We start from the raw sequence: 115,343 nt of genomic DNA, 5'->3' as shown, positions 1-115,343 counted from the left end.
CATCATCTTGATGTGCAGCTCGAACTGCTTGGAAAGCGCGAGCACCGCGGTCATTTCTTCCACCGCATTGACGTTGCTCGCCTGCAGGAAGCCCGAGGTCAGCTTGACGTTCGCATCGGCCTGCGCCGGCTGGCCATCCTTGGTGTGGATGGTGCCATCCAGGCCCTTATTCATATTCTTGAGGTCCGGCTGGACCAGCTTGATGCGGTCCACTTCAGCCATCACACGCGGGCCTTCGCCCATGGCGCGGATGCTGATGGTGCCGTCGGCGCCGACCTCGATTTTCTGCTCGGGCGGCACGGCAATCGGACCACCGTTGCCCATGATCGGCATGCCGTTGCCGGCCCGCAGCACGCCCAGTGCATCGACGTTCATGCTGGCGCTGCGCACGTAGGCTTCACTGCCGTCCGGGGTTTGCACGGCCATCCAGCCGTCGCCGTTCACCGCCACATCGAGGTCGCGACCGGTTTCGATCATCGCGCCCGGGGTAAAGTCGGTGGCTGGGCGCTCGGTCATGGCAAACGCCCGCGCCGGAAAGCTGTCACCGAATACCGGCATCGAACGCGCCTGTTCCAGGTCACGCTGGAAACCATTGGTGGAAATGTTCGCCAGGTTGTTGGCATGGGCCTTCTGCGCCAGAGCATTCTGGCTGGCGCCGGTCATTGCCACATAAAGGTACTTGTCCACGCTCATTCCTCTTTCTGACGGACGCTTGCCGCCCACCGCTGTACTGATGAGGCTTAAGCAATTTGCGAACCAACTTTTGAAACTTCAATGAAACCCAAGCAGGGCAAGGGGTTTACCGGGCGAACAGGTTTTTATGGCGTTGGGCAAAGACGTAAAAACGGCGGACTTATGCCGCTAGCGGCAAGCACAGATGAACGTGGGAGGTATCGAGGGCTGCTGATAAGCGTGAACAACCGCATGGACGACGGAATTACGTCGATATGTGTTTGGCAGGAACTCAATTGAGGGCTGGCGCTACTCACTGGTGAAATCCAACCAAACAGGCGTATCAGGATGATCACACCTATCAGCAACACGCAGCACTCTCACTTACCGGCGATCTCGGGTAACGAGCTGCCACCCCCCAGACATCGCTCAATCAAACTACCGCGACAGGCCAGGTCCTGGCCCCTGAAGGAACCCTGGAATCCGTGCAGCCTAGCGGCCTTGCGGCTAACCTGGAGCTGGATGAGTACGTATTGAGCCACGCCGTGCCGCCGAAATCAGCCGACCAATTCACTGCTGAAATCGTCAAAAAACAACTCAAGGAAAAGTTTGGACGCGACGTTGATCCCGACACGACGTTCGTGGTCACCTTCGCCTATAACAAACACGGGCATACACCGCCCTATCCTGCTCAGATCATCAGCAAACAGACCCTGACCGAGGTCGCGCAAAGAAACCTGCAACACACCGACAAAACAGACGTTGTGGATGTACTCCGAGGCGATGAGCAGTACGACCCTGAAGTGTCCCTCAAAACCCAGAAGCAGATCCCCATCACCAAGGGCCCGGTATTCGAAAGACAATTTGATACAACGCCCGATCAGAAAACCCGCTTTTACCAAGGCATCTACACCGAGCCTGCGGCGTCATCACCTGACAACTACGATGCCTCCAACCGCATACCAGTCTCGGTAAAAGACTTTCAACAGGCGGTCTGGGACACCTCTTATAGCGTGCCGTACCGTGCGTACCTGAGCGCCGAGATAAGTAAAGGTGAGTTGGCGCGAAAGAACCTTTCGAAAATAGCGTTTATCAATGCCGCCGAAACCCAACATCAGGAAAGCAGCCTGGACGATGACGACATGGAACTCGCCAGACGGGTGGCAGGCGCGGGCAATAAACCCAGGGACCAGCTCTCACTGTTCGATGATATCCATGACCACCGTCTCGACCCCCAGGTGGAAACCAAATTCTTGACGTTGAACGGCCGCGCATCCACCGATATCTTCTACGCCGTAGACAAGAAGACCTCGCGCACACTGCTGTACCTGCCGGGCAACTCTTCGCCCATCCATCCGTTCGAAAATCCCGGCAAGATGCATGACTGGTTGAGAAAGCAGTTTTCGCTACCCAACGCCAAGGACGCCTTCCTTGAGCATTTTCAAATGGCGGATCACGACGAGGTCAAAAGGGTCATGAGGAATGTCGGCGATGGTTACCGTCGCTTTGGCCCCAATGACTGGCCTGAATCCCGCCAGGATCAGTCGATTGTGCGTGGGGTGCGCCACGATGGCGACCCCTTTTACGAGTCCGGCCGTCGCTGGGGCGAACATCGTCTTAACGACATCAGTGAACAGTTCGTCAGCAACAAGCAGGTCACGGAAGGCCTGCTTCTGGATGCGGCAAAAACACTGGGCAATGGCCTCCTGTCCATGGGCGCCATTGCCGCCACATTTATTCCAGGGCCCATCGGCGTGTTTGCTGCAGTGGCGCTTGCCACTCATGGCGCGATCGAAGTGGGCGAAGGCATCAAGGATGCCCGGGACGGTAAGCCTGGAGCCGCACAACGTATTACGTTTGGTGCGCTGAATGCCCTTCCATTGGTGGGCCGCGGGGTGTTCAAAGTGGCCAAGGGCGTCACGAACGCCGGCAAAAACCCACTCCCCAAAGCCCCCTCGGCCGGCGCTCCCGTAAAACCGATTGGCGCCCCAAAACCCCTGAGCGCCAGCCAGCTTCGCATTGATAAACATGTGGCGTCCATCGAGCAAAAAATCGTCAGCGTGCATAAGGCCTTGAAGACCTCCCCCAAAGAGCTCTTCGTCACCCATGATGCGAACAACGCAATTGCGGCGCTGCAACGTCAACGCGCAGGTTGGCAGAGCGGCGAATTGCTGCCCAGCAGTAAAGGCTTGTCAAACTCGCCCCTTGCAACCGGTGCCAACCGACAACGTGCGATTCTGGAGAACAACTCCCAGAGCACCATTGATAAGTTATTCACCAAGATCAATGACGCCTACCTCAAGGCAGACGCGAGCTATGGCAGAGCAACGTCCACCGCACAGGAAGCCAGGAACAAATACCAGATCGCCAACAATCTATATCAGAAAAGAAACCCCACCCTGCCGAACGATAAGGTAGTCGAACTACAAGACAACCTTGCGCAAGCAGTCAAGGCGCTCGAGAAGGTCCCTGTTCCTGCCGAGATCAACGCCCTGCAAGCCACACGCGACACGCTCGAAAACATGCTGTTCGAAATCAAACCCCATACCTCCCTCGCGGCAAACGCAGGGCCCAAGGCAACTTAACTATCCGCCACGCTGAGCTGCGAGTCACTGGATGCGTACCCTTCATTAAGGGTACGCATTTGAAACACTCAAGGTTGGACGCCGGCTAGCGCTCATTCTTGACGATATTGTAGTCACGCAGTTTATTGGCGATGGTGGTGTGGGAAACCCCCAACCGTTTGCCCAACAGCCGACTACTTGAATGTTCGGAATACAACTGCTCCAGCACCGCTTTCTCGAAGCGTCCGACAATCTCCTCCAGCCCGCCGTCCAGGGAGAAGTCCCCCAACGGTTGCCGTACGCCGTAGTCCGGCAGGCGAATATGCTCGGCCTTGACCGTGCCGCCCTCACACAACGAGACCGCCTGGAACAACACGTTTTCCAACTGCCGTACATTGCCCGGCCAGTGATAGTGGCTAAGCCGATCCATCGCCGCCGGTGCCAGCCTGGGCAGCGGGCACCCGATCTGCCGGCTGGCTTGATCGAGAAAGTGCTCAACCAATGGCGCAAGGCCGTCGAGGCATTCGCGCAGCGGCGGGATATGCAGCGACAGTACGTTGAGGCGGTGGTAAAGGTCCTGGCGGAATTCGCCACGGGCGCAGAGTTCGGACAAATCCACCTGGGTCGCGCAGATCACCCGCACATCCAGATACACCTCTTCATCGCTGCCGACCCTGCGAAAGCAACCGTCCTGCAAAAAGCGCAGCAATTTCACCTGTAAGCGTGCGCTCATTTCCCCTACGCCATCGAGAAACAACGTACCGCCCGCCGTCAGCTCCAGCAGCCCGAGCTTGCCCTCGGCCCGTGCGCCTTCAAACGCGCCGGGGCCGTAGCCGAACAACTCGGTCTCGGCCATCGACTCGGGCAAACCCGCGCAGTTAAGCGCCATCAACGGTGATTGCCCACGCGGGCTGGCCAAATGGCAGGCGCGTGCCAGCAGTTCTTTGCCGGTGCCGGTTTCACCTTCTATTAATAGAGGCGCATCCAACGGCGCCATGCGCCGGGCTTCACGGACCACGGCGGCCATGACCCTGGAGCTCTGAAAAATGCTGTCGAAGCCGCGCAGCTCCTGCTTGCGCACGTTGTAGATGCGCTCCCCCACCCGGTCGGCGCGGTGCAGGGTCAACACGGCACCGGCCATGGCCTCGCTGTCATCGTGCTCGGAGGATTGCAGGGGTGCGATGTCCGCCAGGAACACATCACCCTTGACCTTGACCCGCAAGCCATTGATCCGCGATTTACTGGCGCGCACCAGTTCCGGCAGATCGAAGTCCTCGGCGTAACGCGACAATGGAATGCCCGGCACCTCGTCCACCCGCACCCCGAGTAACTGCGCCGCCGCACGGTTGGCGGCGACGATGGAGCCGCCCATGTCGATCGACAGTACCGGAAACTCCAGGGCGCCAAGCAGCGCATTGAGCTCCATATGCCGACGCTCGCTGGGCATCAGCCCGACCCTTTTCACCCCAAATACCCCGGCAATCGCTTCGAATTGCGGGCGCAGCGCCTGGAACTGCATGTTCACCAAGGTTCGGGCAAAACAGGTAGATCGCATTGCCATGCTCGCCACCGACCTCACCCTTGGCGACGTTGACGCCGTATTCCACCAGCAGGTTGAGGATGTCCCGCAGGATGCCGATGCGGTTCTGGCAGTGCACTTTGATACGCATGAAAAGGCCCGAAAAATGGATAGGCGCCGCGTCTTTTTGCCGCCGAGCGCAGATAGTCGTCAAGATTATGTGACAGCGCGTGACCTTTTCACAGCCCAAGACACAGATCAGGCGCACATCCGTAACGAATACTTTACGAAAGCCTGTAACTTTTCCTACAGATTCAATCCCAAACCCGATGGAATCCAGCGCCCTACGCGTTATCAATAGGCATATCGCAGGACATAACAAAAACGAATGCCTAGCAGGAGAGCCGTATGAAGCAGACGCAATACGTGGCCCGCGAGCCCGATGCGCAAGGTTTTATCCACTACCCGCCGGAAGAACACGCGGTGTGGAACACCCTGATCACGCGCCAGTTGAAAGTGATCGAAGGCCGCGCCTGCCAGGAATACCTGGACGGCATCGACAAACTCGGCCTACCCCTGGACCGCATTCCGCAACTGGGCGAAATCAATAACGTGTTGGCCGAGACCACCGGCTGGCAAGTCGCCCGCGTCCCCGCGCTGATCCCCTTCCAGACATTCTTCGAATTGCTCGCCAGCAAGCAGTTTCCGGTGGCGACCTTTATTCGTACCCGTGAAGAACTGGACTACCTGCAAGAGCCGGATATTTTCCACGAGATCTTCGGCCACTGCCCGCTGCTGACCAACCCCTGGTTCGCCGAATTCACCCATACCTACGGCAAGCTCGGCCTGGCGGCCACCAAGGAGCAAAGGGTGTACCTGGCGCGCCTGTACTGGATGACCATCGAGTTCGGCCTGGTGGACACGCCCGCCGGCCTGCGCATCTACGGTGGCGGCATTTTGTCGTCGCCCAAGGAGACGGTGTACAGCCTGTCCTCCGAACCCAAGCACCAGGCCTTCGACCCGCTGGAGGCGATGCGTACGCCGTATCGCATCGACATCCTGCAACCGCTGTACTTCGTGCTGCCCGAGCTCAAGCGCCTGTTTGAAGTGGCGCAGGAAGACATCATGGGCATGGTTGAGCGCGGTATGCAGCTGGGTCTGCACGCACCGCTCTTTCCCCCAAAACCCAAAGCCGCTTGAACCTTACATTTTGAAGCCAGCTGAATCTGTTCCCTGGCCCCGCGTTGCTTTAGGGTGACGCTACTGATCTTCAAACATTCGAATTCAGGACACCACCATGACTAGCTTGAACCAAGCCCATTGCGAAGCCTGCCGCGCCGACGCCCCACAAGTCAGCGATGAAGAGCTGCCGGTACTGCTCAAGCAGATTCCCGACTGGAACATCGAAGTGCGCGACGGTGTGATGCAACTGGAAAAGGTTTTCCTGTTCAAGAACTTCAAATTCGCCCTGGCCTTTACCAACGCCATGGGTGAAATCTCCGAAGCCGAAGGCCATCACCCGGGCCTGCTCACCGAGTGGGGCAAAGTCACCGTGACCTGGTGGAGCCACTCGATCAAGGGCCTGCACCGCAACGACTTCATCATGGCCGCCCGCACCGACGAAGTGGCCAACAACGCCGAGGGCCGCAAGTAATGCATTTCGATGCCATTGGCCGCGTGCCCGGCGACCCGATCCTCGGTCTGATGGACCTGTACGCCCAGGACCCCAACCCGAACAAGTTCGACCTGGGCGTGGGCGTTTATAAAGACGATCAGGGCCTGACGCCGATTCCCCACTCGGTAAAACTGGCGGAGCAGCGCCTGGTCGACACCCAGACCACCAAAACCTATATCGGCGGCCACGGTGACGCGGCCTTCGGCAAGCTGATCAGTGAGCTGGTGCTGGGCGCCGATTCGGCGCTGATCACCGCTCGCCGCGCCGCAGCGACCCAGACCCCAGGCGGTACCGGCGCCCTGCGCCTGAGCGCCGACTTTATCGCCCACAGCCTGCCCGGCCGCGGCGTGTGGCTGAGCAACCCGACCTGGCCGATCCACGAAACCATCTTCGCCAAGGCCGGGATCAAAGTCAGCCACTACCCGTACGTGGGCGCCGACAACCGCCTGGATGTGCCGGCAATGCTCGCGACCCTGACCACGGTGCCCGAGGGCGACGTGGTGTTGTTGCACGCGTGCTGCCATAACCCGACGGGCTTCGACCTGTCCCAGGATGACTGGCGCCAGGTACTGCAGATCGTGCGCGAGCGCCGCTTGCTGCCGCTGATCGATTTTGCCTACCAAGGCTTTGGCGACGGGTTGGAGCAGGATGCGTGGGCGGTACGGCTGTTTGCCGCCGAGCTGCCAGAACTGTTGATCACCAGCTCGTGCTCGAAGAACTTCGGCCTGTATCGCGACCGTGTCGGTGCGCTGATCGTGTGCGCGGCGGATGCCGAGAAACTGACGGATGTACGCAGCCAGCTTGCGAACACGGCGCGTAACCTATGGTCGACGCCGCCGGATCATGGTGCTGCCGTGGTGGCGACCATCCTCGGTGACGCCGAGCTGAAACAGCTGTGGAGCGAGGAAGTCGAAGCCATGCGCACACGGATCGCGCAGTTGCGCTCCGGGCTGGTGGAAGCGCTGGCGCCCCATGGGTTATCGGAGCGGTTTGCGCATATCGGTGCGCAGCGTGGGATGTTTTCCTATACCGGCTTGAGTGCCGAGCAGGTGAAGCAACTGCGCGAGAAACACAGCGTGTATATGGTCAATTCGGGGCGGGCTAGCGTGGCGGGTATTGATGCGACACGCTTGAGCCTGCTCGCACACGCCATCGCCGACGTTTCCAACTGAAGAAACCGCAAGCAAATGTGGGAGCTGGCTGCCTGCGATGACGGTGTCACATCCAATAAAGATGTCGACTGATACACCGCTATCGCAGGCAAGCCAGCTCCCGCATTTTTAGCCCGCAACCATCTCGGCTTTCAACTGCGCCTCTTTGGCCTGCGCATCCGCCAACCGATACAACTCGATGCTCCCGTCCCAGTGTTCGATCAACGCCGTGCACGACTCCACCCAATCTCCGCAGTTGAGGTAATCCACCTCGCCCACCTTGCGAATCTCGGCATGGTGAATATGCCCGCACACCACCCCGTGCAGCTCGCGCTTGGTCACTTCATGGGCGATCGCTTCTTCGAAATCACTGATAAAGCTCACCGCCGTCTTGACCTTGTGCTTGAGGTACGCCGACAGCGACCAGTAGCCATAGCCATACCGTGCGCGCCAGTGGTTAAGCCAGCGATTCAGCGTGAGGGTGAACTCATAGGCCGAGTCGCCGAGGAACGCCAGCCAGCGGTGGTAACGGGTGATCACATCGAATTGATCACCATGGATCACCAGCAGGTGGCGCCCATCGGCGGTGATATGCACGGCTTCGTCCACCAGCTGGATATTGCCCAGGATCAGCTTGGAATAGCGGCGCAGGAATTCGTCGTGGTTGCCCGTGACGTAGATCACCTCGGTGCCACGCTTGGCCATGGTCAGCAGGCGCCGGATCACGTTGGTGTGAGCCTGGGGCCAATACATGCCGCCGCGCATTTTCCAGCCGTCGATGATATCGCCCACCAGGTACACCTTGTCGGCGTGGTAGCCCTTGAGGAACTGCGATAAGTGTTCGGCCTGGCAATCCCGGGTGCCCAGGTGCACGTCGGAAATCCACAGGGTACGAACCCGTTGTTTGCGGCTGGGCTTGGTGAATTCGGCACTGGTCATGGGGGTCCCTCGACGGTGTTTTCGCGAGCTTGCGCCCTGGCGATTAATAGCCCATGACAGTCGTGCGTCAGTCTGATGACAACGCTGGCGGACCGCAAAGCGTTGTAGACTGCCGGCTTGCCGCCCTGGAGACTGCGATGAGCCCCACCCTCACGCTACGCCACTACAACGAAGCGCCCCTCGCCCACAGCCATGACCATGCGCAGTTGGTGTTCGGCCTGTCCGGGCACCTGGACCTGGAAGTCGATGGCCGTAGCAGTCAGGTGCGCGAAAGCAGCGTGATGGTGCTGCCCTTCTGCGCTCACCATGCCTGCGGCAGCAGGGATGGCAGCCGCTGCCTGGTGCTGGATGTGCCCACCGAGGACTGGGTGCTTCAATCGTTGGGCAAACATGCCGATGCCAGCCGCCGCCTGCTCGACCAACCGGCCCGCCTGGCCCTGGACTCCCGGCAAAGCCAGCTGGTGCAATGGCTGGCGCACAGCCCGGTGGATGACCCGCTGATCGCCCAGCAAGGCGCGGTGCTGCTGCTCGCCAGCCTGAATCATCCGCTGGCGCAACCGGTGCCGGGCCGGCGTCTGCCCTATGCGGCGTTCAATGCGCATATCGAGCGGCACGCGGCCCGCCCGCTGCAAGTCGCTGACCTTGCGCGCATCGCCGACCTTTCTGTCGCACACCTGCATGCACGCTTCGTTGCCGAGTGCGGGCAAACGCCGATGGACTATATCCGCAGCCGTCGACTGCAGATGGCCATGCAGTTGCTGAAAGAAACCCCGCTGCCCATCGGCGAAATCGCCGAGCGCGTCGGCTACAGCTCGCAAAGTGCGTTTGCTGCGGCCATGTTGCGGGAATTTGGTGCGTCGCCTGGCGCATTGCGGCGCGCCTCCATAGTCCTGCGATAAAAATCGCGAGCCAGGCGACAGACGCTCACACCAGCAACCCTCTAGACTGCGGTTCTGTCACTCCCGTTGGTTCAAGGATCGCAATGACTCCCCGCTCAGCCCTCGGCGCCCTGCATATCGGCGCATTGATGTTTGGCCTCACCGGCGTATTCGGCAAGCTGGCGGCGGCCTCGCCGTCCATTATCGTATTTGGCCGTGCGGCCTTCGCCGTGGTGGCCCTTGCGGTATTTGCGCGATTTGCCAGCAATGCTCCCTGGAAAAAACTCGAGCTGCGCGACTGGCGCCGCTTGCTGATCAGCGGAGTATTGCTGGCAGCGCATTGGGTGACATTTTTCATCGCGGTGAAAGTGGCTGGCGTCGCGGTCGCAACTTTGGGCTTCACTGCCTTCCCGGCCTTTACTGTGATCCTCGAAGGGCTGATCTTCCGCGAGCGCATCCGCGCCAATGAAGTGCTGCTGGTGGCGCTGGTCACGGTCGGCCTGGTGCTGGTGACACCCGACTTCAACCTTGCCAGCGATGCCACCGGCGGCCTGTTGTGGGGCATCGCCTCGGGGCTGCTGTTCTCGTTGCTGTCGCTGAACAATCGCGCCAGTTCGGGGCGGATTCCAGCGGTGCAGGCGGCGCTGTGCCAGAACGTGGTGGTCGCGGCGTGCCTGCTGCCGGTAGCGGCGCCTTTGCTGGCAGAGGTGCGGGCACTGGATTGGTTGTGGATCGGCCTGCTCGGCGTGTTCTGCACAGGCCTGGCCCACAGCCTGTTTGTCGCCAGCCTGGCGGTGATCAAGGCGCGTACCGCCTCGGTCGTGTTTGCCATGGAGCCGGTCTACGGCATCACCGTGGCCTGGCTGCTATTTGCCGAAACGCCGACGCTGCGCATGCTGCTGGGCGGCGCGCTGATCATCATCGCCATCGTGCTGTCCGGGCTGATGGGCAGCGCCAGCCAGGCCAAAAAGCCCGCAGCAGTCACCTGATCTATACTTTCCCTATCCGCAACAGTCTGTCGTCGTTCAACGGATAAAGACTCCTCGACGTCAGCCCTGTTCTTTGAAGTTGCTGCAGGCGAGTGGTCACTCCATTAACGCTATGCAGGGGCTTCACTATGGAAATGCTCATCAGTTTGCTGGTACAGATCATCAGCGGCGCCGTCGGCGGCAACATCGCCGGCATGACCAAACAAAGCCTGGGAAGTGGGCTCAATACCGTGATCGGAGGTGTCGGGGGGTTGGTGCTGGGCCAAATCGTCTCAGTACTGACGGGCACCTCGGGCGGCGAAGCGCTGGATGTGGCGGCGGTCGGCGGCAATATTATCGGCGGCGGTGTCGGCGGGCTGGTATTGACGCTGATCGTCGGCTTCATCAAGCACAAGATGGCCGCCAAATAGCTCCCTGACCGGTCACCGCCCTGATGCGGCGGTGACCTTCACGCGCTGCGGTCGTTGTGCCCCAGGTCGCGCTGCGGGTCGATCTGGTCGCGCACGCGTTGCTTGAGCACCTTGGCCTCGGGGAACCCACCGTCGGCCTTGCGCTCCCAGATCTGCACGCCATCGCATGTAATGCGAAATGCGCCGCCGGTGGCCGGTTCCAGCGACACTTTGCCCAGGTCATCAGCAAACGTACTCAACAACTCCTGGGCCAGCCAGGCGGCGCGCAGCAGCCATTGGCACTGAGTGCAATAGGTGATGACGATCTCGGGTTTGTTCACGGACATAATTTGACAGGTTCCTGGCGTAACGGGCTCGGCGGATCGAGTGGCTATAATACCGGCCTTTATCGCCCAGCCTCGAGATTGATGATGCGTCGCCTGTTTCTGCTCCTGCTCCTACTTCCTCTCTTCGCCCACTCCGTCGACACCCCCGCCCGAAAATCGGCTTGGTGCTGTCCGGCGGTGCTGCCCGTGGCCTGGCGCATATCGGCGTGCTCAAGGCGCTGGAAGAGCAAGGCATCCAGATTGACGCGATCGCCGGCACCAGCATGGGTGCGGTGATCGGCGGGCTGTACGCCTCCGGCTACAAGATCGATGAGCTGGAAAAGCTCGCGCTGAATATCGACTGGCAGCAGGCGCTGTCCGATGCGCCACCTCGCGAAGACGTGCCGTTTCGACGCAAGCAGGATGACCGGGATTTTCTGGTCAAGCAGAAACTCAGCTTCCGCGATGACGGCAGCCTCGGCCTGCCGCTGGGGGTGATCCAGGGCCAGAACCTGGCGCTGCTGCTGGAAAGCATGTTCGCCCACAGCAGCAACACGCGTAATTTCGACAAGCTGCCGATCCCCTTTCGCGCCGTGGCCACTGATATCACCACCGGTGAAAAAGTGGTGTTTCGCAAAGGCCATCTGCCCCAGGTGATCCGCGCCAGCATGTCGATCCCGGCCGTATTCGCCCCGGTGGAACTGGACGGCCGACTGCTGGTGGACGGTGGCATGACCGACAATATCCCGCTGGATGTGGCGCGGGAGATGGGCGTCGATATCGCCATTGTGGTGGACATCGGCACCCCGCTGCGCTCGCGCAAGCAATTGGCCACGGTGGTCGACGTGCTGAACCAGTCCATCACGCTGATGACCCGGCGCAACTCCGAAGAACAACTCAAGGCCCTGCACCCCAAGGACGTGCTGATCCAGCCGCCCCTGGCCGCCTATGGCGTGACGGACTTCGGCCGCGCCAAGGACATGATCGACGCCGGCTACCGCGCCACCCGTGCCCTTGACGCCCGGCTCGCCCACCTGCGCCCGGCCCAGCCGATCGACCCGCAACTGGTGGCCGCACGCACCCCGGGCGAACGTACGCCGGTGATCACCGCCATCGATGTGGAAAACGACTCGAAAGTCAGCGATGACGTGATCCGCTACTACATCCGTCAACCCCTGGGTGAACCGCTGAACCTGGGCCGCCTGCAAACGGACATGGGCACCCTGTACGGCCTGGATTACTTCGAACAGGTGCAATACCGGGTGATCAAGAAAGGCCAGGACAATACCCTGGTGATCAGCGCACGCGGCAAACGCAGCGGCACCGACTACCTGCGCCTGGGCCTGAGCCTGTCGGATGACATGCGGGGCGACAGCGCCTTCAACCTGGGCGCCAGCTACCGCATGAATGGCATCAACCGCCTCGGCGCGGAATGGCTGACACGCGTACAGATCGGTGATCGCCAGGAGCTGTACAGCGAGTTCTATCAGCCAATGGACACCGGCTCGCGCTACTTTGTCGCGCCCTACCTCAGCGCCCAGGCGCAGAACGTCGAGCTGATTCTGGACAACGACCCGATCTCCGAATACCGCCTGGAACGCTACGGCTTTGGTTTGAATGTCGGGCGACAGATCGGCAACAGCGGCGAAATTCGCTTCGGCGTCGGCGAAGCCTGGGGCAAGGCGGATGTGCGTATTGGTGACCGAAGCTTGCCGAGCGTGAGCTTCAACGAAGGTTTCTATGAACTGAAGTACTCGTTCGACTCCCTGGACAACGTGTACTTCCCGCATACCGGCGAAGACATCGGCCTGGCCTTCCGCGAATTCGAACCGGGCCTGGGCTCGGACCAGCGCTACCGCCAATGGGAGTTCAAGCTGGACAAAGCCATGAGCCATGGCCCGGACACGCTGGTGCTGGGAGGCCGCTACGGGCGCACCCTGGATGATTCGGACGTGGTGATTTCCAGCTTCCTGCTGGGCGGCGCCCGCCAGTTGTCGGGCTTTCGCCAGGATGCGATCTCCGGGCAGAACATCAGCTTGATGCGCGCCGTGTACTACCGTCGGCTGACGCCGCGCTCGTACCTGCCGCTGGATTTCCCGCTGTACCTGGGTGCGTCACTGGAACGCGGCCGGGCGTGGAACAACGACAATGAATTCGACAGCGGCTATATCAACGCGGCGAGTATCTTCCTGGGGTTCGATACCCCGCTGGGGCCGCTGAATTTCAGCTACGGGTTCAATGATGATAATCAGAAGGCGGTGTACCTGAACCTGGGCCAAACGTTCTAAAGATTGGACCCAAGACCAAATGTGGGAGCTGGCTTGCCTGCGATAGCGGTGTATCTGTCACTGAATCAGTAACTGAATGCCCGTCATCGCAGGCAAGCCAGCTCCCACATTTTTGATTTTCGGTGCACCTGCGATCAGGACTTTTCCAGATTCGCCAGGATGCGCCCGTGCACGCGCATGCACACACTCAAATCTGCTTCATCCACGCCCACAAACAGCTCATGGCGCAAGGCAGTGGCAATGGTTTCGATCTGTTCGATCAATGGGCGGGCGGTGTCACACAACAAGATACGTTTGGCACGACGATCTTCCACCACCGCCTGGCGTTGCACCAAGCCCTGGCCCTCAAGGCTGTCGAGCAACCGTGCGAGGGTCGGCCCTTCCACGCCGACGCTTTGGGCCAACTCGCGTTGCGTCGGAGCTTCTTCGAAACGTGCCAGATGCAGCAGCACCAGCCAGCGCGCCTGGGACAGGCCCAGCCCCGCCAGACGGCGGTCCAGCTCGGCGCGCCAACCTCGGGACATTTGCGCCAGCTGCATGCCAAAACGGTGTTGATCGGTTAACGGCATAAAAAACTCATGATTTAGACTGAAAATAAAGTGTGGCTAATTATTAGTCAGCTAAGCATGAGCCATGCCAGTAGGCAAGAGTTGCTATGTACTGATTCGTTACATTGTCGTAATTGGCGCACTAAATTTCGAATTCAGACTGCAAAGCAGCCCGTACGCAGTACAAAACACCCTCCGGAACACGACCGGTAAACAGCGGAGCGATCTCCGCAACAGGTGGCAATTCGCCTTCCCCATCGAGAAAGGCGTCCTGGATTTCACCGAGTAAATCCTCCGGCAAATCAAGGGCCTGTTCCAACGACAACTGCTGCTTGCCAATGGACTCGGCGAGCAAGGTGTACACGTTTTTCTCCGAGCATTGCAGCTGGCCGGCGATCTGGACCGGAGTCATGCCGGCGCGTGCCAGGCTGATCAGTTCGTGGCGAATATCGGCGACTTCCTTGGGCGCTTCGGCCTGGCCGCCCAGCACTTCGAGGAACGCCTGGCCATAACGCTCCAGCTTGCGGGCGCCCACACCGCTGACCCGCGCCATTTCCGCCATGGTGGTCGGTTGCTCGCGCAGCATCTCCAGCAAGGTGGAGTCGGGGAAGATGACGTACGGCGGCACGCTGTGCTCCTGCGCCAGTTTGCGGCGCAGGGTGCGCAGGGCTTCCCACTGTTCGCGCTCTTCGCCACGCACCAGTTGGCTGGCCGGGCTGGTGCTGCTGCTTTTGGCGGTGGTCTGCGGCTTGAGGTCGCGGCGCAGCTCCAGGCTCACCTCGCCCTTGAGCAATGGCCGGCAACTGTCGTTCAAGCGCAGGCCGCCATAGCCTTCAATGTCGATGTCCACGAGGTTGCGCGCAACCATCTGCCGGAACAGCGAGCGCCATTCGCCCTCGGCACGGGCCTTACCGACGCCATACACCGAGAGCTTTTCGTGGCCGAAGCTGCGTACCTTCTCGTTGTCCTTGCCCAGCAGCACATCCACCAGATGGCCCACGCCATAACGCTGACCGGTGCGGTAGATAGCCGACAGCGCCTGGCGCGCCGGCTCGGTAGCGTCCCAGGTCTGCACGCCGTCGACGCAGTTGTCGCAGTGGCCGCACGGCTCGGGCATGTCTTCGTCGAAATAGGCCAGCAGGGTCTGGCGGCGGCAGCGGGTTTCTTCGCACAGCGAGAGCATGGCATCGAGCTTGTGCTGTTCCAGGCGCTTGTGGCGCTCATCGCCTTCGGAGTTCTGCAGCATCTGCTTGAGCATCACCACGTCTTGCAGGCCGTAGACCATCCAGGCATCCGCCGGCAGACCATCACGGCCGGCGCGGCCAGTTTCCTGGTAATACGCCTCGAGGGACTTGGGCAGGTCCATATGGGCCACGAAGCGCACGTTGGATTTGTCGATGCCCATGCCGAACGCAATGGTCGCCACCATGATCAGGCCTTCCTCGTTGAGGAAGCGCTTCTGGTGGGCGGAGCGCGTTTCGTTGGGCAGGCCGGCGTGGTATGGCAGCGCCGGGTAGCCCTGCTCGCAGAGGAACGCGGCCACTTCATCGACCTTTTTGCGCGACAGGCAATACACGATGCCCGCATCGCTGCGCCGCTCGGACAGGAACGCCAGCAACTGCTTGCGCGGCTGCTCCTTGGGCACGATGCGGTAGAAAATATTCGGCCGGTCAAAACTCGACAGGAAACGCTCGGCGTTCTGCAAATGCAGACGCTCGACGATTTCCTCGCGGGTCCGTTTGTCGGCGGTGGCGGTCAGGGCGATGCGCGGCACGTCGGGGAACAGCTCCGCCAACTGGCCCAACTGCAAATATTCGCGACGGAAATCGTGGCCCCATTGCGATACGCAGTGCGCTTCGTCGATAGCGAACAGGGCAATTTCCAGGCTCTGCAAGAACGCCAGCATGCGCGGTTGAACCAGACGCTCGGGGGCCAGGTAAAGCATTTTCACTTCACCGCGCTTGATGCGGGCGGCCAGGTCGCGCTGCTGCTCGGCGCTCAGGGTGGAGTTCAGTGAGGCGGCGGCGACACCCAGCTCTTCAAGGGTGGCAACCTGGTCGTCCATCAACGCAATCAGCGGCGACACCACCACGGCCAGGCCATTGCGCAACAGCGCCGGCACCTGGAAGCACAACGACTTGCCACCGCCGGTAGGCATCAATACCAGGGCGTCACCGCCACTGGCCACGCGCTCAATGATTGCACCCTGGCGGCCACGAAAACTGTCGTAGCCGAAGATGTCCTTGAGGACGCGTTGAGCCTGCTCGAGCATGTAAAACTCCAAAATGGTACCGAAATCCCTCTGTACAGGCTGGCCGAAAAAAACCGGCTTCACGGGAAATAATCCGTAAGCGAAGTTTTCGCGGGTGGGCGCTTGGCCTGCAGGGGCATCACAAAACGCGGCAGTATACCCGAGCGTTACGCTGCAAAGGGCGCCACTGACGAATAGCGGCTGCTATCTAAAACCTGGCAAATATGCAGTGCGGCTGGCCTGGGCGCTCAAGAAAGCCTAGAATTCGCGCATCGTTTATTCCCAAGGTAGCCCTTCAATGTCCTTCGCTGAGCAACTAACCCGCCTGCAAGCCTTCCTCGACGCCGATGAGCTGCATGACGAGGCGCTGGACTACGTGGCCGCCCACGGCTACCTGACCGCCCTGTCGATCTGCGCCGATGTGGTGCCCGACCGTGAATGGATCGACGCGCTGTTCGCCGAAGAGCCGCACTACGCCGACGCCGCCCAACGCGAGGAAATCGAATCCACGCTGCTGGCCCTCAAGGCCCACATCGGCCGCCAACTGGCCTCCGATGAGGAGTTCGAGCTGCCCTGCGAGCTGGACCTGGGCGAAGAGCCGGATGACTCCGACCTGCGCGGCTGGTGCATCGGCTTCATGGAAGGCGTGTTCCTGCGCGAAGCCGCCTGGTTCGAAACCGCCGAGGAAGAAGTCAGCGAAATGCTGCTGCCGATCATGGTCGGTTCGGGGCTGTTCGAGGAAGAAGCCGAGTTTTCCGATATCGCTGCCGACGCCAACCTGATGGACGACATGATCGTACAGATCCCGGAAGCCCTCACCGCTCTGTACCTGCTGTGCAACGCCCCTGACGAAAAGCCGGCGATCCTCAAGCCACGTCACCACTGAGTCGTTTGCCCGTGACACCCATGGGCAATCGCTCGCTGCTCCTGCGCTACGGGCTGCTGGCCATCGGCTGGCTCAGCGTAGCGTTGGGCGTGATCGGCATTTTCCTGCCGGTATTGCCGACCACGCCCTTCCTGCTGCTCGCCGCCGCCTGCTTCGCTCGAAGCTCCCCCGCGCTTCTACCACTGGCTGGTGCAACACCCGCGCCTGGGCCCGTGGATCAAAGACTACCTGGACGGTAATGGCATCCCGCTCAAGGGCAAGGTCTACGCCATCGGCTTGATGTGGCTGAGCATCGGCCTTTCCTGCTACCTGGTGCCGTTGCCGTGGGCCCGAGGCTTTATGCTGACCAGCGCCGTACTGGTGACGATTTACATCCTGCGCCAGAAAACCCGACCTGTGGGACCTGTCGAGCCTTAGCGAGGCTGCGAAAGGATCACCTCGGTGTCACTGCAGAACCTCAGCGCCCGTCTCGCAGCCTTGCTTACACACGACCTTGGTCGACACTGACTAACCCCAGCCATTCTGCGAGACTGTGCCACCGGGCCCGGAATGCCTGGGTGTTTTTATGCTCGGAGTTACCATGACGCTGTCCAGCGGGCTGATCGCCGCCGTTGCCCTGGCCTATATGGCCATTATGTTTGCCATCGCCTTTTACGGTGACCGCCGCCGTGCGCCCTTGCCGCCGCGCATGCGTGCCTGGGTGTACAGCCTGTCACTGGCGGTTTACTGCACCAGCTGGACCTTCTTCGGCGCCGTAGGCCAAGCCGCCGAACAACTGTGGGCTTTTTTACCGATTTACCTGGGACCGGTGCTGCTACTGGTGTTGGCACCCTGGGTCCTGCAGAAGATGATTCTGATCAGCAAGCAGGAAAACATCACCTCCATCGCCGACTTTATCGCCGCCCGCTACGGTAAATCCCAGTCGCTGGCCGTGGTGGTTGCGCTGATCTGCCTGGTCGGCGTACTGCCTTATATTGCCCTGCAGCTCAAAGGCATCGTCCTGGGGGTAAACCTGCTGATCGGCTCCGGCCCCGACACCACCGGCACCCGGGCGCAGGACACTGCGCTGATCGTGTCGCTGGTGCTGGCGCTGTTCACCATTGTGTTTGGTACACGCAACCTCGACGCCACCGAGCACCACCGTGGCATGGTGCTGGCGATTGCGTTTGAATCGCTGGTCAAGCTGTTCGCGTTTCTCGCGGTCGGCGCATTTGTGACCTTCGGCCTGTACGACGGTTTCGGCGACCTGTTCAGCCAGGCGATGCTTGCACCGCGACTGGAAGAGTACTGGAAGGAAACCATCAACTGGCCGTCGATGGTGGTGCAGACCGGCGTTGCCATGATGGCGATCATCTGCCTGCCACGGCAGTTTCACGTCACCGTGGTGGAGAATATCGACCCGCAGGACCTGCGCCTGGCCAAATGGGTGTTTCCGGCTTACCTGATCCTCGCCGCGCTGTTTGTAGTACCGATCGCCCTCGGCGGTAAGATGCTGCTGCCGGGCTCGGTGCTGCCGGATTCCTACGTGATCAGCCTGCCCATGGCCGAAGCGCACCCGGCGCTGGCCGTTCTGGCATTTATCGGCGGTGCCTCGGCGGCTACCGGCATGGTGATCGTCGCGAGCATCGCCTTGTCGACCATGGTCTCCAACGACATGCTGCTGCCCTGGCTGCTGCGCCGGTCCAGCGCCGAGCGGCCGTTTGAAGTGTTCCGGCACTGGATGCTGTCGGTGCGCCGGGTCAGCATCGTGATCATCCTGCTGCTGGCGTATGTCAGCTATCGCTTGCTTGGCTCCAGCGCGAGCCTGGCGACTATCGGCCAGATCGCCTTTGCCGCCGTGACCCAACTGGCGCCGGCGATGCTCGGCGCGCTGTACTGGAAGCAGGCCAATCGACGCGGGGTATTTGCCGGCTTGGCGGCGGGCACATTCCTGTGGTTCTACACCTTAGTCCTACCGGTTACTGCGAAAAGCCTGGGGTGGTCCCTCAGCCTTTTCCCCGGGCTGACGTGGATGCATTCCCACCCGCTGGGCCTGTCCGTCACTTCATTGACCCTGGGCACCGTGTTCTCCCTGGCGGGTAACTTCACACTGTTTGTTTGGGTGTCGATGCTGTCGCGCACCCGCGTGTCGGAACACTGGCAAGCCGGACGGTTTATCGGCCAGGAAATCAGCCAGCGCGCCAGCGCCCGCTCAATGCTGTCGGTACAGATCAGCGACCTGCTCAGTCTGGCAGCGCGTTTTGTGGGTGAAGAGCGCGCCCAGCAGAGCTTTATCCGCTTCGCCTACCGCCAGGGCAAAGGCTTCAACCCCAACCAGAATGCCGATAACGACTGGATCGCCCACACCGAGCGCTTGCTGGCCGGCGTGCTCGGTGCGTCCTCGACCCGAGCGGTGGTGAAAGCCGCTATCGAAGGGCGGGAAATGCAGCTGGAGGACGTAGTACGGATCGCCGACGAAGCGTCGGAAGTGCTGCAATTCAACCGGGCGCTGTTGCAAGGCGCTATCGAGAACATCACCCAGGGCATCAGCGTGGTGGACCAGTCCCTCAAGCTGGTGGCCTGGAACCGACGTTATCTTGAGCTGTTCAACTACCCCGACGGGCTGATCAGCGTGGGCCGGCCGATTGCCGACATTATTCGCTACAACGCCGAGCGCGGCCTGTGCGGGCCGGGCGAAGCCGAGGTGCATGTGGCGCGCCGCCTGCACTGGATGCGCCAGGGCCGCGCGCACACCTCCGAACGTTTGTTCCCGAATGGGCGCGTGATCGAGCTGATCGGCAACCCCATGCCCGGCGGCGGTTTCGTCATGAGTTTCACCGACATCACTGCGTTTCGCGAGGCCGAGAAGGCCCTCACCGAGGCTAACGAGGGCCTGGAGCAACGGGTGACCGAGCGCACCCACGAGCTGTCGCAGTTGAATGTGGCGCTGACCGACGCCAAAGGGGTGGCCGAGACTGCCAGCCAATCGAAGACCCGCTTCCTGGCGGCCGTCAGCCATGACTTGATGCAGCCCTTGAACGCCGCACGCCTGTTCTCGGCCGCCCTCTCCCACCAGAACGAGGGCCTGTCCAGCGACGCCCGGCAACTGGTGCAGCACCTGGACAGTTCACTGCGTTCAGCCGAAGACCTGATCAGCGACTTGCTGGATATCTCACGCCTGGAAAACGGCAAGATCAACCCGCAGCGCCAGCCCTTTGTACTCAATGAGCTGTTCGACACCCTGGGTGCCGAATTCAAGGCACTGGCCCAGGAACAGGGTTTGCGCTTCCGCCTGCGCGGCAGTCGGTTGCGGGTCGACAGTGACATCAAGTTGCTGCGGCGGATTCTGCAGAACTTTCTGACTAACGCCTTCCGTTATGCCGACGGCCCAGTGCTGCTTGGCGTACGCAGACGCAAGGGCGAGCTGTGCCTGGAAGTGTGGGACCGTGGCCCTGGCATCCCGCTGGATAAACAACAGGTGATCTTCGAAGAATTCAAGCGCCTGGACAGCCACCAGACCCGCGCCGAAAAAGGCCTGGGCCTGGGCCTGGCGATTGCCGACGGCCTATGCCGCGTACTCGGCCATCGCTTGAGCGTGCGCTCCTGGCCGGGCAAAGGCAGCGTGTTCAGCGTGCGCGTGCCGCTGGCGCGCAACCAGGCTAGCCCGCAGCTCAAGGCCGCCGTGGAAAACGGCCAGCCGCTGAGCGGCGCGCAGGTACTGTGCGTGGATAACGAAGAAAGCATCCTGATCGGCATGCGCAGCTTGCTCACGCGCTGGGGCTGCGAGGTGTGGACCGCCACCGACCAGGCGCAATGCGCCGCGCTGCTGGCAGAGGGCGTGCGCCCGCAACTGGCGCTGGTGGATTACCACCTGGACCACGGCGAAACCGGCACCGAACTGATGGGCTGGCTGCGCGCACAACTGGCCGAGCCGATTCCCGGCGTGGTCATCAGCGCCGACGGCCGCCCCGAGATGGTGGCCGAGGTGCATGCGGCAGGGCTGGATTACCTGGCCAAGCCGGTGAAACCGGCGGCGTTGCGGGCGCTGCTGAGTCGGCATCTGCCGCTGTAACTGCCGCTGTAAAAAGCCCCAACTCATTGCCCTGTGGGAGCTGGCTTGCCTGCGATAGCGGTGGCGACTGACACACCCCCATCGCAGGCAAGCCAGCTCCCACCATAGCCATGTCTTATTCAGGTGAATGTGCCACGCCATCCGCATCGGTCATCGCCCGCTCCAGCAGATCCGCCGGCAGGCTTTTGCTGGCGCGGGCCCCGAGCAACCTTAATTGCTCGGTGCGGCTGACCAGATTTCCGCGTCCATCTGTCAGCTTGTTCCGCGCCGCGCTGTAAGCTTTGTCCAACTGCTGCAAACGGTTGCCCACTTCATCCAGGTCCTGGATAAACAGTACAAACTTGTCGTACAGCCAGCCGGCGCGCTCGGCGATTTCCCGGGCATTCTGGCTTTGGCGCTCCTGCTTCCACAGGCTGTCGATCACCCGCAGCGTGGCGAGCAAGGTGGTGGGGCTGACGATCACGATATGGCGGTCAAAGGCTTCCTGAAACAGGTTGGGCTCAGCCTGCAGCGCGGCGGAAAAAGCCGCTTCGATCGGCACGAACAGCAGCACGAAATCCAGGCTGTGCAGGCCCTCCAAGCGCTTGTAGTCCTTGCCGGCCAAGCCTTTGACGTGATTGCGCAGCGAAAGCACGTGCTGCTTCAGAGCCGCCTGGCCGATCACCTCGTCATCCGCCGCGACATACTGCTGATACGCGGTCAGGCTGACCTTGGAATCCACCACCACTTGTTTGTCGCCGGGCAACATGATCAGCACATCCGGCTGGAAGCGCTCACCGTCCGGGCCCTTGAGGCTGACTTGGGTCTGATACTCGCGGCCCTTTTCCAGGCCGGCGTGTTCCAGCACCCGCTCAAGTATCAGCTCACCCCAGTTGCCTTGGGTTTTCTGGCCCTTAAGGGCGCGGGTGAGGTTGGTGGCTTCGTCTGACAGACGCAGGTTCAGTTGCTGTAGGCGCTCAAGCTCCTTGGCCAGGGAAAAGCGCTCGCGGGCCTCATTTTGATAGCTTTCTTCCACGCGCTTTTCGAAGGACTGGATGCGCTCCTTGAGCGGGTCGAGCAATTGACCCAGGCGTTCCTGGCTGGTTTCGGCGAAACGCTGCTCGCGCTCGTCGAAGATCTTGCCGGCCAATTCGGCAAACTGCGCACGCAGCTCGTCTCGCGAGCCCTGCAAGTCGGCGAGGCGCTGTTGATGGCTGTCCTGTTGCTCGCGCAGTTCGGCGCGCAAGGCCGCCGACAGCGCGTCGAGGCGGCGCAGTTCGGTTTCCTTGGCGCTGCGGTCGAGGTTCCAGGCGTGGGCGGCGTCGCGGGCATTGTCGCGATCGATTTGCAGTAGTTCGACTTCGCGGCGCATCGCAGCCAGGTCGGCTTGCTTGGCGGCATTGGCCTGGCTCAGGTCGCTGATCTCATCGCGACTGGCATCCAGTTGGGCGGCAAGCCCTTCCTGCGCCAGCTGCGCGGTGGCCAGACGCTCTTCGAGCAGTTCCCAGCCGGTCAAGCGCGCACTCAGCCGCCGCTGGATCTGCCAGCACAGGGCCAATAAAGGCACTGCAGCGCCAGCAAGACCCAAGGCAATACTGGTCCAGTCAAAAGCCATAGCCATTTCTGCCATTACCGAAAAGGAGCAAGGTTAACCAAGCACAGGGCCGGAGGACAGCTCAGTCTTCGACCTGGCCCAGTTCGCGCTGGGCGCGGCGGTCCCCGGCGCGGGCGGCCAAGCGCAGCAGGTCATGGCCGATGCGGCGGTCGCGGGCGTTGCCGCACTCACGGCACATCAGTTGACCCAGGCGGCTCTGTGCGGCGACCACGCCTGCACGGGCCGGCTGCTTGAGCAAGCGCCCGGCGAAGTGTTTGACGTTGGTGTTGTGGCCCAGGCGCGGGCTGTCGAGCAACCACAGGGCGACTTTCAAAGAGAAGCGCTTGGGTACGGTAACAGTCTGAGGGGTGTCGGTAACAGAAGGTGATACTGAGCGAAACTTCATAAAGCACTGCGGGACAGAACGGAAGGCGCGCCACTCTACTCTTTTTTTCCTACAGGTAAAGCTGAAAAATCCCTGCACGCCCGTCCTAGAGCAAGCGCTCGGGACAATCCACAGAAGCTGTGGATAACTCAGTGGACAACCCCCCTTTAACCCTCGCAAAGGCCCATGGAATGGGGGCCGCAGTCAAACTGACGATTTTTTCACCAATAAAAAAAAGCCAGATTTTTCATTGACTTAAATTTTCATTGCAGGCAAATGGCGGCCTGGCATTGCAGTTGACAGTGTGGTTACACATCCCGCAACTAATGTGCACAAGTCGCCATTCGCGGGGTTATCCCCAACGTTATTGGAAGCGGCGCCCTGCAAAAATGTTACCGATGACGTAGGACAGAGCCTTTTCAAATCTTTCCAGGCTCGCCACACTCAACGGCCTACAGCGCGACGTCGGGAGGGTCGATGAAAGGAATTCTGGTATTCGCCGTGTTGTTACTGGCGATCTGCGCGATTTCCCTGGGGATCAACGCGGCACTGCCGTCCCCGGACGGCGCCTTGTTTGCCATCGCGATCCTGCTGTCGGCGGCGTTTACTGCCGTCAGCCTGTGCATCGAGTTGGGCGAAGGCCGCATCAATGACATGGGCGATGTGATGAAGGTGGTAGAGACCGGACAGTCCCTGCGCCTGACCCTTGCGGCTTATGCGCTGGGTTGCTCGCTGGCGGCGGCCACCACAGTGCTGGTCTATCGGGGCCTGCTGGGCGGCTGATTGAAGTTTTTTGACTAGCACACTTCCCTTCGCTGATTCAATCCGTTACTATCCGCGGCGTTAGTACCAAGCTGAAAGTCAATTCTGGTCGAACAACTCCCCTGAACAACACGGGATCGACCACCTCGATGGTTTCCAGGTATCACTTGCGACGACACTGCCTTTGAACAAGCAAAGGGTGTCGCGAAGTCTCAATACTCTGACCGAACCAGCCTGCAAATTGATCAGGATCTTCACCCCGGGCCCAGAACCTTTGCCCCTGTTGTGTTGCCTGCCCTCCTAAGTACCTACCTGCCAGCCCAAGCGCGCCTAACTTACTTAGCGCTTCAAACTGGCTGCTTTGTTCCAGTCGGGTTCTTCGTTCGATCAATGGTGATCAACGTCACTGGAACGTTTTAACGTTGCACGGTTCTTATCCGTGTCATTTGTAGGAACACCAATAATATGTCCACTATCCACACTCAGGATGCCATTCGCACCCTCACCAACGCTTTTGCTCCAATGAACTGCCTGATCATGGCCGCTCGCAAAGGCTGCTTCAGCTTCACCCTGGTCAACGAACACGGTATCGCTCGTCACAGCGAACGCCTGTACCCCGATCAATACTCCAGCGCAGAACCGCTGCAGGCCGTGATCGAGCGTACCCGTCAGGCACTGGTTGCCTGATCGACCCGAGTCGCTGAAACACAAAAAACCCTGTTTAAAAAACAGGGTTTTTTATTGCCTGAAATTTGGCACTCGAGCTTTCGCACTAAGTTCAAATAGATATAACCGTTATAACTGAATGAAGAAGATGTTTTAAAAACAGTCCTTTACATCATAAATATGACACTACACTTCAACTCAAGCGGCATGATCCGCTTGCGACGAGCCTGAGATCCGATTCAACCGCTGCCAAGCCCCCCTCTCAGGCTCGTCGACCACTTTCACGGATTGAGGCATGTATGGGTATCGCCGCCAGCGAATTGTGTCGTTATGTGATCCGGCCGACGTTGATGTATCTGGGCCGCCATAACCCGACTGCTGAGTCCCTGTTGTTGGGCATTGCCGCCAGCCAATCGGAACTCGGCTCGGCCTTGCACGACCGGCGCGGCCACGGCCTGTACAGCATCACCGAACCCCGCCACCGCGCCTTATGGGACAACTACCTGGCGCTGGACCCCGAGCGCGCCAGCCTGGTACGCGGGCTGGCCAGCCAACACGCCTTCCTCAGCGCGCCGCAGCTTGAACTCACAGTCAACCTGCGTTACGCCACCGCGATCGCCTGGCTGCTGGTGGAACAACACAGCCCCGCCCTCCCCGCCGCCTGGTGATGTTTTGGCCATGGCACGTATCTGGAAAGAAATTTTTCATCCACAAGGACGGCTGCGCGATTTCACGCTCGCCTGGCAAACCTGTGTTTCACCCATGAATCACGCGGTTTGCTGACCGGGCAATTTGCAAGATTCGCCAAAAACACAGAATTTTGGTCGGATTGTCCTACAAAACCGCTCTATCTCCAGTATTACAGCCTATAGCGCGATCTTAAATTTATTGATACTTTCCGCAGCGGTGATCACCACGGAGTTCTAATAATGAAAAAAGTAATGCTCAAGACCACACTTAGCCTCGCCGTTGCCATGGCATCCTCCCAACTGTTCGCAAGCGGCTTTGCCCTCAATGAACAGAGCGTCAGCGGGATGGGTACGGGTTTCGCAGGTCGCTCTTCTTCTGCCGATGATGCAAGCACTGTTTACGGTAACCCTGCCGGTATGGCCCGCCTGAATGGCCAGCAAATCACCGGTGGCGTCGCAGCCATTGACGCCTCGACCGACATCAGCGATACCGGCGGCAACTCTCGCGGTTCCAACAAAGGTGACATGGTTCCGTTCACCGCGGTGCCATTCGGTTTCTACACCAACAAACTCAACGATCAGTGGGCCATCGGCTTCGGCGTCTATGCACCGTTTGGCCTGGTGACCGACTATGAAAACGGCTTCCAGGGCCGTGGCTTCGGCAGCAAGAGCGAAGTGAAGGTCATGACCTTCCAGCCAACTGTCAGCTACGCGTTCAATGACCGTGTGTCGATTGGTTTCGGCCCGACCATCAACCGGATTTCCGGCGTGCTGGAATCGGACAGGACCCTTAACCCGGCCGTCAGTGACACCAATGTCAAAATCAAGGGTGACGATACTGCCCTGGGCTTTAACGTCGGCGTATTGGTCCAGGCAACCGATACCACTCGCGTGGGCCTGACCTACCACTCGAAGGTCAAGTACAAGCTCGACGGCCACACCGAAGTATCGGGCCCTACGCCGACCCAGGGCTTCCTGCGTAACAACCGTTACGACGCCTCGCTGAAAATCGACACCCCCGAGTCCTACGATCTGTCGGTCACCCAAGACCTGACCGACGCCTGGAAACTGTACGGCGGTGCCACCTGGACGCGCTGGAGTCGCCTGAAAGAGATCACCGTCAACAACGAAGGTGTCACGGCTGCCGGCGGCTTGCTGGCACCTAGCCAACTTAGCTCCATCACCGAAGAACAAAACTGGCACGACACCTGGGCCTACGCCGTGGGCACCTCGTACCAGTTGACCAAGCAAGTGGTGCTGCGTACCGGCCTGACCTTCGACCAGTCGCCAACCAACAACACTGATCGTTCGCCACGCATCCCTACCGGCGACCGGACGATCTTCAGTGTGGGCCTGGGCTATAAAGTCATGGATAACATGACCGTCGACCTGGCGTACTCGTACCTGCAAGAAGAAGACGTCAAGGTCAATCAGACTGCCAACCCACCTTCGACAGCCAGCTACCGCGCCAAGTACGAAAACAGTGCCAACGGTTTCGGCCTGGGCATGACCTACACCTTCTGATCCGGACCGGTGTAAAAAAGCCCCGCTCTCCTGCAAAGGAGGCGGGGCTTTTTAGTGGCTGGCAATCAGGGCTTGGACGCGATTGCCTGCTCCACCGCCTTGATCAGTTCCGGGCTGTCCGGCTTGGTCAGGCTGGAGAAGTTGGCAATCACTTTGCCCTGGCGGTCCACCACATACTTGTAGAAATTCCACTTCGGCGGCGTATCGGTCTGCTGCGCCAGCACCTTGAACAGGTGCGCCGCATCCGGCCCCTTGACCTTCTGCGGCTCGGTCATGGTGAAGGTCACGCCGTAATTCACGTAGCAGACCTTGGCGGTTTCCTCGCCGGTCTTGGCTTCCTGTTTGAAGTCATCGGACGGCACGCCGATCACCTCCAGCCCTTCGCCCTTGTAGCGCTGGTACAAGGCTTCAAGGCCTTTGAATTGCGGCGCGAACCCGCAAAAGCTGGCGGTGTTGACGATGACCAGGGGCTTACCGGCAAAGCGCTGGCACAGATCGATGGATTCCTTGGCGCGCAACTTGGGTAATTGGCCTTCGAGCAAAGGCGGGCAATCGGCGGCCATCGCCACGCCGCCAAAAGCGGCCATCAGCACGGGAACTGCAAGCCAGCGCATCTGCATGTCGAAACGTCCTTTAAAGAGTTCAGAGACCGAACTTAACAGATCGACATACCCAGTTGCATCAACGCCAGCCCGCCGCGCTGCCAGCCCCACCAGGCCAGCAGCACCAGCAACAACCCCGCAGCGGCTATCAAACCGCGTAACGCTATACTCATGCCGCCTCCATCTGCGCCTGTAAACGCGCCACTGGCCGCTCACGCACCGGCCAATTCAGTGCGGCGGCGAGCAGGCTCAGCAGAATCGCTACCTGCCAGATCAAATCGTAGTTACCGGTTCGATCATAGACTACCCCGCCCAGCCAACCGCCGAGGAACGATCCCAACTGGTGGAACAGGAACACGATCCCACCGAGCATCGAGAGGTTTCGCACGCCAAACAGGGTAGCGACCGTGCCGTTGGTCAGCGGCACAGTGGATAACCACAAAAAGCCCATGGCCATGCCGAACAGGTAGGCCGTCACTTCCGTGACCGGCGCCCACAGGAACAGCACGATCACCACCGCCCGCAGCAGGTACAAACCGGTCAGCAAGCGCGGCTTGGACATGCGCCCACCCAGCCACCCGGCGGTGTAAGTCCCGAAGATATTGAACAACCCAATCAGCGCCAACACCGTGGTGCCGACGGTAGCCGGCAAGTGCTGGTCCACCAGATAGGCCGGCAGGTGCACACCGATAAACACCACTTGGAAACCGCAGACAAAAAAACCGAACGCCAGCAGCCAGAATCCGGAGTGGGAGCAAGCTTCCTTCAGCGCTTCACGCAAGGTTTGCTGACCAGCCATGACGGGCAGCGGCTTGTCCTTGAGCATGCTGACCAGCGGCAGGATCAACGCCACCATCAAGCCCAATGCGAGCAAGGCGGCCGACCAGCCCAACCAGCTGATCAGGCCCAAGGTGCCGGGCACCATGGCGAACTGACCGAACGAACCGGCCGCACTGGCGATGCCCATGGCCATGCTGCGTTTTTCCGGCGCCACGGCACGCCCGACCACGCCGAGAATCACTGAGAACGAAGTACCGGACAGGCCAATGCCAATCAGCAAGCCTGCACTCAGGGATAACGACCACGCCGAATCGGACATCCCCATCAACACCAGGCCCAGGGCGTACAGCACGCCACCGACAAACACCGCTTTGGTGGCGCCGAACCGGTCGGCCAGGGCGCCGGTAAACCGGCTGCGCCAGGCCCCAGATCAGGTTTTGCAGGGCAATAGCAAACGCAAACGTCTCACGGCCCCAGCCGAATTCGCTGCTCATCGGCGCCAGAAACAGGCCGAAACCGTGCCGCACACCCAAGGACAACGCCAGGATCAGCGCACTCCCCACAAGAATCCAGCCACTGGTGCGCCACATCGAGGTCATTTCTTATTCTCCGTTCGCGGGTATATACCCGCTTGTATTCGAACAAACACGCGTTCAGGCGAGTTCATCCAGCAAGGCCAACAGGGTTTCGCGTTTTTCCGCGCCCAGTTGATCGATCAATTTCTGCTGCGCCGCTTCCCACGCGGGCAATGCTGCGGCCAGTCGCTCTTCACCGGCTGCGGTCAACACCACCAGGCGGTTGCGCAGGTCATCGCCCTCAACCAACTGCACCAGGCCCTCGCCTTCCAGCACCCGCAGGTTGCGCCCCAGGGTGCTGCGATCCAGGCCCATGGCTTCGGCCAGGCTGGAAATGCTCGGTTGGTCGAGACGCTGCAGGTTACACAGCAAAGAATACTGGGCGACGTTGATCCCGAAGCCGTCGAGAGCGCCGTCGTAATGCCTGCTGACGCCACGGGCGGCACGTCGCAGGTTGGTGCATAAACATTGGGAGGCAAGCATGGAACGTGTATATACCCGCGATTAAGGAAATGCAAGAAAGTGTTACAGCGCCAGGCCGACCAATACCGCGACTTCCAGCAACTCCAGCAAGGCGCCGGCCGTATCGCCGGTGGTGCCGCCCAGGCGATTGAGCATCAGCTGGCGCAAGCCCATAAAGCACACGGCCGCGAGCAGTACGGCGATCCCGCCACTGACCCCACCGATCAGGACGCAGGCCAGGCCGCTGAGGATCAGCACCTGTTGGCCGACAACACGCGGTAAATGATCCGACAATGCCTGGCCCAAACCACCGGCGCGCACATACCGCGTGGTAAGAAACAACGCCAGCATCGACGCCCGCCCGATCAGCGGCGCGAGGATCAACGCTGCGCTATTGTGCTGTTCGATCAGTGCCACCAACGCCGTGAACTTGAGCAGCATCACCAGGCCCAGGGTGACCACCGCAATCGGCCCGCTGCGCGGGTCTTTCATGATGGTGAGGGTGCGCTCGCGGTCGCCAAAGCCACCCAGCCAGGCATCGGCGCTGTCCGCCAGGCCGTCCAGGTGCAGACCGCCGCTGAGCAACACCCAGGCCGTCAGCAATAGCGCGGCATGCAACAACAACGGTGCGCCGAGCAACGCGCTATTCAGCCCCCATAACAGCACGCCGAACAACAACCCGACCAGCGGATAAAACAGCAGCGAACGCCCCAGTTCCTGAGGCTGCGGCATGCCCGGCAGACGAATCGGCAGGCTGCTGAGAAATTGCAGGGCGATCCAGAATGGCAGCATGTTTACTCGACTTCCTTTAATACGCCGTGCGCTGCGACCTGCAGGCTAAACAGCCCACCGTGGCCGACTTCGACATTCAGCAACTGTTCCCGAGGCAAACCCCGCGCTTGCGCCAGCAGCAAGCGCATCACGCCACCGTGGCTGATCAGCAACACGCGCTCACCGGCATACGCCTGATGCAAACGTAGGACGGCGCCGAGAACGCGTTCGGAAAATTCACTGACCGGCTCACCCTCAGGCGGCGTGAAACTGTAGGGATCCGCCCAGAACCGGCCCAACCCTTCGGCATCGGTGCGCATCAGCGCCGCCGCACTGTGCCCTTCCCAGGCGCCGAAATGCAGCTCTTGCAGGTCCTTTTCCAGGCTGACCGGCACCTTGAGTTGCGCGCCCAATTCCTGCGCGAACAACGCGCAACGTTGCAGCGGGGAACTGATCAACCGGTCCCACGGCCCACGCGCCACCACAGCAGCGCGCATCTGCGCCCAGCCCGTGGCGGTCAGTGCATCGTCGAGGCTGCCGCGCAGGCCGCCGCCCAGTTCGGTTTCGCCGTGGCGCAGGAGGTCCAGGTGCAAGGTCATGCCGGGCGGTCTGCCACGGCAGCTTCGGCGAACGTCGCCATCTGCCCGTGCAGCGCGCACGCCAGACGCAGCAACGGCACTGCCAGCGCAGCGCCACTGCCCTCGCCCAGGCGCAGGCCGAGTTCCAGCAGCGGCTGTGCCTCAAGGCTTTGCAGCACATGGCGGTGGCCAGGCTCGGCGCCACGATGGCCAAACACCAGCCATTCGCGGCAGCCCGGGTTCAGACGGGTGGCGACCAGCGCGGCGACGGTGCAGATAAAGCCGTCCACCAACACCACAATGCCCTCCTGGGCACAGGCCAGATAAGCCCCGACCAGCGCAGCCACCTCAAAGCCACCAAGATTGAACAGGGTGTGCAGCGCGTCATCGCGCTGCCCGGCATGCAGCGCCAGTGCGCGCTCAATGACCGCCACCTTGTGGCTGACGCCCTGGGCATTCAAACCGGTGCCTGGGCCGGTCAGGTCACTGACCTGGCAGTCGAGCAACGCGCACGCCAAAGCACTCGCGGCGGTGGTATTGCCGATGCCCATCTCGCCGCCGATAAACAGCTGGGCGCCGCTTTCCAATGCCCGACGTGCACTGTCGCGACCGGCTTGCAGGGCCAGCCGCCCCTGAGCCTCAGTCATCGCCGGGCCGTTGACGAAATTGGCGGTGCCCGCGCCAATGTTCAGGTGACGCACACCCGGTAAGTTGAGTGATGGCGTGACCGTGCCGAGATCGACCACTTCCAGCTGCGCCTCCAACTGGCGCGCCAACACACTGATGGCCGCGCCGCCGGTGACAAAGTTATGCAGCATCTGCCCGGTCACTTCCTGAGGAAACGCCGACACACCCTCGGCAACCACACCATGATCACCGGCAAAAATGGCGATCCATACCTGCTCCACCAACGGCTTGACCCGACCTTGCAGCCCGGCCAACTGCACCGCCACTGCTTCCAGCTGACCGAGCGAGCCGGCGGGTTTGGTCAATTGCTGCTGGCGTGCCAGGGCGCCTTCGTACGCTTGGTCGTCGATTGCCTTACAAGGGTTGAGCCACCAGGTGTCAGTCATAACGCAGTACCTTTCAAAGTCAGGGGCAGGCCGGCAACCGTCAGGACAACACGCTGACAGCGCTCGGCCAAAGCTTGATGCAGCCAACCGGCCTCATCCACATAGCGGCGAGTCAATTCGCCCAGCGGCACGACACCCAAACCGGTCTCGTTGCTGACAAAAATAATTTCCCCCGGCAGCGCAGCCAGGGTTTGAAGGAGTTGGTCGCGCTCGAATGCCAGGCGCGCCGGGTCTTCTAGCATCAGCAGATTGGTCAGCCAGAGGGTCAGGCAGTCCACCAACAGGCAGCGACCGGCCGCCGCGTTTTCGCGTAGCACCCGCGCCAGTTCGACGGGTTCTTCAATCAGCCCCCAGTGATCCGGACGGCGCTGACGATGCAGGGCAACGCGCTCGTTCATCTCACCATCCAGCGGTTGGCTGGTGGCGATGTAGATGACAGGCAAGCCGCTCTCGCTGGCAAGCTTTTCGGCCAGGCGACTCTTGCCGGAACGGGCACCGCCGAGGATCAGTTGATGCATGGGAAGGCACCTTTTTCGGCCGACAGACAGCGTGAGACCCGCACCGTCGAATGTAGGGAGGGGCTTGCTTGCGAATGCGGTGGGTCAGGTAACAGATCCGCGACCGACACACCGCCATCGCGGGCAAGCCCGCTCCCACAGAAGAGCAGATCAGCTTTTGACTTGGCTTTGGATGTTGATCTCAGACGCCCCGTTAAACCACGCTGGCCGGAGTGAGGGCACACCGAGCCTGGGCGAGGTGCCGAGTGGTGGGGCGAGAGCCTTTTGGTTACTTTTGGGCTCTTCCAAGAGTGACCCGCTGTAAGAGCGGAACCCTCAGCAGCCGATACCGCGCAAACGGATATGTACACCGAGACACCGCCTTCGCGAGCAAGCCCGCTCCCACATTGGGGGTGTGGTGCATCGGTTGAATGGGGGTCGACTGTCAGGCCGCCATCGCGGGCAAGCCCGCTCCCACAGAAAAGCAGATCCGCTTTTCTCCCACCCAAAGACCGCGTGCCCACAGTTAAATCCCACATAGCTTGCGCAACAAGTCGGTATCCAGATGGTTCTCCACCAGGTCCGCCAGCCGCTCGATATCACGCTCGCGCAGGGCGTGATAATCCACCTCCTGCACATCCTGCAGCCCCGCCCAGCGCAGCAAGGCACTGCACGCAGCCGGGGTTTCGAACAACCCATGCAGATAAGTACCGAGGATCTGCCCGTCCGCACTCTGCGCGCCGTCACTACGCCCATCCTCCAACAGCACAGCAGCCGCCGACAGCGCCGCACCGGACGTTACACCGGCGTGAATCTCATACCCGCTGACCTCGGCATTTTCCAACATCAAACGCCCGCGCACATTGCGCAACTGCTTCTGTGCTTCCAGGGTCGTACTGAACGCCAACAGCCCCAAGCCCTCACTGGAGCCGGCCGCGCCCTCCAGCCCAAGCGGGTCATGCACCTGTTCACCGAGCATCTGCAACCCGCCGCAAATCCCCAGCACTTTGCCGCCGTAGCGCAAGTGCCGGGCCACGGCATTTTCCCAGCCATTGGCACGTAGATAGGCAAGGTCATTGCGCACGCTTTTCGAGCCCGGCAGGATGATCAGGTCGGCAGCCGGAATCGGCTGGCCCGGCCCGATAAACTGCAAATCCACTTGGGGATGCAGGCGCAGCGGGTCGAAGTCGGTATGGTTGCTGATGCGCGGCAACACCGGCACCACCACCTTGAGTACCTGGGCCGCCTTGTCGATCTGGCGCTGGTCGATGCCGTCTTCGGCTTCCAGGTGCAGGTCCATCACGTAGGGCAACACGCCCACCACCGGTTTGCCGGTGCGCGCTTGCAGCCAGTCCAGGCCCGGTTGCAACAACGCGATATCGCCGCGAAAACGGTTGATGATAAAGCCTTTTACCCGCGCCTGTTCGGTCGGCGAAAGCAGCTCCAGCGTGCCGACCAGATGGGCAAACACGCCGCCACGGTTGATATCGGCGATCAGCAGCACCGGGCAATCCACGGCCTCGGCGAAGCCCATATTGGCGATGTCGTTGGCGCGCAGGTTGATCTCCGCAGGCGACCCCGCACCCTCGACCATCACCACCGGGTAGGCAGCGCTCAACCGCGCGTGCGAGGCCAGCACCGCCTGCATCGCGATGGCTTTGTAATCGTGATAGGCCACCGCGTTCATGCTGGTCACGGCGCGGCCGTGGATGATCACTTGGGAGCCAGTGTCGCTGTTGGGTTTAAGCAGCACCGGGTTCATGTCGGTGTGGGGCGCCAGGTTGGCGGCCTGGGCCTGTACCGCCTGGGCGCGGCCGATTTCGCCGCCTTCGGCGGTGACGGCGCTGTTGAGCGCCATGTTCTGCGGCTTGAACGGTGCCACCGCCACGCCCTGGCGCACCAGCCAACGGCACAGCGCGGTCACCAGGGTACTTTTACCGGCGTCGGAGGTGGTGCCCTGCACCATCAGCGTACTCATACAGCTTCCTTGTAGGCACCCAGGGCCTCGTCGAGGCGCAGCCAGTCGGCTTCGGTATCGGGCAAGCCGAATCGCAGGCTGCTGTCGTGGGCAAACAGGCGCAGCAGGATGCCGCGCTGAGCCATGAATTCGTGCATGCGTGCGGCATGCGGGGTGATCAGCCATTGGAACAAGGCACAGCCGCCCTGGGGTTGAAAGCCATGGCGTTCCAGCAAGGCGTACAGGCGCTGGCCGGCTTCAATACAACGCACGCGTTGCCGCGCATGCCCGGCGGTGTCACGCAGGCACACCTGGCCCAGCACCCGCGTCGGCCCGCTGACCGCCCACGGCCCGAGCTGTTCGGCGAGCAACTTGAGCAGCTTGCGTTCGGCCAGCACAAAGCCCAGCCGTACCCCGGCCAGGCCGAAAAACTTGCCGAACGAACGCAACACAATCAGCCCGACCTGATGGGCCTGGCGAGCCAGGCTCAACTGCGGGGTCACGTCCATAAAGGCTTCGTCCACCACCAGCCAGCCGCCGCGCTGGGCCAGCCGTGAGTGCCAGTCGAGCAGGCGTTGCGGGGGCAGGCTCAAACCCGTGGGGTTGTTCGGATTGACCACCACCAGCACGTCGAGGCTATCGAGGAAGAAATCGACTTCCTGCTCCTGCACTTCGCGCACCACGTAACCGGCGCGGCGCCAGGCTTCGGCGTGTTCGGCATAGCACGGCGACAACACGCCGACCTTGCCCGCACGGCGCAGGCGCGGCAGCAACTGGATCGCCGCCTGGGAACCGGGCACCGGCAGCAGCTGCGCGGCGCCGTAGTATTCGCTGGCGGCTTGCTCCAGGCCGTCGTCGGTTTCCGGCAAGCGCGCCCAGGCCCGCAGCGGGATCTCGGGGATCGCCCAGGGCCACGGCGCGAGGCCGCTGGACAGGTCGAGCCAGTCGGCCTCGGCAATCCCGTACTGGAGCGCCGCCTTGCGCAGCCGGCCACCGTGTTCAAGCATAGAATTGCGCCCCCGCACATAGGATCAGCAGCCATAACCATACGCCGCGCTGCACCAGTTGCCAGCCCCGGTCGATGGAGTCGGCGTCCGCCGCCGGGCCTTCGCCCAATGGCGGGCGCTGGTGCACTTCGCCGTGGTAGATCGCCGCGCCGCCCAGCTCAACCCCCAACGCGCCTGCGCCGGCGGCCATCACCGGGCCGGCATTCGGGCTGTCCCAGGTCGGGCCTTGGGTGCGCCAGCATTTGAAGGCCAGACGGGTCTTGCCCAATACCGCGTAGGTCAACGCCACAAGCCGTGCAGGAATGTAGTTCAGCACGTCGTCGATTTTCGCCGCCGCCCAGCCGAAGCGTTCAAAGCGCTCGTTGCGATAGCCCCACATGGCATCGAGGGTATTGCTCAGGCGGTAGAGCACCACCCCCGGCACACCGCCGACGACAAACCAGAACAGCGCGGCAAACACCGCGTCGCTGCCGTTTTCCAGCACCGACTCGGTGGCGGCACGGGCGACTTCGGTGCGGTCCAGTTCGCTGGTCTGGCGGCTGACCAGGTAGCTCACGCGCTTGCGCGCTTCATCCAGATCATCACTGCGCAATGCCTGGGCCACCGGGATCACATGTTCGCCCAGGCTGCGCATGCCCAGCGCCAGGTACAGCGCCAGAATCTCCAGCACCCAGCCGATATACGGCGCCCACGAGAAGGCGGTGGCCAACAGCGTCAGCGGCACCACCGCGATAACCCACGCGGTCACGCCGTGGCTGCGCCAGCCACGGCCACCGCTGTTGAAACGTTGCTCGATGCGCCCGGCGAAATTGCCGAACGCCACCAGCGGATGCCAGCGCCTGGGCTCACCCAGCAGCGCATCCAGCGCCACCGCAGCGACACACAGCAAGGCCACACTCATTGACTCACTCCCCACACATTCTCATACAACATGTCACTCAGCGGCCGTGGTTCGGTCCAGCCTTCGAGCTGCAACATCGGTGCCGGGTAGAACTCGGCGACGGGCCCCAGGCACAACACCGCCAGGGGTTTTGCGCCGGGCGGCAGGCCCAGCAGGTCGGCCAGCGCCTGCGGTTCGAACAGCGAGACCCAGCCCATGCCCAGCCCTTCAACGCGGGCAGCCAGCCACAGATTCTGGATCGCACAGGACAGCGACGCCATGTCCATTTCCGGCAAGGTGCGCCGCCCGAAGATATGGCGCTCGCGATCATCCATCAGCGCCGCCACCAGCACTTCGGCGCAGTCGTAGATGCCTTCGACCTTGAGCTTCATAAACGCATCGGAACGCTCGCCCAAGGCTTCGGCGGTGCGCACGCGCTCTTCTTCCACCAGCTGTTGAATCTGCCCACGCAGATGGCGGTCGCTGATACGGATAAACCGCCAGGGTTGCATCAGGCCGACACTGGGAGCCTGGTGCGCGGCCTGGAGCAAGCGGTGGAGCAATTCGGGCGCGACAGTGCCGCCGCTGAAGTGGCGCATATCGCGGCGTTCGGCGATGGCGCGGTACACGGCTTGGCGGTCGGCCTCGGGGAAGGCGTTGTCGGTCATGGCCTCTTCGCGGGCAAGTCGAATCGTCGCACCGCCCCTCCCACAGTTGATCGAGTTGAAACACACTCCAATGTGGGAGCTGGCTTGCCTGCGATAGCGGTCTCAGGGCTCGGCGCAAACAAGGCGGCTACCGCCGCCGGATTGGACGGGAAATAAAAGTGCACATAGGACGCCGTCATCCGCCCCTGCCGATACACCGCCTCGGCGCCGCGCCCACCATTGGGGCTCAGGCCACGGGCAATCGGCTGCCATTCGGTGCTGGTCAGGGAATGGTGATAGGTGTGCCCGCGCAATACGCCTTCCGGCAGCTCGACACTTTGCAGGGCCAGGGCTGCGAGTTTCTTTTGCATCACCGCATCGCCTTGCAGCAGGCCGACCAATTCGGCGCGGGTGCCATCGACGTCGGTGAGCGAATCCAGCAGGTACAGCATGCCGCCACACTCGGCGAGCAAGGGCTTGCCGCCAGCGTGATGGGCACGGATGGCATCGAGCATCGGAGTGTTTTCCGACAGCGCCTGGTGGTGCAATTCCGGGTAACCGCCGGGCAGATACAGACTGTCGGCGTCAGGCAATTCGCGATCGTGGATCGGCGAGAAAAAACGCAGCTCGGCGCCCATCGCCCGCAACAGGTCGAGGCTGGCGCCGTAAGTGAAGGCGAAGGCTTCATCGCGAGCCACCGCAATACGTACGCCGGCCAGCAACGGTTCGGCCGCGATCACTTCAGGGGCGGCGAAGGTTACCGGCGGCGGCAAGGCAACCTCGCAGCTGCTGCCCAAGGCTTGGGCGGCGGCGTCGAGGCGCACGTCGAGGTCATTCAGTTCGCTGGCTTGCACCAGGCCGAGGTGGCGACTGGGCAGTTCAATCCCGGTTTCGCGGGACAACGCGCCGTACCAACGCAGGCCTTCGGTGAGGCTACCTTCCAGCAGTTGCGCGTGGCGCAGGGTGCCGACGCGGTTGGCCAGCACGCCGGCGAACGGCAGGTCCGGCTGATAGCGCGCCAGACCCAGGGCCAGGGCGCCGAAGGTCTGGGCCATGGCGGTGCCGTCGATCACGCCCAGCACCGGCACACCAAAGTGCCGCGCCAGGTCGGCGCTGGACGGCGTGCCGTCGAACAGGCCCATCACGCCTTCGATCAGGATCAGGTCAGCCTCACCCGCCGCTTCCCACAACAGGCGACGACTTTCCTGCTCGCCCACCATCCACATGTCCAGTTGATACACCGGCGCACCGCTGGCGCGCTCGTGAATCATCGGGTCCAGAAAGTCCGGGCCGCACTTGAACACCCGCACCTTGCGCCCCAGGTTGCGGTGCAAACGGGCCAGCGCGGCGGTGACGGTGGTTTTGCCCTGGCCGGACGCCGGAGCGGCGATCAATACGGCCGGGCAATGACGGGGCTGATTCAAAGTTCGACGCCCTTCTGTGCCTTGATACCGGCCTGGAAGGCGTGCTTGAGCATGCCCATTTCGGTGACGGTGTCGCCCATTTCAATCAACTCGGGCTTGGCGCCACGCCCGGTGACCACCACATGCTGCATCGGCGGACGGGCTTGCAGGTCGCTGAGCACCTGGTCGAGGTCGAGGTAGCCATGTTTGAGGGCGATGTTCAGTTCATCCAGGACCACCAGGCCGATGGACGGGTCTTGCAACAACTCGCGGGACACCGCCCAGGCGGCTTCGGCGGCGGCGATGTCGCGCTGGCGGTCCTGGGTTTCCCAGGTGAAGCCCTCGCCCATCACGTGGAAGCGTACTTGCTCGGGGAAGCGGCGGAAGAACAACTCTTCACCGGTGCTGTTGCGGCCCTTGATGAACTGCACCACGCCGCACTGCATGCCGTGGCCCATGGCGCGGGCGAGCATGCCGAACGCCGAACTGCTTTTGCCTTTGCCGTTGCCGGTCAGCACCAGCAGCAGCCCGCATTCGTTGGGGGAGTTGGCGATGCGTTCGTCGATCACGGCTTTTTTGCGCAGCATGCGCGCCAGGTGGCGTTCGTCGCGGTCGGGGGAATCGGTCATGGCAGCTCTCCGTTGGGGCTGGACAAAAACGGCGGGCAGGAAAAAAGACAAACAGACAGCCAAGCATCGCCCACCGTGATGCTGTTGGATGCTCCAGGCCGGTCTCCGGACTCATGAGTGGCGCACTTTTTAGAGCGCAGGCCAACGGCGCGCCTTCCCATATCACCTGGATACAGTGGCCAAAGGCACCGTCTTGACTCATTTACCGTTGCGGGGGCAGCGCCGGAATCGCGGCAGCACTGTGTACAAGTGCGCTCACTCACCGGCTTCCCTGTTTCACTCCGTCGACCCATGGGTCACAGAGCACCTGGAACAAGCCGCGAAGGTTAGTGGGTTGGGGGTGGAGCGTCAATTAAAGCTGGCCTTGCACTTGAACCATCGCGCCGCCGCCCTCCTCTACCCCTTACAGGTATCCAGGAGAAGACCATGCATAAAACCAGACTTGCCCTACTGATCATGCTCGCCGGTGCCCTCGGCGCCTGCGGCGAAAGCTCTACTTTGCAGGTCTCCGACGGCACCGGGCCCTCGCCCAAGCTGCCGGAGCCGAACAAGACCCTGATCCCCACCGTAAACATCGCACCGGCCATCGGCTGGCCGGACGGAGTGAAGCCAACGGCCGCCGCCGGCACCCAGGTGGCGGCGTTCGCCGAGGGCCTGGATCACCCGCGCTGGCTGTATGTGTTGCCCAATGGCGATGTACTGGTGGCTGAAACCAATGCACCGCCCAAGCCGGATGATTCCACAGGCATCCGTGGCTGGGTAATGGAGAAGGTCATGGGCCGCGCCGGCGCAGGAGTACCCAGCCCGAACCGCATCACCCTGCTGCGTGACGCCGACCATGACGGCGTCGCCGAGACCCGCACGGTGTTTCTGGAAAACCTCAACTCGCCGTTCGGTATGACCCTGGTGGGCAATGACCTGTATGTCGCCGACTCCGACAAGCTGCTGCGCTTCCCCTATCAGCCGGGTGAAACCGCGATCAAGCAGGCTGGCACCAAGGTCGTCGACCTGCCGGGCGGCAGCATCAACCACCATTGGACCAAGAACGTGGTGGCGAGCAAGGATGGCAGCAAGCTGTACGTGAGCATCGGCTCCAACAGTAATGTTGGTGAAAACGGCCTGGCAGCGGAAGAAGGTCGCGCTGCGATTTGGGAGGTCGACCGCGCCAGCGGCGAGCACCGCATCTTCGCCTCCGGCCTGCGCAACCCCAACGGCATGGCCTGGGAACCGCAGAGCGGCAAGCTGTGGACGGCGGTTAACGAGCGCGACGAAATCGGCAGCGACCTGGTGCCGGACTACATCACCTCGGTCAAGGATGGCGCATTTTATGGCTGGCCCTTCAGCTACTACGGCCAGCATGTGGACGTGCGCGTCAACCCGCAAAACCTCGACCTGGTGGCCAAGGCCATCGCGCCGGACTATGCGGTAGGGCCTCACACCGCCTCTTTGGGGCTGACCTTTGCCGAGGGCAGCAAGCTACCGGCACCCTTCAGCAACGGTGCGTTTATCGGCCAGCATGGTTCATGGAATCGCAAGCCGCACAGTGGCTACAAAGTGATTTTCGTGCCGTTCGAGGGTGGGCAGCCCAAAGGGCAGCCGGTGGATGTGCTGACCGGGTTTCTCGACAAGGACGAGAAAGCCATGGGCCGGCCGGTGGGCGTGGTGATTGATCAGCAGGGGGATTTGCTGGTGGCGGATGACGTGGGGAATAAGGTATGGCGGGTGTCGGCGGTTAAATAATCGACCTCATGTACAACACAAAGCAAATGTAGGAGCGGGCTTGCTCGCGAAAGCGGTGGATCAGCCAATGAACCTGTTGACTGACACTCTGCCTTCGCGAGCAAGCCCGCTCCCACATTCAGTTACCGTTCAGCCTAGGGGTTACGCGCCAGGTTAGCTGGCAACACGCGCTTGGCGCTCAGGTAGGCATTCTGCCAATACGCCTTGGACAGGGTATCGAGCTTCACAGTGCCGCCGGTTTGCGGGGCGTGCACAAAGCGGCCTTCACCCACGTAGATCCCGGCATGGCTGACCTGCGAGCCGCCACCGGTGGCGAAGAACAGCAAGTCACCGGTTTGCAGGTTCTGCTCGCTCACATCCTGCGCACGCATCACGATCAGCTCACGGGTGGTGCGCGGCAGGGAGATGCCGGCAGCGTCGCGAAAGACGAAACCGATCAGGCCACTGCAATCAAACCCGGAGTCCGGCGTGTTGCCGCCCCAACGGTAAGGTGTGCCAACCAGGCCCAGCGCACGGAAGAGCACGTCTTCAGCCGCAGGCGAGAAATTCTGCGTGGAATAGTTGAACACCGGCTTAGGCTTGACCGCTACGGGAGCGGGCGGCGGTGGACGACTGGCGCAGGCGCTGAGCAGCGCGGCGCAGAGGACAAGAAACAGGCGGGCCGAGGTCGACATGTGCAGAACAATCCTGGTCTGGATGCGGCTTTCGCTGCCGAACGCTGAAAACCAGAACGCGCAAGCAAAGCTCGCGCGAACGGATTACAACAATATCCAGGGATTCTAGCGCTTACACGTCAAACTTCAAGTATCACTTTAAGTTTACTTGCTAGCGGTAACCGTAGTCGGGGCCATGGCGAGTGCGCGCTTGGCTTCGATGAAGGTTTTGCTCCAGTAGCTGTCACCCAGGCTGTCCACTCGAACACCACCACTGCGGCGGCTGCTGGAGTGGATAAACTGGTTATCGCCCAGGTAGATACCGGCATGGCTTACGCGGCCACGGCCAGCAGTACTGAAGAAAAGCAGATCACCGGGCTTGAGGTTGTTGCGTGCGACCAACGGTGCTTTCACGTTGATCATTTCGCGGGTGGAGCGTGGCAGGTTCATGCCAGCTTCTTCACGAAAAAGGTAGCCGATGAAACCGCTGCAGTCGAAACCGGCTTCGGAGGTGCCGCCGAAACGGTAACGGGTACCGATCAGGGACATGCCGCGTTCGAGGATGCTGTCGGCCAGAACTGGAAGCTGATAAGGCTTGTTGCCACCGAAGGCGGCCAGTTCTTTCTCGGTAGCCTGCTCTTCTTTATAAAGAGTGTCTTCATAAACAGTAGAAGACTGAGCAGCGACGAATTTTGCCTGGGACTGTTGTACTGGTTTTTGCTGCTCAGCCACGTTTTGAGTGTGGGTGGCGCAACCAAACAACAGGGTAACGAGTGCGAGAGGCACGAGGGGTGCGAAGCGATTTAGCATGGGCACGACCGTGGCTGATATGTAAAGAAGTCGAGACTATGCCCACTATCACATCGATTTGCAAATTCAATCGTGATCTATGTGACTTCGCGATTGGACTATGACATCTAAGCCGTAATTCCATTTTTAAGTTCAAATGCGTGGCCAGACGGGCTCAAACGCAGGTTTTCTGACGCCTGTAAATTGCCGAATCCTACAGATTCAACACGTTACCAACCCAAAGTTTCTTTGAGAAAGGGGATCGTCAATTTTCGTTGCGCTTGCAGAGATGCCTGATCGAGCTGTTCGAGCAAATCGAACAACGCGCTCATGCTGCGGGTGCCACGGGTGAGAATAAAGTGCCCCACTTCGTCAGTGAGGTGCAGGCCGCGACGCGACGCACGCAGTTGCAAGGCGCGCAATTTGTCTTCGTCGGACAGGGGGCGCATCTGGAAGATCAGCGCCAGGGTCAGGCGCGACTTGAGGTCAGCCAGCTTCACCGGTAATTCACGTGGCGAGGTGGATGCGGCAATCAGCAAGCGCCGGCCGCTGTCGCGCAGGCGGTTGAACAAATGAAACAGCGCCTCTTCCCACTCCGCCTTGCCGGCGATCACCTGCAGGTCGTCCAGGCACACCAGCTCGTATTGCTCAAGGTGGTCGAAGATGCCGATACCACGGTCCATCAACTCAGCCAGGGGCAGGTAAACCGCCGGCTCGCCGGTCTGCTCGAAACGCAGGCACGCGGCCTGCAACAGGTGGGTACGCCCTACGCCGTGCTTGCCCCACAGATAGATCAGGCTTTCGGTCCACCCGGCGTCGGCTTCGCAGAGCCGCTCGACATAGCCGAGTGCAGCGGCATTGGCGCCTGGGTAGTAGTTGATAAAGGTGGCGTCGTCACGCAGACGCACACCCAAGGGCAGCTGAATCGGTTTCATGCTGACTGAACGGCTCCAAACGAACCGTTAGTGGCCTCTGTGTAAAGATTGCAAAGTTTATACCCGTGACGCCGGGCGCACAATGCAGCAGACCACAAGCAAAATCAAAGGTTTGCGTTAACTTGGCGGTTTTGCGCAAATTGTTTGACACCGCTCCTCCAGAAACAACAAACCCGGCCTGAGCCGGGTTTGTGATGAAACGGTTACAGGTCGGGGTCTTCGACACCCGTGTACACATCCGAATCCTTGTACAGATCATGTACATGGCGCACCAGCACCATGATCACCGCCGCCACCGGCAGCGCCAGCAGGATGCCGGTAAAGCCAAACAGCTCCCCCCCGCCAGGATCGCGAAGATCACCGCCACCGGGTGCAGGCCAATCCGGTCCCCCACCAGCAGCGGCGTGAGCACCATGCCCTCCAGGGCCTGGCCGACCATAAACACCGCGACAATCCCCAGCATCGGGTACAGGTCGCCACCAAACTGGAACAACCCCGCCACCAACGCTGCGCCGATACCGATCACAAAGCCCATATACGGCACGATAGCGGCCAAGCCAGCGATGAGGCCGATCAACAGGCCCAGCTCCAAGCCAATAGCCATCAAGCCGGCCGCGTAGATGATCCCCAGGGCCAACATCACCAGCAACTGGCCGCGCACGAATGCGCCGAGCACCTCATGGCACTCTCCCGCCAGGGAGACGATGCGCTCTTCACTGTTGCGCGGCAGCAGGCTGCGGATCTTGGCCATCATGACGTCCCAGTCACGCAGCAGGTAGAACGCCACCACCGGAATCAGCACCAGATTGGTCAGCCAGCCGATCAGCGCCAAGCTGGATGCGGTCGCCTGGCTGAGCACCACACCGACGATATCGGTGGTCTGGCCCATATGCTCGCTAATGGCGGCCTTGACCTTGTCGAACTTCCAGAAACCATCGGCCAACCCCAGCTTGGCCTGGGCCCACGGCATTGCCGTGTGCTGCAGCCAGTCGAGCATTTGCGGCGCCAGCTCATACAGGCGAAACAGTTGCTTGGCCAACATCGGCACCAGCACCAACACCAGCGCGGTGATAATCAATGTGAACAGGGCAAACACCGCCACTACGCCCAGGGTTCGTGACAGACCGGCCTTCTCCAGGCGATCCACCACGGGATCGAACAGATAGGCCAGCAGCAACGCAACCAGGAACGGCGTCAGGATCGAATGCAGCAAGAATACAAACACGCACAGCAGGACGATCCCGCCAAGCCACACCCAACGACGCGTATCCGCCATAAACCACTCCATTATTTGCTTCTATCTATATAGGAAGAACATTTACCAACGAAAACGCAGCTGCGCCTGAGGTTCAGGCGGCGCAGCCGGTTGTGTTCCACCGACCACCGGTTGCGGCGCAGGTGCCTCACCCGCCGGCACCTCCTGCAACTTGGCCAGGCTCAACTGGGTACGCAACTGATCGGCACTGCCGTTGACGCGATACACAATACGATTGCCATCCACTAACTGCGGCTGACCGCCAAACGGTTCCAGCAAATGCCCCAGAGCGGCATAGCGCTCCAGGTTCATGCCCTGCACTTCCAGCAATTGCTCGGCGCTGACACCGGGCTTGACTGCAAAGCGCGGGGCCAGTTTCTGGCTGACGGCGAGCAATACTGCATCGGCCACGGCGGCGGTGTCGGCACCTTGCGCAGTGCCCTGCTCGCTCTTGTCGCCGAGCCACAAACGCCATTTGGCTTGCCATTGACTGCCTTCCTGACGCGCATGCACCGCGAGCAAAGCATCCGCGCCGTAGCGTTCGGAGGCGGCGCGCAAGGGTGTGGCATCGGCACTTTCAAGATTCGGTGCGGTGGCGACCACCTGCTCATCCAGATCCCCCAACGGCAGACGCAACGGCAAGCCACGGTGCTGGGCGGCACGGCGCAACGCCTGGGCCACGGTCTGGCCATCCCCGACGAGGCTGCTGCCTTCGGTAGAGTCGTTGAGCCACCAGCCGAGGATCGACGGCCGATTGCTGCCCCAGATCGACAGACCCGCGTCACGCAAGGCGCGATCGGTACTGACCGGGTCGAAATCCACTTGCAGGCTTTCGGGCGGGCCGGCGTCGTAGCCGTATTGACTGATGATTTGCTGCGGGTCCTTGCGAATCGCCGCCAGGCCCGGCCCTTCGGCGGCCTTGGCGTCGCCGGTGAGACGAATCACCAGGGTCTGCACGGCGCGCTGGGTAGCCTGGTCACGCTCTTGCGGCGATTGGCTGCTGACGGGTTCAAGTACTTGGTAAAGGCCATTGAGGGTTTCGGCATGACTCGCCAGGCTGACCAACGACAAGCAGCCTACAAAAAAGAATTTACACAGACGCATGGAAGATTCCCGAACGACAAATTTAGCGGCTGGAACAGACCGCGTGAACTCGGTTTGGCAAAGCTGTGACCACAACCACCGGCAAAACATTCACAGGGTCTCGGCAGTTTTTGTACTGTCACAACGATAGCGGGTTAAAGGCTATACCTTAATACGTGCCATCGCAGAGCCGATTAGCATTTTTTTAACCGCACTTTTTTAATCTATATGGCCCTGCCCGTCGGCCCGAGGATGGCCGCTGCCCCTCAAGCCTGATAAAATCGCGCGCCTTCGCAGACCGTCAACGGCTGGGCTTCTTTTCAAAAGACCCCTGCCAGCTCGGTCGTTACCCCTGAATCCCCCCTAAAGGCCTGGATCATGAGCAAGCAACCCTCCCTGAGCTACAAGGACGCCGGTGTAGACATCGACGCCGGTGAAGCATTGGTCGAACGCATCAAGAGCGTCGCCAAGCGCACTGCGCGCCCCGAAGTCATGGGCGGCCTGGGCGGTTTTGGCGCCCTCTGCGAAATCCCGGCCGGCTACAAACAGCCTGTGCTGGTCTCCGGCACCGACGGCGTGGGCACCAAGCTGCGCCTGGCGCTGAACCTGAACAAGCACGACAGCATCGGCATCGACCTGGTCGCCATGTGCGTCAACGACCTGGTGGTCTGCGGCGCCGAGCCGTTGTTCTTCCTTGACTACTACGCCACCGGCAAGCTCAACGTCGAGACCGCCACCCAGGTGGTCACCGGCATCGGTGCCGGCTGCGAACTGTCGGGTTGCTCCTGGTCGGCGGCGAAACCGCTGAAATGCCAGGCATGTACGAAGGCGAAGACTACGACCTGGCCGGTTTCTGCGTCGGCGTTGTAGAGAAATCCGAAATCATCGACGGCTCCAAAGTCGCTGCCGGTGACGCCCTGCTGGCCCTGCCTTCCTCCGGCCCGCACTCCAACGGCTACTCACTGATCCGCAAGATCATCGAAGTGTCCGGCGCCGACATCGAAAGCATCCAGCTCGACGGCAAGCCACTGACCGACCTGCTGATGGCCCCGACGCGCATCTACGTCAAGCCTTTGCTCAAACTGATCAAGGACACCGGCGCGGTCAAGGCCATGGCCCACATCACCGGCGGCGGCTTGCTGGACAACATCCCGCGCGTGCTGCCAAAAGGCGCCCAGGCGATTGTCGACGTGGCCAGCTGGCAGCGCCCGGCAGTGTTCGACTGGCTGCAAGAGAAAGGCAACGTCAACGAAACCGAGATGCACCGCGTGCTGAACTGCGGCGTGGGCATGGTGATCTGCGTGGCTCAGGAGCACGTGGAAACCGCGTTGAACGTACTGCGTGAAGCCGGCGAGCAGCCTTGGGTCATCGGTCAGATCGCCACCGCCCCGGAAGGCGCGGCTCAGGTTGAACTGAAGAACCTCAAGGCTCATTAATGTCTCAGACCTGTGATGTCGTGGTGCTGCTTTCCGGCACCGGCAGTAACTTGCAGGCCCTGATCGACAGCACGCGCACCGGCGACAGCCCGGTGCGCATCGCTGCGGTGATCTCCAACCGCAGCGACGCCTACGGCCTGCAACGCGCCAGGGACGCAGGTATCGATACCCGCTCCCTGGATCACAAGGCTTTCGAAGGCCGCGAAGCCTTCGATAGCGCCTTGATCGAACTGATCGACGCCTTCAACCCCAAGCTCGTCGTCCTCGCCGGTTTCATGCGCATTCTCAGCCCTGACTTCGTGCGGCATTACCAAGGGCGCCTGCTGAATATCCACCCTTCCCTGCTGCCCAAATACAAAGGGTTACATACCCACCAACGCGCCCTCGAGGCCGGCGACACGGAGCATGGCTGCAGCGTGCACTTTGTCACCGAGGAACTCGATGGCGGGCCTCTGGTCGTACAGGCAGTGGTTCCGGTAGAGTCTGACGACTCGGCGCAGACCCTTGCGCAAAGGGTTCACACCCAGGAACACAGGATTTACCCGCTGGCTGTTCGCTGGTTTGCCGAGGGGCGGTTGATTCTTGGTGACCAGGGTGCATTATTGGACGGTCAGTTACTTGCGGCCAGCGGCCACTTGATTCGAACCTAGGAGATTTTATGCGTCGCGCCTTGCTCTTCGCTTTTGCGCTGTTCGCCTTGCCTGCCGTGCAAGCAGCAGACCTACACCCTTTCTCCGTCAGCTACACCGCCGACTGGAAACAGTTGCCCATGAGTGGCTCGGCTGAACGCAGCCTGGCCAAGAATGGCGATGGCACCTGGACCTTGAATTTCAAGGCTTCCATGATGATCGCCAGCCTGACCGAAACCAGCGTGATCCTGTTCGACAAGGACACCCTGCAACCGAAGAGCTATACCTTCGAACGCGGCGGCCTGGGCAAAGCCAAGAAGATCAACCTGGATTTCGACCAGTCCGCCAAGAAAGTCACTGGCTTTGAAAACAAGGACGCGGTCAACGTGCCCCTGCAAAGCGGCATGCTCGACAAGTCGACCTACCAGTTGGCGCTGCAGCGCGACGTGGCAGCCGGCAAGAAAAGCATGAGCTACAACGTGGTAGAAGGCACCGATGTCGACACCTATGACTTTCGTGTGATCGGCCCGGAAAAGGTCCAGACCAAGGTCGGCTCCATCGACGCGATCAAGGTTGAGCGCGTGCGTGACCCCACGCAAAGCAAGCGCATCACCCAGATGTGGTTTGCCAAGGACCAGGGCGGCATTCTGGTTGCCCTGCGTCAGGTTGAAACTGACGGCAAGGAATACAACATCATGCTGCAGGACGGCACCGTTGACGGCAAGGCTGTCAAAGGTAGCTGATGGGCTGGTGATTCAAGAAAAGAGCCTCGCTGAATGCGGGGCTTTTTTTCGCCTGCCGATTCTGCTTTGTGGCTTCTGCCGCCTTCGCGAGCAAGCCCGCTCCCACATTTTGAACGCATTCCAAATGTGGGAGCGGGCTTGCTCGCGAAGGCGGCGACAGGGCCAACGCAAGGTCAAAGCCTCACCTGAACATGAAACTTTTGTCATAAATCTCAGTTGCCTGCGGCGCAATGTCGCGGTTTACGCGGCCTGCAGCACTGTTGCGTTTCGTGCAATGAATTGTTGCGTGGAAAACCGGTTTACTTAGCAAGCTAACAAAACATATAACAAAGGCCTGCGACGACTTGCCGCAGATCCACCAGAGATTGGAGCAAGCAGATGACTGTAAAAGTAACTGAACGCGACGACGAACATATGTCCCACGAAGCACTGGGCCATGGGATTCACATCTGGGATGTACACCAACAGGACCTGTTGGTCGGCATGTTTCACAACGAGAGCGACGCTCATAATTATAAAAACGAGCTTGAAGCCCTTGAGATGAGACGCCAGACGCAAGGCTCCTGAAACGCTGAAATTGTGTAGGCATCCAGGCCCCACGCAGCGGGGGTGCCTATGAAATACAAACCCCGCCTTTTTGAGCGGGGTTTGTGTTTTGGGGGGGGCTGCTGCGCAGCCCAACGCGGGCAAGCCCGCTCGCCACAGCAAGCCTACTCTCCACAGCAAGCCCGACTGCCATAGCGAGCACGCTTGCCACAAGGGATTTTAACGCTTTACCACATCAGATCATCCGGGATCTGGTAGGCGGCGTATGGATCATCCTCGTCCGGCACCTGGCTCTCGGTGAGAAGATTGAGCTGCACGATACGCTCCGGTGCGCGCTCCTGGATCTTCAGCGCCGCTTCACGCGGGATCACTTCGTAACCGCCGCCGTGATGCACGATCGCCAGCGAGCCGTTGCTCAGCTTGTTGCGCATCAGCGTGTTGACCGACAGGCGCTTGACCTTCTTGTCATCCACGAAGTTGTAGTAGTCCTCGGTGGTCAGCTTGGGCAGGCGCGAGGTTTCGATCAGTTGCTTGACCTGGGCCGTACGGGCCTTGGCCTCGGCCTTTTCCTGCTGCTGGCGGTTCAGCTCCTGGTCGCGCTTGACCTTTTCGGCCTGCGCCTCGGCAGCCAGGCGTGCCTGGGTGTCATCGGCCTCGATCTGGCCTTTGTGGACCAGGCGCTGCTGTTTCTGTTTCTCTTTGCCGACCTGTTTGGCCTGCTTTTGGTTGACCAGCCCTGCTTTGAGCAACTGGTCGCGAAGGGAAATGCTCATGGTGCTTACTCACTTAGGCAACTGCTCAACCGCAGCTGGACACATTCTTTTCCTGACGTTTGGCTTCGCCCCAGAGGGCGTCCAACACTTCGAGGGTGCAATCTTCTATGGGTTGGTGCGTCTCGCGCAATGCCTGTTCGATAAATCGGAAACGTCGTTCGAACTTGGCATTCGCGCCACGCAACGCGGTTTCAGGGTCGACCTTGAGATGACGGGCCAGGTTGACTGCCGCAAACAGCAAGTCACCGACCTCATCGGCGATGGCCTGCGGGTCGTTGTCGGCCATGGCTTCGAGCACTTCATCCAGCTCCTCGCGCACGTTATCTACCACCGGCAAGGCAGACGGCCAGTCGAAGCCGACCTGGCTGGCGCGCTTTTGCAACTTGGCGGCACGGGACAGCGACGGTAAAGCAGCAGGCACATCATCGAGCAGGGAAAGTTGCTCCGGCGCGTCGGATTTTTCCGCTCGTTCCTCGGCCTTGATCTGTTCCCAACGCGCCTTCACCTGCTCTTCGCTGAGCTGGGGAATATCCAGCGGCGCGTACAGCTCACCGGTCGGGAACACATGCGGGTGGCGACGGATCAGCTTGCGCGTGATGCTGTCGATCACCCCGGCAAATTCGAAGCGCCCTTCTTCCCGCGCCAGTTGGCTGTAATACACCACTTGGAACAGCAGGTCGCCCAACTCGCCTTGCAGATGATCGAAGTCGCCGCGCTCGATGGCGTCGGCGACTTCGTAGGCTTCTTCCAGGGTGTGCGGGACGATGGTCGCATAGGTTTGCTTGATGTCCCACGGGCACCCGTATTGCGGGTCCCGCAGGCGGTTCATCAGGTGCAGCAGGTCTTCTAGTGAATACATCAGTCAATCTCTGTCCGATTTCTGTGGGAGCTGGCTTGCCTGCGATGCAGGCGCCTCGGTAGGCCAGGCAGACCGAGGCGATGCTATCGCAGGCAAGCCAGCTCCCACACTTTCAGAAGGCCTTCATGGGGTGCGATTACGGCGGGTCTCGATGATGTTCGGCAACTGGGAAATCCGTCCCAGCAACCGCCCCAGCGCGTCCAGGCCCGGAATCTCGATGGTCAAGGACATCAACGCAGTGTTGTCCTCTTTGTTCGAGCGGGTGTTGACCGCCAGCACGTTGATCCGCTCATTGAGCAGCACCTGCGACACGTCACGCAGCAAACCGGAACGGTCGTACGCACGGATGATGATATCCACCGGGTAGGTGAGCACCGGCACCGGACCCCAGCTGACCTGGATGATGCGCTCCGGCTCGCGCCCGCCCAGTTGCAGCACCGAGGCGCAGTCCTGGCGGTGAATGCTCACCCCACGGCCCTGGGTGATGTAACCGACGATGGCGTCGCCCGGCAACGGCTGGCAGCAACCGGCCATTTGCGTCATCAGGTTGCCAACGCCCTGGATCTGGATGTCGCCACGCTTGCCCGGCTTGTAACCGGTGGCCTTGCGTGGGATCAGCTCCAGTTGCTCGCTGCCGCGCTCCGGCTCGACCAATTGCTGCGCCAGATTGACCAGTTGCGCCAGGCGCAGGTCACCGGCACCAAGGGCGGCGAACATGTCTTCGGCGATCTTCATGTTGGCTTTTTCGGCCAGCTTGTCGAAGTCCACCTGCGGCAGGCCCAGGCGGGCCAGTTCGCGCTCGAGCAAGGTCTTGCCGGCGGCGACGTTCTGGTCGCGCGCCTGCAATTTGAACCAGTGAACGATCTTCGCCCGCGCTCGCGACGTGGTGATATAACCCAGGTTCGGGTTCAGCCAGTCGCGGCTCGGGGTGCCGTGCTTGCTGGTGATGATCTCGACCTGCTCACCGGTTTGCAGGCTGTAGTTGAGCGGCACGATGCGCCCGTTGATCTTGGCGCCCCGGCAGTTGTGACCGATTTCGGTGTGCACGCGGTAGGCAAAGTCCAGCGGCGTGGCGCCCTTGGGCAAGTCGATGGCGTGGCCATCAGGGGTGAAGATGTAGACACGATCCGGCTCGATATCCACCCGCAACTGTTCGGCCAGGCCGCCGATGTCGCCCAGTTCTTCGTGCCATTCCAGCACTTGGCGCAGCCAGGAGATTTTCTCTTCGTACTGGTTGGACCCGGCCTTGACGTCGGTGCCCTTGTAACGCCAGTGCGCACACACCCCAAGCTCCGCTTCCTCGTGCATGGCGTGGGTGCGGATCTGCACTTCCAGCACCTTGCCCTCGGGCCCGATCACGGCGGTGTGCAGCGAGCGATAGCCGTTTTCCTTGGGGTTGGCGATGTAGTCGTCGAACTCCTTGGGAATGTGCCGCCACAGGGTGTGGACGATGCCCAGCGCGGTGTAGCAGTCGCGCATTTCCGGCACCAGCACCCGCACGGCACGCACGTCATAGATCTGGCTGAACGCCAGGCCCTTGCGCTGCATTTTGCGCCAGATGGAATAGATGTGTTTGGCGCGACCGCTGATGTCGGCATCGACGCCGGTGGCCTGCAACTCGGAACGCAGCTGGCCCATCACGTCAGAGATAAAGCGCTCACGGTCGAGCCGCCGCTCGTGCAGCAATGTGGCGATCTGTTTGTATTGATCGGGCTCGAGGTAGCGGAAGGACAAATCCTCCAGCTCCCACTTGATATGGCCGATACCCAAGCGGTGGGCCAGCGGCGCGTAGATGTCGAAGACTTCGCGGGCGACGCGGTTGCGCTTCTCGTCGTCGGCGGTTTTCACCGCTCGGATCGCGCACGTGCGTTCGGCCAGCTTGATCAGGGCGACGCGTACGTCGTCGACCATCGCCACCAGCATCTTGCGCAGGTTCTCGACCTGGCCCTGGGTGCCCAGCACCATGGACTGGCGCGGGCTGAGACTGGCACTGATGGCGGCCATGCGCAGCACGCCGTCGATGAGCTTGGCCACCACGGAGCCGAAACGCTGGCCAACGGTGGCCAACGGAATATGCCCTTCACGCACGCCGCGATAGAGCACGGCGGCGATCAGCGAATCCTGGTCCAGCTTGAGATCGGCAAGGATCTCGGCGATTTCCAACCCGGTACGAAAGCTTGAAGTGCCTTCGGCCCACAGGTTTTTGGCCGCATTGTCTTGCTGTTCAGACTCACGAGCGAACTCGCAGGCTGCTTTCAAGGCTTCACGGTCCAGTGCCGGGTCGACACTGATGGCATGATCCAGCCATGCCTCGAGATTGATACTGCCGTCGGTGTTGATCGGCTGGTGTGCTCTCACCTGTACCATCTTGCTTACCTTCCCTACGACGCATCTTTAAATGCGCCAAAAAATCATCGCTGACCTGCTGCGTAACCCTGGCATTGCAACCATAGGCTACCTACAACTCCCTGACAGGTCACGGCCCAGGAGACTACAGGCCAGTCGGATTAAACGGGCATCCTAGCCCGCCTCAAATAACGCCATGGCCTCGACATGAGCTGTCTGCGGAAACATGTCGAGGATCCCGGCACGTTTTAGCCGGTAGCCTTGCTTGACCAACTCAACCGTGTCCCGCGCCAGCGTGGCCGGGTTGCAAGACACATACACCAGACGCTTGGCCCCAAGGTTCGCGAGCTTGCGCACGACCTCCAGGGCACCATCGCGGGGTGGGTCCAAGAGTACCGCAGAAAAGCCCTGTTTGGCCCATTCCGCGTCAGTCAAAGGCTGAGACAAATCGGCCTGAAAAAACTGCACATTATGCAAATTGTTGCTGACGGCATTCAGGGCCGCCCGGTCCACCATGGTCTGCACGCCTTCTACCGCCACCACTTCCCGCACCTCGCGGGCCAATGGCAGGGCAAAGTTGCCCAGGCCGCAAAACAGGTCCAACACCCGCTCGTGGGGCTGCGGCGCCAGCCACTCCAGGGCCTGGGCAACCATGGCCTCATTCACCCCGGCGTTGACCTGGACAAAATCGCCTGGCCGATACGCCAGTTCCAGGTCCCAGGCTTCCAATCGAAAGCCCAGGGCCTGGTCGGGCTCTACGGGTTCCGGCTGGCCCTCGCCCTGCAGCCACAATTGGGCTTCATGGAAGGCGCAGAATTCTTTGAGTATCTGCAGGTCCGGCTCGGACAGCGGCGACATATGCCGCAACAACACCGCAATCGACGAACCGCTGAACAACTCCACATGCCCCAACGCCTGCGGTTTACTCAGGCGGCGCAACATGTTCGGCAGACGCTGCATGATCGGTTGCAAAGCCTGTACCAGCACCGGGCAATCATCGATAGCGACGATGTCCTGGCTGGCGACGGCGCGAAAACCGACTTCGAGGTGTTTCGCCTTGGCATCCCAACGCACGGCCACACGGGCACGCCGCCGATAACCGAATTCCGGCCCGCTCAAAGGCGCGGCCCACGCTTGCGGTTCAACACCCGCCACGCGCGACAATTGCTCGGCGAGCATGCGCTGTTTCAGGGCGAGTTGTTCGTCATGGGGCAAGTGCTGCACGCTGCAACCGCCACAACGACCGAAGTGTGCACACGGCGCCGGGCGGCGCAGTTCGCTGGCCTTGAACACACGCTCGGTGCGGGCTTCGACCACTTTGCCGTGGGCGCCCAACACCCGCGCTTCCACTTCCTCACCGGCGAGTGCGCCATTGACGAACCAGGTGCGCCCTTCAAAGAACACAATGCCGCGGCCGTCGTTGGCCAGGCGCTCGATGGTCAGGCGTTGTTTCTTGCCTACAGGAATCTGCGGGGCCCGGCTGCCGCCCGTCGGTTGGAAGCGCAGGCCTCTCTCGTGCTTGGCCATCAGTTGGGTTCGTCGAAGATGCCGGTCGACAGGTAGCGGTCGCCTCGGTCACAGATGATCGCGACGATCACCGCGTTTTCCACTTCTTTGGACAGACGCAACATACCGGCAACGGCGCCGCCGGAGGACACGCCACAGAAGATGCCTTCTTCACGGGCCAGGCGGCGAGTGGTGTCTTCGGCTTCGCGCTGAGCCATGTCGATGATGCGATCCACGCGCGTCGCGTTGTAAATCTTCGGCAGGTACTCTTCAGGCCAGCGGCGGATACCGGGAATCGCCGCGCCTTCCATCGGTTGCAGGCCGACGATCTGGATCTCGGGATTCTGCTCCTTGAGGTAGCGCGAATTGCCCATGATGGTGCCGGTGGTGCCCATGGAGCTGACGAAATGAGTGATGGTGCCCTGGGTCTGGCGCCAGATTTCCGGGCCGGTGCTGGTGTAGTGCGCTTCGGGGTTATCCCCATTGGCGAACTGGTCCAGCACCACGCCACGGCCTTCGGCGGCCATGCGCTCGGCGAGGTCACGGGCGCCTTCCATGCCTTCTTCCTGGGTGACCAGAATCAACTGCGCGCCATAGGCGGTCATCGCCGCCTTGCGCTCGGCGCTGCCGTTGTCGGGCATGATCAGCACCATTTTGTAACCCTTGATCGCCGCAGCCATGGCCAGGGCGATCCCGGTGTTGCCGGAGGTGGCTTCGATCAGGGTGTCGCCGGGCTTGATCTGCCCGCGCAACTCGGCGCGGGTGATCATCGACAGCGCCGGGCGGTCTTTTACCGAGCCGGCCGGGTTGTTCCCTTCGAGCTTGAGCAGCAGGGTATTGCTGGTTTCACCCGCCATGCGTTGCAAGCGGACCAGGGGCGTGTTGCCGACGCAATCGGCGATTGTAGGGTACTGCAAGGTCATGGCGTATTCGCAATCCAGACTGCGGGGGCGAACATCATACCGGGAAAGGCTGGCGGGCCATATCACGCAAAGTGCGGTGCTTATGGCTTAAAAGAATAAGCAGGCAGTGTGTTGACCAGGAGGACGCTATCGCAGGCAAGCCAGCTCCCACAGGAAATGGGGTAACCCGAAATTTCCTGTGGGAGCTGGCTTGCCTGCGATGGCCGCACCTCGGTGAACCTGCTAAACCAACCGCCCGTCGCCATGATTTCTCTGAAACACCTCCTCCCCCATCGCCGCAATCTGTCCCTCGATCAGCGCCTCGAACGGCTTGAGCAACGGCTCGAACGAAACCGGCGCTTCCAACGCCTGCAACGCCTGCACAATCGCTTCCACCGTCGACAAGGCCCCAGGCCCGGGCGCCTTGCGCAGCCGGTAGCGCGATACACCGCCATCGGCCAAGGTCACCCGTGGCAATGCCGCCAGCAACGGGTTGAGGTGCAACAGTTTGCGCGCCTTGCGCCAGGTGCCGTCGGGCACCACCAGCAACAGCGGCTGGTCCGTGGGCGCATAGGCTCGCAACGGCTGGGCATCGTCGGCGGGGAATAATAGCCGCGCCTGATAGCCCGGCGGGTTCAATAAGCTGTACAGGTCATCAAACACCTCCCCCACCACCAACTGCGCATTATTCAAGCCGAGTGCGGCCAAACGCGCGGTATTCAGCGCATGGTTGACCTCGCTCGGGTGCTGCAACAGCAACACGCGGGTGCGGCTGTCGAGGCTCGGGATCTGGGCGCACAGGCAGTGGGCGAGCGGCCGCTGGCAACGGGAGCATTGGGGTCTGGACATGTTTTTTCAGGCCTGATTGAGCTGGGCTTTAAGCAAATCGCGGAAGGTCTGGATCAGCGGTTCACGGCTGCGCCCACGACGCATGATCATCGAGAACGGCGCCTGGTAGCCGAAGGTCGCCGGCAACAAAACGCGCAGGTCGCCCTTGTCGGCCCAGGCCTGGGCGTAGTGTTCAGGCAGGTAGCCGATATAGGCGCCGGACAGCACCAGGATCAACTGCGCCTCCATACTTTCCACGGTCGCCGCGCTGTGTTTAAAGCCATGGCGCGCCAGCTCTGCCTGGCTCCAGTAACCACGCCCGACCATGCGCTGCTGGGTAATCACCTGTTCGGGGATGCGCCGTTCGTTGAACAGCGGGTGCCGGGTGCTGCAATACAGCCAGTGCTGCTCGCGGTACAACGGCATGTAGATCAGCCCGCTCATGCGGTTGGAGAAGGCGCCGATGGCCAGGTCCAGACGGTTGTCCTGCACGCCGAGCTGCAGTTCGTAAGGGCTCATCACCGACAAATGCAGGTGTACCGCCGGATGCTCCAGGCTATAGGCGCCGATCACTTCGGCAAACGGCAAGGCTTTGTCGCTGACGGTGGAGTCGAGCACGCCCAGTTTCAGGGTGCCGCGCAACTCGCCTTTCAGCGCGGCGGCGTATTGCTCGAAGCCTTCCAGCTCGCCGAGCAGGCGCAAGGTCTCGTGGTGGAACAGCTCGCCCTTGCTGGTCAGGCTGAACCCGCCCCGGCCGCGATGGCACAGCACCAGGCCCAACGCCGACTCCAGCTGGCTCATATAGGTGCTGATGGCCGAGGTGGACAGGTTGAGTTCGTGCTGGGCGTTGGCGAACCCCTGGTGCCGCACGACGCTGACGAAGATGCGCAGGAGTTTCAGGTCGGGCAAGGCGTTGGCCATCGGATCTCCAGAGACACACAAAAAACCTGTGGCGGGCTTGCTCGCGAATGCGGTGGATCAGTCGAACTTACTGTGCCTGACACACCGTATTCGCGAGCAAGCCCGCTCCCACATTAAACAGAGTTTACCTCAGGCATTAGTTTAGAAAAATCTGAACTAAGTATTTGCCCCTGCCGATTCTTTCGCATCGGTGTATTTCGCAGAATCGGCCCCTAATAAACAAAACAACGATGAGGCAATCCCGTGGACAAGATTTTCCACCAACCACTGGGCGGCAACGAAATGCCGCGCTTCGCCGGCATCGCCACCATGATGCGACTCCCCCACCTGCAATCGGCCAAGGGCCTGGACGCCGCCTTTGTCGGCGTGCCCCTGGACATCGGCACCTCGCTGCGCGCCGGCACCCGCTTCGGGCCGCGTGAAATCCGCGCCGAATCGGTAATGATCCGCCCCTACAACATGGCCACCGGCGCCGCGCCGTTCGACTCGCTGTCGGTTGCGGATATCGGCGACGTGGCGATCAACACCTTCAACCTGCTGGACGCCGTGCGCATCATCGAAGAAGCCTACGACGAAATCCTTGAGCACAACGTGATCCCGATGACCCTGGGCGGCGACCACACCATCACGCTGCCAATCCTGCGGGCGATCCACAAAAAACACGGCAAGGTCGGGCTGGTGCACATCGATGCCCACGCCGACGTCAACGACCATATGTTTGGCGAGAAAATCGCCCACGGCACCACCTTCCGCCGCGCCGTGGAAGAGGGCCTGCTCGATTGCGACCGCGTGGTGCAGATCGGCCTGCGCGCACAGGGCTACACCGCCGAAGACTTCAACTGGAGCCGCAAGCAGGGGTTCCGCGTGGTCCAGGCCGAAGAATGCTGGCACCACTCCCTCGCCCCTTTGATGGCCGAAGTGCGCGAAAAAGTCGGCGGCGGCCCGGTGTACCTGAGCTTCGACATCGACGGCATCGACCCGGCCTGGGCGCCCGGTACCGGCACCCCGGAAATCGGCGGGCTGACCACCATCCAGGCGATCGAGATCATCCGCGGCTGCCAAGGCCTCGACCTGATTGGTTGCGACCTGGTAGAAGTTTCGCCGCCCTACGACACCACCGGCAACACCTCGTTGCTGGGCGCCAACCTGCTGTACGAGATGCTCTGCGTACTGCCTGGCGTGGCGCACCGCTGATGAGCGCGCAAGCCGTGCTGAAAGCGGCGGCCGACCTGGTGTCGGCCTTCGCCCGCAACGACCGCGAGGCCTACTTCGCTGCGTTCACGGCGGATGCCTGCTTCGTCTTTTACACCCTTCCCCAGCCACTGCTGAGCCGCGACGCCTACCAGGCGTTGTGGGACAGCTGGCGCCGGGACGAGGGGTTCGAGGTGCTGTCCTGCACCTCGAGCAACGCCTTTGTCAGCCTGCACGGGGACGTGGCGCTATTTATTCATGACGTGGCCACCGAGCTGCGCATGAACGGGGAGCAGTTTCATAGCCAGGAGCGCGAGACCATTGTCTTCAAACGACAAGTCTCGCACGTAGAACAACAAGGCCTGTGGCTGGCCTGTCACGAACATTTGTCCGCTATGCCGGAAGGGCTGCCGCCCCATTAGCCAATGTGATCGGAGCTGATCATGAATAATAAAAACAACCAAAACAGTATTCGCAACATAGAAACCAACGGGGTCGAACAGATCCCGGACCACGAACGTACCGCCGGGCCCAAGGATCTGTTCCGACTGATTTTCGGCGGCGCCAATACCTTTGCCACCGCCGTACTGGGCTCGTTTCCCGTGCTGTTCGGCCTGTCGTTCCAGGCCGGCGTCTGGGCGATTGTGCTGGGCGTGCTGGTGGGCGCGCTGATCCTGGCGCCGATGGGCCTGTTCGGGCCGATCAACGGCACCAATAACGCCGTGTCTTCCGGTGCGCATTTTGGCGTGCATGGGCGGATTGTCGGCTCGTTTCTGTCGTTGTTGACGGCGATTGCCTTCTTCTCACTCTCGGTGTGGAGTTCAGGCGATGCCTTGGTCGGCGGTGCGAAACGTCTGATCGGCCTGCCCGAAACCGACCTGACCCTGGGCCTGGCTTACGGCCTGTTCGCCCTTCTCGTGCTGACCGTGTGCATCTATGGCTTTCGCTTCATGCTGTGGGTCAACCGCATTGCGGTATGGGCGGCGAGCCTGCTGTTTCTGCTGGGGATTTTCGCCTTCGCACCGGCGTTCGACAGCCATTTCGCGGGCAGCGTCGCCATCGGCCAGAGCGGCTTCTGGGCAGCCTTTATCGGCGCCGCACTGGTGGCCATGAGCAACCCGATTTCCTTCGGCGCGTTCCTCGGCGACTGGTCGCGCTACATCCCGCGTGAAACACCGAAAATGCGCATCATGCTGGCGGTAGTCCTGGCACAGATCGCCACGTTGATCCCGTTCCTGTTCGGCCTCGCCACCGCGACCATCGTGGCGATCAAGGCACCGGACTACATCGCGGCCAATAACTACGTCGGCGGTTTGCTGGCAGTGGCACCTACTTGGTTCTTCCTGCCGGTGTGCCTGATCGCGGTGATCGGCGGCATGTCCACCGGCACCACCTCGCTGTATGGCACGGGGCTGGACATGTCCAGCGTGTTCCCGCGCCTGCTGTCGCGGGTCAAGGCCACGTTGCTGATCGGCGTGATGTCGATTGCCTTCATCTTTATCGGACGTTTCGCCGCCAACCTGGTGCAGAGCGTGTCGACCTTCGCCGTGCTGATCATCACCTGCACCACGCCGTGGATGGTGATGATGATCATCGGCCTGATCGTGCGCCGGGGCTTCTATTGCCCGGACGACCTGCAAGTATTCACTCGCGGTGAAACCGGCGGCCGCTACTGGTTCAGCCATGGCTGGAACTGGCGTGGGCTGGGGGCGTGGATTCCGAGTGCGCTGGTGGGTTTGTGCTTTGTGAACCTGCCGGGGCAGTTTGTCGGGCCGCTGGGCAACCTGGCCGGTGGTATCGATATCAGCTTGCCGGTGACATTGGGACTGGCGTCGGTGGTGTACCTGACATTGCTGCGCGTGTTCCCGGAACCGGCTGAGGTGTATGGCTTCAGAGGAACAAGCCCCCTCGCCACCCAAGACTCTGTAGCCACTGCAAGCGTCCCCACTGCATAAAACAATAATCGGAGAACCGCCGTCATGGCTTTGGATTTATTCGTCGTACTCATCTACGCCGCCGGCATGCTCGTGCTCGGCTATTACGGCATGCGCCGCGCCAAGACCCACGAAGACTACCTGGTGGCCGGGCGCAACCTGGGCCCGTCGCTGTACATGGGCACCATGGCCGCCACGGTATTGGGCGGCGCGTCCACCGTCGGCACCGTGCGCCTGGGCTATGTACACGGCATCTCCGGCTTCTGGCTATGTGCCGCGCTGGGCATGGGGATCATTGCGCTGAACCTGTTCCTGGCCAAGCCGCTGTTGAAGCTGAAGATCTTCACCGTGACCCAGGTCCTGGAAAAACGCTACAACCCCATGGCCCGCCAGGCCAGTGCGGTGATCATGCTGGCGTACGCGCTGATGATCGGCGTGACCTCGATCCTGGCCATCGGCACCGTGCTGCAAGTGCTGTTCGGCCTGCCGTTCTGGATCTCGGTGTTGCTGGGCGGTGGTGTGGTGGTGGTGTACTCGACCATCGGCGGCATGTGGTCGCTGACCCTGACCGACATCGTGCAGTTTGTGATCAAGACCGTCGGCCTGATGTTTATCCTGCTACCGATCTGCCTGTACCGCGTCGGCGGCTGGGATGAACTGGTGGCCAAGCTGCCGGCGTCGAGCTTCAGCTTCACCGCGATCGGCTGGGACACGATCATCACCTACTTCATGATCTACTTCTTCGGCATCCTGATCGGCCAGGACATCTGGCAACGGGTGTTCACCGCCCGTGACGAAAAAGTCGCCAAGTATGCGGGCACTTTCGCCGGTTTCTACTGCATCCTCTACGGCCTGGCCTGCGCACTGATCGGCATGGCGGCGCATGTGCTGATTCCGGATCTGGACAACGTCAACAACGCGTTTGCGGCCATCGTCAAAATGTCACTGCCGGACGGGATTCGCGGCCTGGTCATCGCCGCCGCCCTGGCCGCGATGATGTCCACCGCCAGCGCCGGTCTGCTGGCCGCCTCCACCGTGTTGACCGAAGACCTGCTGCCGCGTTTGCGCGGTGGCAAGCAGTCGAGCCTGAACATCAACCGCCTGTTCACGCTGCTGACCGGTATCGCCGTGCTGGGTATCGCCCTGGTGGTGAACGATGTGATCAGCGCCCTGACCCTGGCTTACAACCTGTTGGTGGGCGGCATGCTGATCCCGTTGATGGGGGCGATTTTCTGGAAGCGCGCCACCACATCCGGGGCCATTGCCTCCATGACTCTAGGCTTTGTGACCGCACTGGTCTTCATGTTCAAAGACGGGTTGGACGCGAACACACCGATCTACTACAGCCTGGCGGTTGGCCTGGTGAGCTTTGTGGTGGTGAGTTTGCTGTCGCGCCGGCCGCAGACATCCGTGGCTCGGGCGATTTGAAACACAACGAAATTTAAAGCGGTTACTTCAGCGGGTGCGACGTCGGATGTCGCACCCGTTTTTTTGCCTTGCGCAAAAACGACTGTGGGAGCGGGCTTGCTCGCGAAGGCGGTGTGTCAGTCAACATTGCCGTTAACTGACACACCGCCTTCGCGAGCAAGCCCGCTCCCACTTTTAATCCTGCTCCGCCGGGGATTACCGACGGCGTGGCCGACGCTGCTCGTCATCGGTGCGAATTGGCACCGGTTGCAAGGGCGGCTCGATCAAGCCCAATGCAACACCAACGTCATGGAGCCAGTTTTGGATTTTCTCTTTCATGGTTGCCCCCTTTGAGGGTAATGCTGGTAGGCGCAAGTTCTGTCGCCTTTTCCTACACTGATAGTAGCCCTAAGTCCTATGTATTGCTTGAACGAAACCACAACGAACTATTACTGAATTGATCCAAATCCTGACGGATCGTTCAAGCAATTGCCCGCGTGTCCGGCAGCAATTGGGCCTTGCCCTCTTGTTGCAGGTCAATCCACGCATTGAGGTTAGCGCCGAGCATACCCTTTCGCCACATAAGCCAGGTGGTCGCAATGGCAAATGGCCCTGTTAAGGGATGAACGGACACACTGTCCTTGCCCGGCAGGCTCTCGAGCATGGATTCAGACATCAGCGCCACGCCCGATCCGGCGATGACGCAGGCGAGCATGCCTTGGTAGGACTCGATCTCGATGGCGCGCCCCATGGCCACCCGCTCGTGGGAGAACCAGGTCTCTAGCCGCGTACGATAGGCGCAACTGCGGCGGAAAGTGAACACCGAGCGGCCAGCTACATCCTGCGGCCCACGCACCGGCGGATGGTCGGCTTCGCAAATCAGCACCAGACGTTCTTCGCACAAGGGCACGCCGTCCAGGGTGGCGATGGTCAGCGGGCCGTCCACCAACGCAGCGTCCAGGCGGCCGGTAACCAGGCCCTCGAGCAGCTCACCACTGGGGGCCGATTGCACCTGCAGGTTCACCATCGGGTAAGCCTTGTGATAACGCGCCAACAACTTCGGCAAGTGAATCGCGGCCGTGCTGTACATGCTGCCCAGCACAAAATCGCCAGCCGGCTGCCCGCCTGGACGGCGCCATGGGCTTCGTCGTGCAGCGCTATCAGGCGGGTGCTGTAGTCCAACAACACCTTACCCGCAGGAGAAAGCTGCAAGCGCTGGCGTTCGCGCACAAACAGCTCGACGCCCAGCTGTTCTTCCATCTGCTTGAGCCGGGTCGACAAATTCGACGGCACGCGGTGCAGCCGCTCGGCGGCGCGGGTGATGGAGCCCTCTTGCGCTACGGCTTGGAAAATCCGCAATTGACTGAACTCCATACCTTTCTCCAAAACTGAACAAGTTACTCACTATTATTCATTTTTACAGAAAGTCAAACCGCTTTAGCCTGCAAGTCATTCGCTTGCTTGCAGGAAACCTGAACATGTCACCGCTGATCCGCTTACTCGCCAGCTTTATCGCCTTGATGATGGCCATGGGCATTGGCCGCTTTGCCCTCACCCCGCAAATGCCGCACTTGCTCAGCGAGGGGCAAATCGACCTGACCGGCGCCGGGCTGATCGCGGCCGCCAACTACCTGGGCTACTTCGTCGGAGCGGTGGACTCGATCTTCGCCCGCACTCACCACCCTGTACGCGGCCGCTTGTACGGCGGGCTGTGGTTATGTGTGCTGCTGACCTTTGCGTCCTACTGGGCTCATGGGTTCTGGCCGCACCTGCTGCTGCGCTTCGGTACCGGTGTAGCGAGTGCTTGGGCGTTGGTGATGATCACCAGCCTGAGCCAGCCGCTGGCAATTGCCGCCGGGCGCCCACGCCTGGGGGCGCTGGTGTTCGCCGGGCCGGGGCTGGGGATTCTGCTGACCGGGTTGCTGGCGCTGGGCTCCAACCTGCTGGGGCAAAACTCTGCCACGTTGTGGCTGGTGTATGGCACGGTGGCACTGGTAATGCTGCTGGCAATCTTGCCGTTCCTGCCCAAGCCGTCCGCCGTCACTGCGCCCGTCGCCAGCCAATCCGAAGTGGCCGACAACGGCAGCATCACTCACCTGTGCTGGATCTACGTGTTGTACGGCCTGGGCTACATCATTCCGGCCACGTTTCTGTCACAGATGGCCAGCGCGCAATTCAAGGGCGCCTGGCAGGCTGATCTGTTCTGGCCCTGCTTTGGCCTGGCTGCGGCGATTGGCGTGGGGGTCGCAACCTTGCGCCGCAAAAACCCGCACACCACCCGCCGCTGGTTGATGGCGACATTGTGGCTGCAGGCCGCCGGCGTATTCGCCTGTTTGCTGGGCAATGGCTGGGGGTTGGCGTTGGGCGTGTTGCTGTGCGGCGGGCCGTTCCTGGCGTGCATGCAACTGGTGATGGCGCGCTTGCGAGACGTCGCGCCTCACGGCTACCAGCGCAGCACCGGCTTGCTGACGGCCAGCTTCGCCATCAGCCAATTGAGCGGGCCTTTGCTGGCGTCGGTGAGCAGCCACCTGAGTGGCGGCCTGCAACCGGCGCTGGTCGTCGCCGGTTGCGGCTTGTTACTGGCGGGCGCGGTGCTGCTCAGCCCGCAACCAAAGGCGCTGGTGCACGAACCTGCTGGCGCCGCGCCAACACCAGGAAAAACAGCCCACCCAGGAAGCACCCGGTAAACCAGGCGAAGTTAGCCATGCCCTGCAATGCCGGCGTAAAGGTGATCGCGACGCCCACCAGTGTCGCGGGCACCAGGGCTTTAACCGCCGTCCAGTTCACGCCGCCATCGAAGTAGTAGCGCCCGTTCGGGCTGTCATCGAACAGCGCATCCACATCGATCTGCTGCTTTTTGATCAGGTAGAAGTCCACCAGCAGAATCCCGAACAACGGACCGATGAAGGCCGCGAGGATGTCCAGGGTGTAGTGGATCATCAGCGGGTTGTTGAACAGGTTCCACGGCGTAATGAATATCGATGCCACGGCCGCGATCATCCCACCGGCACGCCAGCTGATTTTGCTTGGCGCAACGTTGGCGAAATCAAACGCCGGGGAGACAAAGTTGGCGACAATATTGATGCCAATGGTCGCGGTGACGAAAGCAAAGGCACCGAGCAATACCGCCATGCTGTTATCGATGCGCGAAACCGTGGCGATCGGGTCGTGGAGCATTTCGCCAAACACTGGCAAGGTGCCCGAGACGATCACCACGGTCACCAGGGAAAACGCCAGGAAATTCACCGGCAGCCCCCAGAAGTTGCCGCGTCGTACATCCTGCATGCTGCGGCAGTAGCGGCTGAAGTCACCAAAATTCAGGGTTGGCCCGGAAAAGTACGAGACCACCAGCGCGGTCGCCACAATCACCTGGCCGAATGCCTGCCAGCCTGACAGGGATTTTTCCGACAGGGTGAAGCTGATATTCGCCCAACCCGCCTTCCACACGATCCAGCCGGCCAGGGCAAACATCACCGCGTACACCACCGGCCCCGCCCAATCGATAAAGCGGCGGATGGACTCCATGCCGGCCCAGAACACCGCAGCCTGCAGCACCCACAAAGTGAGGAAACCAAACCAGCCCAAGTAGGACAGGCCGGCGAAATGCGGCTCCGCATACACCGCCATCTGTGGGAAAAAGCGCAGCACCACAATAATCAAGGCACTCGACGCCAAGTACGTCTGAATCCCGTACCAGGCCACGGCGATCAGGCCGCGAATCACTGCAGGAATATTCGCGCCGAACACGCCAAAGGCCAGCCGGCAGATCACCGGATAAGGCACCGCCGCCTGCTGGCTCGGCTTCGCCACCAGGTTGGCGATCAATTGCACAATGCAAATGCCGGCAAGCAAGGCGATCAGTACCTGCCAGCTGGCGAGGCCCAGGGCGAACAGGCTGGCGGCAAACACATAGCCACCGACGCTGTGCACGTCGCTCATCCAGAAGGCGAAAATGTTGTACCACGTCCACTTTTGCGGCAGCGGGCCTAGATCCTGGTTATACAGGCGCGGGCTGTAGCCTTTGGGCAATTGTTCGGTCATCGCTTGGCTCCTCGAAATACCGGCCTGCGCTGCCGTAGCAGGTGCATACGGGAGGCGGCATGGTTTGTATACGAGGCTTTCAGCAGAATACGTGCCAATGGCACACAATCCCTCTGAAACGGGGCTCCAAAGCGGTTTATGAAGGCTTAGATGCGGGGAGTTCGCTCAGCAACGGTGCACATAAATCCTGTACACAATCATCGGTGCACTCGATGTGCACACAAGTACCCAACCGTGCAGCAAGCGGCCGTCAGGAAGGTGCCCCACGCCATGTCCATCAGTGCCAGCCCGGCCGACCAGCCTTGCAGCGTGGCCCAGTTACTCAGGTCGTAGGTGCCGTAGGCGACCAGGCCCAGCAAGGCGCCGAGGCGTGCAGCACGTTGCCAACTGCCGCTTGGCAAAACCACAAACACCACGCAACCAATGGCATACAGCAGATAGAACAGCACGGCAGGCAAGAGGCGCGGCTGGTCAAGCATCAGCGGGCCCAGCAGGGATTTGTAGGTCGGGCCCATCAGAACGCCGAGCCAGAGGCCGTCGAGGACCAGGAAGGCGAGCAAGGTGCCGAGGTAGGCGAACAGGGTTTTGCGGGTCATCTATGCAGCCTCCGTAGGCGCCGACGGGCGCCTACAGAAGAGCAAGCCCCACTCAGCTTAGTTCAATACGATCCGCATGAATCACGATCTGACCTTGCTTGTAGAGTGCACCAATGGCCTTCTTGAAGTTGCCCTTGCTCACGCCGAACAAGTTGCTGATCACGGCCGGATCACTCTTGTCGCTGACCGGCAGCGTGCCGTTGTTTTCACGCAGCTTGGCGAGGATCTTCGAGTTCAGGCTGGACGCCGCTTCCTGGCCGACCGGTTGCAGGCTGAGGCTGATGTTGCCATCGGCGCGGATCTCTTTGATAAACCCTTTCTCTTCCTTGCCCGGGCGCAGGAACTTGAACACTTCGTTCTTGTGGATCAGGCCCCAATGCTTGTTGTTGATGATCGCCTTGAAGCCCATGTCGGTGGCTTCGGCCACCAGCAGGTCGACTTCCTGGCCCACCTGGTAGTTGGCGGGGGTCTTGTCCAGGTAACGATCGAGGCGGGCGGTGGCCGTGATGCGCTTGGTGTGCTTGTCGAGGTAGACATGCACCACACAATATTCACCGGCGGTCATCTGGCGTTTTTCTTCCGAATACGGCAGCAACAGATCCTTGGGCAAACCCCAGTCGAGGAACACGCCAATACTGTTGACTTCGACTACTTTCAAACTGGCAAATTCGCCCACTTGAACTTTGGGTTTTTCAGTCGTGGCGATAAGTTTGTCATCGCTGTCCAGGTAAATGAAAACGTTAAGCCAGTCTTCATCTTCGCTGGGAATATCTTTTGGGATGTACCGATTAGGCAAGAGGATTTCGCCCTCTTGCGCACCGTCCAGAGTACAAACCGAAGTTAGTGTGTTTTACCACTTGCAAGCTGTTGTAGCGCCCGACTAAAGCCATTTCCAATTACCCTCATTGCGTGGGCGACATTCTACCCGAGTTGCGCTCGCCACGCGCACGCGCCTGAAAAATCGCAGGGTTGCGTGGCGTTTTACTGGCAACGCCCCGCTCGTCCGATCAATCGGCTGGATTTGACCATGCCAAGCCCACCCGTTCGTCCCGATGGTTTCGAGTTAAAACAGTAAGTTAGGTGCTTAATCCGAAGATAAACTTTGGGCCTTTTACTGCCGTTCCACTTATTCTCGGAGGATATTTGCCAAGCAATTGTCAAGTATTTCCTGTACGATGCCTGGCCAAGTTAATTTTCTACAGGTTAGTGGCCGCCATGCGCGTAAAAGCATCCAACAGCAAAGCAAAGCCAGCTCCAGCCGTTGAAACCAGCGAATCGATCAACAGCCAGATTGCTGCGTTCCTCAAGTCCGGTGGCGAAATCCAGCAAATTGCAAAGGGCGTGAGCGGCCAGACTTTCGGCCCGTCCAAGCAGATCAGCCTGGGCAAGAAGTAACACCCGCGCAGTAGACCTGGTCCCTAAGCGTCTTGCCTTCAAGGCGCTAGGACTAGAGCCCGAAAACACCCTCCTGTTATATCCCTTGATGCGCTAATCGACGAACGGGCCTCACCTCCCGGCATTCGCCGGTATGCTTGCACACGTCTAGCACGGGCATCTCCCGACTTCTTTCGTCACTGCTCCTCGCTTTTCATGGAGTGAAGCATGTTCAAACCCTGCATTTTCCTGGTCGCGGCACTGGCCGCCAGCCCCTTGCCGAAGCGCAGATCTTTCAGCGCGAATTGGGCGACTTCGACCTGAAATTGGGCACTACCCCCAGCCGCAGCATGGCCCAGGGGCTGGTCAAACCCACGTCTCCCGGCAGCGACTCGTTCCATGGCGGGCTGGACCTGAGCCACGACAGCGGCCTGTATTTCGGCCAGTTTTCACCGAACATGGGCCTGTCCTCCACCAGCAATCTCGAAGTCGATTCCTACATGGGTTTCAAACACCCCTTCGACCAGACCCTGGGCTACGAAGTGGGCCTGATCCATTACAGCTACCCCAAGCTCAGCCCCCTCGACAGCCAGGAGTTCTACGGCGGCCTGAACCTGCTGGGTAACCGTTTCGGCGCCTCTTTCAGCAATGACCCGGACCGCCAGGACAGCACGCTGTTTGCCGACCTCGGCGGTACGCAGCCGTTCGGCATCGGCGTCAGCATGAAATACACCACGCATCAGTTGGGCACCCCGGTCTCGGTGGAGGGCGGCTCCATCAGCACGTTCAGCGACTGGTCGGTGCAGTTCTCCCGGCAGTGGATGGGCGTCGACCTGAACCTGATCTACAGCGACTCCAGCCTCAGCGGCGGCGATTGCTCGGCTTACTCCGGACACAATTCGCAATGCGATGGGCTGTTGACGCTGAAGGCTGCGCGGTCGTTTTATTGATGAGCTGAACTGTCGCACCCCGCGCAGGTTCACATGCATTAACCCTCTCTGCGCAAGGACCCGCCCATGCTGCGTCGGCTCAAATTTCTGGTAGTAGTGCTGAGCCTGAGCCTGGTGCTCGCCGGCTGCAATCGCGTGGGCCTGGCCTACCGCAACCTTGATGTGATCATCCCGTGGACCCTCAATGACTACCTGGACATGAACGCCGGGCAGAAGAGCTGGTTCAACGACAAACTCAAGGAACACCTGGCCTGGCACTGCACCACGCAATTGCCTGGCTACCTGGATTGGCTGGACCGCCTGCAACAGATGGTCGACGATAACCAGGTCACCGACGCGGCATTGCAAACCCGTACTGCCGAAGCCAAGCAGGCGATTGCCGACGTCGCTCGCGAGGTCACCCCGTCGGCCATTGAGCTGTTGCAGGGGCTGGACGATCAACAGGTCAAGGAGATGAACGACGCGTTGGCCAAGGACCTGCGCAAGCGCCAGGATGAATACCTCAAACCGCCGCTGGAGCGGCAGATCAAGGAACGCGCCGAGCGCATGAGCAAACGCCTGGATAGCTGGATGGGCCCGCTGAGCGCCAGCCAGCAAAACCGGGTCACGGCGTGGTCGATTGCCCTGGGTCAGCAAAATGAGCAGTGGATCGGCAACCGCGCCCACTGGCAGGCACAATTTATCGACGCGGTAAAACAACGCCAAAGTGCCGACTTCCCGCAGAAAATGCAGCAGTTGCTGGTGAACCGCGAAAGCCTGTGGACCCCGGACTATCGCGTGGCCTACGCCCAGACCGAAGCGGCTGCCCGCAGCCTGCTCGTCGACTTGATGGCGGAGAGCAGCGTGCAGCAGCGCCTGAAGTTGAAACAGAAAATCGAGGGTGTACGCAGCGACTTCAAGGCACTGAAGTGCCTCAAGGCCGCTTCAATCTAAAAGGTGGGAGTGGGAAAGCCCACTCCCACATTTAGTTCGCGTCGCACCTGATCAGGCGATCTGCGCTTTCGAAGCCACCTCGGCAAACGTCGCCGGGTCCAGCGCATCAGCCTGCTCGTCCAACACTTGGCGCGGGTGATCATTCCCCGGAATCGAGCTGTCGATCAGCGCCAGCAACTGCGCGCCTAACGCGGTCAGGATAAAGTTCTCACCATTGCCGCCCTCTTCCTCCGGGCGCGACTCAATAAAGCCACGCTTGAACAACAGCGCCTCGTAATCCGCAGCAGTCTTTTTCAGCGCATCCAGGTTGCCGGTGGACTCGCCCGCCGTGGCCTTCTCGGCGGCTTCCTGCTCGGCGTATTTGCGCGGTGCAAAGCTGCCCTCGCCATTCTGCACTTCGTGCAGCAGACGCTCGATCAAATCCCAGTTGTAAGTCGTCATCCTGATTCCTCCTGCAGGCCCAAGGAAAAGTAGCCCGTCTAGAGGTGTGACACGCCGCGCCACTCGCCGTTCAGCCGACCGGACGGACGTGATTTCTCTGAACTTTCCAGACGTTCGCGCCCTCAACTGAGCATAACCGCCAAGGAGGTCTCCCCATGAAAACCCTGATAAACCTGGCCATCGCCGCCACGCTGCTGAGCGCTCTGCCCGCCTGGGCCTGCACGCCGGACGAGGCCACCGCCAAACGCGAGCAATTGGCCCAGGAAGTGGCCAAACTGACCGAGCAGAACCCGACCAAGGCCAAGGAAATGAACGACGAGTTGCAGAAAATGGACCTGGACACCGAGAGCGCCGAATTTCCTGACAAGTGCCAGTTGATCGACGCCCGTCTCAAAGAGCTGAAAGAAGCGGCTGCCAAAGCCAAAAACTGAAGGCATAAAAAAACCGGACATCGTCCGGTTTTTTCACATCCGCCTGATTACTCGGCAGCCGGTGCTTCCGGCTTGCGGCGCTTGAGCGGCGCCATGCCGTCCTTGCTGACCAGCGACAGGTTGTCGGTCTTCGGCCGGTTGGCGATCTTGCGCTTGGTCGGCGACTTGGCGCCGGCCTTTTTCTTGTCGCCCTTGGCGTCGGTCTTTTTCTTCTTCACGCCAACAGCCTTGCCCGACGCCTTGACCTTCTTCGGCCCGGTGTAGGTGCCTTTGACTTCCTTGATGGTACGGCGCTCGAACGACTGCTTGAGGTAGCGCTCGATGCTCGACATCAGGTTCCAGTCGCCGTGGCAGATCAGCGAGATCGCCAGGCCATCGTTGCCGGCACGCCCGGTACGACCGATACGGTGCACGTATTCGTCGCCGCTGCGTGGCATGTCGAAGTTGATGACCATGTCCAGGCCATCCACGTCCAGGCCGCGTGCAGCCACGTCGGTAGCCACCAGGATTTTCACGCCGCCGGCCTTGAGGCGGTCGATCGCCAGCTTGCGGTCCTTCTGGTCTTTTTCACCGTGCAGCACGAACGCCTTGTAATCCTGGGCCACCAGGCGACCGTAAATGCGGTCAGCCGCAGCACGGGTGTTGGTGAACACGATGGCCTTCTGATAAGTCTCGTTGGCCAGCAGCCAGTTGAGGATCTGCTCCTTGTGCACATTGTGGTCAGCGGTGACGATCTGCTGGCGCGTGGTCGCGTTCAGGTCGCTGACGTTGTTGACCTGCAAGTGCTCAGGGTTGTTCAGGACCTTGGCGACCATGTCGCGCAGGGTCGAACCGCCGGTGGTGGCGGAGAACAGCATGGTCTGCTGGCGGTTGACGCACTCGGCCACAAGCCGCTGCACGTCGTCGGCAAAGCCCATGTCGAGCATACGGTCGGCTTCGTCCAGCACCAGCACTTCGACCTCCTTGAGGTCGAGGTTGCCGGCGTTGAGTTGCTCGATCATGCGGCCCGGGGTGCCGATCAGGATGTCCGGCACCTTGCGCAGCATGGCGGCCTGGACCTTGAAGTCTTCGCCACCGGTGATCAGGCCGGACTTGATGAAGGTGAACTGCGAGAAGCGCTCCACTTCCTTCAAGGTCTGCTGCGCCAGCTCGCGGGTCGGCAGCAGGATCAGGGTCTTGATGCTGACGCGGACTTTGGCCGGGCCGATCAGACGGTTCAGAATCGGCAGGACGAAGGCGGCAGTCTTGCCACTCCCGGTTTGAGCCGTCACCCGCAGGTCACGCCCTTCGAGCGCGAGCGGGATGGCCGCTGCTTGCACAGGCGTAGGCTCGACAAATTTTAGCTCGGCCACGGCTTTGAGCAGGCGTTCGTGCAGGGCGAATTGGGAAAACACGGGTGCTACCTCGAAGAAATACAAAAAATCAGCTGCATAGGGTACCGGTTTCGGGCGTCCAAACCGAGTGTCTTTACGCGAACGGCGCTAATCAGCTGCTTTTTTGTCAGCATATTTGTCCTGAACCCTAACTTTACTGCACTTAAATGCTCTAATCGCCCCGTCTTGTCTCACAGAAGAATCGGTTACACCCATGGATATCAAACAGCTCTGGCTCAACGCCCAGGACCTCTGGGGCGCTCTCGATCAACACCCGCTGCTGCATGCAAGCCTGGGCTTGCTGGTGTTGCTGGTAGTGGCGCTGCTGCTCGGACGGGTGGCGCGTTACCTCATCCTCCACGCCGTCAAATTGCTCGGCCGGCAACCGGCGCTGCATTGGCTCAATGACCTGCGGCACAATAAAGTCTTCCATCGCCTGGCGCAGATGACGCCGTCACTGGTGATCCAGTTCGGCCTGTACCTGGTGCCGGACCTGAGCAAGACCGCGATCCTGTTTATCGGCAACGTGGCCCTGGCGCTCACCATCCTGTTCATGACGCTGGCCATGAGCGCCCTGCTCAGCGCCTTGCTGGACATCTACGCACGCACCGAACACGCCCGCACCCGCTCGATCAAGGGTTATGTGCAGTTGGCGAAGATGGTGCTGTTCGTGTTTGCCGCGATCATCATCGTCGCCACCCTGATCGACCGCTCGCCGCTGCTGCTGCTGTCAGGGCTGGGTGCGATGTCGGCGGTGATTCTGTTGGTGTACAAGGACACCCTGTTGTCATTTGTCGCCAGCGTGCAGCTCACCAGCAATGACATGCTGCGGGTCGGCGACTGGATCGAAATGCCCCAGGTCGGCGCCGACGGTGACGTGGTGGACATCACCTTGCACACGGTCAAGGTGCAGAACTTCGACAAGACCATCGTGTCCATCCCGACCTGGCGCCTGATGTCCGAGTCGTTCAAGAACTCGATGCAGGCTTCCGGCGGGCGCCGCATCAAGCGCAGCCTGTTTATCGACGCCAGCGGCGTGCGTTTTCTGCGCGACGATGAAGAACTGCGCATGACCCAGGTGCACCTGCTCACCGACTACATCGGGCGCAAGCAGGCCGAACTCAAGGCCTGGAACGAAGCCCAAGGCCATAGCGCGCAACTGTCGGCCAACCGGCGCCGCATGACCAACCTCGGCACCTTCCGCGCCTATGCCCTGGCCTATCTGAAAAGCCACCCGGACATCCAGCCGAACATGACCTGCATGGTGCGCCAGATGCAAACCAGCGCCCAAGGCGTGCCGCTGGAGATCTACTGCTTCACCCGCACCACGGCGTGGGCGGATTACGAGCGGATCCAGGGGGATATCTTCGATTATTTGCTGGCGGTGTTGCCGGAGTTTGGTTTGAGCCTGTACCAGCAGCCGAGCGGTAATGATTTACGCGCCGGCGTACTGCCGGCGGTGCTGGGGGCCAGCCATTTGCCGGCCCCGGAAAGTCACGCGATTTAAGCCTCGGAGCGGTTGGGCGACTTGACGCCCAACCGGCTGACCCACACCGCCCCGATGATCACCAACCCGCCCAACGCCAGACGGCCCAGCGGTTCATGCTGGTTCCAGATCAGCAAATTCAGCAGCAACCCCACCGGCACATGCAGGTTGTTCATCACCGCCAGGGTGCCGCCGTGCACCAGGCACGCGCCCTTGTTCCACCAGTACATACCGAGTGCCGTGCTGACCAGGCCGAGGAACACTAGCACGCCCCATTGCAGCGGTGCATCGGGCAGGAAGTTGGCCTTGCCGAACAGCAGGAACGCCGGCAACACCACGATCAAGGCGCCCAGGTAGAAGTAGCCGAAGCGCCGGTAGTGCGGCAGGTCACTGGGGTAACGCGCCACCAGATGCTTGTACATCACCTGCCCGGCGGCATAGGTGAAGTTGGCCAGTTGCAGCAGCAGGAAGCCCATGAGGAAGTGCGGGGTGACCTGGTCGAAGCGAATCACCGCCGCGCCCGCCACCGCCACCAGTGCGGCGACCAGCGCCCAGGGGTTGAAGCGGCGGTTGAGGGCGTCTTCGATCAGGGTCACATGCAGGGGCGTAAGGATGGTGAACAGCAGCACCTCCGGCACCGTCAGCACGCGAAAGCTCAGGTACAGGCACACGTAGGTCACGCCAAACTGCAAGGCGCCGATCAGCAGCATGCCGCGCATGAAGGGCGGCGCCACCGAGCGCCAGCGGGTCAGCGGGATAAACACCAGCCCGGCCAGCACCACGCGCACCAGCACGGCGAAGTAGCTGTCGACATGACCGGCGAGGTATTCGCCGATCAAGCTGAAGGAAAATGCCTGAATCAGGGTGACAACCAGTAAATAGCCCATGCGCGCCTCGTTTCGAATGGGCGCGACATTAAAGGTTTTCAGCGTTTCACGAAACTCGGGGCAAAAAAAACCCGACCTCGCTATAGCGGCAGTCGGGTAGGAGCACTCAGGAGCAACAAGTGCAAAGGGAGGTTCGATACGCGTACTTGAAGGGTTGCGTGGGGCTAGATAAACATTGCGCGATTATCTGGCGATTAAAGGATCAGGCAACCTGTGCCAGCAACGCCTTGGCGTGGTTGATGCCCTTCTCCTGGAAGTCCCCACTCAGGTTGACCCCTTCTGCATGGATGAAGGTGACGTCATGAATCCCGATAAAGGCCATCACCTGACGCAAGTACGGTTCCTGGTGATCCGAGCTGGCACCGGTGTGGATGCCGCGGCGAGCGGTGAGCACGATGGCGCGCTTGCCGGTCAGCAGCCCCTGAGGGCCGGTGGCGGTGTACTTGAAGGTCACACCGGCGCGCAGCACGTGGTCCAGCCAGGCTTTGAGGGTGCTGGGGATGGCGAAGTTGTACATCGGCGCGGCCAGCACCAGAACGTCGGCGGCCAGCAACTCATCGGTCAATTCATTGGAGCGATCCAGCGAAGCCTGTTCGATGTCGTTGCGCTGTTCGGTGGGTTTCATCCAGCCGCCGAGCAGGTTGGCGTCCAGGTGCGGAACCGGATTGAGTGCCACGTCGCGCACGGTGATCTGATCCGCCGGGTGGGCGGCCTGCCATTGGCTGATGAACTGCCGGGTCAGTTGGCGGGAGATCGAATCCTGCTGGCGGGCGCTGCTTTCGATGATCAGAACATTGGACATGGCTTCGTAGGCTCCATCTGTAAATGCTGTAAGGCGATGGAGAAAAGATTAACTAAGGCCCATTCGATAAAAAAGCACAAAAAACTGCTATAACCCATCTATAAATTTGTTTATAAGCGGAGTATTCCAGTAGACACGCTCCGCTGCAGCGTTATTTCGCGGCGCACGCCAGAGCGATTCGCATCTTGATAATGGCGCGATTGAACTTGACCGTGGTGTTGGTGCTTTTGCCCGCCGGTACGGTGACGGTACGGCGCCGTGGCGCTTCCGGGCCGTTGGTAAAGATTACCGAACACACGGCGTCATTCGTGCCGTAGTTATTCAGTTGGATCGAGCTGATGTCGCCGTCCACGTCGGACGCGGTGTAGTCGATGCTCACGCCGTCGATCTTTTTAGACACGTCGATGGGGTAGGCAAACGCGCTCATCGGCAGCAGCGCCAGCAACACACAACAGAATTTTCTCATTCGGCAGTCTCCAATAAGGATTGCCAGCTTAGGACAAGAGGAACCCATCTTGAAAGCGCCCCGCGTTACCCTCGATCAATGGCGCACGCTGCAAGCCGTGGTCGACCATGGCGGCTTCGCCCAGGCGGCTGAAGCGCTGCACCGTTCGCAGTCCTCGGTGAGCTACACCGTGGCCCGCATGCAAGACCAGCTCGGCGTGCCACTGTTGCGCATCGACGGGCGCAAGGCGGTCCTCACCGACGCCGGCGAAGTACTGCTGCGCCGCTCCCGGCAACTGGTGAAAAACGCCAGCCAGCTGGAAGACCTCGCCCACCATATGGAGCAGGGCTGGGAGGCGGAGGTGCGGCTGGTGGTCGACGCCGCCTACCCCAATGCTCGCCTGGTGCGCGCCCTCACTGCCTTTATGCCGCAAAGCCGTGGCTGCCGGGTGCGCTTGCGTGAAGAGGTGCTGTCCGGCGTCGAAGAGCTGCTGCTTGATGGCATGGCTGACCTGGCCATCAGCAGCTTTATCATCCCGGGCTACCTGGGCACGGAAATGAGCGATGTGGAATTTATCGCCGTGGCCCACCCCGACCACTCGTTACATCGCCTGAACCGCGATCTGAGCTTCCAGGACCTGGAAAGCCAGATGCAGGTGGTGATCCGTGACTCCGGCCGCCAGCAACCACGGGACGTCGGCTGGCTCGGCGCCGAACAGCGCTGGACCGTCGGCAGCCTGGCCACCGCCGCCACCTTCGTCAGCAGCGGCCTGGGCTTTGCCTGGTTGCCGCGCCACCTGATCGAGCGCGAACTCAAAGAGGGCCTGCTCAAGCAGCTACGCTTGGAAGAGGGCGGCAGCCGCAACCCCACGTTCTACCTGTACTCGAACAAGGACAAACCCTTGGGGCCGGCCACGCAGATTCTTGTGGAGTTGCTGCGCACCTTTGATACCGCCCCCTGGACGCGCCTTTCGCCGCCCCCCAGCAAGCCTGAAATGGAGTTCACGCATGGCCTGGTTCGACCACGAAGGATGCACCCTGCATTACGAGGAATACGGCCATGGCAGCCCGCTGATCCTGATCCACGGCCTGGGCTCCAGCAGCCAGGACTGGGAGCTGCAGATTCCGCTGCTGGCCAGGCACTATCGCCTGATCGTGGTGGATGTACGCGGCCATGGCCGCTCCGACAAACCGCGTGAGCGCTACAGCATCAAGGGCTTCACCGACGACTTGGTCGCGCTGATCGAACACCTGGCCCTGCCCCCTGCCCATGTGGTGGGCTTGTCCATGGGCGGCATGATCGCGTTTCAACTGGCCGTGGACGAACCGGCGCGGGTCAAAAGCCTGTGCATCGTCAATAGCGCGCCCGAGGTCAAGGTGCGCACCGTTCAGGAATACGGGTGGTGGGCCAAGCGCTGGATCCTGGGCCGCCTGCTCAGCCTGGCCACCATCGGCAAGGCCCTGGGCGACCGGCTATTCCCCAAACCGGAACAAGCCGACCTGCGACGCAAGATGGCCCAACGCTGGGCAAAAAACGACAAACGTGCTTATCTCGCCAGCTTCGACGCGATTGTGGGCTGGGGCGTACAGGAACGACTTTCCAGAATTACCTGTCCAACCCTGGTCATCAGCGCCGACCATGACTACACCCCCGTGGCGCAGAAAGAAATCTATGTAAAACTGCTGCCCGATGCGCGGCTGGTGGTGATCGAGGATTCCCGCCATGCCACGCCCTTGGATCAACCCGAAGTCTTTAACACCACCCTGCTCGATTTTCTAGAGACAGTCGAAACCACTACCCAGGATCACTGACCCATGCTGAAAAAAATCGCCTTCTTTGCCGGCTCCTTTCTGTTCGCTGCCAACCTGATGGCCGCCACGGCAGCCGCACCGGCCAAACCTGCTGCAGCGGCCAAGTCCAACGCGCCACACGTCCTGATCAGCACCACCAATGGCGACATTGAAATCGAACTGGACCCGGTCAAGGCGCCGATCAGCACCAAGAACTTCCTGGCGTATGTCGACAAGGGTTTTTACACCAACACGATTTTCCACCGCGTGATCCCGGGTTTCATGGTGCAGGGTGGCGGGTTCACCCAGTCGATGTCACAAAAACCTACCGACGCACCGATCAAGAACGAAGCCAGCAATGGCCTGCATAACGTACGTGGCACCTTATCGATGGCGCGCACTAATGACCCGAACTCGGCCACCAGCCAGTTCTTCATCAACGTGGCCGACAATGCCTTCCTCGACCCGGGCCGCGATGCCGGTTACGCCGTATTCGCCAAGGTGGTCAAGGGCATGGACGTGGTGGATGTGATCGTCAACTCGCGGACCACCACCAAGCAAGGCATGCAGAACGTGCCAATCGATCCTGTGTACATCAAGTCGGCCAAGCGCATCGACTGAGGTCTGCAGGGCGTTCTTCAGGTAGCTCCGCGCGGTGCCCACAAGGCACCGCGCGCATTTGAACAGGAGAGCCCGCCAGGCGGGCGTCAACCTAATGCTCTATCGTCGTTTTGAACAACTGATCGATATTTTCCGCGACGCTCCCAGCGCGGCTCCTCCCGATAAAGTCCTGCCCTTCTACCTCTATTACCTGCGCCAGGTGTGGCCGCATTTCGCCGCGTTGCTGGTGGTGGGCCTGATCGGCGCGCTGATCGAAGTTGCGCTGTTCAGCTACCTGAGCCGCATCATCGACCTGGCCCAAGGCACCCCACCGGAAAACTTCTTCCAGCTGCACAGCACCGAGCTGATCTGGATGGCCGTGGTCGCCCTGCTGCTGCGCCCGATCTTCGGCGCGCTGCATGACCTGCTGGTGCACCAGACGATCAGCCCCGGCATGACCAGCCTGATCCGTTGGCAGAACCACAGCTATGTGCTCAAGCAGAGCCTGAATTTCTTCCAGAATGACTTCGCCGGGCGCATCGCCCAGCGCATCATGCAAACTGGCAACTCCCTGCGCGACTCCGCCGTGGCGGCAGTGGATGCGATCTGGCACGTGGCGATCTACGCGATCAGTGCCTTGGTGCTGTTTGCCGAGGCCGACTGGCGCCTGATGATCCCGCTGGTGACCTGGATCATCGCCTACAGCCTGACGCTGCGTTACTTCGTGCCACGGGTGAAGGAGCGCTCGGTGGTCTCATCCGAAGCGCGCTCCAAATTGATGGGCCGTATCGTCGACGGCTACACCAATATCACCACCTTGAAGCTGTTCGCTCACACCCATTACGAGCAGCAGTACGCCAAGGAAGCGATCATCGAACAGACCGAAAAAACCCAGCTGGCCAGCCGCGTGGTCACCAGCATGGACGTGGTGATTACCACCATGAACGGCCTGTTGATCGTCACCACCACCGGCCTGGCCCTGTGGTTGTGGACGCAGTCACTGATCTCGGTGGGCGCCATCGCCCTGGCCACCGGCCTGGTGATCCGCATCGTCAACATGTCGGGCTGGATCATGTGGGTGGTCAACGGCATTTTCGAAAACATCGGCATGGTGCAGGACGGCCTGAAAACCATTGCCCAGCCACTGGCCGTGATCGACCGCGACAACGCCCCGCGCCTGAGCGTGCCCCATGGCGAAGTGCGTTTCGAACAGGTGGATTTCCACTACGGCAAGAAGAGCGGGATCATTGGCGGCCTCAACTTGAACATCAAGGCCGGTGAAAAAATCGGCCTGATCGGCCCGTCCGGCGCGGGCAAGTCGACCCTGGTCAACCTGCTGCTGCGCCTGTATGACCTGCAAGGCGGGCGCATCCTGATCGACGGCCAGAACATCGCAGAAGTCGCCCAGGAAACCCTGCGCGAACAGATCGGCATGATCACCCAGGACACCTCGCTGCTGCACCGCTCGATCCGCGACAACCTGTTGTACGGCAAGCCGGACGCCACCGACGCAGAACTCTGGGCCGCCGTGCACAAGGCCCGCGCCGATGAGTTCATCCCGCTGCTGTCGGACGCCGAAGGCCGCACCGGGCTGGATGCGCATGTGGGCGAACGCGGGGTAAAACTCTCGGGCGGGCAACGCCAGCGCATCGCCATCGCCCGCGTGCTGCTCAAGGACGCGCCGATTCTGATCATGGACGAAGCCACCTCGGCCCTGGACTCGGAAGTGGAAGCGGCGATCCAGGAAAGCCTGGAGACCTTGATGCAGGGCAAGACGGTGATTGCGATCGCACACCGGCTGTCGACCATTGCGCGGATGGACCGCCTGGTGGTGCTGGAGAAAGGCCTGATCGCCGAAAGCGGCAGCCATGCCGAGTTGCTCGCGCACGGCGGCTTGTACTCGCGGTTGTGGCAGCACCAGACGGGTGGGTTCGTCGGCATCGACTGAAGCCCCACCGCTATACCCCTGTGGGAGCTGGCTTGCCTGCGATAGCGGTGGGTCAGCCAGTAAAGAGCTGACGGTGAGACCGTCATCGCAGGCAAGCCAGCTCCCACGCTTAAATTGCGTCAGGCGTCCAGATTCAAAGGGCCCTGGCGCTTTTTTTTTGCCTGGCTTTATGGCGCAAGCCTGCTGTACTCAGTGCAGTGCCCAGACGGGCGCTGAAGTAAATCTGCAGGGAGCATCATTGATTTACTGATCGGTAGAGCGATCTATCAAGGACGTGTTGCATGTCTTTGTTCAAACGTTCAATTACAGAGGGGTTAGGTACGTTTTGGCTGGTGTTGGGCGGTTGCGGGAGTGCGGTGCTGGCCGCAGCGTTCCCTGCAGTCGGGATCGGGTTGTTGGGCGTGTCGCTGGCCTTCGGGCTGACGGTGCTGACCATGGCGGTTGCCATCGGGCACATCAGCGGTTGCCACCTCAACCCGGCAGTATCGGTAGGGCTGGTAGTGGGCGGGAGGTTTCCGGCCAGGGAGTTACCGGCGTATATCGTGGCCCAAGTCATTGGCGGCACAGTCGCCGCCGCGTTGTTGTACTTCATTGCCAGCGGCAAACCGGGCTTCGAACTGGCCGGCGGCCTGGCATCAAACGGCTATGGCGCACATTCCCCCGGCGGCTACTCGCTGGCAGCGGGGTTTGTGTGTGAGCTGGTGATGACTGCGATGTTCCTGCTGATCATCCTCGGCGCCACCGACCACCGTGCCCCCAAGGGCCTGGCGCCCATCGCCATCGGTCTGGCCCTCACCTTGATCCACCTGATTTCCATTCCCGTGACCAACACCTCAGTCAACCCGGCCCGCAGTACCGGGCCTGCGCTGATCGTGGGCGGGTGGGCGGTCCAGCAGTTGTGGATGTTCTGGCTCGCGCCGATTCTGGGCGCGGTCATTGCCGGCGTGACCTATCGATGGCTGGGCAAGGAGGAGCCGGCCTGAGAACAGCGAGTTCAGCCCTGCCGATAAGGCATGGCTGCCCTCGCCTCTTCGGCATACGCCAGAATCCCCACCCGCTCGCGCTCCAGAAAGTCCTCTACGGCATTCTTCAACCCAGGATGACGCAGGTAGTGCCATGACCGCGTGATCACCGGTTCAAACCCACGAATCAACTTGTGCTCGCCCTGGGCACCGGCGTCGAAGCGTTGCAGGCCGTGGGCGATGGCGTAGTCCATGCCCTGGTAGAAACAGGTTTCGAAATGCAGGCGGTCAAACTCGGCCAGGCAGCCCCAGTAACGGCCGTAGAAGCTGTCGCCACCGATCAAACTGAAGGCCATGGCCACCGGGCGTGCACCCTGTTTGGCCAGCACCACGCGAATCGCCTCGGGCATGCGCTCGGCCAGCAGGCTGAAAAAAGCGCGGGTCAGGTAGGGTGTTTGCCGGCGTACCGCGTAGGTATTGGCGTAGCAGGCGTAGACAAAATCCCACTGCGCCTCGCTCAGTTCATGGCCTTGCAACCACTCGAAATCGATGCCCTGCCCCGCCACTTGTTCGCGTTCCTTGCGCATCTGCTTGCGCTTGCGTGAACTCAGGGCGTCGAGGAAATCCTGGAAGTCGCGGTAGCCGCGATTCTGCCAGTGAAACTGACAGCCCAGGCGCTGCAACCAGCCCGGCTGCGCGGCCAATGCCTCATCGGCCAACACGTCGGTAAAGTTGATGTGGGCGCTGGAGAGCCCTTCGATTTCCAGGTAGCCCGGCAGGCTGTTGAGCAGTTCGAAACCGTCCTCGGCACTGCGCGCCAGCAAGCGTGGCCCGCTGACCGGACTGAACGGCACCGCCGTCAGCAGCTTGGGGTAGTAGTCGATGCCCGCCCGCTCACAGGCATCGGCCCAGCCGTGATCGAACACGTACTCGCCATAGGAGTGCCACTTGCGATAACTGGGCAATGCCGCCACCAGTCGCTCGCCTTCCCAATGCAGCAAATGTTCCGGTTGCCAGCCCGATTGCGGGCCCAGGCTGGCGCTGTCTTCCAGCGCACTCAAAAAGGCATGCCGCACAAAGGGCTGGGCGTCCGGCACCAGTGCATCCCACGTCTGCGGGGCGATTTCGGACAGGCTGTCCAGGCGTTGCAACGGCATCGGCATCCTCACTACTTCATGGCGTGAAAGCCTCGCGAGTATCGCTTATCGCAGCCCCTGGCACACCCCCAAATCGCGCGACAGGGCTCTAAACCAATAGTTCCATTCTTAAATAATTTGTCATGTAGATGACATCACTTAGCCACTGCTGCGTCATAAACGATCGCGATACTGACGCCTGTTTTTAGAGCGCCTGGTTCTAGCAGGTGGTTATTTTTCCGTCCGTCATCGGTCGGTTGTGTCCTGGATGGTTTGCCATCCCTCCTCACTTTCGGAGATTGATATGCGTCTTGCTTCCACTAAAACTGCGGCGGTCCTGTGCGGCGGCCTGTTACTGGCCCTGAGCGTTCCGGCCAGCGCTGCAGTCGACGCTAAATTGCTCGACATGCTCAAGGCCAACGGCCAGATCACTGCGGCGCAGTACACCGAACTGCAAGCTGAGCTGGCCAAGGATCAGAAAGAAAAGCAGATCGCACAGCAAGCTCAACAAGAGACCAACGAACAGATCGCGGCCACCGCGAAAAAACCAACGAGCTGAGCAGCTTCGACCAGAAGCTGGCTTGGGCGGCGAAGACTCAGTTCAAGGGTGATGTGCGCATGCGCCACGAGACCATCAAGGTCGAAGGCGAAAATGGCGTCACCCGCGCCGGCGTCACCGGTCGTGACAAGGATCGCGAACGGATCCGCGCACGCCTCGGCGCCTACACCGAAATCAACCCACAGGTGGACACCGGCATTCGTATCGCCACCGGCGGCGGCAGCGATGCGCGCTCCACCAACCAGGACCTGGACGGCTACTTCGATAAAAAATCGATCTGGCTGGACCTCGGCTACATCGACTACCACCCCGACCAGATCAAAAACCTGCACATCATTGGCGGCAAAATGCTGCAGCCATGGGTCAACATGGGCGATGTGATCTGGGATAGCGACATCAACCCGGAAGGCTTGGCAGTCACCTACAAGTACCCATTGGGCGGCAGCGCCGAGCTGTTCGGCAGCCTGGGGAACTACAACCTCAAGGACAACGTGGACGGTGACGGCGTGCAGTACCGCCATGACCTGCGCCTGACCACCGGCCAGTTGGGCACCCGTTTCTCGGTGACCGACAACCTGAAAGTGACCCTGGGTGGCAGCGTCTACGCCTACCAGAACGACGAAGACAGCCGTGCCTCCGGCACCAGCACCCCGAACCTGCTGGCGACCAACGGCAACACACCAAACGGCGAGTTCCGCCTGTACGAAGGCTTCAGCCAAGTCGATATCGGCGGCCTGGCAGTCCCTCTGGCGTTCTACGGCCAGTACGTGAAAAACAACGACGCTGTCGACGATGCCGACACTGCCTGGTTGCTGGGTGCCAAGTCCAAGGTGTTCGGCTTCAACCTGGACTACAACTATCGCGACGTAGAGAAAAACGCCGTCGTGGGCGCCTTTACCGATTCGGACTTCGGCGGCGGCTTCACCGGCTCCCGTGGTCACAAGTTCAAAGTCGGCTATGACATCGACAAGAACTTCGCCATCGGCGCAACGTACTTCCTGACCAAGACCGACACCTACAGCCGCACGCTCGTGGACCGTAGCGCCAAAGCCAACACCTTCCAGCTGGACGCAGAAGCCAAGTTCTAAGGAAGACAGCGACACGTTTCAAGCTACAAGCTTCAAGGAAGAGCACGTCACTTGCAGCTTCAAGCTCACCGCTTGAAGCTGCTTCTCTAACAGTCTTGCGTGGGTGGGTCGGTCCCCATCATCCGTCCGAGTCACTCACGCGAGCCTGCTTTCTCTCCCACCTTTATTGATCCTTGAGCCGCTCGGCCGCCAGCCGTTGGGCCAAGGCATCCACATCCTTCACCGGCTCCTGCGGCAGGGCTTTCAGCGTGGCCTGCATCAGGCGCATCTGGCGGGTAAACCGTCGGCAGTTGGGGCAGAACATCAGGTGATGACGCACCAGCAGACGCTCGCGAAAGGTCAATTGCCCGTCGAGGTAGTCACTGGAACGTGCCACTTGTTCTTTACAGGTCAGCATTCGCCCGTTTCCTCAAAATGCTCCACCGTGGCGAAGACTTTAAGCCGTGCTCGATGCAACAGCACACGAACATTGGAGAGTGAGAGCGTCAGAAGATTACAGATCTCCTCCAGCTCCAGGCCCTGGCGTTCGCGCAGCAGCAACACGCTGCTTTGCAGCTCAGACAAACTCAGCAACGTATGCTCCAGGCATTTGCGCAGTTCATCCTCGGTCAGCAGGGCTTCCGGGGTGTCCTGGTGCCAGGCGTACGGGGCGACCGCCCAGTGACCGTCATCGGGTACGAAACGATCATCACCGACAGTGCCATGGGGCGAGGGCAAATCATCCAGCAGCACTTCCCGGCGATTCTGCTTGTAGCGGCCTTTGGCAGCGTTGGCAGTGATGGTCAGCAGCCAGGTCTTGAGGCTGGAACGCCCTTCAAATCGGCCCAGGTTACGCACCACCGACAGCCAGGCGTCCTGCACCACTTCGTCGGCATGGCGCTGGCCGACGATGGCATAGGCCACTGCCCGCATTGCGCTTTGATAGGTGCTGACCAATTCCTTGTAGGCCCGCTGCTCGCCCTTGAGCAGTCGTTCAAGCAGGTGCGCGTCGTCCGCTGCTGCCATTCAAGACCTCGATTTCAACGTGCAAACCCAATCAGTGTGGGAGCTGGCTTGCCTGCGATGAAGGGGGTGAATCCACCGCCGCTATCGCAGGCAAGCCAGCTCCCACATTGAGCGCATTCTGCCTCGATATCAGCGTTTGCGCAGGATCACGCTGCCGATCGAATAGCCCGCGCCAAACGAACTGAGCACCGCGACGGCGCCCTTGGGCAAATCGTCCTGAGTAGGTGTGGAACGCAATCACCGAGCCCGCCGAGCTGGTGTTGGCGTAAGTATCGAGGATCACCGGGGCCTCTTCCACCGTGGCTTCGCGGCCCAGCAGTTTCTTCACAATCAGGTGGTTCATGCTCAGGTTGGCCTGGTGCAACCAGAAGCGCTTCACGTCGGTCACGCTCAACTGGTTTTCTTCCAGGTGCACGCCGATCAGTTCGGCCACCATCGGGCAGACATCGCGGAAGACTTTGCGACCTTCCTGCACGAACAGTTTGTCCGGCGCGCCAATGCCCTCTTCCGCAGTGCGGTTGAGGAAGCCGAAGTTGTTGCGGATATTATTCGAGAACTTGGTCAGCAGCTTGGTGCTCACCACGTCGAACTGGTGTTTGGAGGTCGCAAGGTCGGCGCGCTCAAGGATCACCGCCGTGGCCGCGTCACCGAAGATGAAGTGGCTGTCACGGTCACGGAAGTTCAGGTGGCCGGTGCAGACCTCGGGGTTGACCATCAGGATCGCCCGCGCCTGGCCCAGCTGGATGCTGTTGGCGGCGTTCTGGATGCCGAAGGTCGCCGACGAGCACGCCACGTTCATGTCGAAACCGAAACCCGCGATGCCCAGGGCTTCCTGGACTTCAATGGCAATCGCCGGATAAGCGCGCTGCAGGTTGGAACAGGCGACGATCACCCCGTCGATATCGGCGGCGGTCTTGCCGGCGCGCTGCAGGGCTTGCTCGGCGGCGCCAATGGCCATCTGGCAGAGCACCGACCATTCGTCGTTGCTGCGCTCCGGCAGGCGCGGGGCCATGCGTTGCGGGTCGAGGATGCCGTCCTTGTCCATCACAAAACGGCTCTTGATGCCGGATGCCTTTTCGATAAAGGCGGCACTGGACTCGGTCAGCGCCTGTACCTCGCCGCGCTCGATGGCGGCGGCGTTATCGCTGTTGAACTGCTGCACGTAGGCATTGAAAGACTGCACCAGCTCTTCGTTGGAGATGCTGTTGGCCGGGGTGTACAGGCCAGTGCCGCTGATGACGACGTTATGCACGGTCGTTCCTCTAAATCTGTCAGGCAGGGGATATTGGTACCGTCGTACCAAACTATAAGTAGTTCGATGCCATCCAGCGGCGTCAAACTGGCAACGCTTTATTCCGTCGCGTCGCTGCTACGACGATCCCGGCATTTATAACCGCGAAGTTTGCCACAATCCCTGGGATTTGGCGCCATATGCCGGATAAGCCCGTTTAAAACGCCGTTGTGGCGAGCGGGCTTGCCCGCGTTGGGCTGCGCAGCGGCCCTAAAACCTGCTGACCGGATTTATCTGATGCACCGCGGTGAGAGCATGGGGCTGCTGCGCAGCCCAACGCGGGCAAGCCCGCTCGCCACAACAAGCCTGATCTCCACAATAAGCCCGCTCGCCACTAAGGATCTGCGGCGTTGTCAGGCTTCGACCAGGCTCCATTGTTTGCTCAAACGCTTGTCGGAAATCGGCACTTTGGTGCCCAACTGCTGGGCAAACAACGACACGCGATATTCCTCCATCCACCAGCGGTAGAGCTCCAGCTGCGGGTCGCGCTTGCCCTCCTGGGCGTGTTTGTTCAGGCGGTTCTGGTACTGCGCCCACAGGCCACCCAGCTCGCTGCTCCACACGCGGTCTTTTTGCACCTGGCTGGGTAATTTCTCCAGGCGTAGCTCGATGGCCTTGAGGAAGCGCGGCAACTCCTTGAACCACTGCGCCGGGGTTTCCCGTACAAAGCCTGGGTAAACCAGGTGGCTCAGTTGCTGCTTGATGTCGTTCAAGGCCACGGCCTGGGCCAGGTCGATCTTGCCTTTGAAGCGCTTTTGCAGGCCGTGCCAGAGTTTCAGCACCTCCAGGGTCAGGCGCGCCAGGCGTTCGGCGTGCTCGGTCCAGCTGCCGCGTTTGCGTTCAGCCAGCGCCGCCAGGCCCGCACCGTCACGCGGCAGGCTGTCTTCACCTTCCAGCACGCAGCTATCGAGACTGGCCAGCAGAATGTCTTCGACCAGCGCGTCGATGCGCCCCAGCTCGCGGTACATCAGGCCCAGCTCGGTCAGGCCCGGCAATTTGCCGCGCAGGAACTTTGCCGGTTCCGCCAGCTGCTGCATCAGCAGACGCTGCAAGGCGCGACGATGCTGGAACTCGGCCTCGGCGGCGGTAGAAAAACGCCCTTCCTTGACCGTGCCGTTTTCTTCGACCAGCGCCGGGTACACCGTCATCGACAGGCCGGCGATCTTTTGCTGGGTCTTCTGCGCCACCGCCGCAAACTCCTTGGCTTGCACCGGCTGCTGGCTTTTCACGGTTTGCGGGACGGCCAGGGCGGCTTGGCTGGCTTGCGCAAAACGCGCGGTCAGCTCGGCCAGGTCGCGACCTTCGCCGAGGAACTTGCCCTCGCCGTCGACCACTTCCAGGTTCATCTTGAGGTGGTTTTCCACCTGCTGCGCGGCTTGGGCCCAGGCTTCATCGCTGACCCGCGCACCGGTCATGCGCAGCAATTCGCGGCCCAATGCCTGGGGCAGCGAGCCCTGGCCGAATTCGATGCGTTGCAGCGCAGCCTTGACGAAATCCGGCACCGGCACAAAGTTCTTGCGCAGCGCCTTCGGCAAGTTACGCACCAAGGCGATGCATTTGGCTTCGATCACGCCCGGCACCAGCCACTCCAGGCGCTCCGGTGGCAAGGCCGGCAACAGCGGCGCCGGTACGCGCAGGGTCACACCGTCACGCGGGTGGTTGGGTTCGAAGTGGTAGCTCAGCGCCAACTCCAGATCGCCCAGTTGCAAGGTGTCGGGGTAATGCATGGCGGTGACTTCACTGGCCTCGCGGGCCAGCACGTCTTCTTCGCGCATGATCAGCAACTGCGGGTCTTTCTGGCTGTTGACCTTGTACCAGCTGTCGAAGGTGGCGGTCTGGTGGATCTCCGCCGGCAAGCGCGCATCGTAGAAGGCGTACAGGGTTTCTTCGTCGGCCAGGATGTCGCGGCGCCGCGCCTTGGCTTCCAGTTCGTCGAGCTGCTCCAGCAATTGCTGGTTGGCCGTCAGGCATTTGGCCCGGGACTGAATCTCGCCACGCACCAGGCCCTCGCGGATAAACAGCTCGCGGGACACCACCGGGTCAATCGGCCCGTAATGCACGGGCCGGCGCCCCACCACGATCAGCCCGAACAGGGTGATCTGCTCAAACGCCACCACTTGGCCGCGCTTTTTCTCCCAGTGCGGTTCGAAGTGGTTTTTCTTGATCAGGTGCCCGGCCAGCGGCTCGATCCAGTCGGCATCGATCTTCGCCACCATGCGCGCATACAGCTTGGTGGTTTCCACCAGCTCGGCGGTCATCAGCCACTGCGGGCGCTTTTTGCCGATGCCCGAAGACGGGTGAATCCAGAAGCGCCGCTGACGGGCGCCGAGGTAATCGCCGTCTTCGGTCTTCTGGCCGATCTGGCTGAGCAGGCCGGACAGCACCGCCTTGTGCAATTTCGGGAAGTCCGCCGGTTCTTTATTGACGGTCAGTTGCATGTCGCGGCAGATCAGGCTGAGTTGGCGGTGGGAGTCGCGCCACTCACGCAGACGCAGGTAGTTGAGGAAGTTCTTGCGGCACCAGTTGCGCAACGGGCTGGCCGTCAGCTCCTGGCGCTGTTCTTCAAAGCCGCGCCACAGATTGACCAGGCCGGCGAAGTCCGAATCCGGGTCTTTCCACTGTGCGTGGGCCTGGTCGGCGGCTTGCTGGCGCTCCGGCGGACGCTCGCGTGGGTCCTGGATCGACATGGCGCTGGCCACGATCAGCACTTCCTGCAAGCTGCCGAGCTTGGCCGCTTCGAGCAGCATGCGGCCCATGCGCGGATCCACCGGCAGGCGCGCCAGCTGGCGGCCCAACGGCGTGAGCTGGCTGTTGCGATCAACGGCCGAGAGTTCCTGCAGCAGGTTGAAACCGTCGCTGATGGCCTTGCCATCCGGCGGTTCGATAAACGGGAAATCGGTAATCTCGCCCAGGCGCAGGTGCAGCATCTGCAGGATCACGGCGGCGAGGTTGGTACGCAGGATTTCCGGGTCGGTAAATTCCGGGCGCCCGATAAAGTCTTCTTCGCTGTACAAGCGGATGCAAATCCCCGGCTCAACCCGGCCGCAACGGCCTTTACGCTGGTTGGCGCTGGCCTGGGAAATCGCCTCGATCGGCAGGCGCTGCACCTTGGCGCGGTAGCTGTAGCGGCTGATGCGCGCAGTACCGCTGTCGATCACATAGCGAATGCCGGGCACGGTCAGCGAGGTTTCCGCGACGTTGGTCGCCAGCACCACACGGCGGCCCGGGTGGGACTGGAAAATCCGCTGCTGTTCGGCCGGTGACAGGCGCGCATACAGCGGCAGAATTTCGGTGTGCTTGAGCTGCGCCTTGCGCAGCATTTCGGCGGCGTCGCGAATCTCGCGCTCGCCCGGCAGGAACACCAGCACATCACCGGGGCTGCGGCGTTCGCTGCGCTCATAGGCGGCGATTTCATCAAGGGTGGCGAGGATCGCCTGGTCGACGGTCAAGTCGTCCTCGACGCGATTGCCCTCCTCATCCTGCTCCAGGGTCAGCGGGCGGTACCAGGTGTCCACCGGGAAGGTACGGCCCGACACCTCGACGATCGGCGCATCGTCGAAGTGCTTGGAAAAGCGCTCCAGGTCGATGGTCGCTGAAGTGATGATGACTTTCAGGTCGGGGCGGCGCGGCAGCAGGGTTTTCAGGTAACCGAGCAGGAAGTCGATGTTCAGGCTGCGTTCGTGGGCTTCGTCGACGATGATCGTGTCGTAGCGCTCGAGGTAGCGGTCGTTCTGGGTTTCGGCCAGCAGAATGCCGTCGGTCATCAGCTTGATCAGGGTGTTGGAATCACTCTGGTCCTCGAAACGCACTTGATAGCCGACCAGTGCGCCCAATGGCGTGGCCAGTTCTTCGGCAACCCGGCTGGCGACGCTGCGCGCAGCAATCCGGCGCGGCTGGGTATGGCCGATCAGGCCGTACTGGCCGCGACCGATCTCCAGGCAGATTTTCGGCAGTTGGGTGGTCTTGCCCGAACCGGTTTCGCCGGCAATGATCAGCACCTGATGCTTGAGCAGCGCGTCTTTGATCTCGTCGCGCTTGGCGGCGATCGGCAGGCTGTCGTCATAGCGGATCACCGGCAGGCTGGCGCGCCGCGCCGTGACCTGGGCACAGGACGCCTGCATGCGCGTGACCCACTGCGCCAGCTTGTCCTCGTCGGGCTTTTTACGCAGCTCGAGCAACTGGCGCCGCAAGCGGTGGCGGTCGGCGAGCATGGCGTGATCGAGGTTTTTCAGCAGTTGGTCGATAGCGGGCGCTTGGTCAGTCATCAGGTGCGTTTTGGTCGTCTATTTATGCAGGGGGCGGATTGTCGCAGAAAACCGCCAACGCGCGCGCCCCTCATTCGTTATCACGGTCTTTGCGCCGATACGGGAACACATCGATGACTTTGCCGGCGCGTATCGCGTCTTGCAGCCCCTTCCAGTAGTCGGCGTTGTACAGCTCGCCATGCAGCTCGTCGAACAGCTTGCGCTGGCCGGCATCGGCGAACAGGAACGGCGGGAATTCTTCCGGGAACACATCCAGCGGGCCGATGGAGTACCAGGGCTCGGAGGCCATTTCATCCTCGGGGGTGCGCGGTGCGGGGATGTGGCGGAAGTTGGCCTCGGTGAGAAAGCAGATTTCGTCGTAGTCGTAGAACACCACACGGCCGTGGCGGGTGACGCCGAAGTTTTTCAGCAGCATATCGCCCGGGAAGATATTCGCCGCCGCCAGTTGCTTGATGGCCAGGCCGTAGTCCTCCAGGGCTTCGCGCACCTGGGCGGGGTTGGCGTTGTCGAGGTAGAGGTTGAGCGGGGTCATGCGCCGTTCGGTCCAGCAGTGGCGGATCAGCACCGTGTCGCCTTCAACCTCGACCGTGCCGGCAGCCACTTCCAGCAGCTCGGCCAGGCACTCGGGCTCGAACTTGCTCAGGGGAAAACGGAAATCGGCAAACTCCTGGGTGTCGGCCATGCGCCCCACCCGGTCAACGCTTTTGACCAGGCGGTACTTCTCGATCACCGTGGCGCGGTTGACGTTTTTCGACGGCGAAAACCGGTCCTTGATGATCTTGAACACGGTGTTGAAGCCCGGCAGGGTAAACACGCTCATCACCATGCCACGCACGCCGGGGGCCATGATAAAGCGGTCGTCGGTGGTCGCCAGGTGGTTGATCAGCGCACGGTAGAACTCCGATTTACCATGCTTGTAGAAGCCGATCGAGGTGTACAGCTCTGCGATGTGCTTGCCCGGCAGGATGCGCTTGAGAAAGCCGATAAATTCTGCGGGCACCGGCACGTCGACCATGAAATAGGAACGGGTAAACGAGAAGATGATCGACACGTCGGCTTCGTCGGTGATCAGCGCATCAATCTGAATGCCCTGCCCTTCGCGGTGCAGCAGCGGGATCACCAGGGGCCATTGCTCGTCACGGGTGTAAATGCGCCCGACCAGGTAAGCGCCCTTGTTGCGGTAGAGCACCGAGGAAAACAGCTCGACGTTGAGGTCCGGGTCCTTGCACACCCAGTCCGGCAGGTTTTCGCGCAGTTGCACTTCAAGGCGGCGCAGGTCGCCGGCCAGGTCGGCGTAAGGCTCGCTGAAACCGTAGTCGGCAAAAATCTGCGCGAGCATCTCGGCGATCTGGCCGCCCGGTGTGTAGGTGCGCGTCTGCGCCGCCCGTGCCCGGCGCAGGCTGGGCCGGGTGGTGTGGATAAACATGCAGCCGTCGCTGATCAGGTCATGGCTGAACAGCCCGCAGAAGATCGAGTTGTACCAGGTCTCGGACAATTCATCGTCAAAACGCAGGTCGATCAGGCCGATGTAGGCGTTTTTCACCAGGGGCCACATGTCTATATCCAGCAATGTGCCGCCCTCGAAGTTGGTCCGCAGGCGTGCGGTCACTTCGCCGACCTTTTCTTCATACAGGCTGATCCGCGCCGCCGACGCCGCCTGCCCCTGCTGCCACTGGGCCGTTTCAAAACGCTCGCGAGCGCCATCGGTGATCTGGCGAAAGTGCTCGCGGTAATCGTCGAACCCTTCGAGGATCGTGCGGGCGATGGCGAGGGCGGGCGTGGTCTGCGACATGCGGGAAACCTCTACGGGTATCTGGAAGCACTGAGCTTAGCCAGTGTACGCAACCACGAGAAGGCTCATTTTGCGCACGCGATTGTACAAATCCGTTCACTTTGTACATTTATTATCAATTTTCATAAGTCGACCATACGGTCAATAAACGCACCATGAAGTCGCACTGCGTTTTCCGTGCAAGCCAGCAAACCCGTGGCCTGGCGGCTTGCCAGGGGAAACGCGCACGCATCACCGCGCAGCAGCCCTTTGTAACCGTCTGGATACACCTTAAGGGAAACCCTGATTACCACCTTAATGGCACTTTGATATATAGCGCGCCCTCTCCCGCCCTAACAAGGTCCAAAGACCGATCCGGGAACAGGTTCTAATCGCCTAAGGAGCATTGAGATGTCATTGAGGAATATGCGGATCGGTCTGCGCGCCAGTCTGAGTTTTGGGGTGTTGGCCAGCATGCTGGTAATTGTCGGGTTATTTGGCCTGGGACAGATGGCCAAGCTGCGCGAAAGCGCGCTGGTGATCGAGGACTCGTGGATGCCAAGCATCGAGAACGTCCACGATATCGCCGCCTACGTGGCCGCCATTCGTCTGGAAGGCCTGCGCCTGGTGACCACCGACGAATCGCGGATCCGCGACACCAGCAGAAGCCTGATCACCCGCGACACCCGCGAACTGCAAGCACTGCTGGACCGACACGAAGCCCTGTTGAGCAACCAGGAAGAAGGCGAAATGCTCAAGCAGGTAAAAGCCAACGTTGCGACTTACCTGAGCATCATCAGCCAGATGATCACGTTGGTGGACAAGGAGCAGCAACAAGATGCGATTGACCTGCTCACCAGCCGCCTGGCGCCCCAGGGTAACGTCCTGACCCAGAACCTGGAGGACCTGATCACCTTCAACCAGAAAGGCGTGGAAGCCGCTGCCGAATCGGCCGGGCAAGCCTATTCCAGCGCGCAGTGGATTGTCGGCCTGATCATCGTCGCCGCACTGATCGCCACCTTGCTGCTGGCCTGGCTGTTGACCCGCAGCATTACCGCGCCGCTGGGCCAGGCGCTGCGCGTGGCACGCACCATCGCCGCTGGCGACTTGAGCCAGCCCATCGCGGTACACGGCAGCGACGAACCGGCGCAACTGCTGACGGCGCTGGCGACCATGCAGGCACAGCTGCAAACCACCATCCGCGGCATCAGTGAGTCGGCGCAACAGCTGGCCTCGGCCGCCGAAGAAATGAGTTCGGTCATGGAGCAAAGCACCCGTGGCCTGCAGGCGCAGAACGATGAAATCGAACAGGCCGCGACCGCCGTCACCGAAATGAGCGCGGCCGTGGACGAAGTGGCGGGCAATGCGGTGTCCAGTGCCGAAGCCTCCAAGGCCTCCGATGAAGACAGCAAGCACGGCCACTACCAGATCAGCGAAACCATCAGCTCGATCCAGAACCTGGTGGACGAAGTGCTCGGCGCCTCCAATAAAGCCGAGGGTCTGGCGGTGCAAGCCCAGGACATCAGCAAAGTGCTGGAAGTGATCCGCGGCATCGCCGGGCAAACCAACCTGCTGGCGCTAAACGCCGCCATCGAAGCCGCCCGCGCCGGTGAGGCCGGGCGTGGTTTTGCGGTGGTGGCCGATGAAGTGCGCTCGCTGGCCCAGCGCACGCAAGACTCTACCGAAGAAATCGAGCAGATGATCATCGGCATCCAGCAAGGCACCCAGGACACGGTTGAAGCACTCAACAGCAGCGCCGAACACGCAGGCCAAACCCTGCAACGGGCCAACAGCGCCGGGAGCGCCCTGGAAAAATCACCGCTGCCATTTCGCAGATCAGCGATCGCAACCTGGTAATCGCCAGCGCCGCCGAGCAACAGGCGCTGGTAGCGCGTGATGTGGACCGCAGCCTGGTAAATATTCGCGACCTGTCCACCCAGACCGCCGCCGGCGCCACGCAGACCTCGGCCGCAAGCCAGGAGCTGTCACGCCTGGCGGTGGACCTCAATGGCATGGTGACGCGGTTTGTCGTGTAATCAGTGATTGTGTCGGTGCCGACCACTGGTCACACTCGCGGCCTGATTGAGGTAGGAGCCTTGTGTGAGACCTGTCGACACCCTGTACCTGTTGGGGCTCGCCGCCATCTGGGGCGCGAGTTTTCTGTTTATGCGCATTATCGCGCCGGAGCTCGGCACGCTGCCGACCGCGTTTTTCCGTGTGTCGATTGCCGCCGCCGGCTTGCTGGTGATCCTGGCGATAATGCGGGTGAGCTGGGATTTCCAGGGCAAGTTCAAGACGGTCCTGCTGCTGGGGGTGATCAACTCCGGGATCCCGGCGACCATGTACTCGGTGGCGGCGCAGGTGCTACCGGCGGGTTACTCGGCGATCTTCAATGCCACCACGCCGTTGATGGGCGTGTTGATCGGCGGGCTGTTTTTCAGCGAACGCCTCACCCCGTCCAAAGTCGCCGGGGTGTGCCTGGGCCTGCTGGGCGTGGGTGTGCTGACCCGTGCGGGGCCGGTGGCGTTTGATCTGGAATTGTTGATGGGTGCGCTGGCCTGCCTGCTGGCCACTACGTGCTATGGCTTTGCCGGCTTCCTGGCACGGCGCTGGCTGGACCAGCGTGGCGGGTTGGACAGCCGCCTCGCCGCCCTGGGCAGCATGCTCGGCGCCACCTTGTTCCTGCTGCCGTTTTTTGCCTACAACGCCATCACCCATCCACCCGCCAGTTGGGGCGGTTGGTCGGTGTGGTTGTCGCTGTTGGGCCTGGGGCTGGTGTGCACGGCCTTTGCCTACATTCTGTACTTTCGCCTGCTGACGTCCATCGGGCCGGTAAAGTCGATGACCGTGACCTTTATGATCCCGCCGTTCGGCGTGCTGTGGGGCGCGTTGCTGCTGGATGAGCCGTTGTCGATGGCGCATCTGTATGGCGGCGTGTTGATTGCAGGGGCGTTGTGGTTGGTGCTGCGGCCGAAAAAAGCGTAGGCGCCGGGCTGGCGCCTACGCGGGTCAATCAACGTTTACGAAACACAAACACCAGCCCAATGATGATCAACCCCATCCCCAGCAGGCTCAGCAGCGCCAGGCGGTTGCCGAAGATCAGGTAGTCCATCACTGCTGTCACTGCCGGCACCAGGTAGAACAGGCTGGTGACATTCACCAGGTTGCCCCGGGCGATCAGGCGGTACAGCAACAGTGTCGCCAACAACGATACCACCAGCCCCATCCACAGCACCGGCAGGTAAAAGCGGCTGCTGTGTTCAAAGTGAAACGGCTGGAACGGCACGAACACCGAGCACAGCAGCAGCCCCGCCAGGTATTGCACCGGTAGCGTGCCCAACGGGTTGTCGGTGATGCGCTTTTGCATGATCGAGCCGAAGGTCATGCTCGCCAGGGCCAGCAGACCGCACAGCATCCCGGCCAGGGACATGCCCGACAGCCCGATCCCCTGGTAAACCACCATGATCAACCCCGCCAAACCCAGGCCAAGGCCGAACAGCCGGCTTAACGACCGCCGGCGCTCCATCAGCACTACAGTGAGGATCGGCTGCACGCCCATGATGGTAGCCATCACGCCTGGCGTGACGTTGAGGTCCAGGGCCAGCAGATAGAAAATCTGATACGCCCCCAGCAACACCAGCCCCGTAGCCGCCGCGTACATCATGGGCTTGCCGGGGCGTGGCAACTGCAAGTTGAGGACTGGCACCAGAAGCACCAGCCCCACCAGGGCGATGGCAAAACGGATCAGCAAAAACGCAAACGGCGAAGCATGCGCCAGGCCCAGTTTGGAGAAGATCGCCCCGCTGCTCCACAGCAATACAAACAGGCTCGTCGAGGCCGCCGCGGCCACGGATTGTTTCGAAAGAACAGACATGGTTACCACCTGTCATCAGGCAAGAAAAGCCGATTCAGCAATTGCTGAGATTCAGTAGTTGTTCAGGCGGGCAGACGGCAACAGCAATCAGTTGCTCAGCCCGAAATGCCAACACCCGGCGGTGATACGACTGCGTACACCGGCGTGCTACTGACAGGTGGGGGGTAGTGACTGATCTGCGCAGGCTGCTTGTTCGCGCACGGCACGAGCACAGCGTTGACCGCTGAATCGACTACCGCTATGCGCAGGGAAGCTGGCATGTGCTGATCTTTTTGAAGGGAGAAAGACCGGGCGACTATAACCAGCCCGCGACATGTTTTGCAATCACCGGCCCATGGCGTTTTGTGTGGCGCAGTTTTCACGTTGAGCGCGGCGCGCCCTCGCTATAATGCCGAGCCGTTTTTTCCAAGGACTCCCCATGATTGCACTGCCCTGGCTGTACCTGGCGCTTCTTTCCATCGGCTATGGGCTGGCCCTGGCCTATGGGCAACTCGGCGCACTGGCGCTGGTGTCGGTTGCCCTGCTGCTGATCGCCGGGTACGCCGTGCGCCAGCAGCGTACCCCGTGGGCGCGCTACCTCGGCCATGGCTTGTTTATCGTGCTGGCCCTGAGTCTGGCGATGCACTGGCTGCCGGGTTTCTACAACGGGCGCGGCATCGGCGCGCAGCGGTTTACCGCCGACGCGGTGCCGTTCTCGATGTACCTGAACCAGGACAAGCCACTCATCGGCTTCTGGCTGCTGCTGGCCTGCCCATGGATTGTGGCGCGGCGCAGCCTGCGCCTGTCGATCTGCGTCGCCGCCCTGGCCCTGACCCTCACCGCTATCGCCGCGTTGGGCGGCGCCACCTTGCTCGGGGTTATCAGCTGGGCACCGAAATGGCCGGAACAGGCCTGGCTGTGGGTGCTCAATAACCTGCTGCTGGTGACGCTGGTGGAAGAAGCCCTGTTCCGTGGCTACCTCCAGGGCGGCCTGCGCCTGCGCTTCAAACACCTGCCCTACGGCGAGAACCTCGCGTTGCTGCTGGCGTCCTTGCTGTTCGGCCTGGTGCATATCGGCGCGGGCTGGCACTGGGTGCTGCTGGCAAGCATCGCCGGGGTCGGTTACGGCCTGGCGTATCGCTTCGGCGGCCTTGGGGCGGCGGTGGCCACGCACTTTGGTTTGAACCTGCTGCATTTCGGATTGTTTACGTACCCGATGCTGGCAGGCTGAACCGCTGGTTTGACCCGACACCAAGGCCGCCCTAAAGGCGGCTTTGGCGTTTTTACCGCCCCGCCAATCGTCCTTACCTAGCCGAACGGTCAGTAGTCGGCCACATCCCCTTTGGGCAGAATCGGCCCTTCGTACTCAACACACCCCATACAACCCGGTTTCCACGCACTTGCGCCTGGCACTGCGTTGAAGGCTGCTGTGCACCCGCGTTTCAGGGGCAGCGTTTATTTACCGTTAAACAAGAAGCCATCCTCATGCCGCTCAAGACACTGTCCATTTTTGGTACCCGCCCGGAAGCCATCAAAATGGCGCCTATGGTTATCCACCTCGCGAATGACGACCGTTTCCACTCGAAAATATGTGTCACGGCGCAACACCGGGAGATGCTGGACCAAGTGCTTGAGCTGTTCGGACTCGTGCCGGACTACGACCTGAATATCATGAAGGCCGATCAGAACCTGACGGATGTGACGACAGCAATCATTCAAGGGCTGCAAACCGTACTGGCAGACTTCAAGCCGGACGTGATCCTGGTGCATGGCGACACGGCGACCACGTTCGCCGCCAGCCTGGCCGCGTACTACCAACAGATACCCGTGGCGCATATCGAAGCCGGGCTGCGCACCAACAACCTCTACTCCCCCTGGCCCGAGGAAGGCAACCGGCGCCTGACCGGCAGCCTGGCGTCGATGCATTTTGCGCCCACCCAAACCTCCCGGCAGAACCTGCTCAACGAGGGCGTCGCCGCCGAACGGATTCATGTCACCGGCAACACGGTGATCGACGCATTGCTCAGCGTTGTGAAGAAACTGCGCGCCCCGACCTCGCCCTTGCGCACGCGTCTGGACCAGCAATTTGCCTTCCTGCCCCACGGCCAGCGGATGGTATTGGTCACCGGCCACCGCCGGGAAAACTTTGGCGGCGGCCTGGAACGGATCTGCCAGGCCCTGGCTGAAACCGCCGCCGGCTTCCCGCAGGTCGCCTTCGTTTACCCCGTGCACCTGAACCCCAATGTGCAGGAGCCTGTGCAACGCCTGCTGGCGGGCATCCGCAATGTGCATCTGATCCAGCCCCAGGACTACCTGCCGTTTGTGTACTTGATGACCCGCGCCCACTTGATTCTCACGGACTCCGGCGGCATCCAGGAGGAAGCGCCCGCGCTGGGCAAACCCGTGCTGGTGATGCGCGATACCACCGAACGCCCCGAAGCAGTCGCCGCCGGGACCGTCAGGCTGGTGGGCACCGAGGTCTCAAGCATTGCTCATCACCTCAGAGAGCTGCTCAGCAACGAAGCCGCTTATCGAACCATGAGCACTGCCCACAACCCCTACGGTGACGGCAAGGCGTGTAAACGCATTGGCGAAATACTCGCCGCCAGCGGGAGCAAAAAGCGAGGCAGCGGCATGAGCGTTTCGAAGCTATGTGTGATCGGCCTGGGCTACATCGGCTTGCCCACCGCCGCTATTTTTGCCGCCCATCAACGGCAGGTCGTCGGCGTGGATATCAACCCGCGTACCGTGGACATCATCAACCGTGGCCAGGTGCATATCGTCGAGCCGGAGCTGGACCGACTGGTGCACTCGGTGGTCAGCCAGGGTTACCTGCGTGCAAGCACCCGGCCGGAAGCGGCGGATGCCTTCCTGATTGCCGTGCCCACGCCCTTCCTGGAAAACCGTGAGCCGGACCTGAGCTATATCGAAGCCGCCAGCCGCGCCATTGCCCCGGTGCTGAAAAAGCACAACCTGGTGGTGCTGGAGTCGACGTCGCCGGTCGGCACCACCGAACTTATGGCGCAATGGCTGGCCACTGCCCGGCCGGACCTGACCTTTCCGACCACCCATGGTGAGGCCAGTGATATCCGGATTGCCCACTGCCCCGAGCGTGTACTGCCAGGTCATGTGTTGCGGGAACTGGTGACCAATGACCGGATCATCGGTGGCATGACCACTGCCTGTTCCGCCGCCGCCGTACGGCTCTACCGGCAATTTGTCGAGGGCCGCTGCATCGAGACCGACACACGCACCGCCGAGATGTGCAAGCTGGCTGAAAACAGTTTTCGCGACGTCAATATCGCCTTCGCCAATGAGCTTTCAATGATCTGCGCGCAGTTGAAGATCGACCCGTGGGAGCTGATACGCCTGGCCAATCATCATCCACGCGTGAATATCCTGCAGCCGGGGCCTGGCGTCGGCGGGCACTGTATCGCGGTCGATCCCTGGTTCATCGTGAGTAAAACGCCTGGCCTGGCACCGTTGATCCGTACCGCCCGCGAGGTCAATGACAGCAAGCCGCAATGGGTGATCCAGCAGGTCAAGCTGGCGCTGGCGGACCTGCTGTTCAAGCAACCGGGACTGTGCACGCACAACGTGAAAATCGCCTGCTATGGGCTGGCGTTCAAGGCGGACATCGATGACCTGCGCGAAAGCCCGGCGCTCGGCATCGCCCGGCAGTTGGGCAGGGGGCTGGGGGTAAGGCTGCTGCTGGTGGAGCCGAATATTGATGCGCTGCCCGCCGACATGCTCGGGCATCTACTGACCGACGCTGCCCATGCCTGGGATAGCGCGCATATCCATGTGTTGCTGGTGGGGCACCGCGAGTTCCAGTCGATGGCAGGGCTGCCCGTACAGGGTGTGGTGATTGATGCCGCTGGCGTGCGGGCGAACCACAATGAATAACCCTCTGCCGCTGGCCAACACCCACGACCGCGTCACGGAAGCCTATTACGGCAAGCTGGGTGAAGACTTCATGCGCCAGACACGCGTGCGGGTCCATTGGATCTGCGCGCAGGTCAGCGGCAAAACGGTGCTCGATATCGGCTGCTCCCAAGGCATCCTGCCGGTGCTGCTGGCCCGTGAGGGGCACGTGGTTACGGGCGTCGATAACAGCCCCAAGGCGCTTGAAGAGGCCGCCCATTACCTGCGCATGGAACCCGACTATGTGCAGCAGAAGGTGCGCTATGTGAACGCGGACTTTCTGTCGCTGGACACCCTGGGCGCCGAGCCGGACAGCATCGTGATCAGCGAGGTACTTGAACACCTCATACACCCGCAGGCCTTTATCGAGAAGGCCGCATCGATGCTCAAACCGGGCGGCCAACTGATTATTACCGTGCCGTTCGGGGTGAATGACTACATCGACCACAAGCATACGTTCTACCTGCTGGAGCCGTTTCGATTGCTCAGCACACGGCTGCAAGTGGTGCAGGTTGAAATGCTCGGCAAATGGGTGGGGATGGTCGCGATCAACGCCGGGCCGGGGGCGGGCGTGTTGGGTGTGGAGCAGATCCGCAAGCTGGAAAGCGCCTTCGAGTCAATCGAACGCAGCCTGCGCGGCAGCGTGGCCGCCGGCCTCAAACAACTGGAGCAAGCCAATCACAAATACCACGCGGCCACTGAACAGGTGCACCAGCTCAAACACGACCTCGCGCTGTCCACCCAGCACACACAGGCCCTTGACACCCGGCTGCAGCGTGCGGATACGCGCTGCCACCTGCTGGAAAACCGACTGATCAAGACGCGGGCAAGCACCACCTATCAAGTGGGTTATCAACTGCGAATGGCGGCGGGTTCGCTCCGTGCCTTCCTGCGTTTGCCGGCGACCTTGTTCAATCTGTACCAGCAGGCCCGCGCACGTCGCAAAGGCCACCCGCCACTCACAGCCGCAGCTTTGCCACGGCTACCGGGCAGCGCGCCTTTGCTCACCACACCGCCCCCAAGGCCCTTGGCGGATACCGACCACATACGCGACCACCTGTTGATCAGCCCGCACGACCGCGCCAAGCCTTGCAGAATTGCCTGCGTGCTGGACACCTTCAGCCACGAAGCCTTGCGCTATGAAAGCGAGCTGTTGCAACTCACCCCGGACCAGGCGCTGGCCGAGCTGCACGCGTTCCAACCCGACCTGCTGTTTATCGAATCCGCCTGGCGCGGCAAGGACGACCAGTGGGGCAACAAGATCGCCCAGAACAGCGCGCAACTGCGCGACGTCTTGCAGTGGTGTCGGCAGCACAAGGTGCCGACGGTGTTCTGGAACAAAGAGGACCCGGTGCATTTCGAGACATTCCTGAGCACCGCCAAGCAGTTTGACCAGGTGTTCACCACGGATATCGACTGCATTCACCGCTATAAAAGCGCGCTGGGGCATGAGCGGGTCTACCTGCTGCCCTTCGCCTGCCAACCGGCGACGCACAACCCGATCGAACTGTTTGAACGTAAAGATGCGTTCTGTTTCGCCGGCGCCTACTACACCCGGTACACCGAGCGCGCCCGCGATCTGGAACGGTTCGTCAGCGACTTGCCGAGCGTGCGGCCACTGGAAATTTTTGATCGCAACCTCGGCAAACCAGACGCCAACTATGCGTTTGCGGCCAACTATCAGGGCTATATCGTCGGCACGCTGGACGCGGCGCAAATGGACCTGGCCTACAAAGGCTACCGGTATGCGATCAACCTCAACTCGATCAAACAGTCGCAATCCATGTTTGCCCGCCGGGTGTTTGAACTGCTGGGGTCCAACACCCTGACCGTCAGCAACTTTTCCCGTGGTTTGCGCGTGCTGCTGGGGGAACTGGTGATCTGCTGCGACAGCAGCCAGGAGGCATTACGCCGCCTCGCCGCCCCCGCTGAGCACGCCAGACTGCGCCTGGCCGGCCTGCGCAAGGTGATGCTGGAACACACTTACGCCCACCGCTTGAGCTATGTGATGAGCAAGGTCACAGGCCGCGAACAGGACGTGCCGCTGCCCACCATTTGCCTGATCGCGGACGCAGCCAACGAGGCCCAACTCCAGGCGCTCACCGAGCACCTGCGGCGCCAACACTACCCCCACGTCACGCTGTGTGTCGTGGTGAACGACCCGACAACAACGCTGCCCACCGATCCCCGATTGCATCTGATTGACCGCGAGCAGCTGGGCACACTCACCCTCGGCGAACTGGCCAACGGTGCACAGTGGTTGGGCGCCCTGATGGCCGTGGATTACTACGGCCCCAACTACCTGATCGATCTCGCCCTGGCCACGCGCTACAGCAAGGCCCAGGTGATCGGAAAAATGGCTCACCATGTGGCGGACGAACGGGGCGTACACCTGAAAAACCCCGGCCAGGAATACCGCTGCGCCAGCGGGATGGCGGCGCGGCGCGCCTTGATCAGTACCTCGCTGGTGGCGCAAGAACCCGCCCGTGAATGGCTGGAAAGGCTACCGACGCTGACCTGCCCCCATCCGCAATCCCTCGCAATCGACGCCTTCAATTACTGTGAAAACGCCGCCGGCAGCGATCAACAGCACGTCATCGACGTGGTGAACGACCTTAAGCTGAACACCGGGCTCAGCCTCGATCAGCTCCAGCGCAGCAGTGAAGCTATCGCGCCACTGAACGCCACGACCAGCGGCCCACAGACCAGCGGCCGAATCCTGTCTGAACTGTTTGGCCCACTGCGCAGCAAGTGCCTGCAAACACAGGTCGAAAATAATACCTGGCATATCGGCTCGTGCCTGGCGGACGGAAAACACGAGTACCACTACGCCCGGCTGGATTTGAGCGTTGCCCAACTGCGCGACAATGGCGGCGCATTGAAGCTGCTGCTCGATGCCACCCCGGGCCTTAACCTGCAGTTGGTGGTGCAGTTTCTGGATGCGCAGAAACAGCGGATCAGCCATGTCATGCAGCCAGCCAACCGCAATCAGACCTGGGATATTCCGCCGGAAGCGGCTTACCTGCGCCTGGGCTTGCGCGCCTACGGCAGTGGCAGCACGACGATCAGGGCGCTGATTCAGGGTCACCGCGATACCCAGCCATCAACCCTGCTCACCAGGGCCGAACACCTGCTGCTGACCAACCATTACCCGTCCTATGACGACCTGTACCGCAATGGCTTTATTCATACCCGCATCACCGCCTACCGGGAACAGGGGCTGGCGGTCGACGTCTTTCGCCTGCGCCCGAATGAACCGGTCAGCTACCACGAGTTTGAAAATGTCGATGTGATGACCGGCCCCGGCACCGCCTTGGCGAACATGCTCGATGCAGGGCGTTACAAGTCGCTACTGGTGCACTTCCTCGACCCGCAGATGTGGGAAATCGTGCGCCCGTACCTGCCTGGCATTGCGGTGATTGTCTGGGTGCACGGTGCGGAGATCCAACCCTGGTGGCGCCGGGCCTACAACTACGACGATGAAGCACAGTTGCAACTGGCCAAGGTCGACAGCGAACGGCGCATGGGGTTCTGGCGCAGCCTGTTGAACCCGATGCCACCCAGCCTGCAGTTGGTATTCGTATCCCAACAGTTTGCTGAAGAAGTGATGGAAGACCTGGGGTTCAGGTTGCCGCAGGGCCAGTATCGAATCATCCATAACCCGATCAATACGCGCCTGTTTTCCTTCCAGGAAAAACCGCTGGAGCAGCGCAAGAAAATCCTTTCGATCCGCCCCTACGTGTCACGCACCTACGCCAACGACTTGAGCGTCAAAGCCATTCAACGGCTGGCGACAAAGCCATGGTTCAACGAACTTGAGTTCCTGATGGTTGGCGATGGGCCCTTGTTTGAGGAGACGCTCGCACCGCTGCGCCAGTACCCGAATGTAAAGATCGACCAGCGTTACTTGAGCCAAGCCGAGATTGCCGACCTGCACAAACACTATGGGGTGTTTCTGTGCCCCAGCCGCATGGACACTCAAGGGGTATCGCGTGATGAAGCAATGGCTTCGGGCCTGGTTCCGGTGACGAGTCGGGTCGCGGCAATCCCCGAGTTTGTTGACGATGCCTGTGGTTTTCTGTCGCCCCCCGAGAGTTTCAGCGGGCTCAGCGAGAGCATCGAGACACTGTTTTTCAACCCGCAACTCTTCAGGGCAAAGTCGTTGAACGCCAGGCAGCGAGTGCTTGCGCAAAGAGCGATGCAATTGATCACGGCGTCCGAACTAAGCCTTATACGAGAAACCCACGGTGAGCGAACCAGCAAAAGCCTTACAACACAGGATCCTGTCGACACTCAGTTGGTGCGTACACTTGGGCCATAACTTCTTGACCATTGCCGCGCATGCGACGCTGATGGCGCACGCCGCGCACTTCTGTGCGCAAGTGTTGTTGATCACCACCTATTTTCTACCGATCAAGATTGTCATCCTGCTGGGCTCCGAGGCGGCCCCTGCCTATTTGCCGCTGCTGTTGAAAGACGTCGACAAAACCTGCCTGATCATCGGGCTTGGCGTGCTGACGCTGATCTTTTACGCGCTTTACCTGGGAGCCGGCTTGTTAGCCTCCCGATATTCAAGGACGGGTGCACGCGCCCTTATAAACCGCTGCGCCGAGCCTGCGCTGTTGAAAACCCAACTTCCGTTGGCGACCAGCGTGTTTTCCCGGTTCACGCGGGGTTTATCGGATGCCACGTTTGCCCTGATCGTTTTCACCGCGCTGCTCTACCTCTACCCGGCGCTATTGGCCATCAGCCTGACCTATTGCGCCCTCGCCGCTGGCGCACTGATCACTTTGAACAACCGCAATACACGCGTGCACGCGGTGCTGGCACGCCACCCTCTTACAGTCGCCGACGCGTTCTACTCCGTGGGGTTTCTGGCCGCGTTCGCCTTCATCATCCTCGACTTCCTGTGGCTGACCCCTCCCCACCTGTACGTCGCGCTGATCTCCCTGATTCTCATGCGCCAAAGCTTAAGCAGATTGAAGGTACTGACCCACGACATTCTTTACCTGAACGCCCACGCCCCGAAAATAAATCGGATGTTTCTGGCTGCCACGCCCCCTTCGCTGAACGTTGTTTAAATCCACAGGAACCGCCCCCCGTGATCCGTATCGCCATGCTCGTCTGGAATGAATTTCGTCATGATGCCCGCGTATTGAAACAAGCCCGAACACTCCAGGCGGCCGGTTACCACGTCACCGTATTTGCCTTGCATACGCCAGGCGTTACCTGCCGCAAAGAGCTGCTGGCCGAAGGTATCCAGGTGATTCGGGTGCCCCGCAGCCTGCGCTGGCGCCCCGCAACCACGAGCGGCATGCCGGCGGGCGAGCCGTCGATGCCGCTGCGCCGGATCCTTTCGCGACTCTGGGTGCATGCCGGGCTGATGGTGCGCATCGCCCTGCATCGCGCTGCCGTGGTGCATGCCCATGACGTCAACACCCTGCCCACCGCCTGGCTGGCTGCCAGGCTCAGCGGCGCCAGGCTGGTGTATGACGCCCACGAAATCAGCACCAGCCGCGAAGGTTATGCACGCTTTCGCCACTGGGTAGCCGCTATCGAATCCAGGCTGATGCCCAAGGCCGAAGCCACGATCACCACCACCCAAACCCGGGCCCGTTTTTTTGCCAGGGCCTATGGGGTTGCCCGCCCGCTGGTGCTGCAAAATCGTCCGGGCTTGAGTGTCAGCATTCCCACCCAGAGAATTCGCCAGGAGCTGGGCCTGCCCCAGCCCTGGCCCATCGTTCTGTATCAGGGCGGCCTGCAGCAGGGCCGCGGGCTGGAGCGTTTGTTACGCGTTGCGGCCACCTTACCCGACGCATACGTTGTGCTGATCGGCGGCGGCAGGCTGGCCCAGCCTTTGATGGCGTTGAGCGAGGCACTGGGCGTGACTGAACGCGTGCATTTTATTCCGACCGTTTCATTGGCGGACTTGCCCAGCTATACCGCGTCAGCCGATATCGGTGTGCAGCCTCTGGAAAATACCTGCCTGAACCACTTCAGCACCGACTCCAACAAGCTGTTTGAATATGTCATGGCCGGGCTTCCCGTCGTGGCGACGAACTTCCCGGAGATTCGCAAGATCGTCAGCGCGCATAACATAGGACTGTTAGTCCCGGCGGGCTCGGATCAGGCATTGCGCAACGAACTCAAGCGTTTGATCGAAGATCCGTCGCTACGCCAGCAACTGGCCTACAACGCAAAAATCGCGGCCCAGCACCTGAATTGGCAACGACAGGAAATCAAGCTGGTGGCGCTGTATCAACGCGTGCTGGGCGGCAAAACCGAGGTGCGCCCATAACCATGCGCGTTCTCTTGCTGAGCTATTATTTTCCACCGGATTTGTCGGCCTTTCGCGTCGAAGCCCTGGTCAATGCGCTGTTGACTCACGGTGGCGGTGACGTAGAGATCGACCTGGTAACCACCCAGCCGAACCGCTACCCGTCCTACGACGCTGGCGGGGATCTCACGCCGCCTCAGCCCGGGCTGTCGATCAGTCGTATCGCCCTGCCGGCGCCCGGTTTGGGTGTATGGGGCCAGGCCTGGGGGTTTGCCCATTATGCTTACGGCGTGCATAAGGCGGTAAAGGGCAAGCAGTATGATGTGATCGTAGCGACCTCTTCTCGGCTGATGACCGCTGCGCTGGGCGCCTCAATCGCACGTAAAAAGCCCACACCGCTCTATCTGGATATTCGCGATATCTTCGTTGATGTGCTGCCCGAACTGTTTCCCGGCGTGCTCGGTAAATGCCTGGCGCGGGTGTTTTCCAGGGTAGAAAAAATCACCCTCAAGCACGCTACGCGGGTCAACCTGGTATCACCCGGCTTTCTGGGTTACTTCGCGGCCCGCTATCCGCATCAGCACTTTTCAACACACACCAACGGGGTCGATGATCTATTCCTGCAAACACCCTTCTATCCCGATCGACCCAGCGCGCCGAACAGCCCGCTGAAGATTGTCTACGCAGGCAATATCGGCGCAGGCCAAGGCTTGGAAAAAATCCTGCCGGGTCTGGCCGAACAGTTGGCAGACACTGCCTGTTTTTATGTGATCGGCGACGGCAACACCCTAAGGGCATTAAGCGAGGCACTGATTGAAAGACAGATCAAAAATGTCGAACTAATTGCGCCTATGCCTCGCCACAGGCTGATTCATTACTATCAGCAAGCGGACGTGCTGTTTTTGCACCTCAATAGTTTCCAGGCATTCTTCAAAGTCATTCCCTCAAAACTGTTTGAATACGCGGCCACGGGAAAGCCGATCCTCGCGGGCCTGATGGGCTGTCCAAAAGCGTTTACCCTGAGCCAGATCCCCAATGCTTGTGTATTTGCCCCCGCAGACGCCGACGCAGCCGTTGCCGCACTGGCCAGGCTGAAACTGGGCGCCACCGACCGAAGCGCATTTATACAGCGATACTCGCGGAACGCGATTGCGCAACAAATGGCGCTGGAAATTCTCGAGACAGGAAAACTTAGAGAACAATGAGTTAGCCGCTGGCCGGCCGATTATTGCAAAAATAAGTTAAATAACTGCCCGCCATGGCCGATAACCCCTGAAAGCCTTGCGGATTGAACAACCATGCGTAATAACCAACCCGTTACCCAGCGCGAACGTACCTTCCCCGCTCAGCAACGGTTGATCTCCACCACGGATGCCAAGGGTGTAATCACCTACTGTAACGACGCATTTGTCGAGATCAGTGGGTTCACCCGTGAAGAACTGCTTCGCGCGCCGCACAACCTGGTGCGTCACCCGGATGTGCCGGCGGCGGTCTTCGGGCATATGTGGACCACGCTCAAACAAGGCTTGCCATGGATGGGCATCGTCAAGAACCGCTGCAAGACCGGCGATCACTACTGGGTTAACGCCTATGTGACGCCGGTTTTCGATGGCAATCAGGTGATCGGCTACGAATCGGTGCGCATCAAGCCCACCTCCGAGCAGATCCGCCGGGCCGAAGCGCTCTACCAACGCATCAACCAGGGCAAGTCGGCCGTTCCCCAGCGGGACAAGTGGCTGCCGGTGTTGCAGGACTGGCTGCCGTTTATCCTGGTGAGCCAGTTGAGCTTCATGATCGGTGCGTCGCTCAACTCCCACTGGGGCTTTGCCCTGGCGGCCGGGTTGTCGGTGCCGTTGGGCCTGCTCGGCCTGAGCTGGCAACAGCGTGGCCTCAAGCGCTTGCTGCGCCTGGCCGAGCAGACGACCTCCGACCCGTTGATCGCGCAGATGTACACCGACAGCCGTGGCGCCCAGGCGCGCCTGGAAATGTCGATCCTCAGCCAGGAGGCGCGTCTGAAGACCTGCCTTACGCGCTTGCAGGACACTGCCGAGCACCTCAACGACCAGGCTGCGCAGTCCAACACCCTGGCGCATAACAGCTCCAGCGGCCTGGAACGCCAGCGCGTGGAAACCGAGCAGGTGGCCACCGCCGTCAACCAGATGGCGGCGACCACCCAGGAAGTCGCCAGCCATGTACAGCGCACCGCCGACGCGACCCAGGAAGCCAATCGCCTGACCGGTCGTGGCCGTGATATCGCCGGCGAAACCCGCGAGGCGATTCAGCGTCTGTCTGTAGCGGTGGGCGAGACCGGCGTGACCGTGACCCAGCTGGCCAAGGACAGCGATGAGATCGGCGGCGTGGTCGACGTGATCAAAGGCATTGCCGACCAGACCAACCTGCTGGCGCTGAACGCCGCCATCGAAGCGGCCCGCGCCGGCGAAATGGGCCGTGGCTTTGCGGTTGTGGCTGACGAAGTCCGCCAACTGGCGCAGCGCACTGCCGAATCCACCGGGCAGATCCATACTCTGATCGCCAAGCTGCAGCACACCGCTGCCGCCGCCGTGCAAACCATGGACGCCGGGCATCGCCAGGCCGAAGAAGGCGTGGCGCGGGTGATGGAAGCGGATCAGGCGTTGGTGGGGATCAGTGAGGCGGTAGCGCATATCACCGACATGACCGCCCAGATCGCCGCCGCGACCGAAGAGCAAAGCTCGGTGGCCGAGGAAATCAGCCGCAATATCAGCACCATTGCGCTGCTGGCGGATCAGACCTCGGAACAGGCGTTGAACTCGGCGCAGTTGAGTGAGGAGCTGACCCATACCGCCAATACCCAGTACTCGCTGGTAGAGCGGTTTAACCGATAGACCGCTATCGCAGGCAAGCCAGCTCCCACACTGGATCGGGTTCACACATGTGTATGTGTGAATACAGTCAAATGTGGGAGCTGGCTTGCCTGCGATGAGGCCCTAAAGGCCGCCGAGAAACCCAGCCACCCTCACCGCCGCAGCCTCCAGATGCTGCTCATGGCTAAACCCCGAAGCCTTCAACGGCTTCAAATCATGATCCCCCGCCACCAGCCACATCACCTCGATGCTCGGCGCCACGTCATAACCTTCCACCGCCGCCCGATTCCCCAGGGCATCGCGCTCACCCTGCACAATCAGCGTCGGCGTGTTCAACCCGGCCAGGTGCTCAGTGCGTGGTTTCTCCGGTTTGCCCACCGCATAGAACGGATAACCCAAACACACCAACCCATCAGCACCCAGCTCATCCGCCAACAAACTGGCCATGCGCCCGCCCATCGACTTACCGCCAATCGCCAATGTCCCAGCGACATGACGTCGCACCTGCGCATACACCTCACGCCAGCATTCCAGCAGTTTGGGCGCCGGGTTCGGCGGGCGTTTACCGCCGTCCACGCGGCGCTGGGCCATGTAGGGAAACTCGAAGCGCACCACGTTCACGCCATGCCGGGCAAGGCGTGCAGCCATGTCGTTCATAAAGGCTGAGTCCATCGGTGCGCCCGCCCCGTGGGCCAGGATCAGGGTGGCAGGCGCACGCGCGATAGACCCTGTTGCCGCATTCCACAACCAGCCGCATTCGCGCACACACTGCGCCCATTGATCCCCGTCAATACTGGCCTTGTGCTCTTTGCCCATGCTTGCCTCGCTATTTAGTCTGCCTATAACTCCAGCCCAAGTGCCGCATTTGCTTGGGTTGAACCGTGGATGGGGAACCATGAACACTACTTTAAGTACCGCCTATAACTACAAGGTGGTCCGCCAATTCGCCATTATGACGGTGGTGTGGGGCATCGTCGGCATGGGGCTCGGGGTTTTTCTCGCCGCCCAATTGGTGTGGCCCGCGCTCAACTTCGATTTGCCCTGGACCAGCTTCGGCCGCTTGCGCCCGCTGCACACCAACGCAGTGATTTTCGCCTTTGGCGGCTGCGCGCTGTTCGCCAGCTCGTTTTACTCGGTGCAGCGTACCTGCCAGACGCAGCTGTTCGCGCCGAAAATCGCCGCGTTCTGCTTCTGGGGCTGGCAGTTGGTCATCGTTTTGGCCGCGATCACCTTGCCGCTGGGCTACACCAGTTCCAAGGAATACGCCGAGCTGGAATGGCCGATCGACATCCTCATCACCATCGTCTGGGTGGCCTACGCCATCGTGTTCTTCGGCACGGTGATGAAGCGCAACACCAAGCATATCTACGTCGGTAACTGGTTTTTCGGTGCGTTCATCATCACCGTGGCCATCCTGCATATCGTCAACAACCTGGAAATCCCGGTCAGCCTGACCAAGTCCTACTCGCTCTACGGCGGTGCGACGGATGCCATGGTGCAGTGGTGGTATGGGCATAACGCGGTAGGCTTTTTCCTCACCGCCGGTTTCCTCGGGATGATGTACTACTTCGTACCCAAACAGGCCGAGCGTCCGGTGTATTCCTATCGCCTGTCGATCGTGCACTTCTGGGCGCTGATCACCCTGTACATCTGGGCCGGCCCGCACCACCTGCACTACACCGCGTTGCCGGACTGGGCACAGTCGCTGGGCATGGTGATGTCGCTGGTGCTGCTGGCACCGAGCTGGGGCGGCATGATCAACGGCATGATGACCCTCTCGGGCGCCTGGCATAAGTTGCGCAGCGACCCGATCCTGCGCTTTTTGGTGGTGTCCCTGGCCTTCTACGGCATGTCGACCTTCGAAGGCCCGATGATGGCGATCAAGACGGTCAACGCCCTCTCCCACTACACCGACTGGACCATCGGCCACGTCCACGCCGGCGCCCTCGGTTGGGTGGCGATGATCTCCATCGGCGCGCTGTACCACATGCTCCCGAAAATCTTCGGCCGCGAGCAGATGTACAGCCTCGGCCTGATCAACGCGCACTTCTGGCTGGCCACCATCGGCACCGTGCTCTACATCGCGTCGATGTGGGTCAACGGTATCGCTCAGGGCCTGATGTGGCGTGCGGTCAACGAAGACGGCACCTTGACCTACTCCTTCGTCGAAACCCTGGTGGCCAGCCACCCTGGCTTCATCGTGCGGCTGGTGGGCGGTGCGATCTTCCTCAGCGGCATGTTCCTGATGGCTTACAACACTTGGCGCACCGTGCGCTCGGCGCAGCCCGCCGAAGCCGCCAACGCCGCGCAGATGGCCTGAGGAGTCGACGATGAAACACGAAACGATTGAAAAGAACGTCGGCCTGCTGATGCTGCTGATGGTGCTCGCCGTGAGCATCGGCGGCCTGACCCAGATCGTCCCGCTGTTTTTCCAGGACGTGACCAACAAGCCGGTCGAAGGCATGAAGCCCTACACCGCGCTGCAACTCGAAGGCCGCGACATCTATATCCGCGAAGGCTGCGTACAGTGCCACTCGCAGATGATCCGCCCGTTCCGCGCCGAGACCGAGCGCTACGGCCACTACTCGGTAGCGGGCGAAAGCGTGTGGGACCACCCGTTCCTGTGGGGCTCCAAGCGCACCGGACCGGACCTGGCCCGCGTCGGCGCACGCTACTCGGACGACTGGCACCGCGCGCACTTGTACAACCCGCGCAACGTGGTACCCGAGTCGAAGATGCCGGCCTACCCCTGGCTGGTCACCGCCCAGGTCGACAGCAGCCACACCGAGACCAAGTTAAACGTGATGCGCACCCTCGGCGTGCCGTACAGCGACGACGACATCAGTGGCGCAGTGGCCAGCCTCAAGGGCAAGACCGAGATGGACGCGCTGGTTTCGTACCTGCAAGTGCTCGGCACTGCCATCAAGAGCAAGAGGTGAGCCATGGGATTTGAATTCGATGCAGGCACCCTCCGCGGCCTCGGCACGCTGGTGGTCGCCATCGCCTTTATCGGCCTGTCGCTGTGGGTGTTCAACAACAAGCGCAATGCGGAATTCGAGCAGGCGCGCCTGCTGCCCTTCGCCGATGAACCCACTCCATCCGACGCTCAAGAAGAGCCTGCAACAAGGAGCAACCAGCCATGACCCTTTTCTGGAGTACATGGATCTGCGTACTGACCCTCGGCAGCCTGATCGGCCTGACCTGGCTGTTGATCGGCACCCGCAAGGGCGAAACCCGTGGCAGCGTCGACCAGACCATGGGCCACGCCTTTGATGGCATCGAGGAATACGACAACCCGCTGCCCCAGTGGTGGTTCATGCTGTTCGTCGGCACCCTGGTGTTTGCCGTCGGCTACCTGATCCTCTACCCGGGCCTGGGCAACTGGAAAGGCGTGCTGCCGGGCTATGAAGACGGCTGGACCTCGGCCAAGGAATGGGACAAGGAAATGGCCAGGGCCGACACCAAATTCGGGCCGATCTTCGCCAAATTCTCGGCCATGCCCGTGGAAGAAGTGGCGAAAGACCCGCAGGCGCTGAAAATGGGCGGGCGCCTGTTCGCCTCCAACTGCGCGGTGTGCCACGGCTCGGATGCCAAGGGTGCATTCGGCTTCCCGAACCTGGCGGACAACATCTGGCGCTGGGGCGGTTCGGCCGAAGCGATCAAGGCCACCATCCTCAACGGTCGCCACGCGGCGATGCCGGCCTGGGGCGAAATACTCGGCGACAACGGCGTGAAAAACGTCGCCGCCTATGTGCGCCACGACCTGGCCAAACTGCCACTGCCGGCCGACAGCACGGCTGACCTGGCGGCCGGCCAGGCCGCGTTCAGCACCACCTGTGTGGCTTGCCACGGCCCACAAGGCCACGGCATGGAAGCCATGGGCGCACCTGACCTGACCAAACCGGCCGGCTATATCTACGGCACCAGCCTTGCGCAGTTGCAGCAGACCATCCGCCACGGCCGCCAAGGCCAGATGCCGGCGCAGGAAGTGCTGCAAGGCAATGACAAGGTGCACCTGCTGGCGGCTTACGTGTATAGCCTGTCCCATCAATAGCAGCGGGTGAGCTGCCAGTTTTGAGCTTCAAGCTGCAAGAGAAGAGCCCCCAACTTGAATCTTGCAGCCGTTTTTTCTTGCGGCGGACAACGTGCCACCAATGGCTGCCGCCCTGCGGCCCTTCGTCACACCCTTCCAAAGCACAACTTTCCCCCCTGCCATTCGGGTCTACGCTTGCTGCACAGCGGGCGGTTTTGGCGTACGCAACGGTATCCGTTGCGGCCTGGAAAAATTCTTGTCCACTCGATCAGCTTTCGATTTCTGATTTTGTCCTTACGCCAAACATGGAAAGGGCGCAGAATCTGGCGCGGAACGCATTGATACAGGTCAGCCATTGCGTTGCAATGGCCTATCGGTTTGTCCATACTTGCGGCCGATTTCAACTATAAAAAAACCTAAACCGTGGAACCTTAGAATGAGCACAGCAATCAGTCCGACTGCTTATAACTATAAGGTAGTCCGCCAGTTCGCCATCATGACGGTGGTCTGGGGGATCCTTGGCATGGGGCTCGGGGTGTTCATCGCCTCGCAACTGGTGTGGCCGGAATTGAATTTCGGTTTGCCATGGACAACCTTCGGCCGCCTGCGCCCGCTGCACACCAACCTGGTGATCTTCGCCTTCGGCGGATGTGCATTGTTTGCCACCTCCTACTATGTCGTGCAGCGAACCTGCCAGACGCGACTGATCTCCGACGGCCTCGCGGCCTTCACCTTCTGGGGCTGGCAAGCCGTTATCGTCGGCGCCATCGTCACCCTGCCGCTGGGCTACACCACCACCAAGGAATACGCCGAGCTGGAATGGCCGATCGCGATTTTGCTCGCGATTGTCTGGGTGACCTACGCCGTGGTGTTCTTCGGCACCATCGTCAAGCGCAAAACCAAGCACATCTACGTGGGCAACTGGTTCTACGGCGCGTTTATCCTGGTGACGGCGATGCTGCACATCGTCAACCACGCCTCGCTACCAGTAAGCCTGTTCAAGTCCTACTCGGCCTACGCCGGGGCGACGGATGCGATGATCCAGTGGTGGTACGGCCACAACGCCGTGGGTTTCTTCCTGACCACCGGCTTCCTGGGGATGATGTACTACTTCGTGCCGAAGCAGGCCGAACGTCCTATTTACTCGTACCGCCTGTCCATCGTGCATTTCTGGGCGCTGATCACCCTGTACATCTGGGCTGGCCCGCACCACTTGCACTACACCGCATTGCCGGACTGGGCGCAGTCGCTGGGCATGGCGATGTCGATCATCCTGCTCGCTCCGAGCTGGGGCGGCATGATCAACGGCATGATGACCCTGTCGGGCGCCTGGCATAAGTTGCGCACCGACCCGATCCTGCGCTTCCTCGTGGTATCGCTGGCGTTCTACGGCATGTCGACCTTTGAAGGGCCGATGATGGCGATCAAGACCGTCAACTCGCTGTCCCACTACACCGACTGGACCATCGGCCATGTCCACGCCGGCGCCCTCGGTTGGGTGGCGATGATCTCTATCGGCGCGCTGTACCACATGATCCCCAAACTGTTCAGCCGTGCGCAGATGCACAGCGTCGGGCTGATCAACGCGCACTTCTGGCTCGCCACCATCGGCACCGTGCTCTACATCGCCTCGATGTGGGTCAACGGCATTACCCAGGGCCTGATGTGGCGTGCGATCAACGATGACGGCACCCTCACCTACTCCTTCGTCGAAGCGCTGCAAGCCAGCCACCCGGGCTATATCGTTCGTGCCCTGGGCGGTGCGTTCTTTGCCAGCGGCATGTTGCTCATGGCCTACAACGTCTGGCGCACCGTGCGTGCCTCCGACCCTGCGCAAGCTGAAGCCGCCGCCAAGATCGCCGTAGTGGGAGCCCACTGATGAAGCACGAAGTAGTCGAGAAGAATATCGGCCTGCTGGCCTTCTTCATGGTCATCGCCGTGAGTATCGGCGGCCTGACGCAGATCGTTCCGCTGTTTTTCCAGGACGTGACCAACAAGCCGGTCGAAGGCATGAAGCCGCGTACCGCGCTTGAACTGGAAGGCCGCGACGTCTACATCGCCAACGGTTGCGTGGGCTGCCACTCGCAGATGATCCGCCCGTTCCGTGCCGAAACCGAACGCTACGGCCATTACTCGGTCGCCGGTGAAAGCGTGTGGGACCACCCGTTCCTGTGGGGCTCCAAGCGCACCGGCCCGGACCTGGCCCGTGTCGGCGGGCGTTACTCCGATGACTGGCAGCGTGCGCACTTGTACAACCCGCGCAACGTGGTGCCCGAGTCGAAAATGCCGGCGTACCCGTTCCTCGTGGAAAACAAGCTCGACGGCAAGGACACCGCGAAGAAAATGGAAGTCTTGCGCACCCTGGGCGTGCCCTACACCGACGAAGACATCGCCGGTGCAGCCGCAGCCGTGAAGGGCAAGACCGAAATGGACGCATTGGTGGCCTACCTGCAAGGCCTTGGCACCATCATCAAAAGCAAACGGTGACCTTCATGGATATCGGGATGATTCGAGGCCTGGGCACCGTTGTGGTGATGGTGGCCTTTATCGGCCTGGCGCTGTGGGTGTTCAGCCCCCGGCGCAAGTCGGAGTTTGACGACGCGACCATGCTGCCTTTTGCGGATGATCCCGAAGCCATCAAGCACGTCGAGCAAGCTTCTAGGAGTAACAAAGAATGACTACGTTCTGGAGTCTGTACGTCACAGTCCTCAGTCTGGGTACCATCTTCGCCCTGACCTGGCTGCTGCTGTCGACCCGCAAGGGCCAGCGCGCCGAGCAAACCGACGAGACGGTCGGCCACTCGTTCGACGGCATCGAGGAGTACGACAACCCGCTGCCCAAGTGGTGGTTCATGCTGTTCGTCGGCACCATCATTTTCGCCCTCGGCTACCTGGCACTGTACCCTGGCCTGGGCAACTGGAAGGGCTTGCTGCCGGGCTACAACTACCTCGACAACGACAAGCAAACCCCGTTTGCCAACGGCCAGACCGGCTGGACCGGCGTGCATGAATGGGAAAAGGAAATGGCCAAGTCGGAAGCCAAGTTCGGGCCGATCTTCGCCAAATTCGCAGCGATGCCGATTGAAGAAGTGGCCAAGGACCCGCAAGCCCTGAAGATGGGTGGCCGTTTGTTCGCCTCCAACTGCTCGGTATGCCACGGTTCCGACGCCAAAGGCGC

At 61.1% G+C, this 115,343-nt stretch carries 90 protein-coding genes, 15 pseudogenes and 1 riboswitch (2 of these 106 cut by a window edge); of the genes and pseudogenes, 54 read left to right on the top strand and 51 right to left on the bottom strand.

Annotation, left to right across the window (positions count from 1 at the left end; translation table 11 throughout):
- On the bottom strand, positions 1–687 hold the 5' portion of the coding sequence (locus LRS56_03805; protein WDU63672.1) for a flagellar basal body rod protein FlgF. It extends 54 nt beyond the left edge of the window; only the first 687 of its 741 coding nucleotides appear in the window; the start codon lies at positions 685–687; its stop codon lies off the left edge, out of view.
- 518 nt (positions 688–1,205) lie between these two features.
- Between LRS56_03805 and LRS56_03800 the strand changes: the two genes are divergently transcribed.
- Positions 1,206–3,257 carry a hypothetical protein gene (locus LRS56_03800; GenBank protein ID WDU63671.1) on the top strand — a complete coding sequence of 684 codons (2,052 nt, stop codon included), beginning with the start codon at positions 1,206–1,208 and terminating at the stop codon, positions 3,255–3,257.
- Between the two features lie 85 nt (positions 3,258–3,342).
- Here the strand turns inward: LRS56_03800 and LRS56_03795 are convergent.
- Positions 3,343–4,906, bottom strand: a pseudogene (locus LRS56_03795) (sigma-54-dependent transcriptional regulator).
- A gap of 257 nt (positions 4,907–5,163) precedes the next feature.
- On the opposite strand from LRS56_03795, the gene phhA reads away from it, so the two are divergent.
- The 3 genes from phhA to LRS56_03780 all read left to right on the top strand — a co-directional run bounded on the left by phhA (position 5,164) and on the right by LRS56_03780 (position 7,602).
- Positions 5,164–5,955, top strand: a complete 792-nt coding sequence (gene phhA, locus LRS56_03790) for a phenylalanine 4-monooxygenase (GenBank protein WDU63670.1) — start codon at positions 5,164–5,166, stop codon at positions 5,953–5,955.
- 97 nt (positions 5,956–6,052) lie between these two features.
- Positions 6,053–6,409, top strand: coding sequence for a 4a-hydroxytetrahydrobiopterin dehydratase (locus LRS56_03785; GenBank protein WDU63669.1), 357 nt, complete (start codon positions 6,053–6,055; stop codon positions 6,407–6,409).
- Positions 6,409–7,602 (top strand): aspartate/tyrosine/aromatic aminotransferase, encoded by a 1,194-nt coding sequence (locus LRS56_03780; GenBank protein WDU63668.1) that lies wholly within the window; start codon positions 6,409–6,411, stop codon positions 7,600–7,602. The genes LRS56_03785 and LRS56_03780 overlap by 1 nt, the downstream gene beginning before the upstream one ends.
- A 108-nt stretch (positions 7,603–7,710) precedes the next feature.
- Here the strand turns inward: LRS56_03780 and LRS56_03775 are convergent, their stop codons facing one another.
- A complete protein-coding gene (locus tag LRS56_03775) occupies positions 7,711–8,520 on the bottom strand; it encodes a UDP-2,3-diacylglucosamine diphosphatase (protein WDU63667.1) in 810 nt (269 codons plus the stop codon).
- Between the two features lie 137 nt (positions 8,521–8,657).
- Between LRS56_03775 and LRS56_03770 the strand changes: the two genes are divergently transcribed.
- The 3 genes from LRS56_03770 to LRS56_03760 all read left to right on the top strand — a co-directional run bounded on the left by LRS56_03770 (position 8,658) and on the right by LRS56_03760 (position 10,797).
- Positions 8,658–9,419 carry an AraC family transcriptional regulator gene (locus LRS56_03770; protein WDU63666.1) on the top strand — a complete coding sequence of 254 codons (762 nt, stop codon included), beginning with the start codon at positions 8,658–8,660 and terminating at the stop codon, positions 9,417–9,419.
- 83 nt (positions 9,420–9,502) lie between these two features.
- Entirely contained in the window at positions 9,503–10,387 is an 885-nt protein-coding gene (locus tag LRS56_03765; protein WDU63665.1) for a DMT family transporter, read from the top strand.
- A 128-nt stretch (positions 10,388–10,515) separates the two neighbouring features.
- Positions 10,516–10,797 carry a hypothetical protein gene (locus LRS56_03760; GenBank protein ID WDU63664.1) on the top strand — a complete coding sequence of 94 codons (282 nt, stop codon included), beginning with the start codon at positions 10,516–10,518 and terminating at the stop codon, positions 10,795–10,797.
- Between the two features lie 38 nt (positions 10,798–10,835).
- Here LRS56_03760 and LRS56_03755 read toward each other — a convergent pair whose 3' ends face one another.
- The gene (locus LRS56_03755; GenBank protein ID WDU63663.1) at positions 10,836–11,123 is read right to left on the bottom strand and encodes a SelT/SelW/SelH family protein; all 288 of its coding nucleotides are present in this window, start codon (positions 11,121–11,123) and stop codon (positions 10,836–10,838) included.
- An 81-nt stretch (positions 11,124–11,204) separates the two neighbouring features.
- Here LRS56_03755 and LRS56_03750 point away from each other — a divergent pair.
- Positions 11,205–13,390 (top strand): annotated as a pseudogene (locus tag LRS56_03750) (patatin-like phospholipase family protein).
- A 134-nt stretch (positions 13,391–13,524) separates the two neighbouring features.
- Here the strand turns inward: LRS56_03750 and LRS56_03745 are convergent.
- Together LRS56_03745 and recQ are read right to left on the bottom strand one after the other, a co-directional pair.
- Positions 13,525–13,959 carry a MarR family transcriptional regulator gene (locus tag LRS56_03745; GenBank protein ID WDU63662.1) on the bottom strand — a complete coding sequence of 145 codons (435 nt, stop codon included), beginning with the start codon at positions 13,957–13,959 and terminating at the stop codon, positions 13,525–13,527.
- A gap of 121 nt (positions 13,960–14,080) precedes the next feature.
- Positions 14,081–16,210, bottom strand: a complete 2,130-nt coding sequence (gene recQ / locus LRS56_03740; protein ID WDU63661.1) for a DNA helicase RecQ — start codon at positions 16,208–16,210, stop codon at positions 14,081–14,083.
- A 277-nt stretch (positions 16,211–16,487) separates the two neighbouring features.
- Here recQ and LRS56_03735 point away from each other — a divergent pair, with 277 nt between their 5' ends.
- The 3 genes and pseudogenes from LRS56_03735 to LRS56_03725 all read left to right on the top strand — a co-directional run bounded on the left by LRS56_03735 (position 16,488) and on the right by LRS56_03725 (position 21,126).
- On the top strand, positions 16,488–17,075 hold the full coding sequence (locus LRS56_03735; protein WDU63660.1) for a YecA family protein: 588 nt from the start codon (positions 16,488–16,490) through the stop codon (positions 17,073–17,075).
- A gap of 20 nt (positions 17,076–17,095) precedes the next feature.
- Positions 17,096–17,492 (top strand): annotated as a pseudogene (locus LRS56_03730) (YbaN family protein).
- Positions 17,493–17,655: 163 nt separating this feature from the next.
- Complete coding sequence (locus LRS56_03725) at positions 17,656–21,126, top strand: PAS-domain containing protein (protein ID WDU63659.1); 3,471 nt, start codon at positions 17,656–17,658, stop codon at positions 21,124–21,126.
- A gap of 115 nt (positions 21,127–21,241) precedes the next feature.
- Here the strand turns inward: LRS56_03725 and rmuC are convergent, their stop codons facing one another.
- Entirely contained in the window at positions 21,242–22,606 is a 1,365-nt protein-coding gene (rmuC, locus tag LRS56_03720) for a DNA recombination protein RmuC (GenBank protein WDU65686.1), read from the bottom strand.
- Positions 22,607–22,781: 175 nt separating this feature from the next.
- Positions 22,782–23,105, bottom strand: a complete 324-nt coding sequence (locus tag LRS56_03715) for a sel1 repeat family protein (GenBank protein ID WDU63658.1) — start codon at positions 23,103–23,105, stop codon at positions 22,782–22,784.
- A gap of 456 nt (positions 23,106–23,561) precedes the next feature.
- Here LRS56_03715 and LRS56_03710 point away from each other — a divergent pair, with 456 nt between their 5' ends.
- The 4 genes and pseudogenes from LRS56_03710 (at position 23,562) to LRS56_03695 (ending at position 26,725) form a co-directional block, all read left to right on the top strand.
- Positions 23,562–23,867 (top strand): hypothetical protein, encoded by a 306-nt coding sequence (locus LRS56_03710; GenBank protein ID WDU63657.1) that lies wholly within the window; start codon positions 23,562–23,564, stop codon positions 23,865–23,867.
- Positions 23,868–24,311: 444 nt separating this feature from the next.
- Positions 24,312–24,533: a hypothetical protein gene (locus LRS56_03705; GenBank protein WDU63656.1), complete on the top strand. Its 222-nt coding sequence runs from the start codon at positions 24,312–24,314 to the stop codon at positions 24,531–24,533.
- A 278-nt stretch (positions 24,534–24,811) separates the two neighbouring features.
- Positions 24,812–25,295: pseudogene (locus LRS56_03700) on the top strand (hypothetical protein).
- Between the two features lie 146 nt (positions 25,296–25,441).
- A complete protein-coding gene (locus LRS56_03695; protein ID WDU63655.1) occupies positions 25,442–26,725 on the top strand; it encodes an outer membrane protein transport protein in 1,284 nt (427 codons plus the stop codon).
- 65 nt (positions 26,726–26,790) lie between these two features.
- Here the strand turns inward: LRS56_03695 and LRS56_03690 are convergent, their stop codons facing one another.
- From LRS56_03690 to cobO, 13 genes and pseudogenes are all read right to left on the bottom strand, one after another.
- The gene (locus LRS56_03690; protein WDU63654.1) at positions 26,791–27,345 is read right to left on the bottom strand and encodes a redoxin domain-containing protein; all 555 of its coding nucleotides are present in this window, start codon (positions 27,343–27,345) and stop codon (positions 26,791–26,793) included.
- 151 nt (positions 27,346–27,496) lie between these two features.
- Positions 27,497–28,697: pseudogene (locus LRS56_03685) on the bottom strand (MFS transporter).
- Between the two features lie 63 nt (positions 28,698–28,760).
- Complete coding sequence (locus LRS56_03680) at positions 28,761–29,165, bottom strand: MarR family winged helix-turn-helix transcriptional regulator (protein ID WDU63653.1); 405 nt, start codon at positions 29,163–29,165, stop codon at positions 28,761–28,763.
- A 42-nt stretch (positions 29,166–29,207) separates the two neighbouring features.
- Positions 29,208–29,936, bottom strand: a complete 729-nt coding sequence (locus tag LRS56_03675) for an adenosylcobinamide-GDP ribazoletransferase (protein ID WDU63652.1) — start codon at positions 29,934–29,936, stop codon at positions 29,208–29,210.
- 2 nt (positions 29,937–29,938) lie between these two features.
- Entirely contained in the window at positions 29,939–30,514 is a 576-nt protein-coding gene (locus tag LRS56_03670) for an alpha-ribazole phosphatase family protein (protein WDU63651.1), read from the bottom strand.
- Complete coding sequence (gene cobT / locus LRS56_03665; GenBank protein ID WDU63650.1) at positions 30,511–31,566, bottom strand: nicotinate-nucleotide--dimethylbenzimidazole phosphoribosyltransferase; 1,056 nt, start codon at positions 31,564–31,566, stop codon at positions 30,511–30,513. The genes LRS56_03670 and cobT overlap by 4 nt, the downstream gene beginning before the upstream one ends.
- On the bottom strand, positions 31,563–32,084 hold the full coding sequence (cobU, locus tag LRS56_03660; protein WDU63649.1) for a bifunctional adenosylcobinamide kinase/adenosylcobinamide-phosphate guanylyltransferase: 522 nt from the start codon (positions 32,082–32,084) through the stop codon (positions 31,563–31,565). Before cobU ends, cobT begins: the two co-directional genes overlap by 4 nt.
- A gap of 505 nt (positions 32,085–32,589) precedes the next feature.
- On the bottom strand, positions 32,590–34,041 hold the full coding sequence (locus LRS56_03655) for a cobyric acid synthase (protein ID WDU63648.1): 1,452 nt from the start codon (positions 34,039–34,041) through the stop codon (positions 32,590–32,592).
- Complete coding sequence (gene cobD / locus LRS56_03650; GenBank protein ID WDU63647.1) at positions 34,038–35,027, bottom strand: threonine-phosphate decarboxylase CobD; 990 nt, start codon at positions 35,025–35,027, stop codon at positions 34,038–34,040. Before cobD ends, LRS56_03655 begins: the two co-directional genes overlap by 4 nt.
- Entirely contained in the window at positions 35,020–35,928 is a 909-nt protein-coding gene (gene cbiB / locus LRS56_03645; protein WDU63646.1) for an adenosylcobinamide-phosphate synthase CbiB, read from the bottom strand. Before cbiB ends, cobD begins: the two co-directional genes overlap by 8 nt.
- Positions 35,925–36,575 (bottom strand): 5,6-dimethylbenzimidazole synthase, encoded by a 651-nt coding sequence (gene bluB / locus LRS56_03640; protein ID WDU63645.1) that lies wholly within the window; start codon positions 36,573–36,575, stop codon positions 35,925–35,927. Before bluB ends, cbiB begins: the two co-directional genes overlap by 4 nt.
- The gene (locus LRS56_03635; protein WDU63644.1) at positions 36,572–37,978 is read right to left on the bottom strand and encodes a cobyrinate a,c-diamide synthase; all 1,407 of its coding nucleotides are present in this window, start codon (positions 37,976–37,978) and stop codon (positions 36,572–36,574) included. The genes bluB and LRS56_03635 overlap by 4 nt, the downstream gene beginning before the upstream one ends.
- A complete protein-coding gene (cobO, locus tag LRS56_03630; protein WDU63643.1) occupies positions 37,975–38,586 on the bottom strand; it encodes a cob(I)yrinic acid a,c-diamide adenosyltransferase in 612 nt (203 codons plus the stop codon). The genes LRS56_03635 and cobO overlap by 4 nt, the downstream gene beginning before the upstream one ends.
- A 78-nt stretch (positions 38,587–38,664) precedes the next feature.
- A riboswitch (cobalamin riboswitch) is annotated at positions 38,665–38,912 on the bottom strand.
- A 100-nt stretch (positions 38,913–39,012) separates the two neighbouring features.
- Between cobO and LRS56_03625 the strand changes: the two genes are divergently transcribed.
- Entirely contained in the window at positions 39,013–40,326 is a 1,314-nt protein-coding gene (locus LRS56_03625) for a sorbosone dehydrogenase family protein (GenBank protein WDU63642.1), read from the top strand.
- A 134-nt stretch (positions 40,327–40,460) separates the two neighbouring features.
- Here LRS56_03625 and LRS56_03620 read toward each other — a convergent pair whose 3' ends face one another.
- The 5 genes and pseudogenes from LRS56_03620 to LRS56_03600 all read right to left on the bottom strand — a co-directional run bounded on the left by LRS56_03620 (position 40,461) and on the right by LRS56_03600 (position 45,062).
- Entirely contained in the window at positions 40,461–41,000 is a 540-nt protein-coding gene (locus LRS56_03620) for a C40 family peptidase (protein ID WDU63641.1), read from the bottom strand.
- 144 nt (positions 41,001–41,144) lie between these two features.
- Complete coding sequence (locus tag LRS56_03615) at positions 41,145–41,789, bottom strand: NlpC/P60 family protein (GenBank protein WDU63640.1); 645 nt, start codon at positions 41,787–41,789, stop codon at positions 41,145–41,147.
- A gap of 209 nt (positions 41,790–41,998) precedes the next feature.
- Positions 41,999–42,703: a DnaA regulatory inactivator Hda gene (gene hda / locus LRS56_03610; protein ID WDU63639.1), complete on the bottom strand. Its 705-nt coding sequence runs from the start codon at positions 42,701–42,703 to the stop codon at positions 41,999–42,001.
- A gap of 203 nt (positions 42,704–42,906) precedes the next feature.
- Positions 42,907–43,979 (bottom strand): annotated as a pseudogene (locus tag LRS56_03605) (AI-2E family transporter).
- Positions 43,980–44,021: 42 nt separating this feature from the next.
- Positions 44,022–45,062 (bottom strand): DUF2066 domain-containing protein, encoded by a 1,041-nt coding sequence (locus LRS56_03600; GenBank protein WDU63638.1) that lies wholly within the window; start codon positions 45,060–45,062, stop codon positions 44,022–44,024.
- Between the two features lie 357 nt (positions 45,063–45,419).
- Between LRS56_03600 and purM the strand changes: the two are divergent.
- The 4 genes and pseudogenes from purM to LRS56_03580 all read left to right on the top strand — a co-directional run bounded on the left by purM (position 45,420) and on the right by LRS56_03580 (position 48,416).
- Positions 45,420–46,477: pseudogene (gene purM, locus LRS56_03595) on the top strand (phosphoribosylformylglycinamidine cyclo-ligase).
- Complete coding sequence (gene purN / locus LRS56_03590; GenBank protein WDU63637.1) at positions 46,477–47,127, top strand: phosphoribosylglycinamide formyltransferase; 651 nt, start codon at positions 46,477–46,479, stop codon at positions 47,125–47,127. Before purM ends, purN begins: the two are co-directional and overlap by 1 nt.
- Positions 47,128–47,135: 8 nt before the next feature.
- A complete protein-coding gene (locus LRS56_03585) occupies positions 47,136–47,849 on the top strand; it encodes a DUF3108 domain-containing protein (GenBank protein WDU63636.1) in 714 nt (237 codons plus the stop codon).
- Positions 47,850–48,227: 378 nt separating this feature from the next.
- Positions 48,228–48,416, top strand: a complete 189-nt coding sequence (locus LRS56_03580) for a hypothetical protein (protein ID WDU63635.1) — start codon at positions 48,228–48,230, stop codon at positions 48,414–48,416.
- Positions 48,417–48,622: 206 nt separating this feature from the next.
- On the opposite strand, the gene LRS56_03575 is transcribed toward LRS56_03580, so the two are convergent.
- The 7 genes from LRS56_03575 to LRS56_03545 form a co-directional block, all read right to left on the bottom strand.
- On the bottom strand, positions 48,623–49,168 hold the full coding sequence (locus tag LRS56_03575) for a DUF2058 domain-containing protein (GenBank protein ID WDU63634.1): 546 nt from the start codon (positions 49,166–49,168) through the stop codon (positions 48,623–48,625).
- Between the two features lie 25 nt (positions 49,169–49,193).
- Complete coding sequence (mazG, locus tag LRS56_03570) at positions 49,194–50,027, bottom strand: nucleoside triphosphate pyrophosphohydrolase (protein WDU63633.1); 834 nt, start codon at positions 50,025–50,027, stop codon at positions 49,194–49,196.
- Between the two features lie 123 nt (positions 50,028–50,150).
- On the bottom strand, positions 50,151–52,394 hold the full coding sequence (gene relA / locus LRS56_03565; protein WDU63632.1) for a GTP diphosphokinase: 2,244 nt from the start codon (positions 52,392–52,394) through the stop codon (positions 50,151–50,153).
- A gap of 153 nt (positions 52,395–52,547) precedes the next feature.
- Entirely contained in the window at positions 52,548–53,900 is a 1,353-nt protein-coding gene (gene rlmD / locus LRS56_03560; GenBank protein ID WDU63631.1) for a 23S rRNA (uracil(1939)-C(5))-methyltransferase RlmD, read from the bottom strand.
- Positions 53,900–54,802, bottom strand: a complete 903-nt coding sequence (gene cysM / locus LRS56_03555) for a cysteine synthase CysM (protein WDU63630.1) — start codon at positions 54,800–54,802, stop codon at positions 53,900–53,902. Before cysM ends, rlmD begins: the two co-directional genes overlap by 1 nt.
- Before the next feature lie 222 nt (positions 54,803–55,024).
- Positions 55,025–55,630 carry a DTW domain-containing protein gene (locus tag LRS56_03550; GenBank protein WDU63629.1) on the bottom strand — a complete coding sequence of 202 codons (606 nt, stop codon included), beginning with the start codon at positions 55,628–55,630 and terminating at the stop codon, positions 55,025–55,027.
- Between the two features lie 6 nt (positions 55,631–55,636).
- Positions 55,637–56,530, bottom strand: coding sequence for a LysR family transcriptional regulator (locus LRS56_03545; GenBank protein ID WDU63628.1), 894 nt, complete (start codon positions 56,528–56,530; stop codon positions 55,637–55,639).
- 243 nt (positions 56,531–56,773) lie between these two features.
- Here LRS56_03545 and speB point away from each other — a divergent pair, with 243 nt between their 5' ends.
- From speB to LRS56_03525, 4 genes are read left to right on the top strand one after another with little or no spacing between them, the layout of a single operon-like run.
- Positions 56,774–57,724: an agmatinase gene (gene speB / locus LRS56_03540; protein ID WDU63627.1), complete on the top strand. Its 951-nt coding sequence runs from the start codon at positions 56,774–56,776 to the stop codon at positions 57,722–57,724.
- Complete coding sequence (locus tag LRS56_03535) at positions 57,724–58,143, top strand: nuclear transport factor 2 family protein (protein ID WDU63626.1); 420 nt, start codon at positions 57,724–57,726, stop codon at positions 58,141–58,143. The genes speB and LRS56_03535 overlap by 1 nt, the downstream gene beginning before the upstream one ends.
- A 21-nt stretch (positions 58,144–58,164) precedes the next feature.
- Positions 58,165–59,676: a cytosine permease gene (locus LRS56_03530; protein WDU63625.1), complete on the top strand. Its 1,512-nt coding sequence runs from the start codon at positions 58,165–58,167 to the stop codon at positions 59,674–59,676.
- Between the two features lie 24 nt (positions 59,677–59,700).
- On the top strand, positions 59,701–61,083 hold the full coding sequence (locus LRS56_03525; protein ID WDU63624.1) for a sodium:solute symporter: 1,383 nt from the start codon (positions 59,701–59,703) through the stop codon (positions 61,081–61,083).
- A 195-nt stretch (positions 61,084–61,278) separates the two neighbouring features.
- Here the strand turns inward: LRS56_03525 and LRS56_03520 are convergent, their stop codons facing one another.
- Together LRS56_03520 and LRS56_03515 are read right to left on the bottom strand one after the other, a co-directional pair.
- Entirely contained in the window at positions 61,279–61,401 is a 123-nt protein-coding gene (locus tag LRS56_03520) for a hypothetical protein (GenBank protein WDU63623.1), read from the bottom strand.
- Positions 61,402–61,543: 142 nt separating this feature from the next.
- Positions 61,544–62,436 (bottom strand): annotated as a pseudogene (locus tag LRS56_03515) (LysR substrate-binding domain-containing protein).
- A gap of 104 nt (positions 62,437–62,540) precedes the next feature.
- Between LRS56_03515 and LRS56_03510 the strand changes: the two are divergent.
- Complete coding sequence (locus tag LRS56_03510) at positions 62,541–63,749, top strand: MFS transporter (GenBank protein ID WDU63622.1); 1,209 nt, start codon at positions 62,541–62,543, stop codon at positions 63,747–63,749.
- Here LRS56_03510 and LRS56_03505 read toward each other — a convergent pair.
- The 3 genes and pseudogenes from LRS56_03505 to LRS56_03495 form a co-directional block, all read right to left on the bottom strand.
- Positions 63,661–65,103: an NCS1 family nucleobase:cation symporter-1 gene (locus LRS56_03505; GenBank protein ID WDU63621.1), complete on the bottom strand. Its 1,443-nt coding sequence runs from the start codon at positions 65,101–65,103 to the stop codon at positions 63,661–63,663. The two genes, LRS56_03510 and LRS56_03505, sit on opposite strands and share 89 nt — an antisense overlap.
- Before the next feature lie 197 nt (positions 65,104–65,300).
- Positions 65,301–65,699 carry a DUF2177 family protein gene (locus tag LRS56_03500; protein WDU63620.1) on the bottom strand — a complete coding sequence of 133 codons (399 nt, stop codon included), beginning with the start codon at positions 65,697–65,699 and terminating at the stop codon, positions 65,301–65,303.
- Positions 65,700–65,751: 52 nt separating this feature from the next.
- Positions 65,752–66,589 (bottom strand): annotated as a pseudogene (locus tag LRS56_03495) (S1-like domain-containing RNA-binding protein).
- 325 nt (positions 66,590–66,914) lie between these two features.
- On the opposite strand from LRS56_03495, the gene LRS56_03490 reads away from it, so the two are divergent.
- The 3 genes and pseudogenes from LRS56_03490 to LRS56_03480 all read left to right on the top strand — a co-directional run bounded on the left by LRS56_03490 (position 66,915) and on the right by LRS56_03480 (position 68,956).
- Complete coding sequence (locus LRS56_03490) at positions 66,915–67,094, top strand: hypothetical protein (GenBank protein ID WDU63619.1); 180 nt, start codon at positions 66,915–66,917, stop codon at positions 67,092–67,094.
- 207 nt (positions 67,095–67,301) lie between these two features.
- Positions 67,302–68,023, top strand: a pseudogene (locus LRS56_03485) (TorF family putative porin).
- A 66-nt stretch (positions 68,024–68,089) separates the two neighbouring features.
- The gene (locus tag LRS56_03480) at positions 68,090–68,956 is read left to right on the top strand and encodes a DUF6279 family lipoprotein (GenBank protein ID WDU63618.1); all 867 of its coding nucleotides are present in this window, start codon (positions 68,090–68,092) and stop codon (positions 68,954–68,956) included.
- Between the two features lie 51 nt (positions 68,957–69,007).
- On the opposite strand, the gene LRS56_03475 is transcribed toward LRS56_03480, so the two are convergent.
- Positions 69,008–69,397, bottom strand: coding sequence for a transcriptional regulator (locus LRS56_03475; protein ID WDU63617.1), 390 nt, complete (start codon positions 69,395–69,397; stop codon positions 69,008–69,010).
- 155 nt (positions 69,398–69,552) lie between these two features.
- Between LRS56_03475 and LRS56_03470 the strand changes: the two genes are divergently transcribed.
- Positions 69,553–69,828, top strand: coding sequence for a hypothetical protein (locus tag LRS56_03470; protein ID WDU63616.1), 276 nt, complete (start codon positions 69,553–69,555; stop codon positions 69,826–69,828).
- A 47-nt stretch (positions 69,829–69,875) separates the two neighbouring features.
- Here the strand turns inward: LRS56_03470 and LRS56_03465 are convergent, their stop codons facing one another.
- A complete protein-coding gene (locus LRS56_03465; protein ID WDU63615.1) occupies positions 69,876–71,222 on the bottom strand; it encodes a DEAD/DEAH box helicase in 1,347 nt (448 codons plus the stop codon).
- 193 nt (positions 71,223–71,415) lie between these two features.
- On the opposite strand from LRS56_03465, the gene LRS56_03460 reads away from it, so the two are divergent.
- On the top strand, positions 71,416–72,708 hold the full coding sequence (locus LRS56_03460; protein WDU63614.1) for a mechanosensitive ion channel family protein: 1,293 nt from the start codon (positions 71,416–71,418) through the stop codon (positions 72,706–72,708).
- On the opposite strand, the gene LRS56_03455 is transcribed toward LRS56_03460, so the two are convergent.
- The 3 genes from LRS56_03455 to LRS56_03445 form a co-directional block, all read right to left on the bottom strand.
- Complete coding sequence (locus LRS56_03455; GenBank protein WDU63613.1) at positions 72,705–73,574, bottom strand: carboxylate/amino acid/amine transporter; 870 nt, start codon at positions 73,572–73,574, stop codon at positions 72,705–72,707. The genes LRS56_03460 and LRS56_03455 overlap by 4 nt on opposite strands.
- Positions 73,575–73,776: 202 nt before the next feature.
- A complete protein-coding gene (locus LRS56_03450; GenBank protein ID WDU63612.1) occupies positions 73,777–74,376 on the bottom strand; it encodes an FMN-dependent NADH-azoreductase in 600 nt (199 codons plus the stop codon).
- A gap of 151 nt (positions 74,377–74,527) precedes the next feature.
- Positions 74,528–74,842, bottom strand: coding sequence for a 3-phosphoglycerate kinase (locus LRS56_03445; protein WDU63611.1), 315 nt, complete (start codon positions 74,840–74,842; stop codon positions 74,528–74,530).
- A gap of 49 nt (positions 74,843–74,891) precedes the next feature.
- Between LRS56_03445 and LRS56_03440 the strand changes: the two are divergent.
- From LRS56_03440 to aqpZ, 5 genes and pseudogenes are all read left to right on the top strand, one after another.
- Positions 74,892–75,814 (top strand): annotated as a pseudogene (locus LRS56_03440) (LysR family transcriptional regulator).
- Between the two features lie 14 nt (positions 75,815–75,828).
- The gene (locus LRS56_03435; GenBank protein WDU63610.1) at positions 75,829–76,632 is read left to right on the top strand and encodes an alpha/beta hydrolase; all 804 of its coding nucleotides are present in this window, start codon (positions 75,829–75,831) and stop codon (positions 76,630–76,632) included.
- A 3-nt stretch (positions 76,633–76,635) separates the two neighbouring features.
- Positions 76,636–77,232 (top strand): peptidylprolyl isomerase, encoded by a 597-nt coding sequence (locus tag LRS56_03430; GenBank protein ID WDU63609.1) that lies wholly within the window; start codon positions 76,636–76,638, stop codon positions 77,230–77,232.
- A 94-nt stretch (positions 77,233–77,326) separates the two neighbouring features.
- Entirely contained in the window at positions 77,327–79,159 is a 1,833-nt protein-coding gene (locus LRS56_03425; GenBank protein ID WDU63608.1) for an ABC transporter ATP-binding protein, read from the top strand.
- A gap of 281 nt (positions 79,160–79,440) precedes the next feature.
- The gene (gene aqpZ, locus LRS56_03420) at positions 79,441–80,142 is read left to right on the top strand and encodes an aquaporin Z (protein WDU63607.1); all 702 of its coding nucleotides are present in this window, start codon (positions 79,441–79,443) and stop codon (positions 80,140–80,142) included.
- Positions 80,143–80,153: 11 nt separating this feature from the next.
- On the opposite strand, the gene LRS56_03415 is transcribed toward aqpZ, so the two are convergent.
- Positions 80,154–81,278 (bottom strand): GNAT family N-acetyltransferase, encoded by a 1,125-nt coding sequence (locus LRS56_03415; protein WDU63606.1) that lies wholly within the window; start codon positions 81,276–81,278, stop codon positions 80,154–80,156.
- A gap of 283 nt (positions 81,279–81,561) precedes the next feature.
- Here LRS56_03415 and LRS56_03410 point away from each other — a divergent pair.
- Positions 81,562–82,904, top strand: a pseudogene (locus tag LRS56_03410) (putative porin).
- A 163-nt stretch (positions 82,905–83,067) separates the two neighbouring features.
- Here the strand turns inward: LRS56_03410 and LRS56_03405 are convergent.
- The 5 genes and pseudogenes from LRS56_03405 to aceK all read right to left on the bottom strand — a co-directional run bounded on the left by LRS56_03405 (position 83,068) and on the right by aceK (position 91,257).
- Positions 83,068–83,301 carry a zf-HC2 domain-containing protein gene (locus tag LRS56_03405; GenBank protein WDU63605.1) on the bottom strand — a complete coding sequence of 78 codons (234 nt, stop codon included), beginning with the start codon at positions 83,299–83,301 and terminating at the stop codon, positions 83,068–83,070.
- On the bottom strand, positions 83,295–83,909 hold the full coding sequence (locus LRS56_03400) for a sigma-70 family RNA polymerase sigma factor (GenBank protein WDU63604.1): 615 nt from the start codon (positions 83,907–83,909) through the stop codon (positions 83,295–83,297). Before LRS56_03400 ends, LRS56_03405 begins: the two co-directional genes overlap by 7 nt.
- A 129-nt stretch (positions 83,910–84,038) precedes the next feature.
- A pseudogene (locus LRS56_03395) lies at positions 84,039–85,161 on the bottom strand (beta-ketoacyl-ACP synthase III).
- 392 nt (positions 85,162–85,553) lie between these two features.
- Positions 85,554–89,465 carry an ATP-dependent RNA helicase HrpA gene (gene hrpA / locus LRS56_03390; protein ID WDU63603.1) on the bottom strand — a complete coding sequence of 1,304 codons (3,912 nt, stop codon included), beginning with the start codon at positions 89,463–89,465 and terminating at the stop codon, positions 85,554–85,556.
- Between the two features lie 70 nt (positions 89,466–89,535).
- A complete protein-coding gene (gene aceK, locus LRS56_03385; protein ID WDU63602.1) occupies positions 89,536–91,257 on the bottom strand; it encodes a bifunctional isocitrate dehydrogenase kinase/phosphatase in 1,722 nt (573 codons plus the stop codon).
- Between the two features lie 390 nt (positions 91,258–91,647).
- Here aceK and LRS56_03380 point away from each other — a divergent pair.
- Together LRS56_03380 and LRS56_03375 are read left to right on the top strand one after the other, a co-directional pair.
- Positions 91,648–93,272 (top strand): annotated as a pseudogene (locus LRS56_03380) (methyl-accepting chemotaxis protein).
- Between the two features lie 64 nt (positions 93,273–93,336).
- Complete coding sequence (locus LRS56_03375; protein WDU63601.1) at positions 93,337–94,221, top strand: DMT family transporter; 885 nt, start codon at positions 93,337–93,339, stop codon at positions 94,219–94,221.
- Between the two features lie 28 nt (positions 94,222–94,249).
- Here LRS56_03375 and LRS56_03370 read toward each other — a convergent pair whose 3' ends face one another.
- Entirely contained in the window at positions 94,250–95,110 is an 861-nt protein-coding gene (locus LRS56_03370; protein WDU63600.1) for a DMT family transporter, read from the bottom strand.
- A 418-nt stretch (positions 95,111–95,528) separates the two neighbouring features.
- On the opposite strand from LRS56_03370, the gene LRS56_03365 reads away from it, so the two are divergent.
- From LRS56_03365 to LRS56_03330, 8 genes and pseudogenes are all read left to right on the top strand, one after another.
- Positions 95,529–96,320: a CPBP family intramembrane metalloprotease gene (locus LRS56_03365; protein ID WDU63599.1), complete on the top strand. Its 792-nt coding sequence runs from the start codon at positions 95,529–95,531 to the stop codon at positions 96,318–96,320.
- Positions 96,321–96,574: 254 nt separating this feature from the next.
- Positions 96,575–97,693 (top strand): annotated as a pseudogene (gene wecB / locus LRS56_03360) (UDP-N-acetylglucosamine 2-epimerase (non-hydrolyzing)).
- A 30-nt stretch (positions 97,694–97,723) separates the two neighbouring features.
- The gene (wecC, locus tag LRS56_03355; protein WDU65685.1) at positions 97,724–98,995 is read left to right on the top strand and encodes a UDP-N-acetyl-D-mannosamine dehydrogenase; all 1,272 of its coding nucleotides are present in this window, start codon (positions 97,724–97,726) and stop codon (positions 98,993–98,995) included.
- Entirely contained in the window at positions 98,988–103,334 is a 4,347-nt protein-coding gene (locus LRS56_03350; protein ID WDU63598.1) for a methyltransferase domain-containing protein, read from the top strand. Before wecC ends, LRS56_03350 begins: the two co-directional genes overlap by 8 nt.
- Positions 103,335–103,338: 4 nt before the next feature.
- Complete coding sequence (locus LRS56_03345; protein WDU63597.1) at positions 103,339–104,094, top strand: hypothetical protein; 756 nt, start codon at positions 103,339–103,341, stop codon at positions 104,092–104,094.
- A 20-nt stretch (positions 104,095–104,114) separates the two neighbouring features.
- Positions 104,115–105,311: a glycosyltransferase family 4 protein gene (locus LRS56_03340; protein ID WDU63596.1), complete on the top strand. Its 1,197-nt coding sequence runs from the start codon at positions 104,115–104,117 to the stop codon at positions 105,309–105,311.
- 2 nt (positions 105,312–105,313) lie between these two features.
- Positions 105,314–106,495, top strand: coding sequence for a glycosyltransferase family 4 protein (locus LRS56_03335; protein ID WDU63595.1), 1,182 nt, complete (start codon positions 105,314–105,316; stop codon positions 106,493–106,495).
- 93 nt (positions 106,496–106,588) lie between these two features.
- Positions 106,589–108,154 (top strand): PAS domain-containing methyl-accepting chemotaxis protein, encoded by a 1,566-nt coding sequence (locus LRS56_03330; GenBank protein WDU63594.1) that lies wholly within the window; start codon positions 106,589–106,591, stop codon positions 108,152–108,154.
- Between the two features lie 102 nt (positions 108,155–108,256).
- Here the strand turns inward: LRS56_03330 and LRS56_03325 are convergent, their stop codons facing one another.
- Positions 108,257–108,949, bottom strand: coding sequence for an alpha/beta hydrolase (locus LRS56_03325; GenBank protein ID WDU63593.1), 693 nt, complete (start codon positions 108,947–108,949; stop codon positions 108,257–108,259).
- A 79-nt stretch (positions 108,950–109,028) separates the two neighbouring features.
- Here LRS56_03325 and ccoN (LRS56_03320) point away from each other — a divergent pair, with 79 nt between their 5' ends.
- The 8 genes from ccoN (LRS56_03320) to ccoP (LRS56_03285) form a co-directional block, all read left to right on the top strand.
- Complete coding sequence (ccoN, locus tag LRS56_03320) at positions 109,029–110,453, top strand: cytochrome-c oxidase, cbb3-type subunit I (GenBank protein WDU63592.1); 1,425 nt, start codon at positions 109,029–109,031, stop codon at positions 110,451–110,453.
- A gap of 10 nt (positions 110,454–110,463) precedes the next feature.
- Positions 110,464–111,072, top strand: a complete 609-nt coding sequence (gene ccoO, locus LRS56_03315) for a cytochrome-c oxidase, cbb3-type subunit II (protein ID WDU63591.1) — start codon at positions 110,464–110,466, stop codon at positions 111,070–111,072.
- A gap of 3 nt (positions 111,073–111,075) precedes the next feature.
- Positions 111,076–111,276, top strand: coding sequence for a CcoQ/FixQ family Cbb3-type cytochrome c oxidase assembly chaperone (locus LRS56_03310; GenBank protein ID WDU63590.1), 201 nt, complete (start codon positions 111,076–111,078; stop codon positions 111,274–111,276).
- Positions 111,273–112,187 (top strand): cytochrome-c oxidase, cbb3-type subunit III, encoded by a 915-nt coding sequence (ccoP, locus tag LRS56_03305; GenBank protein ID WDU63589.1) that lies wholly within the window; start codon positions 111,273–111,275, stop codon positions 112,185–112,187. The genes LRS56_03310 and ccoP (LRS56_03305) overlap by 4 nt, the downstream gene beginning before the upstream one ends.
- A 415-nt stretch (positions 112,188–112,602) precedes the next feature.
- A complete protein-coding gene (gene ccoN / locus LRS56_03300; GenBank protein ID WDU63588.1) occupies positions 112,603–114,045 on the top strand; it encodes a cytochrome-c oxidase, cbb3-type subunit I in 1,443 nt (480 codons plus the stop codon).
- Positions 114,045–114,653 carry a cytochrome-c oxidase, cbb3-type subunit II gene (gene ccoO, locus LRS56_03295; protein WDU63587.1) on the top strand — a complete coding sequence of 203 codons (609 nt, stop codon included), beginning with the start codon at positions 114,045–114,047 and terminating at the stop codon, positions 114,651–114,653. Before ccoN (LRS56_03300) ends, ccoO (LRS56_03295) begins: the two co-directional genes overlap by 1 nt.
- Before the next feature lie 5 nt (positions 114,654–114,658).
- Positions 114,659–114,844 (top strand): CcoQ/FixQ family Cbb3-type cytochrome c oxidase assembly chaperone, encoded by a 186-nt coding sequence (locus LRS56_03290; protein ID WDU63586.1) that lies wholly within the window; start codon positions 114,659–114,661, stop codon positions 114,842–114,844.
- On the top strand, positions 114,841–115,343 hold the 5' portion of the coding sequence (gene ccoP, locus LRS56_03285) for a cytochrome-c oxidase, cbb3-type subunit III (GenBank protein WDU63585.1). Its footprint extends 475 nt past the window's final position; the window shows 503 of its 978 coding nt (coding positions 1–503); it begins with the start codon at positions 114,841–114,843; the stop codon falls past the right edge of the window. Before LRS56_03290 ends, ccoP (LRS56_03285) begins: the two co-directional genes overlap by 4 nt.

Source organism: Pseudomonas poae (genome assembly GCA_028869255.1).
Classification (GTDB): domain Bacteria; phylum Pseudomonadota; class Gammaproteobacteria; order Pseudomonadales; family Pseudomonadaceae; genus Aquipseudomonas; species Aquipseudomonas poae_C.
The sequence above is the reverse complement of the archived record's forward strand: the minus strand, read 5'-3'. Positions and strand labels throughout refer to the sequence as shown.

Excerpts from the sequence above, each read along its gene's own strand:
- phhA (WDU63670.1), top strand. The coding sequence starts at position 5,164 with ATGAAGCAGACGCAATACGTGGCCCGCGAGCCCGATGCGCAAGGTTTT.
- LRS56_03785 (WDU63669.1), top strand. The coding sequence starts at position 6,053 with ATGACTAGCTTGAACCAAGCCCATTGCGAAGCCTGCCGCGCCGACGCC.
- LRS56_03780 (WDU63668.1), top strand. The coding sequence starts at position 6,409 with ATGCATTTCGATGCCATTGGCCGCGTGCCCGGCGACCCGATCCTCGGT.
- LRS56_03775 (WDU63667.1), bottom strand. The coding sequence starts at position 8,520 with ATGACCAGTGCCGAATTCACCAAGCCCAGCCGCAAACAACGGGTTCGT.
- LRS56_03770 (WDU63666.1), top strand. The coding sequence starts at position 8,658 with ATGAGCCCCACCCTCACGCTACGCCACTACAACGAAGCGCCCCTCGCC.
- LRS56_03765 (WDU63665.1), top strand. The coding sequence starts at position 9,503 with ATGACTCCCCGCTCAGCCCTCGGCGCCCTGCATATCGGCGCATTGATG.
- LRS56_03760 (WDU63664.1), top strand. The coding sequence starts at position 10,516 with ATGGAAATGCTCATCAGTTTGCTGGTACAGATCATCAGCGGCGCCGTC.
- LRS56_03755 (WDU63663.1), bottom strand. The coding sequence starts at position 11,123 with ATGTCCGTGAACAAACCCGAGATCGTCATCACCTATTGCACTCAGTGC.
- LRS56_03745 (WDU63662.1), bottom strand. The coding sequence starts at position 13,959 with ATGCCGTTAACCGATCAACACCGTTTTGGCATGCAGCTGGCGCAAATG.
- recQ (WDU63661.1), bottom strand. The coding sequence starts at position 16,210 with ATGCTCGAGCAGGCTCAACGCGTCCTCAAGGACATCTTCGGCTACGAC.
- LRS56_03735 (WDU63660.1), top strand. The coding sequence starts at position 16,488 with ATGTCCTTCGCTGAGCAACTAACCCGCCTGCAAGCCTTCCTCGACGCC.
- LRS56_03725 (WDU63659.1), top strand. The coding sequence starts at position 17,656 with ATGACGCTGTCCAGCGGGCTGATCGCCGCCGTTGCCCTGGCCTATATG.
- LRS56_03715 (WDU63658.1), bottom strand. The coding sequence starts at position 23,105 with ATGAAGTTTCGCTCAGTATCACCTTCTGTTACCGACACCCCTCAGACT.
- LRS56_03710 (WDU63657.1), top strand. The coding sequence starts at position 23,562 with ATGAAAGGAATTCTGGTATTCGCCGTGTTGTTACTGGCGATCTGCGCG.
- LRS56_03705 (WDU63656.1), top strand. The coding sequence starts at position 24,312 with ATGTCCACTATCCACACTCAGGATGCCATTCGCACCCTCACCAACGCT.
- LRS56_03695 (WDU63655.1), top strand. The coding sequence starts at position 25,442 with ATGAAAAAAGTAATGCTCAAGACCACACTTAGCCTCGCCGTTGCCATG.
- LRS56_03690 (WDU63654.1), bottom strand. The coding sequence starts at position 27,345 with ATGCAGATGCGCTGGCTTGCAGTTCCCGTGCTGATGGCCGCTTTTGGC.
- LRS56_03680 (WDU63653.1), bottom strand. The coding sequence starts at position 29,165 with ATGCTTGCCTCCCAATGTTTATGCACCAACCTGCGACGTGCCGCCCGT.
- LRS56_03675 (WDU63652.1), bottom strand. The coding sequence starts at position 29,936 with ATGCTGCCATTCTGGATCGCCCTGCAATTTCTCAGCAGCCTGCCGATT.
- LRS56_03670 (WDU63651.1), bottom strand. The coding sequence starts at position 30,514 with ATGACCTTGCACCTGGACCTCCTGCGCCACGGCGAAACCGAACTGGGC.
- cobT (WDU63650.1), bottom strand. The coding sequence starts at position 31,566 with ATGACTGACACCTGGTGGCTCAACCCTTGTAAGGCAATCGACGACCAA.
- cobU (WDU63649.1), bottom strand. The coding sequence starts at position 32,084 with ATGCATCAACTGATCCTCGGCGGTGCCCGTTCCGGCAAGAGTCGCCTG.
- LRS56_03655 (WDU63648.1), bottom strand. The coding sequence starts at position 34,041 with ATGAGTACGCTGATGGTGCAGGGCACCACCTCCGACGCCGGTAAAAGT.
- cobD (WDU63647.1), bottom strand. The coding sequence starts at position 35,027 with ATGCTTGAACACGGTGGCCGGCTGCGCAAGGCGGCGCTCCAGTACGGG.
- cbiB (WDU63646.1), bottom strand. The coding sequence starts at position 35,928 with ATGAGTGTGGCCTTGCTGTGTGTCGCTGCGGTGGCGCTGGATGCGCTG.
- bluB (WDU63645.1), bottom strand. The coding sequence starts at position 36,575 with ATGACCGACAACGCCTTCCCCGAGGCCGACCGCCAAGCCGTGTACCGC.
- cobO (WDU63643.1), bottom strand. The coding sequence starts at position 38,586 with ATGACCGATTCCCCCGACCGCGACGAACGCCACCTGGCGCGCATGCTG.
- LRS56_03625 (WDU63642.1), top strand. The coding sequence starts at position 39,013 with ATGCATAAAACCAGACTTGCCCTACTGATCATGCTCGCCGGTGCCCTC.
- LRS56_03620 (WDU63641.1), bottom strand. The coding sequence starts at position 41,000 with ATGTCGACCTCGGCCCGCCTGTTTCTTGTCCTCTGCGCCGCGCTGCTC.
- LRS56_03615 (WDU63640.1), bottom strand. The coding sequence starts at position 41,789 with ATGCTAAATCGCTTCGCACCCCTCGTGCCTCTCGCACTCGTTACCCTG.
- hda (WDU63639.1), bottom strand. The coding sequence starts at position 42,703 with ATGAAACCGATTCAGCTGCCCTTGGGTGTGCGTCTGCGTGACGACGCC.
- LRS56_03600 (WDU63638.1), bottom strand. The coding sequence starts at position 45,062 with ATGCGTCTGTGTAAATTCTTTTTTGTAGGCTGCTTGTCGTTGGTCAGC.
- purN (WDU63637.1), top strand. The coding sequence starts at position 46,477 with ATGTCTCAGACCTGTGATGTCGTGGTGCTGCTTTCCGGCACCGGCAGT.
- LRS56_03585 (WDU63636.1), top strand. The coding sequence starts at position 47,136 with ATGCGTCGCGCCTTGCTCTTCGCTTTTGCGCTGTTCGCCTTGCCTGCC.
- LRS56_03580 (WDU63635.1), top strand. The coding sequence starts at position 48,228 with ATGACTGTAAAAGTAACTGAACGCGACGACGAACATATGTCCCACGAA.
- LRS56_03575 (WDU63634.1), bottom strand. The coding sequence starts at position 49,168 with ATGAGCATTTCCCTTCGCGACCAGTTGCTCAAAGCAGGGCTGGTCAAC.
- mazG (WDU63633.1), bottom strand. The coding sequence starts at position 50,027 with ATGTATTCACTAGAAGACCTGCTGCACCTGATGAACCGCCTGCGGGAC.
- relA (WDU63632.1), bottom strand. The coding sequence starts at position 52,394 with ATGGTACAGGTGAGAGCACACCAGCCGATCAACACCGACGGCAGTATC.
- rlmD (WDU63631.1), bottom strand. The coding sequence starts at position 53,900 with ATGGCCAAGCACGAGAGAGGCCTGCGCTTCCAACCGACGGGCGGCAGC.
- cysM (WDU63630.1), bottom strand. The coding sequence starts at position 54,802 with ATGACCTTGCAGTACCCTACAATCGCCGATTGCGTCGGCAACACGCCC.
- LRS56_03550 (WDU63629.1), bottom strand. The coding sequence starts at position 55,630 with ATGTCCAGACCCCAATGCTCCCGTTGCCAGCGGCCGCTCGCCCACTGC.
- LRS56_03545 (WDU63628.1), bottom strand. The coding sequence starts at position 56,530 with ATGGCCAACGCCTTGCCCGACCTGAAACTCCTGCGCATCTTCGTCAGC.
- LRS56_03535 (WDU63626.1), top strand. The coding sequence starts at position 57,724 with ATGAGCGCGCAAGCCGTGCTGAAAGCGGCGGCCGACCTGGTGTCGGCC.
- LRS56_03530 (WDU63625.1), top strand. The coding sequence starts at position 58,165 with ATGAATAATAAAAACAACCAAAACAGTATTCGCAACATAGAAACCAAC.
- LRS56_03525 (WDU63624.1), top strand. The coding sequence starts at position 59,701 with ATGGCTTTGGATTTATTCGTCGTACTCATCTACGCCGCCGGCATGCTC.
- LRS56_03520 (WDU63623.1), bottom strand. The coding sequence starts at position 61,401 with ATGAAAGAGAAAATCCAAAACTGGCTCCATGACGTTGGTGTTGCATTG.
- LRS56_03510 (WDU63622.1), top strand. The coding sequence starts at position 62,541 with ATGTCACCGCTGATCCGCTTACTCGCCAGCTTTATCGCCTTGATGATG.
- LRS56_03505 (WDU63621.1), bottom strand. The coding sequence starts at position 65,103 with ATGACCGAACAATTGCCCAAAGGCTACAGCCCGCGCCTGTATAACCAG.
- LRS56_03500 (WDU63620.1), bottom strand. The coding sequence starts at position 65,699 with ATGACCCGCAAAACCCTGTTCGCCTACCTCGGCACCTTGCTCGCCTTC.
- LRS56_03490 (WDU63619.1), top strand. The coding sequence starts at position 66,915 with ATGCGCGTAAAAGCATCCAACAGCAAAGCAAAGCCAGCTCCAGCCGTT.
- LRS56_03480 (WDU63618.1), top strand. The coding sequence starts at position 68,090 with ATGCTGCGTCGGCTCAAATTTCTGGTAGTAGTGCTGAGCCTGAGCCTG.
- LRS56_03475 (WDU63617.1), bottom strand. The coding sequence starts at position 69,397 with ATGACGACTTACAACTGGGATTTGATCGAGCGTCTGCTGCACGAAGTG.
- LRS56_03470 (WDU63616.1), top strand. The coding sequence starts at position 69,553 with ATGAAAACCCTGATAAACCTGGCCATCGCCGCCACGCTGCTGAGCGCT.
- LRS56_03460 (WDU63614.1), top strand. The coding sequence starts at position 71,416 with ATGGATATCAAACAGCTCTGGCTCAACGCCCAGGACCTCTGGGGCGCT.
- LRS56_03455 (WDU63613.1), bottom strand. The coding sequence starts at position 73,574 with ATGGGCTATTTACTGGTTGTCACCCTGATTCAGGCATTTTCCTTCAGC.
- LRS56_03450 (WDU63612.1), bottom strand. The coding sequence starts at position 74,376 with ATGTCCAATGTTCTGATCATCGAAAGCAGCGCCCGCCAGCAGGATTCG.
- LRS56_03445 (WDU63611.1), bottom strand. The coding sequence starts at position 74,842 with ATGAGAAAATTCTGTTGTGTGTTGCTGGCGCTGCTGCCGATGAGCGCG.
- LRS56_03435 (WDU63610.1), top strand. The coding sequence starts at position 75,829 with ATGGCCTGGTTCGACCACGAAGGATGCACCCTGCATTACGAGGAATAC.
- LRS56_03430 (WDU63609.1), top strand. The coding sequence starts at position 76,636 with ATGCTGAAAAAAATCGCCTTCTTTGCCGGCTCCTTTCTGTTCGCTGCC.
- LRS56_03425 (WDU63608.1), top strand. The coding sequence starts at position 77,327 with ATGCTCTATCGTCGTTTTGAACAACTGATCGATATTTTCCGCGACGCT.
- aqpZ (WDU63607.1), top strand. The coding sequence starts at position 79,441 with ATGTCTTTGTTCAAACGTTCAATTACAGAGGGGTTAGGTACGTTTTGG.
- LRS56_03415 (WDU63606.1), bottom strand. The coding sequence starts at position 81,278 with ATGCCGTTGCAACGCCTGGACAGCCTGTCCGAAATCGCCCCGCAGACG.
- LRS56_03405 (WDU63605.1), bottom strand. The coding sequence starts at position 83,301 with ATGCTGACCTGTAAAGAACAAGTGGCACGTTCCAGTGACTACCTCGAC.
- LRS56_03400 (WDU63604.1), bottom strand. The coding sequence starts at position 83,909 with ATGGCAGCAGCGGACGACGCGCACCTGCTTGAACGACTGCTCAAGGGC.
- hrpA (WDU63603.1), bottom strand. The coding sequence starts at position 89,465 with ATGACTGACCAAGCGCCCGCTATCGACCAACTGCTGAAAAACCTCGAT.
- aceK (WDU63602.1), bottom strand. The coding sequence starts at position 91,257 with ATGTCGCAGACCACGCCCGCCCTCGCCATCGCCCGCACGATCCTCGAA.
- LRS56_03370 (WDU63600.1), bottom strand. The coding sequence starts at position 95,110 with ATGTCTGTTCTTTCGAAACAATCCGTGGCCGCGGCGGCCTCGACGAGC.
- LRS56_03365 (WDU63599.1), top strand. The coding sequence starts at position 95,529 with ATGATTGCACTGCCCTGGCTGTACCTGGCGCTTCTTTCCATCGGCTAT.
- wecC (WDU65685.1), top strand. The coding sequence starts at position 97,724 with ATGAGCGTTTCGAAGCTATGTGTGATCGGCCTGGGCTACATCGGCTTG.
- LRS56_03350 (WDU63598.1), top strand. The coding sequence starts at position 98,988 with ATGAATAACCCTCTGCCGCTGGCCAACACCCACGACCGCGTCACGGAA.
- LRS56_03335 (WDU63595.1), top strand. The coding sequence starts at position 105,314 with ATGCGCGTTCTCTTGCTGAGCTATTATTTTCCACCGGATTTGTCGGCC.
- LRS56_03330 (WDU63594.1), top strand. The coding sequence starts at position 106,589 with ATGCGTAATAACCAACCCGTTACCCAGCGCGAACGTACCTTCCCCGCT.
- LRS56_03325 (WDU63593.1), bottom strand. The coding sequence starts at position 108,949 with ATGGGCAAAGAGCACAAGGCCAGTATTGACGGGGATCAATGGGCGCAG.
- ccoN (WDU63592.1), top strand. The coding sequence starts at position 109,029 with ATGAACACTACTTTAAGTACCGCCTATAACTACAAGGTGGTCCGCCAA.
- ccoO (WDU63591.1), top strand. The coding sequence starts at position 110,464 with ATGAAACACGAAACGATTGAAAAGAACGTCGGCCTGCTGATGCTGCTG.
- LRS56_03310 (WDU63590.1), top strand. The coding sequence starts at position 111,076 with ATGGGATTTGAATTCGATGCAGGCACCCTCCGCGGCCTCGGCACGCTG.
- ccoP (WDU63589.1), top strand. The coding sequence starts at position 111,273 with ATGACCCTTTTCTGGAGTACATGGATCTGCGTACTGACCCTCGGCAGC.
- ccoN (WDU63588.1), top strand. The coding sequence starts at position 112,603 with ATGAGCACAGCAATCAGTCCGACTGCTTATAACTATAAGGTAGTCCGC.
- ccoO (WDU63587.1), top strand. The coding sequence starts at position 114,045 with ATGAAGCACGAAGTAGTCGAGAAGAATATCGGCCTGCTGGCCTTCTTC.
- LRS56_03290 (WDU63586.1), top strand. The coding sequence starts at position 114,659 with ATGGATATCGGGATGATTCGAGGCCTGGGCACCGTTGTGGTGATGGTG.